Source organism: Streptomyces sp. NPDC001507 (genome assembly GCF_042894765.1).
Lineage (GTDB): Bacteria > Actinomycetota > Actinomycetes > Streptomycetales > Streptomycetaceae > Streptomyces.
In genome coordinates this window covers 115,343-228,256 of record NZ_JBIAVV010000006.1, presented here as the reverse complement: position 1 = coordinate 228,256, position 112,914 = coordinate 115,343, and the positions used below count along the sequence as shown (strand labels likewise).

General features: G+C 71.7%; 102 protein-coding genes and 3 pseudogenes. 64 read left to right on the top strand and 41 right to left on the bottom strand.

Going from position 1 to position 112,914, the window contains the following annotated elements; all coding sequences use genetic code 11:
• The first annotated feature begins 64 nt into the window (after positions 1-64).
• From ACFY0K_RS21070 to ACFY0K_RS21035, 8 genes are all read left to right on the top strand, one after another.
• Positions 65-913, top strand: coding sequence for an inositol monophosphatase family protein (locus tag ACFY0K_RS21070; protein WP_390641107.1), 849 nt, complete (start codon positions 65-67; stop codon positions 911-913).
• An 84-nt stretch (positions 914-997) separates the two neighbouring features.
• Positions 998-2,407, top strand: coding sequence for a phytoene desaturase family protein (locus tag ACFY0K_RS21065; protein ID WP_390641106.1), 1,410 nt, complete (start codon positions 998-1,000; stop codon positions 2,405-2,407).
• Positions 2,404-2,913 carry an O-acetyl-ADP-ribose deacetylase gene (locus ACFY0K_RS21060; protein ID WP_390641105.1) on the top strand — a complete coding sequence of 170 codons (510 nt, stop codon included), beginning with the start codon at positions 2,404-2,406 and terminating at the stop codon, positions 2,911-2,913. Before ACFY0K_RS21065 ends, ACFY0K_RS21060 begins: the two co-directional genes overlap by 4 nt.
• Before the next feature lie 78 nt (positions 2,914-2,991).
• A complete protein-coding gene (locus tag ACFY0K_RS21055) occupies positions 2,992-3,927 on the top strand; it encodes a YhjD/YihY/BrkB family envelope integrity protein (RefSeq protein ID WP_390641104.1) in 936 nt (311 codons plus the stop codon).
• Between the two features lie 74 nt (positions 3,928-4,001).
• Positions 4,002-6,686 (top strand): LuxR C-terminal-related transcriptional regulator, encoded by a 2,685-nt coding sequence (locus ACFY0K_RS21050; protein WP_390641103.1) that lies wholly within the window; start codon positions 4,002-4,004, stop codon positions 6,684-6,686.
• A 112-nt stretch (positions 6,687-6,798) separates the two neighbouring features.
• The gene (locus tag ACFY0K_RS21045) at positions 6,799-6,996 is read left to right on the top strand and encodes a hypothetical protein (protein ID WP_351959958.1); all 198 of its coding nucleotides are present in this window, start codon (positions 6,799-6,801) and stop codon (positions 6,994-6,996) included.
• A 126-nt stretch (positions 6,997-7,122) separates the two neighbouring features.
• On the top strand, positions 7,123-7,599 hold the full coding sequence (locus ACFY0K_RS21040) for an SHOCT domain-containing protein (protein ID WP_351959957.1): 477 nt from the start codon (positions 7,123-7,125) through the stop codon (positions 7,597-7,599).
• 33 nt (positions 7,600-7,632) lie between these two features.
• Entirely contained in the window at positions 7,633-8,091 is a 459-nt protein-coding gene (locus ACFY0K_RS21035) for a hypothetical protein (RefSeq protein WP_390641102.1), read from the top strand.
• 215 nt (positions 8,092-8,306) lie between these two features.
• Here the strand turns inward: ACFY0K_RS21035 and ACFY0K_RS21030 are convergent, their stop codons facing one another.
• Complete coding sequence (locus ACFY0K_RS21030) at positions 8,307-9,203, bottom strand: LysR family transcriptional regulator (RefSeq protein WP_390641380.1); 897 nt, start codon at positions 9,201-9,203, stop codon at positions 8,307-8,309.
• A 184-nt stretch (positions 9,204-9,387) separates the two neighbouring features.
• Between ACFY0K_RS21030 and ACFY0K_RS21025 the strand changes: the two genes are divergently transcribed.
• The 3 genes from ACFY0K_RS21025 (at position 9,388) to ACFY0K_RS21015 (ending at position 12,358) form a co-directional block, all read left to right on the top strand.
• Entirely contained in the window at positions 9,388-10,278 is an 891-nt protein-coding gene (locus tag ACFY0K_RS21025) for an SDR family oxidoreductase (RefSeq protein WP_390641101.1), read from the top strand.
• A gap of 110 nt (positions 10,279-10,388) precedes the next feature.
• Complete coding sequence (locus ACFY0K_RS21020) at positions 10,389-11,855, top strand: AlkA N-terminal domain-containing protein (RefSeq protein WP_390641379.1); 1,467 nt, start codon at positions 10,389-10,391, stop codon at positions 11,853-11,855.
• Positions 11,856-11,875: 20 nt separating this feature from the next.
• Positions 11,876-12,358: a methylated-DNA--[protein]-cysteine S-methyltransferase gene (locus ACFY0K_RS21015; RefSeq protein WP_390641378.1), complete on the top strand. Its 483-nt coding sequence runs from the start codon at positions 11,876-11,878 to the stop codon at positions 12,356-12,358.
• Between the two features lie 18 nt (positions 12,359-12,376).
• On the opposite strand, the gene ACFY0K_RS21010 is transcribed toward ACFY0K_RS21015, so the two are convergent.
• The gene (locus ACFY0K_RS21010; protein ID WP_390641100.1) at positions 12,377-13,105 is read right to left on the bottom strand and encodes an NAD-dependent deacetylase; all 729 of its coding nucleotides are present in this window, start codon (positions 13,103-13,105) and stop codon (positions 12,377-12,379) included.
• Positions 13,106-13,504: 399 nt separating this feature from the next.
• Here ACFY0K_RS21010 and ACFY0K_RS21005 point away from each other — a divergent pair, with 399 nt between their 5' ends.
• The 3 genes and pseudogenes from ACFY0K_RS21005 to ACFY0K_RS20995 all read left to right on the top strand — a co-directional run.
• Positions 13,505-14,152, top strand: coding sequence for a cysteine hydrolase (locus tag ACFY0K_RS21005; protein ID WP_390641099.1), 648 nt, complete (start codon positions 13,505-13,507; stop codon positions 14,150-14,152).
• 410 nt (positions 14,153-14,562) lie between these two features.
• A pseudogene (locus ACFY0K_RS21000) lies at positions 14,563-15,940 on the top strand (aldehyde dehydrogenase family protein).
• A 41-nt stretch (positions 15,941-15,981) separates the two neighbouring features.
• A pseudogene (locus ACFY0K_RS20995) lies at positions 15,982-16,717 on the top strand (DDE-type integrase/transposase/recombinase); the annotation flags it as partial.
• 183 nt (positions 16,718-16,900) lie between these two features.
• Here ACFY0K_RS20995 and ACFY0K_RS20990 read toward each other — a convergent pair.
• Positions 16,901-17,650, bottom strand: coding sequence for an SDR family oxidoreductase (locus ACFY0K_RS20990; protein ID WP_390641098.1), 750 nt, complete (start codon positions 17,648-17,650; stop codon positions 16,901-16,903).
• Positions 17,651-18,043: 393 nt separating this feature from the next.
• On the opposite strand from ACFY0K_RS20990, the gene ACFY0K_RS20985 reads away from it, so the two are divergent.
• Positions 18,044-18,631, top strand: coding sequence for a TetR/AcrR family transcriptional regulator (locus tag ACFY0K_RS20985; protein ID WP_390641097.1), 588 nt, complete (start codon positions 18,044-18,046; stop codon positions 18,629-18,631).
• Positions 18,632-19,166: 535 nt separating this feature from the next.
• A complete protein-coding gene (locus ACFY0K_RS20980) occupies positions 19,167-19,610 on the top strand; it encodes a VOC family protein (RefSeq protein ID WP_390641096.1) in 444 nt (147 codons plus the stop codon).
• Positions 19,611-19,865: 255 nt separating this feature from the next.
• Here ACFY0K_RS20980 and ACFY0K_RS20975 read toward each other — a convergent pair whose 3' ends face one another.
• Entirely contained in the window at positions 19,866-20,693 is an 828-nt protein-coding gene (locus ACFY0K_RS20975; protein ID WP_390641095.1) for an alpha/beta fold hydrolase, read from the bottom strand.
• A gap of 370 nt (positions 20,694-21,063) precedes the next feature.
• On the opposite strand from ACFY0K_RS20975, the gene ACFY0K_RS20970 reads away from it, so the two are divergent.
• Positions 21,064-22,551, top strand: coding sequence for an FAD-dependent monooxygenase (locus tag ACFY0K_RS20970; RefSeq protein WP_390641094.1), 1,488 nt, complete (start codon positions 21,064-21,066; stop codon positions 22,549-22,551).
• 580 nt (positions 22,552-23,131) lie between these two features.
• Here the strand turns inward: ACFY0K_RS20970 and ACFY0K_RS20965 are convergent.
• Positions 23,132-23,755, bottom strand: coding sequence for a hypothetical protein (locus tag ACFY0K_RS20965; RefSeq protein WP_390641093.1), 624 nt, complete (start codon positions 23,753-23,755; stop codon positions 23,132-23,134).
• Positions 23,756-24,096: 341 nt separating this feature from the next.
• On the opposite strand from ACFY0K_RS20965, the gene ACFY0K_RS20960 reads away from it, so the two are divergent.
• The gene (locus ACFY0K_RS20960; protein ID WP_390641092.1) at positions 24,097-24,774 is read left to right on the top strand and encodes a DUF6304 family protein; all 678 of its coding nucleotides are present in this window, start codon (positions 24,097-24,099) and stop codon (positions 24,772-24,774) included.
• A gap of 419 nt (positions 24,775-25,193) precedes the next feature.
• Here the strand turns inward: ACFY0K_RS20960 and ACFY0K_RS20955 are convergent, their stop codons facing one another.
• On the bottom strand, positions 25,194-25,325 hold the full coding sequence (locus ACFY0K_RS20955; protein WP_390641091.1) for a hypothetical protein: 132 nt from the start codon (positions 25,323-25,325) through the stop codon (positions 25,194-25,196).
• A gap of 520 nt (positions 25,326-25,845) precedes the next feature.
• Here ACFY0K_RS20955 and ACFY0K_RS20950 point away from each other — a divergent pair.
• Together ACFY0K_RS20950 and ACFY0K_RS20945 are read left to right on the top strand one after the other, a co-directional pair.
• Positions 25,846-26,643 (top strand): hypothetical protein, encoded by a 798-nt coding sequence (locus ACFY0K_RS20950; RefSeq protein WP_390641090.1) that lies wholly within the window; start codon positions 25,846-25,848, stop codon positions 26,641-26,643.
• A 31-nt stretch (positions 26,644-26,674) separates the two neighbouring features.
• Positions 26,675-26,857: pseudogene (locus ACFY0K_RS20945) on the top strand (DUF4291 family protein); the annotation flags it as partial.
• Positions 26,858-26,859: 2 nt separating this feature from the next.
• Here ACFY0K_RS20945 and ACFY0K_RS20940 read toward each other — a convergent pair.
• Both ACFY0K_RS20940 and ACFY0K_RS20935 read right to left on the bottom strand, forming a co-directional pair.
• A complete protein-coding gene (locus tag ACFY0K_RS20940) occupies positions 26,860-27,354 on the bottom strand; it encodes an NUDIX domain-containing protein (RefSeq protein WP_390641089.1) in 495 nt (164 codons plus the stop codon).
• Positions 27,351-28,445 (bottom strand): ADP-ribosylglycohydrolase family protein, encoded by a 1,095-nt coding sequence (locus ACFY0K_RS20935; RefSeq protein ID WP_390641088.1) that lies wholly within the window; start codon positions 28,443-28,445, stop codon positions 27,351-27,353. The genes ACFY0K_RS20940 and ACFY0K_RS20935 overlap by 4 nt, the downstream gene beginning before the upstream one ends.
• 141 nt (positions 28,446-28,586) lie before the next feature.
• On the opposite strand from ACFY0K_RS20935, the gene ACFY0K_RS20930 reads away from it, so the two are divergent.
• A complete protein-coding gene (locus tag ACFY0K_RS20930) occupies positions 28,587-29,723 on the top strand; it encodes a glycerate kinase (protein WP_390641377.1) in 1,137 nt (378 codons plus the stop codon).
• A gap of 18 nt (positions 29,724-29,741) precedes the next feature.
• On the opposite strand, the gene ACFY0K_RS20925 is transcribed toward ACFY0K_RS20930, so the two are convergent.
• From ACFY0K_RS20925 to ACFY0K_RS20880, 10 genes are all read right to left on the bottom strand, one after another.
• Complete coding sequence (locus ACFY0K_RS20925; RefSeq protein ID WP_390641087.1) at positions 29,742-30,605, bottom strand: hypothetical protein; 864 nt, start codon at positions 30,603-30,605, stop codon at positions 29,742-29,744.
• 338 nt (positions 30,606-30,943) lie between these two features.
• Positions 30,944-31,768 (bottom strand): CDP-diacylglycerol--serine O-phosphatidyltransferase, encoded by an 825-nt coding sequence (pssA, locus tag ACFY0K_RS20920; protein WP_294001429.1) that lies wholly within the window; start codon positions 31,766-31,768, stop codon positions 30,944-30,946.
• 22 nt (positions 31,769-31,790) lie between these two features.
• A complete protein-coding gene (locus ACFY0K_RS20915; RefSeq protein WP_351959937.1) occupies positions 31,791-32,447 on the bottom strand; it encodes a phosphatidylserine decarboxylase in 657 nt (218 codons plus the stop codon).
• A gap of 169 nt (positions 32,448-32,616) precedes the next feature.
• A complete protein-coding gene (locus ACFY0K_RS20910; RefSeq protein ID WP_351959936.1) occupies positions 32,617-33,822 on the bottom strand; it encodes an acyl-CoA dehydrogenase family protein in 1,206 nt (401 codons plus the stop codon).
• A gap of 3 nt (positions 33,823-33,825) precedes the next feature.
• Positions 33,826-34,338: a MaoC family dehydratase gene (locus tag ACFY0K_RS20905; RefSeq protein WP_351959935.1), complete on the bottom strand. Its 513-nt coding sequence runs from the start codon at positions 34,336-34,338 to the stop codon at positions 33,826-33,828.
• Positions 34,339-34,343: 5 nt separating this feature from the next.
• Entirely contained in the window at positions 34,344-35,309 is a 966-nt protein-coding gene (locus ACFY0K_RS20900) for an HpcH/HpaI aldolase/citrate lyase family protein (protein WP_382726842.1), read from the bottom strand.
• On the bottom strand, positions 35,306-37,354 hold the full coding sequence (locus tag ACFY0K_RS20895) for a protein meaA (RefSeq protein WP_390641086.1): 2,049 nt from the start codon (positions 37,352-37,354) through the stop codon (positions 35,306-35,308). The genes ACFY0K_RS20900 and ACFY0K_RS20895 overlap by 4 nt, the downstream gene beginning before the upstream one ends.
• Before the next feature lie 17 nt (positions 37,355-37,371).
• Positions 37,372-38,715, bottom strand: a complete 1,344-nt coding sequence (gene ccrA / locus ACFY0K_RS20890) for a crotonyl-CoA carboxylase/reductase (RefSeq protein WP_390641085.1) — start codon at positions 38,713-38,715, stop codon at positions 37,372-37,374.
• 491 nt (positions 38,716-39,206) lie between these two features.
• Positions 39,207-40,022, bottom strand: a complete 816-nt coding sequence (locus ACFY0K_RS20885; RefSeq protein ID WP_218162356.1) for a TetR family transcriptional regulator — start codon at positions 40,020-40,022, stop codon at positions 39,207-39,209.
• A gap of 136 nt (positions 40,023-40,158) precedes the next feature.
• A complete protein-coding gene (locus ACFY0K_RS20880) occupies positions 40,159-41,964 on the bottom strand; it encodes a 3-hydroxyacyl-CoA dehydrogenase family protein (RefSeq protein ID WP_390641084.1) in 1,806 nt (601 codons plus the stop codon).
• A 376-nt stretch (positions 41,965-42,340) separates the two neighbouring features.
• On the opposite strand from ACFY0K_RS20880, the gene ACFY0K_RS20875 reads away from it, so the two are divergent.
• On the top strand, positions 42,341-42,916 hold the full coding sequence (locus tag ACFY0K_RS20875) for an adenylosuccinate lyase (RefSeq protein ID WP_390641083.1): 576 nt from the start codon (positions 42,341-42,343) through the stop codon (positions 42,914-42,916).
• On the opposite strand, the gene ACFY0K_RS20870 is transcribed toward ACFY0K_RS20875, so the two are convergent.
• The 4 genes from ACFY0K_RS20870 to ACFY0K_RS20855 form a co-directional block, all read right to left on the bottom strand.
• Positions 42,903-43,466, bottom strand: coding sequence for a GNAT family N-acetyltransferase (locus ACFY0K_RS20870; protein WP_390641082.1), 564 nt, complete (start codon positions 43,464-43,466; stop codon positions 42,903-42,905). The genes ACFY0K_RS20875 and ACFY0K_RS20870 overlap by 14 nt on opposite strands.
• 65 nt (positions 43,467-43,531) lie before the next feature.
• Complete coding sequence (locus tag ACFY0K_RS20865; RefSeq protein WP_390641081.1) at positions 43,532-43,930, bottom strand: RidA family protein; 399 nt, start codon at positions 43,928-43,930, stop codon at positions 43,532-43,534.
• Between the two features lie 56 nt (positions 43,931-43,986).
• On the bottom strand, positions 43,987-45,555 hold the full coding sequence (locus tag ACFY0K_RS20860; RefSeq protein WP_390641080.1) for an alpha/beta hydrolase: 1,569 nt from the start codon (positions 45,553-45,555) through the stop codon (positions 43,987-43,989).
• A 151-nt stretch (positions 45,556-45,706) separates the two neighbouring features.
• On the bottom strand, positions 45,707-46,747 hold the full coding sequence (locus ACFY0K_RS20855) for an Rv2578c family radical SAM protein (RefSeq protein WP_390641079.1): 1,041 nt from the start codon (positions 46,745-46,747) through the stop codon (positions 45,707-45,709).
• 191 nt (positions 46,748-46,938) lie between these two features.
• On the opposite strand from ACFY0K_RS20855, the gene ACFY0K_RS20850 reads away from it, so the two are divergent.
• The 10 genes from ACFY0K_RS20850 (at position 46,939) to ACFY0K_RS20805 (ending at position 61,197) form a co-directional block, all read left to right on the top strand.
• Positions 46,939-47,382, top strand: coding sequence for an SRPBCC family protein (locus ACFY0K_RS20850; RefSeq protein WP_390641078.1), 444 nt, complete (start codon positions 46,939-46,941; stop codon positions 47,380-47,382).
• Positions 47,383-47,599: 217 nt separating this feature from the next.
• Positions 47,600-49,990: an MFS transporter gene (locus tag ACFY0K_RS20845; protein ID WP_390641077.1), complete on the top strand. Its 2,391-nt coding sequence runs from the start codon at positions 47,600-47,602 to the stop codon at positions 49,988-49,990.
• 186 nt (positions 49,991-50,176) lie between these two features.
• Positions 50,177-52,624, top strand: coding sequence for a SpoIIE family protein phosphatase (locus ACFY0K_RS20840; protein ID WP_390641076.1), 2,448 nt, complete (start codon positions 50,177-50,179; stop codon positions 52,622-52,624).
• A 155-nt stretch (positions 52,625-52,779) separates the two neighbouring features.
• Positions 52,780-53,505, top strand: coding sequence for a class I SAM-dependent methyltransferase (locus tag ACFY0K_RS20835; RefSeq protein ID WP_390641075.1), 726 nt, complete (start codon positions 52,780-52,782; stop codon positions 53,503-53,505).
• 77 nt (positions 53,506-53,582) lie between these two features.
• Positions 53,583-54,416 carry a M55 family metallopeptidase gene (locus tag ACFY0K_RS20830; protein ID WP_390641074.1) on the top strand — a complete coding sequence of 278 codons (834 nt, stop codon included), beginning with the start codon at positions 53,583-53,585 and terminating at the stop codon, positions 54,414-54,416.
• Complete coding sequence (locus tag ACFY0K_RS20825; RefSeq protein WP_390641073.1) at positions 54,409-55,713, top strand: M20/M25/M40 family metallo-hydrolase; 1,305 nt, start codon at positions 54,409-54,411, stop codon at positions 55,711-55,713. The genes ACFY0K_RS20830 and ACFY0K_RS20825 overlap by 8 nt, the downstream gene beginning before the upstream one ends.
• 28 nt (positions 55,714-55,741) lie before the next feature.
• Positions 55,742-57,676 (top strand): prolyl oligopeptidase family serine peptidase, encoded by a 1,935-nt coding sequence (locus tag ACFY0K_RS20820; RefSeq protein WP_390641072.1) that lies wholly within the window; start codon positions 55,742-55,744, stop codon positions 57,674-57,676.
• 23 nt (positions 57,677-57,699) lie between these two features.
• The gene (locus ACFY0K_RS20815) at positions 57,700-58,623 is read left to right on the top strand and encodes an LD-carboxypeptidase (RefSeq protein WP_390641376.1); all 924 of its coding nucleotides are present in this window, start codon (positions 57,700-57,702) and stop codon (positions 58,621-58,623) included.
• Positions 58,624-58,665: 42 nt separating this feature from the next.
• Positions 58,666-59,220, top strand: coding sequence for a GNAT family protein (locus ACFY0K_RS20810; protein ID WP_352362606.1), 555 nt, complete (start codon positions 58,666-58,668; stop codon positions 59,218-59,220).
• A gap of 57 nt (positions 59,221-59,277) precedes the next feature.
• The gene (locus ACFY0K_RS20805; RefSeq protein ID WP_390641071.1) at positions 59,278-61,197 is read left to right on the top strand and encodes a DUF5107 domain-containing protein; all 1,920 of its coding nucleotides are present in this window, start codon (positions 59,278-59,280) and stop codon (positions 61,195-61,197) included.
• 22 nt (positions 61,198-61,219) lie between these two features.
• On the opposite strand, the gene ACFY0K_RS20800 is transcribed toward ACFY0K_RS20805, so the two are convergent.
• The gene (locus ACFY0K_RS20800; RefSeq protein ID WP_352362602.1) at positions 61,220-61,570 is read right to left on the bottom strand and encodes a VOC family protein; all 351 of its coding nucleotides are present in this window, start codon (positions 61,568-61,570) and stop codon (positions 61,220-61,222) included.
• Positions 61,571-61,658: 88 nt separating this feature from the next.
• Between ACFY0K_RS20800 and ACFY0K_RS20795 the strand changes: the two genes are divergently transcribed.
• The 14 genes from ACFY0K_RS20795 to ACFY0K_RS20730 all read left to right on the top strand — a co-directional run bounded on the left by ACFY0K_RS20795 (position 61,659) and on the right by ACFY0K_RS20730 (position 71,665).
• Positions 61,659-62,102 (top strand): phage holin family protein, encoded by a 444-nt coding sequence (locus tag ACFY0K_RS20795; RefSeq protein ID WP_390641070.1) that lies wholly within the window; start codon positions 61,659-61,661, stop codon positions 62,100-62,102.
• 87 nt (positions 62,103-62,189) lie between these two features.
• Positions 62,190-63,536 carry an NAD(P)/FAD-dependent oxidoreductase gene (locus ACFY0K_RS20790; protein WP_390641069.1) on the top strand — a complete coding sequence of 449 codons (1,347 nt, stop codon included), beginning with the start codon at positions 62,190-62,192 and terminating at the stop codon, positions 63,534-63,536.
• Positions 63,533-65,380: a transketolase gene (locus ACFY0K_RS20785; RefSeq protein WP_351959912.1), complete on the top strand. Its 1,848-nt coding sequence runs from the start codon at positions 63,533-63,535 to the stop codon at positions 65,378-65,380. The genes ACFY0K_RS20790 and ACFY0K_RS20785 overlap by 4 nt, the downstream gene beginning before the upstream one ends.
• Positions 65,377-66,312, top strand: a complete 936-nt coding sequence (gene ligD, locus ACFY0K_RS20780) for a non-homologous end-joining DNA ligase (protein ID WP_390641068.1) — start codon at positions 65,377-65,379, stop codon at positions 66,310-66,312. Before ACFY0K_RS20785 ends, ligD begins: the two co-directional genes overlap by 4 nt.
• Positions 66,313-66,383: 71 nt before the next feature.
• Complete coding sequence (locus ACFY0K_RS20775) at positions 66,384-66,740, top strand: gas vesicle protein (protein ID WP_390641067.1); 357 nt, start codon at positions 66,384-66,386, stop codon at positions 66,738-66,740.
• 52 nt (positions 66,741-66,792) lie between these two features.
• Positions 66,793-67,230: a gas vesicle structural protein GvpA gene (locus ACFY0K_RS20770; RefSeq protein WP_351959909.1), complete on the top strand. Its 438-nt coding sequence runs from the start codon at positions 66,793-66,795 to the stop codon at positions 67,228-67,230.
• Positions 67,227-67,991, top strand: coding sequence for a GvpL/GvpF family gas vesicle protein (locus ACFY0K_RS20765; RefSeq protein ID WP_388598741.1), 765 nt, complete (start codon positions 67,227-67,229; stop codon positions 67,989-67,991). Before ACFY0K_RS20770 ends, ACFY0K_RS20765 begins: the two co-directional genes overlap by 4 nt.
• A 35-nt stretch (positions 67,992-68,026) precedes the next feature.
• Positions 68,027-68,290, top strand: a complete 264-nt coding sequence (locus ACFY0K_RS20760) for a gas vesicle protein GvpG (RefSeq protein WP_351959907.1) — start codon at positions 68,027-68,029, stop codon at positions 68,288-68,290.
• Positions 68,287-68,964, top strand: coding sequence for a DNA primase (locus ACFY0K_RS20755; RefSeq protein WP_351959906.1), 678 nt, complete (start codon positions 68,287-68,289; stop codon positions 68,962-68,964). Before ACFY0K_RS20760 ends, ACFY0K_RS20755 begins: the two co-directional genes overlap by 4 nt.
• Positions 68,961-70,085 (top strand): SRPBCC family protein, encoded by a 1,125-nt coding sequence (locus ACFY0K_RS20750; RefSeq protein ID WP_351959905.1) that lies wholly within the window; start codon positions 68,961-68,963, stop codon positions 70,083-70,085. Before ACFY0K_RS20755 ends, ACFY0K_RS20750 begins: the two co-directional genes overlap by 4 nt.
• Positions 70,082-70,426, top strand: coding sequence for a gas vesicle protein (locus ACFY0K_RS20745; protein ID WP_351959904.1), 345 nt, complete (start codon positions 70,082-70,084; stop codon positions 70,424-70,426). The genes ACFY0K_RS20750 and ACFY0K_RS20745 overlap by 4 nt, the downstream gene beginning before the upstream one ends.
• Entirely contained in the window at positions 70,423-71,199 is a 777-nt protein-coding gene (locus ACFY0K_RS20740; RefSeq protein ID WP_351959903.1) for a GvpL/GvpF family gas vesicle protein, read from the top strand. The genes ACFY0K_RS20745 and ACFY0K_RS20740 overlap by 4 nt, the downstream gene beginning before the upstream one ends.
• Positions 71,196-71,384 carry a gas vesicle protein gene (locus tag ACFY0K_RS20735; protein WP_351959902.1) on the top strand — a complete coding sequence of 63 codons (189 nt, stop codon included), beginning with the start codon at positions 71,196-71,198 and terminating at the stop codon, positions 71,382-71,384. The genes ACFY0K_RS20740 and ACFY0K_RS20735 overlap by 4 nt, the downstream gene beginning before the upstream one ends.
• Positions 71,381-71,665 carry a gas vesicle protein K gene (locus ACFY0K_RS20730; protein WP_181806592.1) on the top strand — a complete coding sequence of 95 codons (285 nt, stop codon included), beginning with the start codon at positions 71,381-71,383 and terminating at the stop codon, positions 71,663-71,665. The genes ACFY0K_RS20735 and ACFY0K_RS20730 overlap by 4 nt, the downstream gene beginning before the upstream one ends.
• 20 nt (positions 71,666-71,685) lie before the next feature.
• Here ACFY0K_RS20730 and ACFY0K_RS20725 read toward each other — a convergent pair whose 3' ends face one another.
• The 3 genes from ACFY0K_RS20725 to ACFY0K_RS20715 all read right to left on the bottom strand — a co-directional run bounded on the left by ACFY0K_RS20725 (position 71,686) and on the right by ACFY0K_RS20715 (position 74,351).
• Positions 71,686-71,856: a hydrophobic protein gene (locus ACFY0K_RS20725; protein WP_293994494.1), complete on the bottom strand. Its 171-nt coding sequence runs from the start codon at positions 71,854-71,856 to the stop codon at positions 71,686-71,688.
• Between the two features lie 48 nt (positions 71,857-71,904).
• Positions 71,905-72,720 (bottom strand): class I SAM-dependent methyltransferase, encoded by an 816-nt coding sequence (locus ACFY0K_RS20720; RefSeq protein WP_351959901.1) that lies wholly within the window; start codon positions 72,718-72,720, stop codon positions 71,905-71,907.
• Positions 72,721-72,863: 143 nt separating this feature from the next.
• Positions 72,864-74,351: a bifunctional phosphatase PAP2/diacylglycerol kinase family protein gene (locus tag ACFY0K_RS20715; RefSeq protein WP_390641066.1), complete on the bottom strand. Its 1,488-nt coding sequence runs from the start codon at positions 74,349-74,351 to the stop codon at positions 72,864-72,866.
• Positions 74,352-74,431: 80 nt separating this feature from the next.
• On the opposite strand from ACFY0K_RS20715, the gene ACFY0K_RS20710 reads away from it, so the two are divergent.
• The 3 genes from ACFY0K_RS20710 to ACFY0K_RS20700 all read left to right on the top strand — a co-directional run bounded on the left by ACFY0K_RS20710 (position 74,432) and on the right by ACFY0K_RS20700 (position 77,265).
• Entirely contained in the window at positions 74,432-75,079 is a 648-nt protein-coding gene (locus ACFY0K_RS20710) for a histidine phosphatase family protein (protein ID WP_390641065.1), read from the top strand.
• Between the two features lie 202 nt (positions 75,080-75,281).
• Complete coding sequence (locus tag ACFY0K_RS20705) at positions 75,282-76,901, top strand: ABC-F family ATP-binding cassette domain-containing protein (protein WP_390641064.1); 1,620 nt, start codon at positions 75,282-75,284, stop codon at positions 76,899-76,901.
• Positions 76,902-77,007: 106 nt separating this feature from the next.
• A complete protein-coding gene (locus ACFY0K_RS20700) occupies positions 77,008-77,265 on the top strand; it encodes a DUF6158 family protein (protein ID WP_093498101.1) in 258 nt (85 codons plus the stop codon).
• A 34-nt stretch (positions 77,266-77,299) separates the two neighbouring features.
• Here the strand turns inward: ACFY0K_RS20700 and ACFY0K_RS20695 are convergent, their stop codons facing one another.
• On the bottom strand, positions 77,300-77,833 hold the full coding sequence (locus tag ACFY0K_RS20695; RefSeq protein ID WP_390641063.1) for a type 1 glutamine amidotransferase domain-containing protein: 534 nt from the start codon (positions 77,831-77,833) through the stop codon (positions 77,300-77,302).
• Between the two features lie 76 nt (positions 77,834-77,909).
• Positions 77,910-78,290: a DUF2795 domain-containing protein gene (locus tag ACFY0K_RS20690; RefSeq protein ID WP_390641062.1), complete on the bottom strand. Its 381-nt coding sequence runs from the start codon at positions 78,288-78,290 to the stop codon at positions 77,910-77,912.
• A gap of 235 nt (positions 78,291-78,525) precedes the next feature.
• Between ACFY0K_RS20690 and ACFY0K_RS20685 the strand changes: the two genes are divergently transcribed.
• The 3 genes from ACFY0K_RS20685 (at position 78,526) to ACFY0K_RS20675 (ending at position 82,114) form a co-directional block, all read left to right on the top strand.
• Entirely contained in the window at positions 78,526-79,617 is a 1,092-nt protein-coding gene (locus ACFY0K_RS20685; protein ID WP_390641061.1) for a hypothetical protein, read from the top strand.
• A gap of 98 nt (positions 79,618-79,715) precedes the next feature.
• Positions 79,716-81,020, top strand: coding sequence for an aminotransferase class I/II-fold pyridoxal phosphate-dependent enzyme (locus tag ACFY0K_RS20680; protein WP_390641060.1), 1,305 nt, complete (start codon positions 79,716-79,718; stop codon positions 81,018-81,020).
• Positions 81,017-82,114: an MBL fold metallo-hydrolase gene (locus tag ACFY0K_RS20675; RefSeq protein ID WP_390641059.1), complete on the top strand. Its 1,098-nt coding sequence runs from the start codon at positions 81,017-81,019 to the stop codon at positions 82,112-82,114. Before ACFY0K_RS20680 ends, ACFY0K_RS20675 begins: the two co-directional genes overlap by 4 nt.
• An 85-nt stretch (positions 82,115-82,199) precedes the next feature.
• Here ACFY0K_RS20675 and ACFY0K_RS20670 read toward each other — a convergent pair whose 3' ends face one another.
• Entirely contained in the window at positions 82,200-82,847 is a 648-nt protein-coding gene (locus ACFY0K_RS20670; protein WP_390641375.1) for a DedA family protein, read from the bottom strand.
• 2 nt (positions 82,848-82,849) lie between these two features.
• A complete protein-coding gene (locus tag ACFY0K_RS20665; protein ID WP_390641058.1) occupies positions 82,850-83,623 on the bottom strand; it encodes an MBL fold metallo-hydrolase in 774 nt (257 codons plus the stop codon).
• Positions 83,624-83,706: 83 nt separating this feature from the next.
• On the opposite strand from ACFY0K_RS20665, the gene ACFY0K_RS20660 reads away from it, so the two are divergent.
• From ACFY0K_RS20660 to dnaK, 6 genes are all read left to right on the top strand, one after another.
• Positions 83,707-84,138, top strand: a complete 432-nt coding sequence (locus ACFY0K_RS20660; protein WP_351961605.1) for a hypothetical protein — start codon at positions 83,707-83,709, stop codon at positions 84,136-84,138.
• A gap of 187 nt (positions 84,139-84,325) precedes the next feature.
• Positions 84,326-86,386 (top strand): alkaline phosphatase family protein, encoded by a 2,061-nt coding sequence (locus ACFY0K_RS20655; RefSeq protein ID WP_390641057.1) that lies wholly within the window; start codon positions 84,326-84,328, stop codon positions 86,384-86,386.
• Between the two features lie 188 nt (positions 86,387-86,574).
• Positions 86,575-87,636: an ATP-binding protein gene (locus tag ACFY0K_RS20650; protein ID WP_390641056.1), complete on the top strand. Its 1,062-nt coding sequence runs from the start codon at positions 86,575-86,577 to the stop codon at positions 87,634-87,636.
• Complete coding sequence (locus tag ACFY0K_RS20645) at positions 87,633-89,432, top strand: hypothetical protein (protein WP_390641055.1); 1,800 nt, start codon at positions 87,633-87,635, stop codon at positions 89,430-89,432. Before ACFY0K_RS20650 ends, ACFY0K_RS20645 begins: the two co-directional genes overlap by 4 nt.
• Positions 89,433-89,498: 66 nt before the next feature.
• Positions 89,499-89,924: an OsmC family protein gene (locus tag ACFY0K_RS20640; protein WP_352357578.1), complete on the top strand. Its 426-nt coding sequence runs from the start codon at positions 89,499-89,501 to the stop codon at positions 89,922-89,924.
• A 141-nt stretch (positions 89,925-90,065) separates the two neighbouring features.
• Positions 90,066-91,922, top strand: a complete 1,857-nt coding sequence (gene dnaK, locus ACFY0K_RS20635; RefSeq protein ID WP_390641054.1) for a molecular chaperone DnaK — start codon at positions 90,066-90,068, stop codon at positions 91,920-91,922.
• Between the two features lie 115 nt (positions 91,923-92,037).
• Here the strand turns inward: dnaK and narI are convergent, their stop codons facing one another.
• The 7 genes from narI to ACFY0K_RS20600 all read right to left on the bottom strand — a co-directional run bounded on the left by narI (position 92,038) and on the right by ACFY0K_RS20600 (position 101,097).
• On the bottom strand, positions 92,038-92,760 hold the full coding sequence (gene narI / locus ACFY0K_RS20630; protein ID WP_390641053.1) for a respiratory nitrate reductase subunit gamma: 723 nt from the start codon (positions 92,758-92,760) through the stop codon (positions 92,038-92,040).
• Positions 92,757-93,251, bottom strand: coding sequence for a nitrate reductase molybdenum cofactor assembly chaperone (gene narJ / locus ACFY0K_RS20625; RefSeq protein WP_390641052.1), 495 nt, complete (start codon positions 93,249-93,251; stop codon positions 92,757-92,759). The genes narI and narJ overlap by 4 nt, the downstream gene beginning before the upstream one ends.
• On the bottom strand, positions 93,251-94,855 hold the full coding sequence (narH, locus tag ACFY0K_RS20620; protein ID WP_390641051.1) for a nitrate reductase subunit beta: 1,605 nt from the start codon (positions 94,853-94,855) through the stop codon (positions 93,251-93,253). Before narH ends, narJ begins: the two co-directional genes overlap by 1 nt.
• The gene (locus ACFY0K_RS20615) at positions 94,855-98,367 is read right to left on the bottom strand and encodes a nitrate reductase subunit alpha (RefSeq protein ID WP_390641050.1); all 3,513 of its coding nucleotides are present in this window, start codon (positions 98,365-98,367) and stop codon (positions 94,855-94,857) included. The genes narH and ACFY0K_RS20615 overlap by 1 nt, the downstream gene beginning before the upstream one ends.
• Positions 98,368-98,445: 78 nt before the next feature.
• Entirely contained in the window at positions 98,446-99,261 is an 816-nt protein-coding gene (locus ACFY0K_RS20610) for an SAM-dependent methyltransferase (RefSeq protein ID WP_390641049.1), read from the bottom strand.
• A gap of 46 nt (positions 99,262-99,307) precedes the next feature.
• Positions 99,308-100,168 carry a helix-turn-helix domain-containing protein gene (locus ACFY0K_RS20605; RefSeq protein WP_390641048.1) on the bottom strand — a complete coding sequence of 287 codons (861 nt, stop codon included), beginning with the start codon at positions 100,166-100,168 and terminating at the stop codon, positions 99,308-99,310.
• Positions 100,169-100,254: 86 nt separating this feature from the next.
• Positions 100,255-101,097 carry a helix-turn-helix domain-containing protein gene (locus tag ACFY0K_RS20600; RefSeq protein WP_390641047.1) on the bottom strand — a complete coding sequence of 281 codons (843 nt, stop codon included), beginning with the start codon at positions 101,095-101,097 and terminating at the stop codon, positions 100,255-100,257.
• A 163-nt stretch (positions 101,098-101,260) separates the two neighbouring features.
• Here ACFY0K_RS20600 and ACFY0K_RS20595 point away from each other — a divergent pair, with 163 nt between their 5' ends.
• Both ACFY0K_RS20595 and ACFY0K_RS20590 read left to right on the top strand, forming a co-directional pair.
• Positions 101,261-101,566 (top strand): 4a-hydroxytetrahydrobiopterin dehydratase, encoded by a 306-nt coding sequence (locus ACFY0K_RS20595; protein WP_390641046.1) that lies wholly within the window; start codon positions 101,261-101,263, stop codon positions 101,564-101,566.
• Between the two features lie 5 nt (positions 101,567-101,571).
• A complete protein-coding gene (locus tag ACFY0K_RS20590) occupies positions 101,572-102,339 on the top strand; it encodes a class I SAM-dependent methyltransferase (RefSeq protein WP_390641045.1) in 768 nt (255 codons plus the stop codon).
• Here ACFY0K_RS20590 and ACFY0K_RS20585 read toward each other — a convergent pair.
• Together ACFY0K_RS20585 and ACFY0K_RS20580 are read right to left on the bottom strand one after the other, a co-directional pair.
• Positions 102,317-102,784 (bottom strand): hypothetical protein, encoded by a 468-nt coding sequence (locus ACFY0K_RS20585; protein WP_390641044.1) that lies wholly within the window; start codon positions 102,782-102,784, stop codon positions 102,317-102,319. The genes ACFY0K_RS20590 and ACFY0K_RS20585 overlap by 23 nt on opposite strands.
• The gene (locus tag ACFY0K_RS20580) at positions 102,781-103,260 is read right to left on the bottom strand and encodes a hypothetical protein (protein WP_390641043.1); all 480 of its coding nucleotides are present in this window, start codon (positions 103,258-103,260) and stop codon (positions 102,781-102,783) included. The genes ACFY0K_RS20585 and ACFY0K_RS20580 overlap by 4 nt, the downstream gene beginning before the upstream one ends.
• Positions 103,261-103,323: 63 nt before the next feature.
• Between ACFY0K_RS20580 and ACFY0K_RS20575 the strand changes: the two genes are divergently transcribed.
• Positions 103,324-104,277 (top strand): helix-turn-helix transcriptional regulator, encoded by a 954-nt coding sequence (locus tag ACFY0K_RS20575; protein ID WP_390641042.1) that lies wholly within the window; start codon positions 103,324-103,326, stop codon positions 104,275-104,277.
• A gap of 224 nt (positions 104,278-104,501) precedes the next feature.
• Here ACFY0K_RS20575 and ACFY0K_RS20570 read toward each other — a convergent pair whose 3' ends face one another.
• Positions 104,502-107,438 carry a glycoside hydrolase family 48 protein gene (locus ACFY0K_RS20570; protein ID WP_390641041.1) on the bottom strand — a complete coding sequence of 979 codons (2,937 nt, stop codon included), beginning with the start codon at positions 107,436-107,438 and terminating at the stop codon, positions 104,502-104,504.
• Between the two features lie 261 nt (positions 107,439-107,699).
• Here ACFY0K_RS20570 and ACFY0K_RS20565 point away from each other — a divergent pair, with 261 nt between their 5' ends.
• Together ACFY0K_RS20565 and ACFY0K_RS20560 are read left to right on the top strand one after the other, a co-directional pair.
• Positions 107,700-109,187: a cellulose binding domain-containing protein gene (locus tag ACFY0K_RS20565; protein WP_390641040.1), complete on the top strand. Its 1,488-nt coding sequence runs from the start codon at positions 107,700-107,702 to the stop codon at positions 109,185-109,187.
• Positions 109,188-109,271: 84 nt separating this feature from the next.
• Positions 109,272-110,993, top strand: coding sequence for a glycoside hydrolase family 6 protein (locus ACFY0K_RS20560; RefSeq protein ID WP_390641039.1), 1,722 nt, complete (start codon positions 109,272-109,274; stop codon positions 110,991-110,993).
• On the opposite strand, the gene ACFY0K_RS20555 is transcribed toward ACFY0K_RS20560, so the two are convergent.
• Positions 110,975-111,871: a phytanoyl-CoA dioxygenase family protein gene (locus tag ACFY0K_RS20555; protein WP_390641038.1), complete on the bottom strand. Its 897-nt coding sequence runs from the start codon at positions 111,869-111,871 to the stop codon at positions 110,975-110,977. The genes ACFY0K_RS20560 and ACFY0K_RS20555 overlap by 19 nt on opposite strands.
• A gap of 87 nt (positions 111,872-111,958) precedes the next feature.
• Between ACFY0K_RS20555 and ACFY0K_RS20550 the strand changes: the two genes are divergently transcribed.
• The gene (locus ACFY0K_RS20550; RefSeq protein WP_390641037.1) at positions 111,959-112,876 is read left to right on the top strand and encodes a class I SAM-dependent methyltransferase; all 918 of its coding nucleotides are present in this window, start codon (positions 111,959-111,961) and stop codon (positions 112,874-112,876) included.
• Positions 112,877-112,914: the final 38 nt, after the last annotated feature.

Below are 112,914 nucleotides of genomic sequence, written 5' to 3'. Positions count from 1 at the left end.
ATTCCATGTGCCGTACACCCGACGCGTGGGGATTGTTGTCAGTGGCGCGTGCTCTCATGGAGGCATGATCGAAGCAACGGAGACCATCGACGAGTTTCTCCTCCAGCACGCCGGTGACGTCGAGGACGCCATCCGCAAGGCCGCCCGGACCGAGATCCTGCCCCGCTGGCGCCGGCTCGCCGACCACGAGGTCGACCAGAAGAGCGGCCCGCACGACCTGGTGACCGACGCCGACCGGCTTGCCGAGCGGTATCTCACCGCGGAGCTCGGCGCCCTCCTGCCCGGCTCCGTCGTGGTCGGCGAGGAAGCGGTGCACGCCGACCCGGAGACCTACGGCGCGCTCCAGGGCGACGCGCCGGTGTGGATCGTCGACCCGGTCGACGGCACCCGCCAGTTCGTGCGCGGCGAGGACGGCTTCTGCACCCTGGTCGCGCTCGCCCACCGGGGCGTCCTGCTCGCCTCCTGGACCTACGCCCCGGCCCGCGAGCAACTCGCCACCGCGGTACGGGGAAAGGGGGCCTTCCTCGACGGCGCGCGGCTGCTCTCCGGCGCGCCCGCGGCGGGCCGGGACCTGCGGATCGCCACCTCCCACCCGGACTACACGACCGACGCGCAGAAGCGCGCGCTCTTCCCGCTGTGGACCGACGGGTTCGCCCCGCGTGCCTGCGGCTCCGCGGGCCTGGAGTATCTCGCCGTCGCCCGGGGCGAGTTGGACGGCGTCGTGTTCAGCTGGGAGGCCGCCTGGGACCATGCCGCCGGGCTGCTGCTGGTCGAGGAGGCGGGCGGCGCCCACCTCACGATCGCCGGCGAGCCGTTCCGGATCACCGGAGACAACGCCCTTCCGTTCACCGCGGCCCGCGACACCGCCACCGCCCACCGGATCGTGGACGTGCTGCTGAACCCGCACTGGTGACCCGAGCGAGGGGAGTGTCAGTCCCCCGGCATATCCTGAAGCCGAGTGGCCATCGGCTGACGAAGGGGTCCGAAGGTGCCGTCGATGCTCGATGCGGTCGTGGTGGGGGCGGGGCCTAACGGCCTGACGGCCGCCGTGGAGCTGGCCCGGCGCGGCTTCTCCGTGGCGCTCTTCGAGGCACGGGACACCGTGGGCGGCGGCGCCCGCACCGAGGAGCTCACCCTCCCCGGCTTCCGGCACGACCCGTGTTCGGCGGCCCACCCGCTGGGCATCAACTCGCCCGCGTTCCGTGCCCTGCCCCTGGAGCGCTACGGCCTCGAGTGGCTGCACCCGGACCTGCCGATGGCGCACCCCTTCCCCGACGGGAGCGCGGCCGTCCTGGCCCGCTCCGTCGCCGAGACCGCGGCCTCCTTCGGGCCCCGTGACGCCGGCACCTACCGCAGGCTGGTCGAGCCGTTCCTGCCCACGTGGGACACCCTGGCCCGGGACTTCATGTCCCTGCCGCTGACCGCGCTGCCCCGCGACCCGCTCACGCTCGCCCGGTTCGGCCTCGCCGGGCTGCCGCCCGCCGCCCTGGTGATGCGCCGCTTCCGCGACGAGCGGGCCCGCACCCTGTTCGCCGGACTCGTCGCCCACGTCATGGCCCCGCTCAGCGGCTTCGCGACCGGCGCCGTCGGCCTGGTCTTCGCGCTCGCCGCGCACGCCCGCGGCTGGCCGGTGGCCGCCGGCGGCTCCCAGGCCATCTCCGACGCCCTCGCCGCCTACCTGACGGACCTCGGCGGCGCGATCCACACCGACTACGAGGTCAAGCGACTCGACGACCTGCCGCCCGCCCGGTCGTACATCTTCGACACCTCGCCCACCGCCCTGGCCCGCATCGCGGGCCTCGGCAACTACTACCGGGACTACCGGTACGGCCCGGGCGTCTTCAAGATCGACTACGCGCTGGACGGCCCGGTCCCGTGGACGGCACCGGAGGCCCGCCGCGCCGGGACCGTGCAGATCGGCGCGGACAGCACGGAGATCGGCACCGCCCTGCGCGCCGCCTCCCGCGAAGGCCGCGCCCCCGACCGGCCGTTCATGATCACCGTGCAGCCCAGTGTCGTGGACCCGACCCGCGCCCCCGCGGACCAGCACGTCTTCTGGGCGTACGCCCACGTGCCGAACGGCTGGAGCGGCGACCTCACCGAGGTGATGGAGCGTCAACTGGAGCGCTTCGCCCCGGGGTTCCGCGACCGCGTGCTGGCCCGCGCCACCGCGGGCCCCGCCGAACTCGCCGCCCGCAACGCCAACTACGTCGGCGGCGACATCGGCGCCGGCGCGGTCTCCGGCCTGCAGATCATGCTCCGCCCCAAGCTCTCCCTGTTCCCGTACGGCACCCCGCATCCCGCCGTCTTCATCTGCTCGTCGGCCACCCCGCCGGGACCGGGCGTGCACGGCATGTCAGGGCACAACGCGGCGAAGGCCGTGTGGAGGAGGTTGCGACAGTCATGACCCGTATCACCCTCGTCCAGGGCGACATCACCCGGCAGAGCGTCGACGCCATCGTCAACACGGCCAACTCCTCCCTGCTCGGCGGCGGAGGCGTCGACGGCGCCATCCACCGCCGCGGCGGCCCCGCCATCCTCGAGGACTGCCGCAGGCTGCGCGCCTCGCACTACGGCAAGGGCCTGCCCACCGGCCAGGCCGTCGCCACCACGGCCGGCGACCTCGACGCCCGGTGGGTCATCCACACCGTCGGCCCGGTCCACTCCACCGGCGAGGACCGCTCCGAGCTGCTGGCCTCCTGCTATCGCGAGTCCCTCAGACGCGCCGACGAACTCGGCGCCAGCACCGTCGCGTTCCCCGCCGTCTCCACCGGGATCTACGGCTGGCCGATGGACGACGGCGCCCGGATCGCCGTCGCGACCGTCCAGGAGGCGGACACGGCGGTCGAGGAGGTCCGCTTCGTGCTCTTCGACGAGCGCGCCTACGACGCGTTCGCCCGGCAGCTGCCCTGACGGCACGGCACGGGGTGCCGTCGCACCTCCCGCCCCGCACCCTGGACGGCAGGGAGGCAGCAGGGAGAGGAGCAGGCGATGCCGGCCAGCGGGCGGAGGCCGCACGGCGGGTCCGGAACCAGCCGGTCCGCCGTGCCCCGGTGGCGCTCGCGGACCGCACGCCTGGTCGCCGCCGCGAAGGCCGCGCACCGGCGGGCGGAGACCCGCTTCCCGGTCGTCACGCACCTCGCCGCACGGCTGGTGTCCGTGAACATCTTCGACACCGCCACCCGCCTGGCCGCCCAGTGCTTCCTGACCGCCGTCCCGCTGCTCTTCGTCTTCGCGGCCTACGCCCCACCGGTCGTCCGGGACCAGCTGCTGCACTCCCTGCGCTCGGCCTTCGGGCTGTCCGGCCCGGTCGACACCGGAGTCCAGCAGCTGATGCAGCCGCCGAACGAGGACCTGCGGCAGACGACAGGCGTGATCGGCGGCCTCATGGCGCTGATCTCGGCCACGGCCGTCAGCCGGGCCGTGCAACGGCTGTGCAAACGCGCCTGGCAGATCCCGCGCGAGGGCACCCGGATCGCCCCGTGGCGCTGGGTGGCCTGGCTCGTCCTGTGGATCGGCGCCCTGCTCCTGGAAGGCACCCTGCACAACGGCTTCGGTCTGGGCGTCTGGCTGGGCGTCCCGGTCACCCTCGTCTGCCAGACCGGCCTGTGGTGGTGGACCCAGCACCTGCTGCTCGGCGGCCGGATCGGCTGGCGGCCCCTGCTGCCCGGCGCCCTGATCACGGCGGCCGCCCTCACCGCCCTGAGCGCGGCCGCCCAGCTGTACCTGCCGCGCGCCCTCGACCGCACCGTCGCCGAGTACGGCTCCCTGGGCTCGGTGTTCGTGCTGCTGTCCTGGCTGATCGTGGTCTGCCTGACCGCCACCGTCAGCGTCAGCGCCGGCGCGGTCCTCGCTCAGGAGCCGTTCCTCGCCGGCCGCCTCGGCAGCCCGGCGCCCCGCCGGAACCCGGAGGCGCCGCCGTCCTGACGCTCTGCGGGCCGGCCGCAACACTGGGATCCTGATCGTGCGGAGCGCCGACCACGGCCGACCGGACACGGGAGGTGATCTCTGTGGCCGCGAGGGACGACAGCGCACGGGGACCGGCCCTCGGATACGCCGACCCCCTGGGGGAGCCGTTTCTGCGCACCCGGTTCGCCGTGCCGGCCAGACCCGCCACCTTCGTCCGCAGACCCAGGCTCACCGCACACCTCGACCAGGCCCTCGACACCCCGCTGACCATGGTCAACGGCGCGGCCGGCGCCGGCAAGACGCTCCTCGTCGCCGACTGGGCGGCCCGCCTCGCCCGACCGGTGGCCTGGCTCACCAACGAGGCCGGCGACCAGGGCCCCGGCATGTTCTGGGCCCATGTCCTGCACGCCCTGCACGGCGCCGGAACACGGCCTCCCGTGGGGACCTTCGGCCCTCCCGGAGGCCCGTGCACGGTGGACCACCGGATGCTGGCCCGCCTCGCCGACGAGCTGAGCGGACGCGACCGGCCCGCGGTCCTCGTCCTCGACGAGTTCGACCGGCAGACCGCTCCGGAGACCGCCGAGCAACTGGAGTTCGTCCTGCACCACGCGGGACCGGGCCTGCGGCTGATCCTCGTCACCCGCACCGAACCCCTGCTGCCCCTGCACCGCTACCGCGCGGCCGCGGCCATGACCGAGATCAGGAACCAGGAGCTGGCCTTCACCCCCGAGGAGGCGGCCGACCTGCTGGCCCGGCACGGGCTGCGGCTGCCCGCAGATGCCGCCCGCGCCCTGGTGGAGCGCACCCGGGGCTGGGCGGCCGGACTGCGGCTGAGCGCCCTGGCCGCCCAGCAGAGCGCGGACCCGGAGACGTACCTCAAGGAGTTCGAGGCCGGCCACGGCACCATCGCCGACTTCCTCCTCGCCGAGGTGGTGGGACGGCAGCCGCCCGAGACGCAGGACCTGCTGCTGCGGGTCAGCGTCCTGGACCGGTTCGGACCCGAGCTGGCTCAGGCGCTGACCGGCCGCCCCGACGCCGGTCCGCTGCTGGCCGGGCTCTGCCGGCAGAACGCCTTCGTCGAGGACCTCGGACACTCCTGGTACCGGCTGCATCCGCTGTTCGGGGAGATCCTCCGGGTCCATCTGCGAGCCCGCTCCCCAGGGCTCGAACCCGAACTGCACCGGCGCGCCGCACGGTGGCTGCGGGCCCACGGCGCCGTACCCGAGGCGCTGGCCCACGGCGCGGCGGCGGGCGACTGGGAGTGCGCCGCCGGCACCCTCGTCGACGACCTGGCGATCGGCCGGCTCCTCACCGGCCCGCGCGCGGACGGCCTCACCGAGCTGTTCTCCGCGCTGGACCCGGAGGCCACCGGGGCGGCCGTGGAGCTGGTACGCGCGGCCCGCGGGCTGGCCGAGTACGACCTCGATCACGCACTGGCCCACCTCGACCACGCACTGGCCCGCCTCGGCCGCGCGGCGGAGAGCCCCGCCACCGGTGCGGCCGCCGCCGCGGCCCGGCTGAGCCTCGCGCTCCTGGAGTCCCTGGCGGCGAGGCTGACCGGCTCGCCGGACAGGGCCGAGCAGGCGGTGGCCGCGGTCGCCCTGCTGCGCCACGAGGTGCCCGCCCGCCTCCTCGCCAGGCATCCCGAACTCGCCGCCCTCCTCCACACCCACCTGGGCTCGGCCCGCGTCTGGGCCGGGCACTTCGACGCGGCACGGGCCGCCCTGACCGAGGTGGCCGAGCTGCCCGGTGACGCCCTGACCGAACTGCCCCGGCAGGACTGCCTCGGCCACCTGGCGCTGATCGACTACCTCGACGGCCGGCTCGACCGCGCGGAGCGCCGGGCGCTGGCCGCGGCCGACGCGACCCGCAGCTGTGGCGGACGCCCGTTCCCCGGCGCCGGCCTCGGCCAGCTGGTGCTGGCCGCCGTCGCCGTCGACCGCGACGAGCTGGAGCGGGCCCGTGCCCTGCTGGACGAGGCCGCCGAGTCCGGCCCCGGCGTCGGCGCGCCCGACCCGGTGACCGAGGCCTGCCGCGCGCTCGCCGGCGGCCGGCTGCGGCTCGCCCTCGGCGACCCGGCCGCCGCCGCGCACGCGGCCGACCCTGCCGTACGGACGCACGTGAGCTCGCCCTGGGCACGGGCGAACACGGCCCTGGCCGCCGCGGCCGTCCTGCTCGCCGAGGGCCGGACCGGCGCCGCCGCCGAGGTGCTGGACGGGATCGACGGCCTGCCCGGGCCCCTGTACGCCGCGGAGGCCGCGTGGGTGCGGCTTGCCGCCGGCCACCGCGAGGACGCCCTGGGGACGGCCGACCGGCTGTGCGCGGACGCCCGGTCCGGCCCCGGCGTCACCGTCCGGGCCACCCTGGTGCGCGCCCGCGCGGCGGCCGAGGCGGGGGACCCCGGCACCGCCCGCAAGCTGCTCGCCCGGGCACTCCTGGAGGCACGCCGGGACCGGCTGCGCCGCCCGTTCCTCGACGCCGGGCCGGGGATCCGCCGCCTCCTGGACGCCCCGCCGCTGCACGGCCTGGCCGCCGGCTGGCTCTACGGCGACGGCCCCGGCGCCGGTTCCCCGCCGCTGCTCGTCGAGGAGCTGAGCGGCCGCGAGCGCGAGGTCCTCGGCCGGCTGGCGCAGATGATGTCCACCCAGGAGATCGCCGCCGATCTGTACGTCTCCGTGAACACCGTGAAGACGCATCTCAAGAGCATCTACCGGAAACTGGGCGTCGGCCGGCGCGGCGACGCGGTGCGCCGGGCCCGCGAGCGCGGACTGCTCTGACCGTTGCCCGCCCCGGCCCGGTTCACCTGTGCCGGGTGAGGCCGGCCGGTGGCCGCGGGGGCAGGATCACGGAACGGACAGACCGCAGCAGACCCGCGGCGGGAGACGGCTCATGCGCTACGAGATCCGCGTCGAAGGGGTTATGTCGGAGACGCTGACCAGGGCCTTCCCTGAGATGGAACACGTGACGATGTCCGGCGAGACGGTCCTGTTCGGTCCCGTCGTCGACGAGGCGCATCTGTACGGCCTGCTGAATCGCTGCCTGTCGCTGGGGCTGCGGGTCGTCGAGATGCGGCGCCTGCCGGAGTGACGGGGCCGAGGTGCCGTCAGCCGCGCACGATCACCCGCACCGGGTGAGGAACCCCGGCGCCCGCCGTGCGCACGCTGGGACGGCAGGGCCCGGCCGACCGGCCGGCGCCGTGGACGGAGGACGTACATGAGCGCGCAGACCTACCTCGCATACGACTATCCGCTGCTGAGCGCCTTCTGGACGATGTTGTGGCTCTTCCTGTGGATCATGTGGCTCGTCCTGCTGTTCCGGGTCATCGTGGACATCTTCCGCGACGACTCGATGGGCGGCTGGGCCAAGGCCGGCTGGCTGGCCCTCTGCATCGTCGTCCCCTTCCTGGGCGTCCTCGTCTACGTGATCGCCCGCGGCAAGGGGATGGGGCAGCGCGAGATCGCCCAGGCCCGCGACCAGCAGAAGGCGTTCGAGTCGTACATCCGGCAGACCGCGAAGAGCGGCCCCGGCCGGACCAGCAGCGTCGACGAACTGGCCAGGCTCTCCGAGATGAAGTCCCGCGGTGACATCTCGGACGAGGAGTTCCGCAGGGCCAAGGCACTGGTCCTGAGCGACTACGGGCCGGCCGAGCGCTCCGGCTCCGGTTCGGTGCCCACCGCCCACGGGCGCTGAGCACCCCCTCCGAGAACGAATCGAGGCAGCCCCATGACCGCCACACATCCCGCGCACCACCCCCGTCAGCACACCGCCAAGATGGCGTGGGCCGGCGGACTGACCGCCTTCGCCGCCGTCATGCTCATGATCGCCGGACTGCTGGCGGTGTTCCGGGGCATCATGGCGATCGCCCAGGACGACGTCTTCGTCACGACCCCCAACTACGTGTTCAAGTTCGACCTCACCAGCTGGGGTTGGATCCACCTGGTCCTGGGCGTGATCGCCGTGGTCGTCGGCATCGGCCTCCTCCAGCCGGCCGCGTTGGCACGCGGCGCCGGGGTGGCCATCGCCGCGCTGGTGATCATCGCCAACTTCCTGTCCCTGCCGTACTACCCGGTCTGGTCCGTCGTGATGATCGCGCTGTCCGGGTTCATCATCTGGGCGCTGTGCGTGGCGCGCGGCGACGAGACCGCGGACACGGGCCCGGCCACGGGCGCGGACCTGCGCTGACGGTCCGGTGCGTGCCGCCCTACTCGTGCGGGACTCCGCTCAGGCCGAGTCCCGCACGACGGTCCGCGTCGGCACCGGTACCAGGCCCGCCGTGTCCGGCCCCACCGCGGTCCGCGCGGCCGTAGCCGACTGTGGCGCGCGAGAAGTGCTCGCGGCCGCCCCGTCGTTCGGCGTGCCCCTCCCGGATCCGCTCACCGGCCGGCCCCGGCCCCGGCTCATCGGCCCGCGCCGGCCCCGGCATGCGGCCGCCCGGCCCCGGTGGCGCCGGACGGGACCAGATGGGCCTCGGCCGCACGGCGGAACGCCGGGAGCAGGGGATGCCGGTCCCCGGCCCGGACGGCGAGGACCACCTGGAGCGGGACCGCGTCCTCGATCGGGACGGCGACGATGTCCGGCCGCAGGCCGCCGCTGAACCCGGCCGGCGCCAGCGACACCACCTCACCGCTCGCCACCAGCTCCAGCTTGTCCTCCAGGGTCTCCACCAGGGCGCCCAGGTTGGCGTGGCCGGGGGGATTCGCGCCGATCCGGTCGGCGCCGGTGAAACGGGGGAGCGGCTCGTCGGCGAAGTCGGCCAGGGTGACCGACTCCCGGCCGGCCAGCCGGTGGCCGAGCGGCACCAGGAGGACGCGCGGCTCGTCGTAGAGGACCGTGATGTCCAGGCCGTCGGCGGCGAACAGGAACCTGGTCACCACCACGTCGACCCGGTGGTCGAGGAGCGCGGCGCGCGGTTCGTTCCAGTCCACGTGCAGGGTGCCGACGTCGGCCTCCGGGTGGCGGTGGCGCAGTTCGCGCACGGCCGGGGTGACGATCTGGTGGGTGGTGTAGCCGACGGTGAACGGGCCGTGCCCGGCGGCCGAGCGGGCGCTGGCGGCGGCCCGGGCGGCGATCCGCAGCAGCTCCCTGGCCTGCGGCAGAAAGGTCTCCCCGGCCTCGGTGAGCCGGGTGCCGCGCGGGGTGCGGTCGAGCAGCCGGACGCCCAACTCCCGCTCCAGCCGCCGGATCTGACGGCTCAGCGACGGCTGCGCGAGATGCAGTGCGTCGGCCGCGCGGCCGAAGTGCAGCTCCTCGGCGACCACGGTGAAGTAGCGCACCAGGCGCAGCTCCAGGTCCATCGGCGGTACGGAGGAATCGGGCACCCCTCGACTCTACTCCCGGCGTCCGTGCTCCCGCCGCGGTGAGCTGCGGTCATGACCGAACGGGCATCACCGGGTACGGAACAGGTCTTGGACCCGGCAGCGGGGCCGGACGCAGGCTGAGGTCGTCCCAGCACATCCACTCTCCACGAGGTGATCTGTCATGCGTGTGTTCGTCACCGGTGCCACCGGGTTCATCGGCAGCGCGGTGGTCCGCGAACTGCTCGGTGCCGGCCATCAGGTGCTCGGCCTCGCCCGCTCGGACGCGGCCGAGGCAGCCCTGAAGGAGGCGGGAGCGGAGGCGCACCGCGGCGACCTGAACGACACCGACGGGCTGCGGGCGGCCGCGGGAGCGGTGGACGGGGTGATCCACACGGGCTACAACCACGACTTCTCCGACATGCCCGGCGCCCTCCGTACCGAACTCGACGCGCTGCAAGCCCTCGGCGACGCGCTCGCCGAGTCCGGCCGGCCCCTGGTCGTCACCTCGGTGACCGGCCTCCTCACCCCCGGGCGCCTCGGCACCGAGGAGGACGCGCCCGACCCCACCGGCCCCGGCGCCCACCGGGCCGAGGCGGAACGCGCCGCCCTGGCCCTGGCCGACCGCGGCGTGCGGGTGTCGGCGATCCGGCTCCCGCAGGTGCACGGAGCGGGCGACCACGCCTTCGCCCCGTTCCTGATCGGCATCGCCCGCGACAAGGGTGTCGCCGCCTACCTGGGGGACGGCGCCAACCGCTGGTCGGCCGTGCACCGTCTGGACGCCGCCACCCTCTACCGCAAGGCCCTGGAGACGGCCCCAACCGGGGCCGTGCTGCACGCGGTCGCGGACGAGGGGGTTCCGCTCCGCGCCATCACCGAGGTCATCGGCCGCCGACTCGACGTGCCGGTCGTCTCCCTCGCACGGGAGGAGGCGGCCGGCCACTTCGACTGGATGGCGGCCTTCGTCGGCAACGACAACCCCACGTCCGGCGCCGCCACCCGGGAGCGGTACGACTGGCGGCCCGCCCAGCCGGGTCTGCTGGCCGACCTCGACCAGGACCACTACTTCGCCTGACGGCCGCAACCACAGGTCGCCGGGGTCCCGGAGGTCAGCGCACCTACGTGTCGGATTTCCGCCAGCATCGGCCACCCCCGGTGGCCGATGCTGGAGCCATGCAGAAAGGGATGCACCTCGACCGCGAGCACTGTGTACGGGCCGTGCAGTCGAAGGACGCGCGGTTCGACGGCTGGTTCTTCACGGCCGTCCTGACCACCCGCATCTACTGCCGGCCCAGCTGCCCGGTGGTACCGCCCAAACCCGGGAACATGACGTTCTACCCGAGCGCCGCCGCCTGCCAGCAGGCCGGGTTCCGGGCCTGCAAGCGCTGCCGTCCCGACACCAGCCCCGGCTCCCCGGAGTGGAACCAGCGCGCCGACCTGGTCGCCCGCGCCATGCGGCTGATCGCCGACGGGGTCGTGGACCGCGAGGGCGTCCCCGGCCTCGCCGCCCGCCTCGGCTACAGCCCCCGGCAGGTGGAGCGCCAGCTGCTCGCCGAACTCGGCGCCGGCCCGCTCGCCCTGGCCCGCGCCCAACGCGCCCAGACCGCCCGGCTGCTGATCGAGACCACCGCGCTGCCGATGGCGGAGGTCGCCTTCGCGGCCGGCTTCTCCTCGATCCGCACCTTCAACGACACCGTCCGCGAGGTCTTCGCGCTCTCGCCGACCGACCTGCGCAACCGCCGCCCCAAGTCGGCGCATCAGACGCCGGGCGCACTCACCCTCCGGCTGCCCTTCCGCGCCCCCCTCAATCCCGACAACCTCTTCGGCCACCTCGCGGCCACCGCCGTACCCGGCGTCGAGGAGTGGCGGGACGGCGCCTACCGGCGGACCCTGCGGCTGCCGTACGGCCACGGCATCGCCGCCCTCACCCCGAAGCCCGACCACATCGCCTGCCGGCTCACCCTCAGCGACCTGCGGGACCTGCCCGTCGCCATCAGCCGCTGCCGGCGCATGCTCGACCTGGACGCCGACCCGGTCGCCGTCGACGACCAGCTGCGCACGGACCCCATCCTCGCCCCGCTGGTCGACAAGGCGCCCGGACGGCGGGTGCCCCGTACGGTCGACGAGGCGGAGTTCGCCGTCCGGGCCGTGCTCGGCCAGCAGGTCTCCACCGCCGCCGCCCGCACCCACGCCGCCCGCCTGGTGGCCGCCCACGGCACCCCGGTGGACGACCCCGAGGGCGGCCTCACCCACCTCTTCCCGTCCCCCGAGGCGCTCGCGGACGTGCCGCCGGACTCCCTGGCGATGCCCCGCACCCGCCGCACCACCTTCACCACCCTCGTCGGCCAACTCGCCGACGGCAGCCTCCACCTGGGCGTCGAGAGCGACTGGGCCGAGGCACGGGCCCGGTTGCTCGCGCTCCCCGGCTTCGGCCCCTGGACCGTCGACGTCATCGCCATGCGCGCCCTCGGCGACCCCGACGCCTTCCTCCCCACCGACCTCGGAATCCGGCGCGCCGCCCAGGAGCTGGGCCTGCCCGGCACCCCGGCCGCCCTCACCGCCCGCGCGGCGGCCTGGCGCCCCTGGCGGGCCTACGCCGTCCAGTACCTGTGGGCGACCGACAGCCACCCGATCAACTTCCTGCCCGTATGAAGGAGTTCAAGGACACCGCCGTGAAGAACCACACCGTGACCGACAGCCCCTACGGCCCCCTCACCCTGGTGGCCGAGGACGGCATCCTCTGCGGCCTCTACATGGAGGACCAGCGCCACCGCCCGCCCGAGGAGACTTTCGGAGCCCGCGACGACGGCCTCTTCACCGAGGCCGAGGAACAGCTGACCGCCTACTTCGAGGGCGAGTTGACGGAGTTCACCGTCGAACTGCGCCTGAGCGGGACCCCGTTCCAGCGCAGCGTCTGGGAACAGCTGTGCCTGATCCCCTACGGCGAGACCCGCTCCTACGGCGAACTCGCCGAAGCCCTGGGCAACCCCCAGGCCTCCCGCGCGGTGGGCCTCGCCAACGGCCGCAACCCCGTCGGCATCATCGTCCCCTGCCACCGGGTGATCGGCGCGAGCGGCAGCCTCACCGGCTACGGCGGCGGCCTGCCCCGCAAGCAGCGCCTGCTCGACTTCGAACGGGGAGCAGGCCTCTTCTGACCGGCTCGGGAGCGGCGGCTAACCGGGCTGCAGGGCGGCGAGCAGCTTCGGCAGGGCGGTGCCGATCGGCTCCCGGACGATCTCGTCGGCCCGGTCGTCGTAGGGCGTCGGCTCCGCGTTGACGATGACCAGCCGGGCGCCGTGGTCGGCGGCGACGCCCGCGAGCCCGGCGGCCGGCTGGACCTGGAGGCTGCTGCCGACGGCGACGAAGACCTGGCAGGCCTTGCTGATGGCAAGGGCGTCGCCGAGGACGGCCGGGTCGAGCCGTTCGCCGAACATCACGGTCGCGGACTTGAGGATGCCGCCGCACTCCAGGCACGGCGGGTCCTCCTCGCCGGCCTCCACCCGGGCGAGCGCGTCCGCCATCGGGCCGCGCGCCCCGCACTTCGTGCACACCACGCTGCGTGCGGAGCCGTGCAGTTCGAGCACCTTGCGGGCGGGCATCCCGGCGAGCTGGTGCAGCCCGTCCACGTTCTGCGTGATGACCCGCACGGGTGTCCCCGACCGCTCCAGCTCGGCGACCGCCCGGTGCGCCGCGTTGGGCTCGGCCATGAGCGCGCGGTTCTGCCGTCGCATCTGCCAGGACCGTCGCCGGATCTCCGGGTCCCCCATGTAGTACTCGTACGTCACGAGCTTCTCGGCCTCGGGATCCTTCCGCCACAGACCGTTCGGACCGCGGTAGTCAGGGATGCCGGAATCAGTGGAGATCCCTGCTCCGCTGAGGATGGCGACGAGTGGCCTGTTCATGGGCCGAGAGTAGGACGCCTGCCCGCCCGGAGCGAACGGATATCCAAGGCGCCGCACGAAGCAACAGCGGCAAGAAGTTGCTGCCGCTGGCGGTCAAGAAGGACGCCCCGACCAGCGGACACGCTGACTGGAGCACCCAGACCTCGTATTCCCCTCCACCGCCGTGCACGCCTCCGGATGGCTGCAGCGACCGAGGTGGCTCACCGATGCAGAAGGTCCCGCGATGGGGCAAAGTGGACGGAGAGCCGAACAGCCGGGACAGCGCCTCCACGGGGTGTGCGCTCCAAGGTGCACGTGGAAAAACCACTGGTCACCGGACCGGAATGCGTTCCGGAAGGGCGCCCGCTGTACCAATGCCCATCAGACCAGTGGCCTGTTAATCGCATGAGGAGCGGGCAAGTGGAATTCAATAAGACAGACACGGCGCTTGTGTTCATTGATCCACAGAACGACGTGCTGAGCGAGGGTGGAGCGAACTGGGACGTGGTGGGGGCGAGCGTCACAGAAAACAGGACCGTCGAGAATATGGAGAGAATCTTCGAGGTGGCGAAGGCAGTCGGATACGAAGTCTTCATCTCGCCCCATTACTTCTACCCGACCGACAGCGGTTGGCGCATGAACGGTCCGCTGGAGACAAACGAACTGGAGACACATACGTTCGAACGGGCGGGGCAGCTCGATCTGGCGGGATTCCGGAACTCCGGGGCAGACTGGCTGGAGCGCTTCAAACCCTATATTGAGGACGGGAGAACGGTGGTCGCAAGCCCGCACAAGGTATTCGGGCCGGAAACCAACGACCTGGTACTGCAACTGCGTAAGCGAAAAATTCAAGGAATTATTCTTGGTGGGATGTTGGCGAACATGTGCGTTGAGTCCCATATGCGTCACCTCATCGAGGAGGGATTTGAAGTCGCCGTGGTCAGGGATGCAACAGCTGGACCCCGACACCCGGTCTGGGGCGACGGTTATCAGGCGGCCATGATCAACTACCGCTTCTTCGCCCATGCTTTGCTGGCGACGGACGAACTGGTCGACCTGATGCACTGAGGGAAGCGCTGTGGGAACACGCATCGTCCCTTCGTGGCCGGCTCCCGGAACTCTTGGCGACCGTCGCAGTGGCCTTGGCAAAGGCCCAGTGGCTGCCCGCCACCCCGGAGACCGTCGACGTCCCCCTCGTCGGCCAGATCGCCGCAGGGGAAAGTACCGGTCTCGGTAGGAGGCGACCCGTTTCACCTCGCGACGGCCGAGCCTGCTGGATCCCCCAGTGGTTTCTGATGCAGACTCGGATGACAGGTTGACCTGCCCCACCTCTCAGGTTCCAGTTCTGGTGGCTAACTGACAGCCCTTCACGGAAGGCTGGCAGTCATGCCTCGTCCCTATCCTCCGGAGTTCCGGGCACGTGCCATCGCGCTGGTCCGCGCCGGCAAGCAGGCCAGACAGACGGCGGTGAGACGACCTTGGCCGTTACCTCCCCCTGGACCGGTCAGCTCATCGGAGAGGTCAGTGTGCCCACCGATGAGCGGGTGGAGGAGGCGGTGGCGGCGGCGTATGCCGTTCGCGATGAGTTCGCGGCTACTCCCGCATATGTTCGTGCCGCCGCGCTCGACCACGTGAGCAAGCGCCTTATCGAGCGCAGCGAGGAGATCGCGCAGCTCATCTCCGCGGAGAACGGAAAGCCGATCAAGTGGGCTCGCGTAGAAGTGGGCCGTGCGGTGTCCGTGTTCCGGTTCGCCGCGGAGGAAGCCCGCCGCTTCAACAGCGGTGAGGCTCAGCGGCTCGACACTGACGCCGGCGGCCAGGGCCGACTGGCGCTCACCCGCCGCTTCCCGAAGGGCGTTGTGCTGGGGATCACGCCGTTCAACTTCCCGCTGAACCAGTGTGCCCACAAAGTCGCCCCGGCTATCGCGGCCGGCGCCCCGATCATCCTGAAGCCGGCGCCCAATACCCCGCTCTCGGGTCTGATCATCGGTGACCTCCTTGCCGAGACCGAACTGCCCGCCGGTTCATGGAGCATCCTGCCGGTCGCCAATGACCGAATGCCGGGGCTGGTGCAGGACGAGCGCCTGCCCGTCATCTCGTTCACCGGCTCCGAGAGGGTCGGGTACGCCATCATGGACTCCGTTTCCAGAAAACACTGCACGTTGGAGCTCGGCGGGAACGGTGTTGGCCGACTTCACGGGCGACGAGGATCTTGACCGGGCCGCCGCGCGCATCGCTACGTTCTCCAACTACCAGGGCGGACAGTCCTGTATCTCTGTGCAGCGTGTGATAGCTGACGCCGCGGTGTACGACCGGCTGTTGCCGCGTATCGTCGCAGCCGTCAAATCTCAGGTCACCGGGGACCCTTCGAATGACAGAACTGATGTGGGTCCGCTTGTCAGCGAGGACGCAGCGTGCCGCGTCGAGTCATGGGTCGACGAAGCCGTCGGTTCCGGGGCCACGCTGTACACGGGCGGCAAGCGGGAGGGCGCCTCGTACACGCCTACGGTCCTCGCGGATGTTCCAGCAGACACGACCCTGGCCTGCGAGGAGGTCTTCGGGCCAGTTCTGACGGTACTCAAGGTGTCCAGCGAGGCCGAGGCTTTCGCGGCCGTGAACGACTCCAAGTACGGGCTGCAGACAGGGGTGTTCACACGCAACCTGCAGGCTGCCTTCCGGGCACACCGGGCTCTGGAAGTCGGCGGAGTCGTGATCGGCGACGTGCCCTCCTATCGCGCCGACCAGATGCCCTACGGCGGAGTCAAGCAGTCTGGTGTCGGCCGCGAAGGAGTGAAGTTCGCCATGGCGGACTACACCCATGAGCGTGTGCTGGTCCTCACCGATCTTGCGTTGTAGTAGGGCGCCCACAGCCCTCCGGGAGCCGCGTCCTCGCCGCTCGTCCACACGGGGCGGTGGCCACGGATCTCGACATCACCGCCGAATCGCTTCGGGCCTGGGTGCGCAAGGATGAGGCCCATGCCGCGCCCGAGGACCGCGATGGCAGAGGGAACGCGGCGGAGGAACTGGCCCGGCTGCGGGCGGAGAACGCCCGGCTGCTCAAGGCTGAGCAAGAGTGGCAGCCGGAACGCCAGATCCTGCGCAGGGCAGCGGCCTACTTCGCCCGAGGGGTGAAGTAGGCCCCCACCGCTGCGACTTCATCTCCGAGGACCGCGCCGACTTCGGCGTGCAGCCGAACTGCGTGCGAGGGAACGGAAGATCAGCCGCAAGCGCGTCACCCGGCTGATGCGCATCCACCACATCGTCGGCCGGCACCTACGCAAGAGGAAGCGGACGACGATCGAGGACAGGACCGCGCCGCCCACGCCGGACCTGGTCATGCGCGACTTCACCGCGGACACGCTGAATACCAGGTGGTGCGGCGACATCACTTACATAGCCGTCGGCTCGACGTCGCTCTGTCCCGCCACAGTGATCGACATCTGCTCCAGGAAGGCGGTGGGCTGGTCGATCGCCGACCACATGCGCACCTCGCCGGTCACCGACGCGATCAAGATGGCCGTGGCCGCCCGCGGCGGCCGGGTTCGCGGCGTCGTCTTCCACACGGACAGAGGCGCCCAATACAGCGCGGCCGCCCCCGCCGATGTCTGCCGCCGGCATGGCGTCCGCCGCGCGTCGCATGAAACCCGGTGTCCACTCCCAGGGATCAACCGCAGGTTCCGGATGCCATCGCTTGCGTACACACCGGTGGGGCTGCGCCCGCCCGTTGGGTTCGGTGTGCCTACCGGTGTGATCGCGACGCGGGCAGGGCGACTGTCGTCTTCGCCGGGACAGGCACAGCGCATCCTCTTGCGGCGATCAGATCTGGTTGAGTCCGCCATCCACGAAAAGCTCGGATCCGGTGACGAAGCTGCTCTCGTTGCCGGCGAGGAACAGTGCGGCAGCCGCGGCCTCGTCCGGCTGCCCCATGCGACCCAGCGGAACCTGGCTGGCGAAGGCGTCCCTCATCTGTGCGGCCTGGTCGGCGTCGGCGGCCAGGCCGGTGTTGCCCGGGGTGACGATCGGGCCGGGGACCAGGGTGTTCACCCGGATCGCGCGGCCGCTCAGTTCGTTGGCCCAGGTGCGCGAGAAGGAACGGACCGCAGCCTTGGACGCGGCGTACACGCCAAAGGCGGCGCCGCCCGAGGTCGCGGCAGTCGATCCGGTCAGGATCACCGAGGCGCCGTCGTTGAGCAGCGGAATGGCCTTCTGAACTGTGAAGAGCATTCCCCGTACGTTGATGTCGAAGGTGGCGTCGAAGTGCTCCTCGGTGACCTGCTCAAGTGCAGCGAACTCACCGCCGCCCGCGTTGGCGAAGAGTACGTCGATGGGGCGGCCTCGCTCGGCGACAGCCGCGTAGAGGCGGTCGATGTCCGCGAGCTCCGCGACGTCACCCCTGACGGCGGTGGCGTCGCCGCCGATCTCGGCCAGCGCGGCGTCGAGGGCCTCCTGCCGGCGGCCGGTGATGAACACGTGGGCGCCTTCACGTGCGAATCGCTTGGCGGTGGCCAGTCCGATTCCGCTGTTGCCTCCGGTGATGACTGCCGTCTTCCCGTCAAGCTGTCCCATGATCGTTTACCCCTGTCCGGTGCGAACGCCAGAAGTCGCGCACCAAGTGTCACTGCGGTTCTACAGCCCGAACCGGACGGCCCGAGCCCAGTTCTGGACTATACGGTAAAGAACCCTGTTATGGACCGCACGGACAAAAACGTGACAGTGCCCACGCTGTCGAGGCGCGACAGGGCGGCCGGCACGGGTTTGTCCGCGAGGGGTGCCGGGAGCACCTGAGGGGGAGCCGTGCACTGCATGCCCCATGTCGCCCGGCCTCGCCCTGCACGGCGGCCCCGCGCGGCGGCGACGAGGGGGAACGCCCGGTCCTCCCGCGTCGCCGCGAGCAGCCGGGCCCGTGCCGCGTGCCCGACGATCTGGACCGATAGGTCAAGAAGGAGGTAGGCTGCAGTCATGGGGCGACCGCGGAATTTCGATGACAAGCAGGTACTGGAGTCTGCGCGCGAGCAGTTCTGGAATCAGGGGTACGCGGCTACGTCACTGCAGAACCTGACGGACGCCACCGGACTGGGCAAGGGAAGTCTCTACGGCGCCTTCGGCGACAAGCGGCAGCTGTTCCTGCACGTACTGGACGGCTACCGCGAGGAACAGCTGAACGGCGTCCGGGCGGTCCTCGCCGGGCCCGGGACGCCCTTCGAACGCCTGACCCTGCTCGTCGAGGGGGTGGCCAAGGGATTCACGGAGGACCCGCAGCGCCGCGGCTGTCTTCTGGTCAACAGCACGTCCGAGCTGCACAGCAACGATCCGGATGTGGTCTCCCGAGCCCGGACCACCTATCAGGCGGTCGAAGATCTTCTGATCGCCTGCGTAAAGGAAGCCCAGGACGACGGGACGGTCGAACCGAGCGCGGACGCCCAGGAGCTCGGGCGACTGCTCCTCGCCGTCATGCAGGGCATCGAGTTTCTCGCCAAGACCGACATGGACGGCTCGGCTCTGCTGCAGATAGGCCAGGCCGCCCTCAAGCAGCTGTCCCGGCACTGAACGTCCTGCGGGTCGGCATCGTCCACAGGTGATATGCCGACGAACAGCGATCAGGGTGGGCCCACCTGGATCGGCGCGCGAGCGTCCAGCACACCTGGTCTTCGAACGCTCCCGCGAATGACCCGGCCGCCCGGCCCCGGCACAGTCGCCGGCCCGCCCCTTTCGTCATGCCCTTGAGTGGGCCCTCTTCGGCCGTGCGGCTGCGCCATCGACTGCGCCTCCCCGCGGGCCGGACGACGCGCAGGCAGCCGACGGCGCCGACCGTTTCACGCGAGTTCGCACGAGTTCAGATAGTGCATTGATCGACTGGCTTCGCAACGCATGCGAAGGAGACCTGCGTTCTTGACTGAACGGTCCATAAGTTCTACCTTTGAAGTGCGACCCGTTGATTTGCTCCTGCAACGGAACCTCGGGTCGGCGGTAGACAGGTACAGACTGTTCCGCTGCACGGCAGGGAAACCGCCGGGCGGGACTGCGCGAGGTCTCGCGTGCCGCTCCGCGAACGACTGCACACGCCCAACGAAAAGTGATCACCATGACCACCCCTCCCCAGCCGCCCTTCACCTACAGCCTCCACAACGTGACGATTTCCGTCAGTGACCTCGACGCGTCGATCCAGTGGTGGAACCGGGTGTTCGGCCTCACCCTGCTGGCGAAGTCCCGCTTCGACGCCATCGGAGCGGACGTTGCCTTCTTGGAGGGGCCCGGTTTTCGGCTGGAGCTCCTTCAGCCCGCAAACGGTGTGCGGATCCCTGAACTGACGGCAGAGCCCCCCGCCCACATCCGCCCGATCGGCAACAAGGCCCTGGTCTTCCGTGTCGAAGACCTCGACAGCGTGACCCGCACCTTCCGTGATCTGGGGGTGACGACCGTCTGGGAGCAGATGGACCTCGGCGACGGCAGTATCTCGACCGCGATCCGTGACAACGACGGAAATCTCATCAACGTCTTCCAGCGGGGCGCAAGCCCGGTCGGCTGACGCGGCGAACCGATCAACCTGGCCGCCGAGCCAGATTCAGCCGCTCCGGACGTAGTTGTCCGGGACATGGTTCGGGAGCACCGCCGACCGCCGCCGCTGCCTGACGCAGGTTTGCGGCGGTCGGCCGGCGAATGCCCTTTGCGCATGTGGCCAACGCCGGTCTGTCAGGCGATGAGTCGCCCCCGGGCGGTTCGCGGCGCCGATTCCCAGCAGCTCCAGCGGCAGTGCTGCCGTTCACCGGGGTGCGAGCCGTCGCTAACTCCGCGCGAACTCAAGCAGGTCCTTGTTGAAGATCTCGGCGTACTTGGGCACCATCGCAAGGCCATGAGGCGCGCCCTCGTAGACCTTGTACTGCGCACCCTTGACGATCTTGGATGATTTGGCGCCCGCGGAGACGATGGGCACGATCTGGTCGTCGTCGCCATGCACGATCAGTGTCGGCACATCGACCTTCTTCAGGTCCTCGGTCGTGTCCGTCTCGGAGAACGCCTTGATGCAGTCGTAGGCGCCCTTGATGCCGACTGTCATGCTCCAGAGCCAGAACTCGTCACGTGTTCCCTGGGAGACGGTCGAGCCCTCACGGTTGGCACCGTAGAACGGGGCACTCAGGTCCTTGTAGTACTGCGAGCGGTCCGTGAGCACACCCTGCCGAATCTCGTCGAACACCTCGATCGGCAGGCCCTCGGGGTTGGCTTCCGTCTTCAGCATCAGCGGCGGGATCGCGCCGAGCAGGACCAGCTTGGCGACCCGTGCCGTGCCGTGCCGGCCGATGTAGCGGGTGACTTCGCCGCCGCCGGTGGAGTGCCCGACCAGAATGACGTCGTGCAGGTCTTCGGCTTCGATGACCGCGGCCAGGTCGTCGGCGTACGTGTCGAGGTTGTTGCCGTCCCAGGGCTGACCGGAGCGGCCGCCACCGCGCCGGTCGTGAGCGATGGCGCGGAATCCGTTGTCCACCATGAGCTTCATCTGGGGGTCCCAGGCGTCGGCGGTGAGCGGCCAGCCGTGGGAGAAGACCACGGGCTGGCCCGAGCCCCAGTCCTTGTAGAAGATCTGCGTGCCGTCCTCGGCGGTGGCGAAGGGCATGGATGCGCTCCTCTCGATGTCCGCTCGCGGGCCCCTTCCGTCACGCCCTCCGGGAATGTGACGCGTCACGCCCTCCGGGAATGTGACGCGAAGCGGCGCCGCATGAGGTCAACGTTAATTGGGGGGCGGCGATTCAGCGCGTCTGGAACCACCGCTCCGGTACGAGTGGGACGGTCGTTGCCTGACAGGCGAGGAAGCGGTCTGTCTCGTACGGTGGTCTTTGCGGTCAGGAGAATTCACCGGTTACGCCACCCGGGTGAACTCCGGGCACGGTCACCCACCCGCCCTGAACATCACCACCGGTGGCGGGCGGCAGCCAGGTGATCACGGGCCGTTTACTCCTCGTTCTGTGCCACGTGGAGGGCAGGACATGGGATCTGAGGTTGACGTGCTGGTCGTCGGTGCTGGGCCAGCGGGGTTGCTGCTCGCAGGTGACCTGGCCGAGGCCGGAGTGCGCTGCACCGTCGTGGAACGGCGAGAAGGGGAATCCCAGCTGACCCGCGCATTCGCCGTTCACGCCCGAACGATGGAGCAACTGGACGCCCGCGGCCTGGCCGACGACCTGCTTCTGACCGGCCTCCGCAACCCGGTCCTGCAATTTCTGCGGATCGATCTGTCGCACCTGCCGACCCGCTACCCCCACGTGCTCGTGACGCCGCAGTACAACACCGAGCGACTGCTCCTGTCCCGCGCCCTGACACACGGCGTGAACATCATGCGGGCCCACGAAGTGACTGGCGTCCAGCAAGACCCCAGCGGTGTCGACGTCACCGTGAAGACACCGGCCGGCACTGAACGCAGCCTGCGCGCAGACTTCGTCGTCGGCGCGGACGGACGAAACAGCTGCGTGCGCCAGTCCCTCGGCCTCCCGTTCCCCGGCCGCTCCGCCGTTCGCTCCATGATGCTCGCAGACGTCCGGATGGCTGATCCGCCGAAGAAGCCGCCCACCGTGGCAGCGACCGGAGACGTCTTCGCCATCGTCGTCCCGTTCGGCGACGGCTGGTTCAGGGTCATGGCCTGGAACCGCCACCACCCCATGCCCGACGACGCATCGGTCGATCTGGAAGAAATCAAAGACGTCGCCCGCCAGGCGCTCGGCAGCGACTTCGGCATGCACGACCCTCGCTGGCTCTCCAGATTCCACAGCGACGAACGCCAGTCACCCCGCTACCGAGTAGGCCGGATATTCCTCGTCGGCGACGCCGCCCACGTCCATTCCCCGGCCGGCGGCATGGGCCTCAACACCAGCATCCAGGACTCCGCAAACCTGAGCTGGAAACTCGCAGCCGTTCAGCGTGGCCGCGCACCAGACACCCTGCTCGACAGCTATCAGAACGAACGGCACCCGGTGGGACACCGGGTTCTGCGGATGAGCGGGGCACTGCTCCGCGGCGTCCTCACCACACCACGGGCATTGTGCGGCCTCCGTGACTTGTCAGCGCGTACGGTGCTGCAGACCCCACCAGTGGCCCGACGACTGGCCATGGCAATCTCGGGTATCGACATTTCCTACGCCGCCGCGGTCGGCGCGCATCCCCTTGTCGGGAAGCGGGCACCCGACGTCCCCCTCAGCGACGGACGCAGACTCTACGAAGCCCTCCGTAAGCGGCGGTTCGTCCTTGTCACACCGTCCGACACGGAGCGCTTCCCCTCACTGATCACAGAGTGGGCCGGCGAGGTGGAGATCGTATCCCCGAAGGGCGCTACCAAAATGAGTGTTCTGGTCAGACCAGACGCCTATATCGGATGGGCCATCTCGGACGAGTCACCTGACCATCGCATCGACGCGGCCAGCAAAGCATTGACCGAATGGTGCGGCACACAGGGCTCCAGCTCTGTAGCCCCTTCACCCGACTAGGCAGTGTCGTCAAATGATCTCGTGTGGTGGATCACGGCCGGGTGAGGGTCCCCATGAACTGTCCGATGCCGAATGGGGTTCGTCCGGTCGTTGCTGCCCGTGTCGTCGCGTGGGCGCAGGCGGCTGGAGGACCGCAGGGTCCTCAACGGGATCGTGTGGAAGTTCCGTACGGGCACGCGGCCTGGCGGGACGTGCCCGAGCGGTACGGGGATCGCTCCGGCGCCGGAGGCAACGGACAAGTAGGCGGCGGCTACTGAAGAGCCGTGGCACCGGCAATCCGCACGGTGGCGCCGCCGACATTCTCCGTCGCGGTGAACGGCAGTCGAAAATCGGTGGCCGCCTGAACCCGCCGACCCCACGCTGTACGGCATGGAACAACCGCAACGCGGGATCCGTGCGGCCTATACGGATTCCACGATCACCGTCTACTCGGCCTGCCCGCCGTTCGCGAGGGCTGTTTCCCCGCCGTGTGGAAGCGCGACAGAATGACGTGGATCATCAAGCCGTGTTCACAGACCCTTCCGCGGCAGTGGTGGCGCGGACGGGAACGCTCGCTGGGTTGCGGGGAGGCCCTGCGCAGTCAGTCGAACGCCACGATCAGGCGGACTCCGTCGTCCCCGAATCGGCCGGCCAGAGCCTTCATCACAGCGAAGACGTGCGGCCACTGAGTCTCCGCCCCCAGGACAGCGCCCGCGGTCAGTGGTTCGTAGACACAGACCAGATCGTCGGTGGACCACTCAACACGTTCTGAAGCGTTGCGACAGTCCAGAGGCGGCACGCCCATCAGGGACACGAACTCCGACGGCCACTGATGGGATACCGGCTGGCGGTGCAGTACCGACGGCAGCGACTTCTTATACCAGGTCACGCGGCCGACGAAATGCTCAGGCCTGGTCGCGGGATCGAGGGAAGCGAGCTCGCCCCAGCCGACCCAGCTCGCACAGTGCATCTCGCCCCGCTCGATCCAGGAGCCCAACTGCGAGCGCATCCCGCTCGAAAGATCGGCGGGAAGACCACGACCGGGTGCAAGCGGCGGGAAGCCCGCGTAGTTGCGTACTCCGAAGAGAAGGCCGAAGGCCGTGTAGTCGGTCTCGTCGTACAGCGGCCACAGATCCACGGCAGCCACCCATGGCTCGCCGTCGTAGTCGTCGGTACCGGCATAGGCATGACGAAACTCGATCCCGCCGTATATGTCCGTGCCCATGACGGCGCACCCTAACGGCCTTCGCCTGGACGATGCACATCACTTTTGAAGGTCAGCGGCAGCGCCGGTCCCCGTTCCGCTTGATGCGCCGCCTGCCGCAGCCCCCAGCCCTCATGTCGGCACCAGTCAAAGGTCTGTGAACACCTTGACCTGGATCACCAAGCGCTTTTGCAGACTTGAGGTGCCTAGGGTCTGTTGCCGGAGTCGATCAAGGTTGTGCGCCGTTGGTGCGGTGAGACAAGAAGCGATCGGCCACCGGGGCGGGGGCGGGAACCCTCTGGCGGTGCGGGCACGGCAGTCCAGCGTCGGTGTGCGAGGACCGCTGCGTGATACTGGCCGGCATGAGTGGGACGCTTTGGTACGGGAGTCCGCATCACTACCCGGCGGTTGTCACCGATCGCTGGGGCCGGTGCGAGACGACTCTGATCAACAGCGGTGGGACGTTCACAATGGTCCTGCGTGGCAACCGTTTCGAGGGAGCGTCAGTTGACAGTCTCGCACTCGTCGGAGCACCCACTGAGGCCGAACCTCCGGCGCTGAACCATGGCGACCTGTGCTCGTGCACCATCGGGTGGCGCATGTCGGTGGAGGCTTCCCTGGCCGACACCGGACTCACCAGCATCCCGTTGACGGCACGACTGGTCCTCGGAGATCCCGCGCCTAACAACGCGATCGACTCTGTCGGTGTGACGTTGAAGTTGCACCTGCCGACCGGTGTTGTGGAGACAACCACCCCCCAGGGCTCGATGGAGGATGCATTGCTGGACCTGCAACGCCGGCTACCGGACGGTATCCGGCTCTTGGCCTGCATCTCATGTGCCTTCTCCGACTACCACCCGGCGGGCTCTGGGTTCATCGGCTCGATGGCTTGCTTCCGCGACCGCAAGGACGCTTACCGAGCTGTTGCCGACAAATGGGATCTGTTCGACCTCTGGGATGAGAGAAGCGGTTTCGTGCAGGAGACGTTCCACTGCCCTGACTTCGAGCAGCGCCAGTCCGGCAGCGGATACCGCGGCTAGCTTCCGTTCTGCTCTTCGAGTCCGGACAGATAAGTCTGTGAACGAGGCTTGACATGGGTCACCAAGCCGCGTCCGCAGACCTCTTCGGTGGAAGACTTCACACCACCACCGGGGACGGCTGGGCTCTGCAGGTCGTCGCCCCGGACTGGCCCCTTGATCGCGTCTTGCTCTCCTGTGGAAGCGGCTTGCCTCACTCCGATCCGTACGAAGAGCGATGGTGGCACATCTTCCAGGCCGACTACGCCGAGTTCCGAGCCGCCGGTTTCTCGCCCTCCGGGCTGACCCTCGCCATAACGACGAGCAGTGACCTGTCCCTGTGGACTCGCGGGACAGACCACAACCGCAGTGGGAGTGCTCGAACCTGACTGGGCATTACCGGTTAGGGCAAGACGATTAACCCTGGCCCTCGCCATCGGCGGTCAGTCGGCGTAGGTGACTCGCTGTTCCTCGGTCGAGACGCTGAACCCTTGCTGCCGGCACACGTCGAGTACCGCTTGGATCTGACCGGTCCAGAAGTAGAAGCGGCGCCCGTCCTCGGTGCGGAACCCCACGCCTGGAGTACCGAAGATCCCACGGCAGGGGAATACGTCGGCGATGTCCTGGGCCGAGCACTCCAGAGGCGTGACACCGAACAACGTCGCGAAGGGCCGTAGGACGCGGGCCCGAAGGACGAGCCTGCCGTCGTTTATCGTGAGGACGCCGAACGGTCGCGTTGCGTTGATCCGCCCTGCCCGTGTGGTCGGCATGTTGGCGCCACCTACGAATCTCATGGCCCAGATCATGCACCTCGGCTCCAACATCGTTCGCGCTGGGGGGTGTTGGGCACTGTCCCCGTTCTTGAGCTTGCAATCTCGCAGACGGAGCTCACGGAGGCACCGCGTCCGGGCGGCTTGCGCGGATGGGAAAAGGTCTTCGAACGCGGCTTGACATGGGTCATCAAGCCGCGCTGACAGACCCTTGTCCATCCCTTGTCCATCACCGATGTCGAAGAGCGCGGACCGGAGGGCGCGGGGACGGGCCCTGTCATGCTGCCTGGTAGCTGTCTCCGACCGTGCGTTAGCCTCTCCGTCCATGTCTGACCTGCCCGACCACTCCAGCGCGATCATCGATGCGATAGTCGATCATGTCGGCCGCTCGACGCTTCCCTTCCAGCAAGCTCACCGGGACGAACAACACGCGACGGCCTTCTGGTTCAACGAACTGGTGGAGACGACCTCCGAGGGCGAGGTCATCCGGCAGTTCCTCGTGACCGCCAGTGAGCCGACGCGAGTCGAGTTGGCTGAGTTCACCCTGCGCCCCGCGCTGTGCGCACCCGTGATGAGCGCTGAGAAGCTGATGATGCTCGACTTCGCGGACGAGTGGACTCATGTCGGCGACCTGGGGGTGGCGGTCATGCCCTCCACCGGGCTGCACGCGCACGGCGCCCGCAAGGGCTGGCACTGGACAACCGACGAGATCACCGACGGCATCGCAGCCACGGAACAGGACATCGCCGGACTCGGTGAGTCGCCCGTCCCGGCCTATCTGCTGGGTCACGTCGACGACGGGGACGGTTCCCGAGAGCAGGCTGTCGTGATCGGCCGGCTCACCCGCTCTGACGACGGCGGCATCCGGTGGATCGGAGACGTGCCACAAGGGTGTGTGGGCGCACCGGTGTTCATTGGCGCACCGCTCGGTGAGGACCGTTTCAAGCTGGTGTGCGTCGGAGTGGCGCTTCCCGCCGACGACCACCACAGCATCGCCCCCTTCGACCGTATCCGTGCCGCCCTGAAAGCCTTCTCGCCGCACAACGCGTCAGGCCCTGACGGAGCCGGAACCGGTACGCGGGAAGGCGAGCAGAAGCGGCGCTGGTGGCAGCGGCGCAGCTGACGCCGCACGGAACCGCCGGGCCACGAACAGCCTGAGCACCGCCGGAGGGGAAGGTTGTGAACACGGCCTGACGTGGATCAAGCCGTCGTTCTTGTGGATGATGTACCGCTGCGGCTGCGGCTGCGGCTGCGGCTGGGGCGCCGGGGAGGGGCAGGAGACCGTGCTGGCTGTCGAGATCAGCCGTGACGGCTTCGACTGGGCGCTGCGCAACGCCGGTCAGCCCGCCCGGTGGCCGTTCTCCAGCTCGGCGGTGCCCGAGCCCTCGGTCAGGACGTCCAGTGCGGTCAGGACGCGGCGGCCCAGCGAGCCCGGCAGACGGTCGGCCAGTTCCTCCCGCGGGACCAGCCGCCAGGACAGCAGCTCCGCCTCCTGCAGCCGGATCGCCCCGAGATCGGCGTCGGTGACGACCCCGCCGTCGTACAGGTAGGCGACGATCGGCGGGCGGCCGGTGCCGTGCACCCAGTCCACCGCCAGCAGCCGGCCCATCTCGCGGTCCAGGCCGATCTCCTCCAGGGTCTCCCGGCGGGCGCCCTGGCGCGGGGTCTCCCCTTCGTCGGACTCGACGGTCCCGCCCGGCAGCGCCCAGCCCTCCCGGTAGTTGGGCTCGACGAGCAGCACCCGTCCCTCGACGTCCCGGATGAGCGCGGCGGCCCCGGCGAGAACGCGGGGGAGGCTCGCGATGTACGCGGCGTAGGCGTCAGTCGTGGTCACCCGGGAAGCGTAGCCAGTGCGGACTCGGCGCCGGTCCCGGCGAGGCGTACGGTGCGTGCCGCCAGGTCGCTGATGCGGGCCCCGTCGAAGCCGAGGACCGCGCTGCGGACCGTGTCCTCCAGGGGGCCCCGCCACTGGGCCGGTACGGCCGCCGCGCCGGTCAGCACCCCGGCCACCGAGCCCGCCGTCGCCCCGTTGGAGTCGGTGTCCAGGCCGCCGCGGACGGTGAGGGCGATGGTCCGGGTGAAGTCTCCTTCCCCGTACAGCAGGCCTGCGGTGAGCACGGCCGCGTTGGGGACGGTGTGGATCCAGCCGAGGCCGGCGGTCTCGGCGGCGACGGTGGTGAGGGTGTCCTCCCAGCTCATCCGGGTCTCGTACAGGGAGACCACCCGGCGCACGGTCCGGGCGAGCCGGCAGCTCGCCGGTACGACGGTGAGCGCGGTGTCGATCGCCTGCCGTACCGTCGGCGCGGTGAACGCCGCGGAGATCAGCGCGGCGGCCCACATCGCGCCGTACACCCCGTTCCCGGAGTGCGAGAGGACCGCGTCCCGGCGGGCCAGGGCGGCGGCCCGGTGCGGTGCGTCCGGGCAGGTCCAGCCGAACACGTCGGCGCGGATCAGGGCGCCGATCCACTCCTGGCAGGGGTTGTCGTAGGTGGCGGTGAGGGGCGGTTTCAGCCCGTTGACGAGGTTGCGGTAGGCGGCCCGCTCCGCCGTGAAGGTCTGCAGGTACGGCAGCCGTTGCAGCCACAGCTCGCCGACCTGTTCCGTGCTGAAGCCGAAGCCGTGGGTCTCCAGGAGGTGCAGGCCGAGGATCGCGTAGTCGACGTCGTCGTCGCGGCAGCTGCCGTGGATCCGGCCGCGCACGCAACTCCGCCACTCGGGGCGCAGGGCGATCGCGTCACCCTCGTCGGCGGGCTCGGGGAGGTAGTCGGTGAGCGGGAGGGCGCCGGCCCGCCGCAGGTAGCCGTCGATGCGCTCCCGGGTCCACAGGTCGCCCCGCTCCACCGGTTTGCCGAGCATGTTGCCCGCGATCCGGCCGAGCCAGCCGCCGAGCACGCGGTCGGCGAAGTCGGGCCCCAGACTGGTCATGGCTGAGGTCTACCCGTTTTCGCAGACGGTTCCCAGCCGCCGCCCAGGCTTCGGGCGGGGCATGACGGCGAGGGTGTCCTCCGGTTAAGGTCACAGCGGCGCGACTGGCCTTGACGTGCGCGAGGCCCGGAGAGCAAGGGGATACAGGTGACACAGCGCGTGCTCATCGCCGCGGACAAGTTCAAGGGCTCGCTGACGGCCGTGGAGGTCGCCGAGCGGGTCACGGCGGGGCTCAGCCGGATCGTGCCCGGCCTCGACGCCGAGGCGCTGCCCGTCGCGGACGGCGGGGACGGCACGGTGGCCGCGGCGGTCGCGGCCGGGTTCGAACGCCACGAGCGGAAGGTCGCCGGGCCACTGGGGCAGGAGGTCACCGCCGCGTTCGCGCTGCGCGGCGACACCGCGGTCGTGGAGATGGCCGAGGCGAGCGGTCTGCAGCGGCTGCCCCGTGGTGTCTTCGCGCCCCTGACGGCCTCCACGTACGGCTCCGGGGAACTGCTGCGGGCCGCGCTGGACGCGGGTGCGCGCACGATCGTCTTCGGCGTCGGCGGCAGTGCCACGACCGACGGCGGGGCCGGGATGCTGTCGGCGCTCGGCGCCCGCTTCCTCGACGCGGACGGCGAACCGGTGCCGCCGGGCGGCGGCGGCCTCGCCGATCTGGTCCGCGCGGACCTGTCGGGCCTCGACCCGCGGCTGTCCGCCGTCGACCTGGTCCTCGCCAGCGACGTCGACAACCCGCTCACCGGGCCGACGGGCGCGCCGGCCGTCTACGGCCCGCAGAAGGGGGCCTCGCCGGACGACGTGGACCTCCTGGACGCCGCGCTGGCCGACTTCGCGAAGGTCCTGGAGGCCGAGGCCGGTCCGCGCGCCGCCGAGTACGCGGTCGCGCCGGGGGCGGGGGCCGCCGGGGGCATCGGGTACGGCGCCCTGCTGCTCGGCGCGCGCTTCCGGCCCGGCATCGAGGTCATGCTCGACGTCCTGGGCTTCGCGCCCGCGCTGGAGCGGGCGTCGCTGGTGATCACGGGGGAGGGGTCGCTGGACGAGCAGACCCTGCACGGGAAGGCGCCGGCCGGGGTCGCGGCCGCGGCGCGCGCCGCCGGCAAGGAGGTCGTCGCGGTGTGCGGCCGCCTCGCCCTCCCGCCGGAGGCGCTCGGCCGGGCGGGGATCCGCCGTGCCTACCCGCTCACCGAGATCGAACCGGACGTGGTGAAGTGCATCGCGGAGGCCGGGCCGATCCTGGAGCGGGTGGCGGAGCAGATCGCGCGGGACTTTCTCTGCTGAGGGCGGGCTAGACCGGCGTCAGGACACCCGTCGAGTCCTGGTAGTAGCTGCCGCTCGAGGTCCCACACCTTGTGCTTGTTGTGGAGCCACTGGAACGCGATGTCGTGCACGATCTTGGCGGGGCGCTCCCAGACCACGGAGTGTCCCGCACCCTCCAGCTCGAACATCAGCTTCTCGGGCCCGCCGATGGCCTTGTAGAGGGCCGGCACGGAGAAGCGCAGCGGCGGGGGAACGGGGACGGTCGCCGAGGATGTAGTTGCCCAACGCGTCCTGGTAGGGCACCGTCTCCTTGGTCCAGCCCCAGAAGTACGGGTTCCGGAACCGTTGGATGCCCTCGTACGCGCCTGATGGCAGCTTCTGGCCCCATTTGCTGCCGATGGGGTCGTTCGCCATCATGGCGGCCCATGCCGTGTCCTCCATGCCGGGCTCCCGTTGGGGTGGATTGCCCTGCTCGCGGTTCCACGCCTCCACGAAGCCCTTCTTGTCGCTGACGAACATGGGGAAGCCGTACAGCGTGGGCGGGTCGGAGACGGGCAGCGGGGTGTTCGGCGGGATCGCGAGGGGGTCCGCGGGGTCCCCCGACCACCGGCCGTCAGGCGGGAAGACGGGGGCGAGCAGGAACAGGCTCTTGACCATCTCGGGGTGCTGGAGGGTGTACGGCCCCATGGACGGCGCCGCGGCGGACCAGCCGATGAAGTCCATCGGCTTGTTCCTGCCGGGCAGCTTCCTGATGAAGTCGACCACGGTGGCCAGCTCCGCACATTCGCTGTCGGTGTTGCTCGGCTGGTGCGGGTACAGAGGCGGCCCGGTGTACGGGGGCGACAGCGGATTGGGCGACAGGACGCCACGCTGCGTCGGGTTGGCGTTGCGGGGCTCGTCCATCTTCGGGCGTGGCGACCGCCCGTTGCCCTGCAAGTCCACATGAAGACGTCGAAGTGGCGCTTGGCCAGGTCCTGCGCCCAGTTGTAGTCGATGTCGGACCCGGGGACCGTCAGGTCGTACCCGGCGAGAACCGGCACGCTCCGGCCGTGGAGCATCAGCACCACCTCGTGCGGCTGGTTGCCCTGGGTGCCGTCGTACTCCCGGACGAAGAGTTTCACGGTGTCGCCCTCGTTCGCCGGAAGCTTCGAGATGTGCGAGACCGAGTAGTCCTTGGGCCGAAACGGGTGTGGCCCGAGCCTCGAAGGCTCGGGCCACACCCGTCGGCGGTACGCGGAGCGTCAGGGCAGCTGTGCCGCCCGCGCCTCGCGCCGGTTGTCGCGGAAGTTGTTCACCCGGCGGGCCGTGGCGAACAGCGGGATCACCGCGCCCATCACCAGCTGCAGCGCGCAGCCGGTCTGGAGGAGGAGCTGGCCGCTGGGCGCGTCGAAGGCCCAGGAGACCAGGAGTCCCATCGACAGGACGATCCAGGCCAGCATCGCGACCGCGAGGCGGCCACGGGGCTTCGGGTACTCCACCCGGCTCACCATCAGCCAGGCGGTGCCCAGGATGGCGAGGAGCGTCGCCACGAAGGGGAGCTCCAGAAGGACGATGGAGACGACCGTCAGCGCACCGAACGGGCTCGGCATGCCCTGGAACATGCCGTTCGGCGGCGTCACGCAGCTGAAGCGCGCCAGCCGCAGCACCACCGCCAGCAGCACCACCACCGCTCCGACCGCGGCCACCTTCTGGTACGCGTCGTCGGCCACCATGCCGTAGACGAGCACGAAGTACGCCGGCGCGAGGCCGAAGCTGATCAGGTCGGAGAGGTTGTCCAGCTCCGCGCCCATGGGGGAGGAGCGCAGCTTGCGCGCCACCAGGCCGTCGAACAGGTCGAAGACCGCCGCGCAGAGCATGAGGATGACCGCGGTGGCGGCGCTGTGGCGCGCCATGCCGGCCGACTGGTCGTCCCCCGTGAGGTGCGGGATCAGGATGCCGGTGGTGGTGAAGTACACCGCCATGAAGCCGCACGTGGCGTTGCCGAGCGTGAGGGTGTCCGCTATCGAGAGGCGGAGAGAGAGCGGCATCTCCTCCTCGTCGTCGCCGATCTCGTCGGCCTCGGGCACCCAGCCCGCCTGGGTCTCAGGATCAATCACGGTCAATGCGAGTCACCCCAGCCACGGTCTTCTGGCCGACCTCGACCGCGACCTCCACACCCTCCGGGAGGTAGATGTCCACACGCGAGCCGAAGCGGATCAGACCGATGCGGTCGCCCTGCTCGACCTTCGTGCCCTGCGGGACGTAGGGGACGATACGGCGGGCCACCGCGCCGGCGATCTGGATCATCTCGATGTCGCCGAGTTCGGTGTCGAAATGCCAGACTACGCGCTCGTTGTTCTCGCTCTCCTTGTTGAAGGCGGGAACGAAGCCACCGGGGATGTGCTCCACCGACGTCACCTCGCCCGCGAGGGGCGCGCGGTTGACGTGGACGTTGAGCGGGCTCATGAAGATCGCGACCCGGGTGCGTCCGTCCTTCCACGGCATGATGCTCTGCACCACACCGTCGGCGGGGGAGATGACGCGGCCCTGGGCGATCTCACGCTCGGGGTCGCGGAAGAACCACAGCATGCCCGCCGCGAGCGCGGTGGCGGGTACGGCGACGGCCTTGGCGGCGCCGGAGCGACGGGCGCGCAGGAGGCTGACGGCTGCGGTGGCGACGGTCGGGAGAAGCCACGGCGATGCTCCGCGCGCGAGGCGTACGCCGGCCAGGCTGTCTCGATGTGCAGAGGTTTGGCTGTGGGGCATGGATGACCTTCGTAGCGGATGATGCCGCGCAGGGATTGGGGACGGCGGCTTTCCGGGATCGTACCGGTCGGGGGCCGCAACTGGGCAAGCCAGGAAGCCGAGTCGGCGGCCGAAGACCGTTGACGGGGTGTGATCTTCTTCTCGAAGAAAACACCCCGTACCGGGACAATCAGCCCTGGAACCGATACTCTTCGAGCAACCTTCGTCCGATGATCATTTTCTGGATCTCGGCGGTACCTTCGCCGATCAGCAACATCGGCGCCTCACGGTAGAGACGTTCGATCTCGTACTCCTTGGAGAAGCCGTAGCCGCCGTGGATCCGGAAGGCGTCCTCCACGACCTCCTTGCAGTACTCGGACGCGAGGTACTTCGCCATCCCGGCCTCAAGGTCGTTTCGTTCCCCGGAGTCCTTCTTGCGTGCCGCGTTGACCATCATGGCATGCGCGGCCTCGACCTTGGTGGCCATCTCCGCCAGCTTGAACTGGATGGCCTGATGCTGGGCGATCGCCTTGCCGAAAGTGTGACGCTGCTGGGCGTACCGGACACCCAGCTCGAACGCACGCTGCGCGACACCGCAGCCACGCGCCGCCACGTTGACGCGGCCGACCTCGACCCCGTCCATCATTTGGTAAAAACCTCGGCCGGTGACCCCGCCGAGCACCCGATCGGCCGGGATCCGCAACCCGTCCATGATCAGCTCGGTGGTGTCGACGCCCTTGTAGCCCATCTTGTCGATCTTGCCCGGGATGGTGAGCCCGGGGCGGACCTCGCCGAAGCCGGGCTCCTTCTCCACCAGGAAGGTCGTCATCGACTTGTGCGGGGCCGTGCCCTCGGGGTGGCCTTCGTCACTCCGCACCAGGACGGCCACGAGGGAGGACGTGCCGCCGTTCGTCAGCCACATCTTCTGGCCGTTCAGGACGTACTCGTCGCCGTCCTTCACCGCCTTCGAGGTGATGGCGGAGACGTCCGAGCCGAGGGCCGGCTCCGACATCGAGAACGCGCCCCGGACGTCGCCCGCCGCCATCCGCGGCAGGAAGTGCTCCTTCTGCTCCTGCGTGCCGTGCTGCTTGAGCATGTACGCCACGATGAAGTGCGTGTTGATGATCCCGGAGACGGACATCCACCCGCGGGCGATCTCCTCGACGCACAGCGCGTACGTCAGGAGGGACTCGCCCAGGCCGCCGTACTCCTCGGGGATCATCAGGCCGAACAGGCCGAGCTCCTTGAGACCGTCGACGATCTGCTGCGGGTACTCGTCGCGGTGCTCCAGCTCGGTGGCGACCGGGATGATCTCCTTGTCCACGAAGTCGCGGACGGTGGAGAGGATCTCCTGCTGGACGTCGGTCAGACCGGCGGTCTGGGCGAGACGGGCCATCGCTTACTTCCCCTGTTCCTTCAGCTCGGGGCGGCCCGGCTGCTCGCCGCCGCGCTCCTTGATGTACGTCTCGGTCGGCACCATCACCTTGCGGCGGAAGATGCACACCAGCGTGCCGTCCTGCTTGTAGCCCTTGGTCTCGACGTAGACGATCCCGCGGTCGTCCTTCGACTTGGAGGGCCACTTGTCCAGCACGGTGGTCTGGCCGTAGATCGTGTCGCCGTGGAAGGTCGGCGCCACGTGCTTGAGCGACTCGATCTCCAGGTTGGCGATCGCCTTGCCCGAGATGTCCGGGACGGACATGCCGAGCAGCAGCGAGTAGATGTAGTTCCCCACCACCACGTTCTTGCCGAAGTCCGTCGTCTTCTCGGCGTAGTTCGTGTCCATGTGGAGCGGGTGGTGGTTCATGGTGAGGAGACAGAACAGGTGGTCGTCGTACTCCGTGACCGTCTTCCCGGGCCAGTGCTTGTACGTCGCCCCGACCTCGAACTCCTCGTACGTGCGTCCGAACTGCATCGCGCTCAGCCCTCCGGGATCTCGAACTTGCTGGTGCGCTGCATGCCGGCCGCCCGGCCCTTGCCCGAGATGACCAGGGCCATCTTGCGGCTGGCCTCGTCGATCATCTCGTCGCCGAGCATCGCGGAGCCCTTCTTGCCGCCCGCCTCGGACGTGTAGTAGTCGTACGCGTCCAGGATCAGCTCGGCGTGGTCGTAGTCCTCCTGCGACGGCGAGAAGATCTCGTTGGACGCCTCGACCTGGCCCGGGTGCAGCACCCACTTGCCGTCGAAGCCGAGCGCGGCGGCCCGCTGGGCGACCTCGCGGTAGCCGTCGATGTTGCGGATCTGCAGGTAGGGGCCGTCGATCGCCTGGAGGTTGTTGGCGCGGGCGGCCATCAGGATCTTCATCAGGATGTAGTGGTAGGCGTCCGCCGGGTAGCCGGGCGGCTGCTCGCCCACGACCAGCGACTTCATGTTGATGGACGCCATGAAGTCGGCCGGGCCGAAGATGATCGTCTCGACGCGCTGGGACGCGGTGGCGATCTCGTTGACGTTGTTGAGGCCCTGCGCGTTCTCGATCTGCGCCTCGATGCCGATCTTGCCGACCTCGAAGCCCATGGTCTTCTCGATCTGGGTCAGCAGCAGGTCCAGCGCGACGACCTGCTGGGCCGTCTGCACCTTCGGCAGCATGATGCAGTCGAGGTTCTGCCCGGCGCCCTCGACCACGGTCACGACGTCACGGTACGTCCACTCGGTGGTCCAGTCGTTGACCCGCACCACGCGCGTCTTGCCGGTCCAGTCGCCCTCGTTGAGGAACTTGACGATGGTGTGCCGCGCCTCGGGCTTGGCGAGCGGGGCGCACGCGTCCTCCAGGTCGAGGAAGACCTGGTCCGCCGGGAGACCCTGGGCCTTCTCCAGGAAGCGGGGGTTCGAGCCGGGCACGGCCAGGCAGGAGCGCCGCGGGCGGAGCCGGTTGACGGGCGTGGTCATGCGGGGACCTCCAGGGGGTCGAGCTTGTTCGCTTTCCGGATCTCGTCGACGATGCGGCCGATGATTCCGGTGATGTCGAAGTCCTTCGGGGTGAAGACCGCGGCCACTCCGGCTTCCCTGAGCTGCTCGGCATCACCGTTCGGGATGATGCCACCGGCGATCACCGGTATATCTGTGGCACCGGCCACACGGAGTCGTTCCAGGACGTCCGGGACCAGCTGGGCGTGCGACCCGGAGAGGATCGACAGGCCCACCGCGTGCACGTCCTCGGCCAGGGCCGCGTCCACGATCTGCTCGGGCGTCAGCCGGATGCCCTGGTAGACCACCTCGAAGCCGGCGTCCCGGGCGCGCACCGCGATCTGCTCGGCGCCGTTGGAGTGGCCGTCGAGACCAGGCTTGCCGACCAGGAAACGGAGCTTGCCGCTGCCCAGGTCGCGGGCGGTGGCGTCCACCTTGGCCCGCACCTCGGCGAGCGCCGAGCCCGCCTCCACGGGGACGGCGACGGGAGCGGAGGAGACCCCGGTCGGTGCCCGGAACTCGCCGAACACCTCGCGCAGGGCCCCGGCCCACTCACCGGTCGTCACGCCCGCGCGGGCGCACTCCAGGGTGGCCTCCATGAGGTTGTCGGTGCCCTTGGCGGCCTCCTTCAGCCGCTCCAGGGCCTTGCAGGGCCGCGGGTGGTTGAACGGCGGCTGGTAGCGGGAGTCGCGCCAGTGCCCGATCGCCTCGACGACCCGTGCCTCGACCGCCGGGTCCACCGTCTGGATCGCGGTGTCCAGGTCGGCGGTGAGCGGGTTCGGCTCGGTGGTCTCGAAGATGTTGACGCCGACGATCTTCTCCTGGCCGGACTCGATCCGGCCCCGCCGCTCGGCGTGCGACGCCACCAGCTGCGACTTCAGATAGCCCGACTCGACGGCCGCCATCGCGCCGCCCATCTCCTGGATCCGCTCCATCTCCGCGAGCGAGTCCTCGACCAGCTGGGCGACCTTCGCCTCGATGACGTGCGAGCCCTCGAAGATGTCGTCGTACTCCAGCAGGTCGCTCTCGTGGGCGAGCACCTGCTGGATGCGCAGCGACCACTGCTGGTCCCAGGGCCGGGGCAGGCCCAGGGCCTCGTTCCAGGCGGGGAGTTGCACGGCACGCGCGCGTGCGTCCTTCGAGAGCGTCACCGCGAGCATCTCCAGCACGATCCGCTGGACGTTGTTCTCCGGCTGCGCCTCGGTCAGCCCGAGGGAGTTGACCTGGACGCCGTACCGGAACCGGCGCTGCTTGGGGTCCTCGATGCCGTACCGCTCGCGGGTGACCTGGTCCCAGATGCGGCCGAACGCCCGCATCTTGCACATCTCCTCGATGAACCGGACGCCGGCGTTCACGAAGAAGGAGATGCGGGCGACGACGTCACCCATGCGCTCCTGCGGCACCTGGCCGCTGTCGCGCACCGCGTCGAGGACGGCGATCGCGGTGGACATCGCGTACGCGATCTCCTGGACCGGCGTGGCGCCCGCTTCCTGCAGGTGGTAGCTGCAGATGTTGATCGGGTTCCACTTCGGCATGTGGGAGACCGTGTACGCGATCATGTCCGTCGTCAGGCGGAGGCTCGGCCCCGGCGGGAAGACGTGCGTCCCGCGGGACAGGTACTCCTTGACGATGTCGTTCTGGGTCGTGCCCTGGAGCTTGGTGATGTCCGCACCCTGCTCCTCGGCGACCACCTGGTAGAGCGCCAGCAGCCACATCGCCGTGGCGTTGATCGTCATCGAGGTGTTCATCTGATCCAGGGGGATGTCCTGGAAAAGGCGGCGCATGTCACCGAGATGGGCCACGGGCACGCCCACCCGGCCGACCTCGCCGCGGGCGAGGATGTGGTCGGGGTCGTAGCCGGTCTGCGTCGGCAGGTCGAACGCCACCGACAGACCCGTCTGGCCCTTGGCGAGGTTGCGCCGGTACAGCTCGTTGGACGCCTCGGCCGTGGAGTGCCCGGCATACGTGCGCATGAGCCACGGCCGGTCCTTCACACGTGCCCCGTCGGCGATCTGACGCTCAGTCATCTATGACCTCGGGTGTCTCAGATGTTGCGGAAGCGGTTGATGGCGTCGAGGTGCTTGGCGCGCATCTCCTTGTCGCGCACGCCGAGGCCCTCCTCGGGGGCGAGGCACAGGACGCCGACCTTGCCCTGGTGGAGGTTGCGGTGCACGTCGTAGGCGGCCTGGCCGGTCTCCTCCAGGGAGTAGACCTTCGACAGGGTCGGGTGGATCTTGCCCTTCGCGATCAGCCGGTTGGCCTCCCAGGCCTCGCGGTAGTTGGCGAAGTGCGAGCCGATGATCCGCTTCAGGGACATCCACAGGTAGCGGTTGTCGTACTCGTGCATGTAGCCCGAGGTGGAGGCGCAGGTGGTGATGGTGCCGCCCTTGCGGGTGACGAAGACGGAGGCGCCGAAGGTCTCGCGGCCGGGGTGCTCGAAGACGATGTCGATGTCCTCGCCGCCGGTGAGCTCGCGGATGCGCTTGCCGAAGCGCTTCCACTCGCGCGGGTCCTGCTCCTGCTCGTTCTTCCAGAACTTGTAGTCCTCGGCGTTGCGGTCGATGATCGCCTCGGCGCCCATGGCCCGGCAGATGTCGGCCTTCTGCGGCGAGGACACGACACAGATGGGGTTGGCGCCGCCGGCCAGCGCGAACTGGGTGGCGTACGAGCCGAGTCCGCCGCTCGCGCCCCAGATGAGCACGTTGTCGCCCTGCTTCATGCCGGCGCCGTTGCGGGAGACCAGCTGGCGGTAGGCGGTGGAGTTGACCAGCCCCGGCGCGGCGGCCTCCTCCCAGCTCAGATGATCCGGCTTGGGCATCAGCTGGTTGGACTTGACGAGCGCGATCTCGGCGAGGCCGCCGAAGTTGGTCTCGAAGCCCCAGATCCGCTGCTCGGGGTCGAGCATCGTGTCGTTGTGCCCGTCGCTGGACTCCAGCTCCACGCTCAGGCAGTGCGCGACGACCTCGTCGCCGGGCTTCCAGGCGTTGACGCCGGGGCCGGTGCGCAGGACGACGCCCGCGAGGTCGGAGCCGATGATGTGGTACGGCAGGTCGTGCCGCTTGGCCAGCTCGTTCGTACGGCCGTAGCGCTCCAGGAAGCCGAAGGTCGACAGCGGCTCGAAGATCGAGGTCCACACCGAGTTGTAGTTGACACTCGATGCCATGACGGCGACCAGGGCCTCGCCCGGGCCCAGCTCGGGCAGGGGGACCTCGTCGAGGTGGATCGACTTGCGCGGGTCCTTGTCGCGGGTCTCCAGGCCCGCGAACATGTCCGTCTCGTCCTTGTGCACGGTGATCGCGCGGTACGACTCGGGAAGCGGCAGGGCGGCGAAGTCGGCCGGCGTCGATTCCGGCGACTGGATCGCGTCCAGAATGGCCTGAGTGGTCACGTGTTGCCTCCGGCGGTGTGCGCCCCCGAGGGAAGGGGCGCTGAGGGTTACGGCGGTGCTGCTGAGGGTTTTGAGAGAGGTGCCGTCGGTTCGGCGGGGGTGGTGCTTCGGCAGCGCTTTGTGGCGCGGGAGGTTGCCTGTGACGCAGGCGTCCGACGGGTGGGCCGATGGGCTCACCGGGACAGGCCGGACACCTCGAAGGTATGACACCGCGTGTCAGGTGGCAAGGCACTGAGTGCCAGGAATCGCTCTCAGATGAAATCTTTACGAAACAAATGAGCGATGATCGATCAAACCTACTGACGAGTAGGGGAAAATGGCCCGTCTTGCGGGAGACGTCCGGATGTCAGGGACGGGCGGCGAGGTGTGGCTCACAGAGGCTGCGTGACGCATGCGTCAGGGCGCGGCCGACGAGGATTCAGCCGGTCCGGCGTTCGAGGACGAGCGGCGGAGCCGCGGTTCGGTGACCGCGACCCCCACCTACCGTCGCTTTACGACCGCTCCTTCAGCGCCTGCTCGATCGTGCGCATCACTTCGTCGAGCGGCGCATCGGTCCTGGCCACCGTCACCAGCACCTCCCCCTGCGAGGCGACCGAGGCCGGCGCGGCCGGGCGGGGCGCAGCCTCTCTGCCCGCCCCGATCCCGTTCCCGAACGTCTTCCGGACGATCGCGAAGGCGTGGTCCAGCTGCAGTTCGACGTCCCCCTGCCCGCCCGCCCGCAGCCAGCGCCGCAGCACGTGGTTGTGGGCGGTGACCACCGCCGACGCCGCGACCTCGGCCAGCAGCGGGTCGTCGTTCGCGTCGTCCGCGTGGGCGTGCTCGTCGAAGTGGCCCAGGAGATAGCGGGTGAAGAGACGCTCGTAGCGGGCCACCGACGCGATCTCGGCCTCGCGGAGGGTGGGCACCTCGCGGGTGAGCTTGTAGCGGGCGACCGAGATGTCCGGCCGGGCCGCGTACATCCTCATGACTTCCTTGATGCCGCGGCACACCGTGTCGAGCGGGTGCTCGTGGGCCGGGGCCGCGTTCAGCACGGCCTCGGCGCGGATCAGGGTGTCGTCGTGGTCCGGGAAGATCGCCTCTTCCTTGGAGCGGAAGTGGCGGAAGAAGGTGCGGCGGGCCACCCCGGCCGCGGCCGCGATCTCGTCGACGGTGGTCGCCTCGTACCCCTTCGTCGCGAAGAGCTCCATCGCGGCGGCCGCCAGCTCCCGGCGCATCTTGAGCCGCTGGGCCGCCGCGCGGCTGCCCGCGGCGCTCTCCGGCGCGTCGGGCGTGGCGGGGGTACGTGAGGACTTGGCGGGCTGGGACATGACCCGAACGTACTGCATGTGCGCAGCTTGATGCGCAGGTCCGGGGTTTCCCCCGCCCCCGAAGGGCGGGGGACCGTCCGCGGGGTCGAGCAGCCCGCCCCAGTCCTTCTCGTCCCGGAACCAGTCGCCGGCGCCGTCAGCGGCGGGCATATTCGCGGAAGCCACGGCCGGTCTTGCGGCCGAGGCAGCCCGCGGCCACCAGGTGCTCCAGGAGCGGCGCGGGCGCGAGGCCCGGGTCGCGGAACTCCCGGTGCAGCACCTTCTCGATGGCGAGCGAGACGTCCAGGCCGACCACGTCCAGGAGCTCGAAGGGCCCCATCGGGTAACCGCCGCCGAGCTTCATCGCCGCGTCGATGTCGTCGAGGGAGGCGTAGTGCTCCTCGACCATCTTGATCGCGTTGTTCAGGTACGGGAACAGCAGGGCGTTGACGATGAACCCGGCCCGGTCGCCGCAGTCGACGGCGTGCTTCCGGATGCGGCCGCAGACCTCGCGGACCGTGGCGTGGACGTCCTCGGCGGTGAGCACGGTGCGGACGACCTCGACCAGCTTCATGGCCGGCGCCGGGTTGAAGAAGTGCATGCCGATCACGTCCTGCGGCCGCGAGGTGGCGCGGGCGCAGGCGACGACCGGCAGCGAGGAGGTGGTGGTGGCGAGCACCGCGCCCGGCTTGCAGACCTTGTCGAAGGCCGCGAACAGCTGCCGCTTGACCTCCAGGTCCTCGGCGACCGCCTCGACGGCCAGGTCGACGTCCGCGAAGGCGTCGTACGAACCGGCCGGGGTGATCAGGTCCAGGGTCTGCGCGGCCGCCTCGGCGGTCATCCGGCCCTTGCCGACGGAGCGGTCCAGGGACTTGCCGATGCGGGCCTTGGCGGCGTGCGCCTTCTCCTCGCTGCGGGCGGCGAGGACGACCTCGTACCCGGCCTTGGCGAAGACCTCGGCGATCCCGGAGGCCATGGTGCCGGAGCCGGCGACGCCGACCGAGCGGACCGTACGGCCGGGGGTGAGCGCGGCGCCGTCCAGCGGGGTGAGCGCATCCCGGACGACGGTGGCGCTGCCCGGGGCCTCGTAGGTGTAGAAACCGCGGCCCGACTTGCGGCCGGTCAGGCCCGCCTCGCTGAGCTGCTTGAGGATGGGGGCGGGGGCGTGCAGGCGGTCGCGGGACTCGGCGTACATGGCGTCCAGGACCGTACGGGCCGTGTCGATGCCGATCAGGTCCAGCAGGGCGAGGGGGCCCATCGGCAGGCCGCAGCCGAGCCGCATGGCCGCGTCGATGTCCTCGCGGGAGGCGTACTTCGCCTCGTACATCGCGGCGGCCTGGTTGAGGTAGCCGAACAGCAGCCCGTCCGCGACGAAACCGGGACGGTCGCCGACCGCGACCGGCTCCTTGCCCAGCTCGATCGCGAGGTCGGTGACGGCGGCGACGGCGCCCGGCGCGGTGAGCACCGAGGAGACCACCTCGACCAGCTTCATCGCCGGGGCCGGGTTGAAGAAGTGCAGGCCGAGAACGCGCTCGGGGCGGGCCGAGTCGGCGGCCAGCCGGGTCACGGAGAGCGCGTTCGTGCCGGTGGCGAGGATCGTCTCGGGCCGGACGATGCCGTCCAGCTCCCGCAGCACCTGGTGCTTGATGTCGTACGACTCCGGGACCACCTCGATGACGAGGTCGGCGTCGGCGGCGGCCGTCAGGTCGGTGCCGGTGCGGACCCGGGCGAGGGTGTCGGAGCGCTCCTGCTCGGTCAGCCTGCCGCGCACCACGGCACGCGCGGTGGCGGCCTCCAGGGCGGCGAGGGACCTGGCGGCCTGCGCCTCGCTGATGTCGATGCCGATCACCTCGCGGCCGGCCTTCGCGAGGACCTCGGTGATACCGGTGCCCATGGTGCCGAGGCCGACGACGGCGATCGTCTTGAGCGGGGACAGGGAAGGGTCGGACTGGGGAGTGGCCATCGCGGGACTCCAGGAATGAGGGTGACGACTGGAAACGCGCCCGGGTGCGCCGAGGGGCGCACCGGGTGCGGAGAGAGTTGCGTGAATGCGGGTGGTGCCGGGCTGCGAGCGCACACGCCCGGTGCTGCCGCCACGGGCGCGCACACGCCCGGCGGCGGATTCCGACCGGCCCTGTCCCGGAGCCGGGTCGTAAAGCGGTACGAGGTACCGAACCGACCTGCGTACTCACGGCGGCTGCGTCACCAAACCGGCGTGAGCGTTAGTGCGAGTGGGTGACTCGCTCGATTGAGCTTAACCGGCGGGTAACGAGCGCGCCAGCCCCCGGAGTTTGTGATGTACGTCCCTCGTCTGCCGCAACCCCTCTACGCTGGGCTTCGTGGACGAAGAGTTGCGATCACTCACGGAGCGTTTGCGGCAGGAGTCGCAGGGGACGGCCGCCTTCGGCCGGCTCCTGGCCACCGAGGACCACGACGAACTGGCGGAGGTGCTCACCGCGGCCGGACAGCCCCTGTGGGCCAGGGAGCTGGCCGCGTTCCGGCTGGGGACGGCCGGTGATCCGCGGGCCTTCGAGACCCTGGTCCTCCTCCTCAACCACCGCGACCCACCCCGCTGCGTCTCCGCCGCCCACGCCCTCGCCCGCCTCCGGGACCCGCGCACCGCCCGCGCGGCCGCCGCCCTCGCCACCAACGAACTCCGCGTCGCCTACGCCCTGCAGCCCGTCCGGCTCCTGGTCGAACTCCGCGCGCCGGAGTCCGTCCCGGCCCTGATCACCACCCTGGAACGCCGGCTGCGCCCGCACGACCCCTACCGCAGGGTCGCCCTGGCCTGCGTGGACGGCCTCGGCGCCCTCGGCGACACCCGTGCCCGCCGCGTCCTGGCCGAGGCTCTGGCCCACCCCACCCTCGCCGAGGCGGCGGTCCAGGCCCTCGCCCGCATCCCTAGGCAGAGGTGACGCCCGGCTCCCTGACGTACCGCACCTCGGGCACCGGCACCCCGTCGACGTCGTACGGCTCCTCGGCCCCGTCGGCCGCGAAGCCCGCGATCTCGTAGAACCGCCGGGCGCGCGCGTTCTCCTTCAGCACCCACAGGTACACGCGCGCGTGCCCGGCGCACTGCTCCAGGACCGTCGTGAGCAGCGCCCGTCCGACGCCGGTGCCGAGGTGCGCGGCGGCCACGTAGATGGCGTACAACTCGGCGTCGCCGGTGCGTACTTCACCGTCCCGGTACGGCCCGTGCGCCGCCCACCCCACGATGGTGCCGCCTCGCTCGGCGACCAGCTCCGTCACCCCGTCCCCGCCGTCCAGGAACCGCGTCCTGCGCCGTTCGGCGTCCCGCTCGACGCTGAGCCCGTCCAGGAACGGCTGCGGCATGAGGCCCCGGTAGGCGTACTGCCAGCCCCGGACGCGTATCTCGGAGACCCGGTCGCAGTCGGCGAGGGCCATCGGGCGGATGCGGAGGGACGGGGCAGGGGCGGCGGGGCCGTGGGGCGAGTCCTCGTTCATGCCGGCACCCTAGGGAATCGCGGCGCCTCGGGGAGCGGAGGGACCCGCCCGCCCGGGATTCGGCGTCAGCCGGCCACCACCGCCAGGGCCTCGACCTCCATCAGGAACTGCGGGCCGACGAGCGCGGCCACCTGGACGGCGGAGGCGGCCGGGAGCCGGTCGTCGGGTATGTGGGCGGCACGGGCCGCGCGGACGGCCGGCAGGTGGGCCATGTCCGTGACGAAGTAGGTGAGTTTGACGACGTCGTCGAAGGTCGCTCCGGCCGCCGCCAGGCAGCGGCGCAGGTTCTCGAAGACCTGGCGGGCCTGGGCCGCCGGATCGCCCTCGCCGACCAGCTTGCCGTCCTCGTCCAGCGGCAGCTGGCCGGAGACGGCGACGAGCCGGCCGGTCGCCGCCACCACGTGCGTGTACTGGGCGGCGGGGGCGACTCCGTCGGGGGCGGGGATACGGGTCAGATCACTCATGCGTCCATGGTGGACCACGGGTCTGACAACGCCCCCGACGGGACGTCAGGACCGGCTCAGCCGCGGAAGCCCAGCAGACCGTGCAGGGTCGAGCCGCGGGACGACGTCGAGGCCGCCTTGGCGGTGAGGGGCTTCGGGTCGGGGGTCTTCCTGCAGACCGCGTCGACGGAGCCGGCGCCGTGGGGGACCGTGCCGTCGGTCAGGTAGGCGGCGAGGTGGCCGTCCAGACAGGTGTTGCCGCTGAGCGTGATGCCGTGGTTGCCGCCGCCCTGCTCCACCACCAGGCGGGAGCCGGCCAGCAGACGGTGGACGGCGACGCCGCCCTGGTAGGGCGTGGCCGCGTCGTCCGTCGCCTGGAAGAGGAGGGCCGGCGGGAGCTTGGTACTGGTGATGTCCGCCGGCCGCAGCGCCTTCGTCGGCCAGTACGCACAGGACGCGTTGTACCAGGCGTTGTTCCAGACCATGAACGGCGCCTTCGCGTACGCCGCCCAGTTGTCCTTGCGCCACTGGTTCCAGTCCCGCGGCCAGGAGGAGTCCCGGCACTGGACGGCCGCGTACACGCTGTAACCGTTGTCGCCGGACGCGTCGACGGCGGCGAAGTTCTGGTACGCCTCGACCAGGGCGGCCGTCTTCCTGCCGTTGACGTAGGCGGAGAACGCGTCGGCCAGGTAGGGCCAGTAGCCGTTGTAGTAGCCGCCGGGGATGAAGGTGTCCTCCAGCTCCGAGGCGCCCACCTTGCCGCCGGCCGGCTTCTTCGCCAGTGCGGCCCGCATGGCGTACCACTTGGCCTCGACCTTCTCCGGGTCGGTGCCGAGCTTGTACGTCGAGTCGTACTTCGCGATCCACGCCATCAGGGCGCGCTGGCGGTCGTTGAACGCGTAGTCCTGGCTCAGGTTGTCGTCGTACCAGACACCCGTGGGGTCGACGATCGAGTCCAGGACCAGGCGGTGGATCCGGTCCGGGTGCAGCTTGGCGTAGACCGCGCCCAGGTAGGTGCCGTACGAGTAGCCGAAGTAGCTGACCTGCCGGGCGCCGAGGGCCTGGCGGATCGAGTCGAGGTCCTGTGCGGCATCGAACGTGTCGAGGTGGGGCAGCAGCTTCGCGTACTTCGTGCCGCAGGCCGCCGCGAAGGACTGCACCCGCTTGAGGTTCGCCTGTTCGAGGGCGGGGGTGGCCGGGACCGAGTCGGGGCGCACCGGTGCGAAGTAGCCGGGGGAGCAGTCGATCGCCGGGGTGCTCTTCCCGACGCCGCGCGGGTCGAAGCCGATGACGTCGTACTGGGCGGCCACCTTCTTCGGCAGCGTGGACGCCACGAAACCGGCGAGGGCCAGCCCGCTGCCGCCGGGGCCGCCGGGGTTGACCAGCAGCGGACCCTGAGAGGCCGGCGCGGTGTGCGGGACGCGGGAGAGGGCGAGCGTGATCTGCCGCCCGCGCGGGTTGCGGTGGTCGAGGGGCACCCTGACCGAGCCGCACTGCAGCGTCGGGTAGTCGGTGGTGCCGCACTTCTTCCAGGTCACCGGGGATGCCTGGACGGGGGCTCGGGTGGCGGCGGTCGCGGGCGGGACGGTGAACGGACCGGCCACGACGGCGGCGACGGCGCACAGCACGGCTGCGCGTGTTCGCATGGGTCCTCCCAGGACGGAGGGTCGCGGACCGCACGTGCCACGGTCCTCGCCGCATCGTCCCGGAAAAAGGGCCCGGAAGAACGCATTCTGATGATGAATGACCCAATTGGTCCGAGGGTTGCGCCCGAACGCCCCCGGGCCGGCGGCTCGGTCAGAGCAGGGTGAGCTGGGTCGGCTCCGGCAGCGCGGGCTCCTCCTCCGCCGGCAGTGCCGGTATCCGGCGGGCGGCGCCCGCGCGGTTCGGCCCGATGCCGTACTCCTCGGCCAGTTCGTGCACCTGACGGGTGATCCGGCGCTGGTACCACTTGGGTGCGTAGGCGCCCTCCGCGTACAGCCGCTCGTAGCGCCGCACCAGATGCGGGTGGTGGGCCGCGAGCCAGCTCATGAACCACTCGCGGGCGCCGGGGCGCAGATGCAGCACCAGGGGTGTCACCGAGGTGGCCCCGGCCGCCGCGATCGCCCGCACGGTGGCTCGCAGCTGGGCCGGGTGGTCGCCGAGGAAGGGGATGACCGGCGCCATCAGGACCCCGCAGCCGATGCCGGCCCCGGCGAGGGCGCGGACCACGTCCAGCCGGCGCTCGGGGGCGGGGGTGCCCGGCTCCACGGTCCGCCACAGCTCGGGGTCGACGAAGCCGACCGAGACCGAGATGCCGACGTCCGTGACGTCCGCCGCCCGGCGCAGCAGGTCCAGGTCGCGCAGGATCAGGGTGCCCTTGGTCAGGATCGAGAACGGGTTGGCGTGCTCGGTGAGGGCGGAGATGATCCCCGGCATCAGCCGGTAGCGGCCCTCGGCGCGCTGGTAGCAGTCGACGTTGGTGCCCATCGCGATGTGGTCGCCGAGCCAGCGGCGCGAGCCGAGCTGGCGGCGGAGCAGCTCCGGCGCGTTGACCTTGACCACGATCTGGGTGTCGAAGCCGATCCCGGTGTCCAGGTCCAGGTAGCTGTGGGTCTTGCGGGCGAAGCAGTACACGCACGCGTGCGAGCAGCCCCGGTACGGGTTCACCGTCCACTCGAACGGCATCCGCGAGGCGCCCGGCACCCGGTTGATGATCGACCGCGCCCGCACCTCGTGGAACGTGATCCCCCTGAACTCAGGGGTGTCGAACGTGCGCGTCGTGACCGCGTCCGCGCCGAACAGCGCGGTCCCGGCCCGGCCGTGTTCGGCCTCCTCGGTGAGGTTCTCCCAGCGCATGACGCCTCCTCGGTAGCACTGCCCACAGAATAGAACATCTGTTCCCATGATCGTGCGAACGATCTGTGGAGACCGCGCGGAAGCCGGTTCCGGTCACGTTTCCGATCGCTTGGGCACCCCGATTTGGGCGGCCGGGCGCCGGGGTGGTTGGCTTGGAGCAACCCCGAGAACTCAGGTGCTGGAGGAAAGCGATGGCGCAGGTCGAGGCCACTACGGAGCGGGTCGTCGGCGCGGACGCGGAGACGGTGTTCGACGCGATCGCCGACTACAGCGGCACGCGCGCGAAGCTGCTCCCCGAGCACTTCAGCGAGTACGAGGTGCGCGAGGGCGGCGACGGCGAGGGCACCCTCGTCCACTGGAAGCTGCAGGCCACCAGCAAGCGGGTCCGGGACTGCCTCCTGCAGGTCAGCGAGCCCACCGACGGCGAGCTGGTCGAGAAGGACCGCAACTCCTCCATGGTCACCACCTGGCGGGTCACCCCGGCGGGCGAGGGCAAGTCCCGGGTCGTCGTGCACACCACCTGGCAGGGCGCCGGCGGCATCGGCGGCTTCTTCGAGAAGACCTTCGCGCCCAAGGGGCTCGGCCGGATCTACGACCAGGTGCTCGACAAGCTCGCCACCGAGGTCGAGAAGTAGTACCGCGTCACGTGCCGGTGCGCGTGCCGGTTCGCGTGCCGGTTCGCACGGCGGTGATCAACCTCCCGATGAACAGCGGGTGTTGGCTCCCTCACCGGTTCGGGTGGATCTCCGATTCGACCGGTCTCGTGCCGTAACTCGTCGTGCTTGCTCGCAGTTGTCGCCCTACGGGAAATAAGGCGGCAATTGTGCGCAGGTGCGACGAGGGGAGCGGTACGTGGGCGGAACGACGCTGGTGCAGTACGAGGAGCCGGCCGCGGTGTTCGCGGACGCCCCCGTGCCGGAACCCGCCCCGGTCCCCGGACTCGGGCCGCGCCGTACCCGGCTGGTCTTCTGCGGGCTGATGCTCGCCCTGCTCCTCGCCGCGCTTGACCAGATGATCGTCGCCACCGCGCTGCCGAAGATCGTCGGCGAACTGCACGGCCTCGACAGGATGTCCTGGGCGATCACCGCCTACCTGCTCACCTCCACCGTCGGCCTCCCCGTCTACGGCAAGCTCGGCGACCTCATCGGCCGCAAGGGCGTCTTCCAGTTCGCGATCCTCGTCTTCGCCGTCGGCTCCGCGCTGGCCGGACGGGCGCAGAACATGGACCAGCTGATCGCCTTCCGCGCCCTCCAGGGCGTCGGCGCGGGCGGGTTGATGATCGGCGTGCAGGCGATCATCGCCGATATCGTGCCGCCCCGGCAGCGCGGCCGCTTCATGGGCCTGATCGGCGCCGCCTTCGGCCTCGCCTCGGTCGCCGGGCCGTTGCTCGGCGGCTACTTCACCGACCACCTCTCCTGGCGCTGGTGCTTCTACGTCAACGTGCCCTTCGGGCTGGTCACGCTCGCCGTCGTCACCCTCGTGCTCAGGCTGCCGAAGCCGCAGGTCCGGGGCCGGTTCGACGTGTTGGGCACCCTGCTGCTCGCCGCCGCCTCCACCTGCCTGGTGCTGCTGACCAGTTGGGGCGGGACGGAGTACGACTGGGGTTCGCGCGTCATCCTCGGTCTTGGCGCGGGCGCGCTGGTCGCCGGGGCGCTGTTCGTCGTCGCCGAGCACCACGCGGCCGAACCCCTCATCCCGCTGCGGCTGTTCCGGGACTCCGTCTTCAACGTCACCGGCCTGGTCGGACTCGTCGTAGGGGTCGCCCTGTTCGGCGCCGCCAGTTATCTGCCGACCTTCCTGCAGATGGTCGACGGCGCCTCGGCGACCGAGTCCGGGCTGCTGATGCTGCCCATGATGGGCGGGATCGTCGGCGCCTCGATCGTCGCGGGACAGCTCATCAGCCTCACCGGTCACTACCGGATCTACCCGGTGCTCGGCGGCGCCGTGTCCGTCGCGGGCATGTGGCTGCTGTCCCGCCTCGAAGTCGGCACCCCGCGCTGGCAGTACAGCATCTGGATGGCCGTCCTCGGCGCCGGGATCGGCATGGTGATGCCGGTGCTCGTCCTCGCCGTGCAGAACTCCGTACGGCCCGCCGACCTCGGCACCGCCACCAGCGCCAACAACTACTTCCGGCAGATCGGCGGCAGCGTCGGCGCCGCCGTCTTCGGCACCCTCTTCGCCGACCGGCTCACCGACGCCCTGCACAGGCGTCTCCCCGTCCAGGCGGGCGCCCGCCTGCCCGACCCCGAGTCCCTCACCCCGCAGCTAGTCCACGCGCTGCCCCCGGCGCTGCGCGACGCATACATCCGCGCCTACGCCGACGCGATGCCCAGGATCTTCCTCTACCTGGTCCCGGTGCTCGTCCTCGGCCTGCTCGTCGCCTGCTTCCTCAAGGAGAAACCACTGGTGTCCCATCCCACCGCCGAACCGGAACCGACATCCCTCACCGCCCCGATCCCGCAGGCCCGGTCGTCCCACGCGGGCGCCGGGGTCCCCGTCTGCGGCACGGTGCAGCACCCCGACGGGACCGTGGTGCCGCGCGCCGCGCTCACCCTCATCGACGCCGTCGGCCGGCAGATCGGCCGCGGCGCCAGTGCCGAGGACGGCCGGTACGCGCTGGCCACGCCCGGCTCCGGGGCGTACGTCCTGATCGCCGCCGCCGGCGGCCACCAGCCGCAGGCCGTCACCGTGACGGTCGGCGAGCGGCCCGTCGAGCTGGACGTCGTGCTCGGCGGCGCCGGGCGGCTCGCGGGCAGCGTGCTCACCGCCGACGGCACCCCGGTGCGGGACGCCACCGTCACCCTCACCAACGTGCACGGCGAGGTGGTCGCCAGCGTCCGCAGCGGCCGCGAGGGCGGCTATGTGATCACCGAGCTGGTGGCCGGCGAGTACACCCTCGCCGGCAGCGCCCCCGCCTTCCGCCCGGCCGCCCTCCCGGTCACCGTCCAGGCCTCCCGGGAGACCCGGCAGAACGTCGAACTCGCCGGCGGCGCCGTGCTGAGGGGCACCGTCCGGGCCGGCGGCGGACGGCCGGTGGAGGACGCCCGGGTGACGCTGCTCGACGCCGCCGGGAACGTCGTCGACACCCTCACCACCGGCGCCGACGGAACGTTCCGGTTCGTGGACCTGTCCTCCGGCGAGTACACCGTCATCGCCGCCGGCTACCCACCGGTCGCCACCGTCCTCCAGGTCGCGGGCGGCGGCCGTACCGAACGCGACCTCCAGCTCGGTCACGAGGACTGAGAGCGAGGAGCGGCCGGGGCACGGTGGACGCGGTTCGCGCACCGTACGGGGGCGCGGACCTGCGCGCCGGTGCGATCCGGTGAAACCAATTCCAGGATTGCCACACATCGCAACCGGCGCCCACCGTACGGTAGTGACGGGCGGCACAGATCTTTTGCGGAGCCGTGGGGAGAGAGGGCCTGGGCCATGGACCAAGGCAGCGAGCGGGACACGCATCCCGGCCTCGGTGCTGGGGACGGTGTGTCGGGCCGCATCCCCCTGGCCGTGGTCGTCGTCGACCGCGACGGCGACGTCTCGCACTGGAGCACCGGCGCCCGGCGGCTCTTCGGCGCCGCCAAGGAGGAGGCCATAGGCCGCTCCGTCCTCGACCTGCTGCCCGTCTCCGGTGCCCTCCCCGACGACGACGAGATCACGCCGTACGGCGCCTACGCGGCCTACGACGGACTCGGCCCCGACCTGGAGTCCTCCCTCGACGGACGGCTCAACTTCCCGGCGGCCGGCCGCGCCCGGCTCACCGTCTCCGACCGGGACCGCGCCGACGTGCTCTGGTGGGCGTACCCGCTGGTCGGCCCGGGCAACGAGCGGCTGCTGGTGCTCGCCGCCGACGCCGAGCGGCTGCGCCGGGCCGAGCGGGACGAGGGGATCGCCTTCGAGCGCATCGCGCCCGGCTTCGCCCTGCACACCGACTTCCCCGGCGCGGAGGAACTCGCCCGCAGGCTGCCCGAGATCCTGCCCAGCATGAGCGTCGACGAAAGCGCCCGGATCGTCGCCCAGGTCCTCGAACTCGGCTACCCGATCCTGGAGTTCAGCCAGAACGACCGGGTTCCCGTCACCCCCGACTGGGGCGTGGCCCGGCGCACCGAGCGGATGGCCCGCCGCGAGCGTGCGGCGCATGTCGCCGCGCAGGGCCTGCCGGTGCCCGCCGAACTCGCCGACGACGAGGGCGAGGACCTGGAGTACGCGGCCGTCCGCGAGCGCCTCGAGTTCCTCACCGAGGTCAGCGGGAGGATCGGCACCTCGCTCGACCTGTCGCGCACCATCGTCGAGGTCAGCAGAGCCGTCGTCCCCCGCTTCACCGACGTCGCCGGCACCTACCTGCGTGAACAGGTCGTCGCCGGCGAGGGGTTCCCGGACGGCGTGCCCGACACCACCACCATGTGGCACCGGGTCGCCCTGGAGCACACCGACGAACCCGGCCGCTGGGACGACGTCGTACCCGTCGGCGAGGCCATGCCGTTTCCGGCGCACACTCCGTTCTTCCAGTGCATGACCACCGGCGAGCCGGTCCTGGTGCCGCGGATCAGCGTGGAGATGGGTCACGCCATCGCCTCCCAGTTCGAGAAGCGCGACATCCGGCCGCTGATCACCGGCCGCTCGATGCTGGTCGTACCGCTGAAGGCGCGCAACGTCGTGCTCGGCTTCATGATCCTGCTGCGCCACCCCGAGCGCGAGATGTTCAACGACATGGACCGCGTCACCGGGGCCGAACTCGCCGCCCGCGCCGGGCTCGTGCTCGACAACGCGCGCATGTACACCTACCAGGAGAGCGTCGCCGAGACCCTCCAGGACAGCATGCTGCCGCACATCCCGCCGCGCATGGCGGGCTGCGACATCGCCACCCGGTACCTTCCGGGCACCCTGCTCGGCCGGGTCGGCGGCGACTGGTTCGACTCCGTGAAACTCCCCGGCGCCCGCACCGCCCTGGTGGTCGGCGACGTGATGGGACACGGCCTCAACTCGGCCGCGATGATGGGCCAGTTGCGGACCGCCGTACAGACCATGGCGGCCCTGGACCTGCCGCCCGCCCAACTCCTGCGCAACCTCGACGACCTGGCCCAGCGGCTCGGCGACGGCTACCTCGCCACCTGCCTCTACGCCGTCTACGACCCGATCGGGAGCGAACTGCACCTCGCCAACGCGGGCCACATCCCTCCCGTACTGGTCCGCGCGGTCGACGGGCGCAGCGAACTGCTCGACCTGCCCACCGGGGCACCCATCGGCGTCGGCGGGGTCGCCTTCGAGTCGCTGCGGGTGCGCGTCGAGCCCGGTGACCGGCTGGTCATGTGCACCGACGGACTGGTCGAGATGCGCGGCGAGGACATCGGCGTCGGCCTCGCCACCCTCTGCGAGTCCGCCGCCCACCCGGCCGCCTCCATGGACGACGCCTGCGACACCATCATCCGCGCCCTCAACACCCGCGGCGGCCGCAAGGACGACGTCGCCCTGCTGATGGCCCGGCTCAACGGGATCGAGCCCGAGGACGTCGCCGAATGGCGGCTCGCCCTCGACCCGGCCGAGGTCCGCCGGGCCCGCGCCGTGGTCCGCGAGCAACTGCACGACTGGGGCCTCGCCCGGCTCGCCGACCCGGCCGAACTCATGGTCAGCGAACTCGTCACCAACGCCGTACGGCACTCCCACAGCCGCCCGGTGCAACTCCGGCTGATCCGTGGCGAGACCCTGCTGTGCGAGGTCGACGACGACGATCACACCCTGCCGACCCTGCTCGGCGTCGACCCCGCCGCCGAGACCGGACGCGGACTGCGGGTGGTCTCCACGCTGGCCCGGGAGTGGGGCACCAGCCGTACGGCCGCCGGGAAGACCGTATGGTTCGAACTCACCGCACCACGCCACTGACCCGGGCACCCACCGCAGACCAGGGGGCGCACGTACGTCGAACGAGGAGTGAAGGAAAGCGCCAGGTGCTTGTGGCCGAAACCCGCGCACGGTAGACCGTACTGGCCCGTCACTTACGACGGGTCATATACGGCTGCATCCTGGGGAGTTGGGCCATGAGCGTGACGAGTCGGTACCGCAGTGCCTGGGAGGGCTTCTGGCGCGAGGCGCCCGAAGAACAGGGGGCGGTGTTCTGGGACGCCGAACCGGCCGTCACCGCGGGCGTCCATGCCGCCCTCTTCGAGCCCCATCTCACCGACCCCGGCCTGCCCCTGGTCGACCTCGGCTGCGGCAACGGCACCCAGACCCGCTACCTCGCCGACCGCTTCCCACGCGTCCTCGGCACCGACATCTCCGAGTCCGCCCTGGACCACGCCCGGCACGCCGACCCCGGCGGACAGGCCGGCTACCGTCTGCTCGACGCGGCCGAGAAGAGCGAGGCCCAGGCCCTGCACGCGGAGCTCGGCGACGCCAACGTCTACATGCGGGGCGTCCTGCACCAGTGCGAACCCGACGACCGGCAGCCGGTGATCGACACCATCGCCACCCTCGTCGGCAGCCGCGGCCGGGCCTTTCTCGTCGAGCTCTCCGAGGCCGCCCGGCCCGTCCTCGGAGGCCTCGCCCAGAGCCCGTCGGGACCGCCGCCCAAGCTCGCGCCGGTCTTCCGGCACGGCATCGCACCCGGCGAGGTCGCCGACGCCGCGGTCCCGGAGTACCTGCGCAACGCCGGCCTCACCGTCCTCGCGAGCGGCGAACTCCCGCTGACGACAACCGAGACCACGCCGGACGGCGAACGGATCGTCCTGCCGTCCAAGTGGGTGCTGGCCGGGCGCCAGAACTGAGGGAGCGGACCGGACGGCGGCCGACCCGCCGTCCGCACCGTGGCCCCGGCCACCTCCGGCGCGTAACGTGACGGTCCATGAAGATCCTCATCAGCGCCGACATGGAGGGCGCCACCGGGGTGACCTGGCCCGGCGACGTGCTGCCCGGCGCGCCGCAGTGGGAGCGCTGCCGGCCGATGTTCACCTCCGACGTCAATGCCGCCGTCCTCGGGTTCTACGACGGCGGCGCCGACGAGGTCCTCATCAACGAGGCCCACTGGAGCATGCGCAACCTGCTCCTGGAGCAGCTCGACGAACGCGCCCAGATGATCACCGGCCGCCACAAGACGCTGTCCATGGTCGAGGGCGTCCAGCACGGTGACGTCGACGGCATCGCCTTCATCGGCTACCACACGGGCGCCGGCATGGAGGGCGTCCTCGCCCACACCTACCTGCCCAACTCCGTCACCGGGGTCTGGCTGAACGACGTCCGCGCCAGCGAGGGCCTGCTCAACGCGCACGTCGTCGCCGAGTACGGCGTCCCGGTCATCCTGGTCACCGGCGACGACCTGGCCTGCGAGGACGCCCTCGGCTACGCGCCCGAGGCCCGCAAGGTCGCCGTCAAGGACCACGTGTCGAGGTACGCGGCCGTCTGCCGTACGCCCGCCCGGACCGCCGCCGACATCCGGTCCGCCGCCAAGGAAGCGGCCGCGCTCGCGGTGCGCCACGAACCCGTGACCGGTGGACCCTTTACCATCGCCCTGGAGTTCGACGCCGAGCACCTCGCCCTCGCCGCCACCGTCGTCCCCGGCGTGGACCAGGTCGGCGAGCGGAAGGTCACGTACACCGAGGGGACCATGTACGACGGCATCCGCACCTTCAAGGCGGTCACCACGATCGTCTCGGCCGCGGTGGAGGAGCAGTATGGCTGACCAGCAGGCACTCGACGAGGTCGTCCGGTTCACCTCCGAGCTGATCCGGATCGACACCAGCAACTTCGGCGGCGGCGACTGCCGGGAGCGGCCCGCCGCCGAGTACGCGGCCGAGCGGCTCGCGGAAGCCGGCCTGGAGCCGATCCTCCTCGAGCGGACCGCGGGGCGCACCAACGTCGTCACCCGCATCGAGGGCACCGAGCCGGCCGCCGACGCGCTGCTGGTCCACGGCCACCTCGACGTCGTACCCGCGCAGGCCGCCGACTGGCGCGTCGACCCCTTCTCCGGGGAGATCCGCGACGGGGTCGTGTGGGGGCGGGGCGCCGTCGACATGAAGAACATGGACGCGATGATCCTGGCCGTGGTCCGGGCCTGGGCGCGGGAAGGGGTACGGCCGCGGCGGGACATCGTCGTCGCGTTCACCGCCGACGAGGAGGCCAGCGCCGAGGACGGCTCCGGGTTCCTCGCCGACCACCACCCCGAACTGTTCGAGGGCTGCACCGAGGGCGTCGGCGAGTCCGGCGCCTTCACCTTCCACGACGGCAGCGGACGGCACCTCTACCCGGTCGCCGCCGGGGAGCGCGGCACGGCCTGGCTCAAGCTCACCGCGCGCGGCCGGGCCGGACACGGCTCCAAGGTCAACGCGGAGAACGCGGTCACCCGCCTCGCCGCCGCCGTCACCCGCATCGGCGAGCACCGGTGGCCGCTCCGGCTCACCCCGACGGTCTCCGCCGCCCTCACCGAACTCGCCGTCCTCTACGGCATCGAACCCGACCTCACCCAGGTCGACCTGCTCCTCGACAAGCTCGGCCCGGCCGCCCGGCTGGTCGAGTCCACCGTCCGCAACAGCGCCAACCCGACCATGATGAACGCCGGTTACAAGGTCAACGTCATCCCCGGCGAGGCCGTCGCCTTCGTCGACGGACGCTACCTGTACGGCACCGAGGACGAGTTCCGCGCCACCCTCGACCGCCTCACCGGCCCCGACGTCGACTGGGAGTTCCACCACCGCGAGGTCGCCCTCCAGGCGCCGCTGGACTCGCCGACGTACGCCCGGATGCGGGCCGCCGTCGAGGAGTTCGCCCCCGGCGGGCACGTGGTGCCGTACTGCATGTCGGGCGGCACCGACGCCAAGCAGTTCTCCCGGCTGGGCATCACCGGCTACGGTTTCGCCCCGCTCGAGCTCCCCGAGGACCTGGACTACCAGGCCCTGTTCCACGGCGTAGACGAACGCGTCCCCGTCGAGGCCCTGCACTTCGGCGTGCGGGTCCTGGACCGCTTCCTGCGCACGGCATAGCACGGCACACAGTCGAGAAGGAGAGAACGTGGAGACGAAGGCGTACGGCTCGTGGCCCTCACCCGTCGACGCGGCCCTGGCGGCGGCGCACGACGGCTTCGCCGAGTGGGTGGGCTTCGTCGGCGACGAGCCCTGGTGGACCGAGCCCCGGCCGGCGGAGGGCGGCCGCCGGACCCTGGTCCGCGGCGCCACCGGCGAGTCCGTGCTGCCCGCGCCGTGGAACGTGTGCAGCCGGGTCATCGAGTACGGCGGACTGCCCTGGGCCGGTGCCGTACCAAAGGGCGACGGTGAACCGCTGCTGGTCTTCGTCCACTTCGACGACCAGCGGCTGTACCTGTACCGGCCCGGCGGGACGCCCCGGCCGCTGACCCCGCCCGGTCCCCGCTGGGCCGACCCGCAGTTGCTGCTCGACCGGGACGAGGTCTGGTGCGTCCTGGAGGAGTTCACCGGAGCCGCGCCCACCGACGTGCGCCGGGTGCTCGCCGCCGTACCGCTGGACGGCTCGGCCGCCGACGACCGGGCCGCGGTACGCGAACTCACCGACGAACGGCACCGGTTCGTCACCGGTCCGCGCCTCTCGCACGACGGACGCCGGGCCGCCTGGCTCGCCTGGGACCATCCGCGGATGCCGTGGGACGGCACGGAACTGCTGGTCGGCGAGGTCGGCTCCGACGGCGTCCTGCACTCGGTCCGCACCGCGGCCGGCGGTCCCACCGAGGCCGTCGCCCAGGTGGAGTGGTCCGCGGACGACCGGCTGCTGTACACGAGCGACCGCAGCGGCTGGTGGAACCTGTACCGCGACGACCAGCCGCTGTGCCCGCGCGAGGAGGAGTTCGCGGGGCCGCTGTGGCGGCTCGGCCAGAACTGGTTCGCACCGCTGGACAACGGGATGATCGCCGTCCTGCACGGCCGCGGGGCGATGACCCTCGGGATACTCGATCCGGAGACCGGTGAGATCGCCGACGCGGCCGGGCCGTGGACCGAGTTCTCCGCCACCCTCGCCGTGCACGGCACCCGCGTGCTCGCGGTCGGCGCCGGGCCGCGCACCGCCCACGAGGTCGTCGGACTCGACACCGCCACCGGGCGCGCCCGGGTCGTCGGCACCCCGCACCGGGACGCGGTCGACCCCGCCTACTACCCCGACCCGCAGGTCCGCACCTTCACCGGCCCCGGCGGCCGCGAGGTGCACGCCCACATCCACCCGCCCCACCACCCCGGCCACATCGCCCCCGAGGGCGAGCTGCCGCCCTTCGTCGTCTGGGCGCACGGCGGCCCCACCAGCAGGACACCGCTCGTCCTCGACCTCGCGATCACCTACTTCACCTCGCGGGGCATCGGGGTCGCCGAGGTCAACTACGGCGGGTCCACCGGGTACGGGCGGGCCTACCGGGAGCGGCTGCGCGAGCAGTGGGGCGTGGTCGACGTCGAGGACTGCGCGGCCGTCGCGCTCGCCCTCGCCGAGGAGGGCACCGCCGACCGCGCCCGGCTCGCGATCCGCGGCGGCAGCGCGGGCGGCTGGACCACCGCCGCCTCCCTGACCGGCACCGACGTCTACGCCTGCGGCACCATCTCCTACCCCGTCCTCGACCTCACCAGCTGGGGCGCGGGGGAGACCCACGACTTCGAGTCCCAGTACCTGGAGTCCCTGATCGGTCCGCTCGCCGAGGTGCCCGAGCGGTACGTCGAACGGTCGCCCAGCGAGCACGCCGACCGGCTCACCGCGCCCTTCCTGCTGCTCCAGGGGCTGGACGACGTGATCTGCCCGCCCGCGCAGTGCGAACGCTTCCTCGCCCGGCTCGACGGCCGCCCGGTGCCGCACGCCTACCTCACCTTCGCGGGCGAGGGCCACGGCTTCCGGCGCGCGGAGACCCTGGTGCGCGCGCTGGAGGCCGAGCTCGCCCTCTACGCTCGGGTCTTCGGGCTGGACGTGCCCGGCATCCCCGAGCTGGAGCTGGTGAAGTGACCGGAGCGACCGGCGCGACCGGAGTGGCCGAGTTGACGAGGCCCGCCAGGCTCTCCGCCGGGGCCCGCGTCGCCGTCGTGGCGCCGAGCGGGCCGGTGCTGGAGGACCGGCTCCAGGCCGGTCTCGACATCCTGCGCGGCTGGGACCTCGACCCGGTGGCGGCACCCCACGTGCTCGCCACGGACGGCGAGCTGGGATACCTCGCGGGCTCCGACGCCGAGCGCGCGGCCGACCTCCAGCAGGCCTGGTGCGACCCGTCCGTCTCCGCCGTCCTCTGCGCGCGCGGCGGCTTCGGCGCCCAGCGCCTCGTCGACCTGCTCGACTGGGAGGCGATGCGCGCGGCCGGCCCGAAGGTCTTCGTCGGCTTCAGCGACGCGACCGTGCTGCACGAGGCGTTCGCGACCCGGCTCGGCCTCGCCACCCTGTACGGGCCGGTGGCCGCCGGCGCCGACTTCGTCAAGAGCACCGAGGCACAGGAACACCTGCGGGCCACCCTCTTCGCCCCGGAGACCGTCCGCACCATCCCCTCCCGGGGCACCGCGCTGGTGGGCGGCCGGGCCACGGGCGTCACTGTCGGCGGCTGCCTGCGGCTGCTCGCCACGGGCGTCGGCACCCCGCACACCCACACCGGTGTGCGGGGCGGCCTGCTCCTGCTGGAGGACGTCGGCGAGGCGCCGTACAGCCTCGACCGCAGCATCACACAGCTGCTGCGGTCCGGCCTGCTCGACGGCGTCGCCGGGATCCTGCTCGGCTCCTGGGACCGGTGCGGACCCTACGAGCGGCTACGGCCGATGCTCCTCGACCGGCTCGGCGGCCTGGGCGTGCCGGTGCTGGAGGAGTTCGGGTTCGGGCACTGCGAGTCGGCCCTGACCATGCCGCTCGGAGTCGCCGCCGAACTGGACGCGGAGGCGGGCACGCTGACGCTGCTGGAGCCGGCGCTGCGCTGAGAGCCCACCCGCGCCGCAGGCGGCTCCGCGTAGGGTGTCGGGATGCCGCACACCGCTTCCCGCTATCTCGCCGAGGGCCCCCGCGTGGGCATCCGCCACTTCACCTACGAGGACGGCGCCGAGTTCATCGCCCGGGCCCGGGAGAGCAAGGACCTCCACCAGCCCTGGCTGTTCCCGCCCACCACCGACGCGGCCTACGCAGGCTACGCGGGGCGGCTGATCGAGGACCGCAGCAAGGCCGGGTTCCTGGTCTGCGAGAAGGACGCCGACGGCGCCATCGCCGGGTTCATCAACATCAACAACATCGTCGAGGGCGGCTTCCAGTGCGGTGCGCTCGGCTACGGCGTGTTCGCGCACGCGGCCGGGCGCGGCCTGATGAGGGAGGCGATGGGCCTGGTCGTGGACTACGCCTTCGGGCCGATGCGGCTGCACCGGCTGGAGATCAACGCGCAGCCGGGCAACGCCGCGTCCATCGCGCTCGCCCGCGGTGCCGGGTTCCGGCTGGAGGGCTTCTCGCCGAACATGATCTACATCGACGGGGCCTGGCGGGACCACGAACGCTGGGCGATCACGGCGGAGATGCGGACCGCCCGCTGACCTTTGCGCAATCCTGACCGGCAGCTCCCCTGGTCAGCTCACCCGGCGCCGGGTTCCATGGTGATCGTGACGAGGATCCGACGTGAGGTACTGACCCTGCCCGCGGCGGAGTTGGGCCCGGACAACCCGCTGCCGCCGCTCCGCCTCCAGGACGAGATTCACCGCGTCGACGAACGTGACCGGGAGGACCTGCCGCGGGACATGGCCCGCCGGCCCGGTCACGAACCGCTGCGCAGCCTCCTCCCGGTACGGCTCCGCGACGGCTACGGCAGAACCCGCACACCTCGCGAGTTCGACGCCCTGGTGATCGAGAACGACCGCCTCCGCGCCACCGTCCTGCCCGGCCTCGGTGGCCGCGTCGTCTCCCTCGTCCACCTGGCCGCCGGCCGCGAACTCCTCTACCGCAACCCGGTGTTCCAGCCCGCGAACCTCGCCCTCAACGGCGCCTGGTACGCCGGTGGCATCGAGTGGAACATCGGCGCCACCGGCCACACCACCCTCTCCTGCGCCCCGCTCCACGCGGCCCGCGTCCCCGCCCCCGACGGCGGCGAGATGCTCCGGCTGTGGGAGTGGGAACGGCTGCGCGACCTGCCTTTCCAGGTCGACCTGTGGCTGCCGGACGGCTCCGACTTCCTGTACGCCGGCGTCCGCGTCCGCAACCCCCACGAACACCCGGTGCCCGGCTACTGGTGGTCCAACACGGCCGTACCGGAGGACCGCCGGATCGTCGTCCCGGCCGAGGAGGCCTGGGAGTTCGGGCCCGAGCGCCGACTGCGCCGGGTGCCCGTTACGGATCACGGCACCCAACCCCCGTATCCGGCCGACTGGTTCTACGACATCCCGGACGGCCGCCGCCGCTGGATCGCCGCGCTGGACGCCGACGGCCACGGCCTGGTGCAGACCTCCACCGACGAACTGCGCGGCCGGAAACAGTTCGTGTGGGGGTCGGGGCCCGGAGGCCGGCGCTGGCAGGAGTGGCTCGGCGGACCCGGCACCGGCGGCTACCGTGAGATCCAGGCCGGACTGACCCGCACCCAGCTGGAGCACGTCCGTCTCGAAGCGGAGAGCGAGGTGTGCTGGCTGGAGGCGTACGGCCCACTGTCGGCGCCGTCGCCGGAGAACGTCGAGGAGCGGCTCGAACTCGCCCTGCCGCGAGCCGAGCTGGACGCCGCCCACGTCGCGTGGAAGCCGTACGCCGACACCGAACCCGGTGAACCCCTCGCCACCGGCTCCGGCTGGGGCGCCCTCGAAGTGCTGCGCGCCGACTGGAAGCTGCCCGGCACGCCGTTCCCCGAGGCGACGCTCACCGAGGAACAGGCGCCCTGGCGGGAGCTGCTGCGCACCGGCACCCTGCCCGAGCCCCGCCGGGTACGGCCGCCAGGACCGACCCTGGTCGCCCCGCACTGGCGGGACATGCTGGAGACCGCCCCCGCCACCCCGCACACCGAGTACCACCTGGGCATCGCCCAGTGGCACGCCGGCGACCGCGCCCAGGCCGTCCGCAGCTGGGAGCGGGCCCTCCCGCTCGCCCCGTCGCTCTGGCCGCTGCTGCGCTGCCTCGCCGTCGCCGACCAGGAGAACGGTCAGCACGAGCGGGCCGCGGAACGCTACGCCGACGCCTTCGACGACCTGTGCCGGGAGCGCCGCGACGACGGCGAGACCTGGACGGCGGCCTGCGCGGCACTCGGCCGGGAGACCGTCGAGGCGCTGCTGCGGGTACGGCGGACCGCGGACGCCCGTGCCGTGTGGGAGGCGCTGCTGCCCGCGATCCGGGAGCGCGGCCGGTTCCGGCTCCTGGAGGCGGAGTTGCTGCTCGCGGAGGGACGGCCGGCCGCTGCCCGGGCCGTCTTCGACGCCGGGTTCGAGGTGGCCGACCTGCGGGAGGGGTCGGACGCGCTCGGCCGGCTGTGGGCGCGGCTCGGGGACGAGCCGCTGCCCGCCCGGTACGACTTCCGGATGCGGCCGCAGGGCCTGTGACCGGCCCCGCCGCGGTCCCGGTTCAGCCCCGGTGCTGGTCCACGTACTCGAACAGCGAGCCGTCCGGGTGCATCGCGAGCAGGTTGCGGCCGGCGGGCGTGGCCACCGGGCCCGCGAGGATGCGGGCGCCGAGGTCGTCCAGCAGCCGGTGGGCCGCGTCGACGTCCTGCACCGCGATCGTCGCGGCCACCTTGCGCAGCACCTCCAGCTCCGCCTCCGGCCCGCTCATCAGGAGGAACGAGCCGACCGCGGCGACCTGGACGCCGCCGCGTTCGAATCGCTGGGCTCTGCCGCCGGAGAGGCGTTCGTAGAACGGGATCGCGGTATCGAGGTCGTCGACGCAGATGCGCAGAGAGGCGCCCAGAATCTCCATGGGCACGAGCCTAGTTGCCGCGGGCCGGGATGGTGTCACCCCCGGTGATCTCCTGTTACGGCAATTCTGGTCCGGGTACCCGCACCCTATGGAACACCTGGATCATCTCGAACATCTGGACAAGGATCTCGTCGACGAGCTGGCACAGGTCGCGCGCGAGACCGTACGGGACGAACTGCGCGAGCAGGGCCGCAAGCGGCGGCGGGCCGCCATGCTGTACGGCGCGTCCGGCGCGGTCGCCCTGTACGCCGGGGCCGCCGTGGCACTGGCCGTGGGGCTGGCGTGGGCGATCCTGCTGCCGGCGTGGGCCGCGGCGCTGGTCACCGCGGTGATCCTGGGCGGGGTGGCCTATGCGCTGCGCGAGGCGGGGCGGCCGAAGAGGCCGCACGCACCGCACCGGGTGATCGGTGGGACGGCGCCCGGGGTACCGCCCACTGGGACGGGGCTGCCGTATCCGCCGATTCCGGCGGAGCCGCCGAATGTCCCGGGCATGCCGGGTGCGGATCCGGAGTCGCCGCATCACCGGAGCTGACGGGGCGCTTTCAGCAGGCGGCGTTTCAGAGTCTTGCCTACGGTTACGTGGGTGGCCTTGGACCCGTCGTATCCCCGGAGGCGCACCGTGAGCCGTCGACCCCGGATAGTGATCGTCGGCGCCGGGTTCGCCGGGTATCGCGCGGCCCGTACGCTTGCGCGGTCGGCCAGGGGGCGCGGCGCCGAGATCACCCTGCTGAACCCCACCGACTACTTCCTGTATCTGCCCCTGCTGCCCCAGGTCGCGGCCGGCATCCTCGATCCCCGCCGGATCGCCCTCCCGCTGTCCGGTGCCCTCCACGGGGTGCGGACCGTGCTGGGGGAGGCCGGCCGGATCGACCTCGACGGCCAGACCGTGCACTACACCGACCCCGAGGGTGCCGCCGGCAGCCTCGGCTACGAGCGGCTGCTGCTGACCGTCGGCAGTGTCAACAAGCTGTTGCCCATCCCCGGCGTGGCCGAGCACGCGCACGGTTTTCGGGGGCTGCCGGAGGCGCTCTATCTCCGGGACCACGTGATCCGGCAGATCGAGCTGGCCGCCGTCGCCCCCGACGCCGCTCTCGCCGCCGCGCGGTGCACCTTCGTCGTGGTCGGTGCCGGGTACACCGGGACCGAGGTCGCCGCCCAGATGCGGATGCTCACCGTCGACCTGGCCCGCCGCAACCGGCTGCCGCACGGCGTGCGGCCGCGCTGGCTGCTGCTGGACGTGGCGCCCCGGGTACTGCCGGGGATGGACGAGAAGCTGTCCCGCACCGCCGACCGGGTGCTGCGCCGGCGCGGGGTCGAGGTGCGCATGGCCACCTCCGTGAAGGAGGCCACCCGGGACGGGGTGCTCCTCTCCGACGGGGAGTTCGTCGCGTCCCGGACCCTGGTGTGGTGCGTCGGCGTACGGCCCGACCCGCTCGTGGAGGGCACCGGGCAGCCCCTGGAGAAGGGGCGGCTGATCGTCGATCCGTACCTCCAGGTGCCCGGCTGCGCCGACGTGCTCGCCTGCGGGGACGCCGCCGCGGTGCCCGACCTCGTCAATCCCGGCGCGTTCACGCCGATGACCGCGCAGCACGCCTGGCGGCAGGGCCGGGTGGCCGGCGAGAACGTGGCCGCCTCGCTCGGCCTCGGACGGCGCCGGCGTCCCTACCGCCATCGCGACCTGGGGTTCGTCGTCGACCTCGGCGGCGTGCAGGCCGCCGCCGACCCGCTCGGGGTGCCCCTGTCCGGGCCGGCCGCCGGGCTGGTGACCCGCGGCTACCACCTCGCGGCCATGCCCGGGGGCCGGGCCCGGGTCGCCGCCGACTGGCTGCTCGACGCCGTACTGCCGCGCCAGGGCGTCCAGCTGGGCCTCGTGCGGTCCTGGTCGGTGCCGCTGGACACGGCCTCGCCCGAGCTGCCGAAGGCCCCCGAACCCGTCACGGACCATCCTCCGGAAGGAGCCTCATGAACACCGCCGAACTCGTCGAACTCGCCCAGCAGTTGCGCGTGGACAGCGTGCGGGCGGCCGCCGCGGCCGAGTCCGGGCACCCGACCTCGTCGATGTCCGCCGCCGACCTGATGGCGGTCCTGCTCGCCCACCACCTGCGTTACGACTTCGAGCGGCCCGACCACCCCGGCAACGACCGCTTCGTCCTCTCCAAGGGCCACGCCTCGCCGCTGCTGTACGCCGCCTACAAGGCGGCCGGTGCCATCGACGACGCCGAACTGCTCACCTTCCGCAAGCTCGGCAGCCACCTGGAGGGACACCCCACCCCGCGCCGGCTGCCGTGGGTGGAGACCGCCACCGGCTCCCTCGGCCAGGGCCTGCCGGTCGGTGTCGGCATCGCGCTGTCCGGGAAACGCCTCGAGCACGGCCGCTACCGGGTCTGGGTGCTGTGCGGGGACAGCGAGCTGGCGGAGGGCTCCGTGTGGGAGGCCGCCGAGCACGCCGGGTACGAGCACCTCGACAACCTGACCGCGATCGTGGACGTCAACCGGCTCGGCCAGCGCGGCCCCACCCGGCACGGCCACGACCTCGACGCCTACGCCCGCCGCTTCCAGGCCTTCGGCTGGCACACCGTGGAGATCGACGGCCATGACGTGGACGCCATCGACCGGGCGTACGGCGAGGCGGCCTCCACCGCGGGGCAGCCCACCGTGATCCTCGCCCGCACCCGCAAGGGCCGCGGCGTGGCCGCCGTCGAGGACCGCGAGGGCATGCACGGCAAGCCGCTGCCGGACGCGGAGGAGGCCGTCGCCGAACTCGGCGGGATACGGGATCTCCACGTCCACGTGACCGAGCCGCCGGCGGCCCGCGCGCTGCACTCGGTGCCCACGGGCGCGCTCGAACTCCCGCGCTACGACAAGGGGGAAGAGGTCCCCACCCGGGACGCCTTCGGCAAGGCGCTCGTCGCGCTGGGCCATGCCCGCGCCGACGTCGTCGCGCTGGACGGCGAGGTCGGCGACTCCACGCGCACCGAGCTCTTCGGCAAGGAACACCCCGACCGCTACTTCGAGTTCTACATCGCCGAACAGCAACTCGTGGCCGGTGCCGTCGGCATGGCGGCCCGCGGCTGGGTGCCGTACGCCTCGACCTTCGCCGCCTTCTTCAGCAGGGCCTACGACTTCGTGCGGATGGCCTCCGTCAGCGGCAGCGGGATCAACCTGGTCGGCTCGCACGCGGGCGTGGCCATCGGGCAGGACGGGCCCTCCCAGATGGGCCTGGAGGACCTGGCGATGTTCCGCTCGGTGTACGACTCGACCGTGCTCTACCCGTGCGACGCCAACCAGACCGCCAAGCTCGTCGCCACCATGGCCGGGCTCGACGGCATCCGCTACCTGCGCACCTCGCGCGGGGCGAGCCCGGTGATCTACGGCCCGGACGAGGAGTTCCCGGTCGGCGGCAGCAAGGTGCTGCGCTCCTCCGAGGAGGACCGGCTGACCGTGGTCGCCGCCGGAGTCACCCTGCACGAGGCGCTGAAGGCCGCCGACGCGCTCGCCGAGGACGGCATCCGGATCCGGGTCGTCGACCTCTACTCCGTGAAGCCCGTCGACCGGCAGACGCTGCGCACCGCCGCCGAGGAGACCGGCTGTCTGCTCACCGTCGAGGACCACCACGAGGAGGGCGGGCTCGGCGACGCGGTCGCGGAGGCGTTCGCCGACGGCAGGCCGGTGCCGCGGCTGGTGCGGCTCGCCGTGCGCACCATGCCGGGTTCGGCCGCTCCCGACCAGCAGCTGCACGCCGCGGGGATCGACGCCGATTCCATCGCGGCGGCCGGGCGGCTGCTGGTCGAGGAGGCGGTCGTGCGATGACCCCGGACGAGGTGCGGCCGGTACGGGCGGGCCGCCGGACGGTGCCCACGCACCGGCCCGACAAGGTGCTCTTCCCCGGCGACGGTGCCGCGAAGGAGTACACCAAGGCCGACCTCGTCGACTACTACAAGTCCGTCGCGCCGTACCTGCTCCCGCACCTGCGCGGGCGGCCGCTGATGCTGGAGCGGTACCCCGACGGCCTGGACGGCCCCCGGTTCATGCAGAAGAACGCCCCGGACCACTACCCGGACTGGATCGAGCGGGCCGAGGTCGCCAAGGAGGACGGCACCGTCACCCACGTGGTCTGCGGCGACACCGCCACCCTCGTGTACCTCGCCGACCAGGCCTGTCTCACCCTGCACCGCTGGCTCTCCCGCACCACCGCTCCCGGCCGCCCCGACCGGCTGGTCCTCGACCTGGACCCGCCCGGCACGGACTTCGCCCCGGTGCGGGAGGCCGCCCGCTGGGCCGGTGACCTGCTCGACCGGCTCGGCCTGCCGGCGGCACCCATGACCACCGGCTCCCGGGGCCTGCACCTGGTCGTGCCGCTGAACGGCCGCCACGCATTCGACGAGGTCCACGCCTTCGCCCGGGACCTGGCCGCCCTGCTCGCCGCCGAGCACCCCGACCGGCTCACCACCGCCGTCCGCAAGGACGACCGCGGCGACCGGCTCTTCCTCGACATGGGGCGCAACGCCTACGCCCAGACCGCGGTGGCCCCCTACACCGTGCGGGCCAGGCCCGGTGCCCCCGTCGCCGTGCCGATCACCTGGGACCAGCTCGCCGACCCCGCCGTGGACGCCCGGCGCTGGACCGTCGCCGACGCCGTCGACCAGGCCCGGACCACACCGTGGGCCGGCATCCCCGCCCGGGGCCGGGCACTCGGGCCGGCCCGGCGGCGGCTCGACGCGCTGCGCAGGGCATCCGGCTGACTGCGCCGTGTGACGGTCGGTTGTGAAGGTTTGACCGGGAGACCTGCGGCCACTCGGACCCAGAGGTGGCCATGACGAACACAAACGACACGTCTCAGACGCAGGATTCACGCAAGGAACGCACACGCGACGACGGACCCGACGCGGCACCGGACCGGCCGAGCCCCATGGAGGTACTGCGCCAGGCGCGCGCTCAGCTCGCGGAGCTCACCGGTATGGCCGCCGAATCCGTGTCGTCCTTCGAACAGACCGATGAAGGCTGGGCGTTGGTGATCGAAGTCCTGGAACTCCCCAGAGTGCCCGACACCATGAGCCTGATGGCGAGCTACCAGGTCGAGCTCGACCCGCAGGGACAGCTCACCGGCTACCGGCGCGTCAGCCGCTACGAACGCGGGCGTGCCGACCCGCACAGGCCCGGCGGCCGCTAGGCCGCCCGCCGGCGCCCACGGACAGGCACCACGCCAAGGAGGTTGGAACGGCATGACCGTTGTACCGGCACAGCAGACCGGCGGAGGGGGCAGCAGTGGCCTCTACGACGTGCTCGAACTCGTCCTCGACAGGGGGCTCGTCATTGACGCGTTCGTGCGGGTCTCCCTGGTCGGCATCGAGATCCTGAAGATCGACATACGGGTCGTCGTCGCCAGCGTCGACACCTATCTGCGCTTCGCGGAGGCCTGCAACCGGCTCGACCTGGAGTCGGGCCCGCACAAGGACCCCGGCCTGCCCGACATCGTCGGCGAGGTCACGGAGTCCGGCGCCCGGGGCAAGTCCAAGGGCGCGCTCTCCGGCGCCGCCCAGACGATCTCGGACGCCTTCCAGCAGGCCCGCGACGAGCACTCGGGCTCGGGTGAGACCGAGTCCCGGCCGCGCGCCCGCAAGGCCCCGGCCCGTCGCAAGGAGAGGGAGGAGCAGGAGTGAGTACGTACGTCTACGGCATCACGACCGCCGCGCATCCCACCCTGCCCGAGGGCATGGACGGGGTCGGCGACCCGCCCCGCCGGGTACGGGTGCTCACGGAGGGTGACCTGGCCGCCGTGGTCAGCGATGCCCCCGAGGGACTCCGGCCCAAGCGCCGGGACCTGCTCGCCCACCAGAACGTGCTGGCGGAGGCGGGGGGCGGCGGCTGCGTGCTGCCCATGCGGTTCGGCAGCGTGGCCCCGGACGACGACGCCGTCACCGGCGTCCTCGCCGAACGCGCCGACCACTACCGGGAGCGGCTGCGCACCCTCGACGGCAAGGTCGAGTACAACGTCAAGGCCAGCCATGTCGAAGAGGCCGTGCTGCACCGTGTGATGTCCGAGAACCCCGAGCTGCGCGCCCTGGCCGAGGCCAACCGGAAGGCGGGCGGCGGGAGTTACGAGAGCCGGCTGCGCCTCGGCGAGCTGGTGGTCGGTGCGGTGCAGGCCCGCGAGGCCCAGGACGCTGCCGAGGTGCGGCAGGCGCTCGAACCCGAGGCCGCCGCCGTCGGCGTGGGGCCCGACTCCACCGGGTGGCTCGTCAACGTGTCCTTCCTGGTGGACCGGCACTCCGCCGAGACGTTCCTGGCCGGTGTCGAGCGGCTGCGCAAGAGTCACCCGCATCTCGACCTGAGCGTCAACGGGCCGCTCCCGCCGTACAGCTTCGTCGAACCGGGACCCGCCGAGCCGGCGGTCAGTACGGCCGGCCGGGCCGAGACGTAGCCGGCGGGAACGGGAACCAGAAGGAGCAGGCACCCATGGGACTGGTCAAGGAGCTGCTGCTACTGCCCTTCGCGCCCGTGCGCGGCAGCGCCTGGGTCATCGAGCAGGTGGTGCAGGAGGCGGAGCGGATCTACTACGACCCCGCCTCGATCCGGGCCGAACTGGCGCGGCTGGAAGAGCTGTTGGAAGCCGGCGAGATCGACGAGGAGGAGTTCGACCAGGCTGAGGACGAACTTCTCGACCGGCTGGAGATCGCCCTGCGCAAAGACGCGGGGCACGGCAATGGGATGCATACATGAACCGCATGGGACTGGGCCTCGCGATCGGGGCCGGATACCTGCTGGGTCGGACCAAGAAGCTGAAAATGGCCGTCGCCGTCGGGTCGTTGGTCGCCGGAAAGCGGCTGAACCTGACCCCGAAGGCGCTGCTCGACCTGGCCAACCAGCAACTGCGCGACAACCCGCAGTTCAAGGAGATCGGGGACCAGCTCCGCCACGACCTGCGCGGGGTCGGCAAGGCCGCGTCCGGCGCCATGGTCGATCGGCAGCTCGGCGCTCTCGCCGACCGGCTGCACGGCCGTACCGCCGAGGTGCGTGACCAGCTGGCGGGCGTCGTGCCCGACACCGGCGGCGGCCGGGACGACGAGGAGCCGGAGGAGGAGCAGGAGCCGGAGGAGGAGCCGGAGCAGGAGCCGGAGGAGGAGCAGGAGCCGGAGGAGGACCAGGAGCCGGAGGAGAGGGCCGGGAGCGACAAGGCAGGAAGCGACGCCGAGGACGACCGCGAGGAGGGGTCCGACCGGAAGGCGCCGGCCCGCAAGGCCCCCGCGAAGAAGGCCCCCGAGAAGCCACCGGCGAAGAAGGCGTCCGCCAAATCGCCTGCCAGGAAGGCGCCGGCGAAGAAGGCGGCGCAGGGCCGGGCGCCTGTCAAGAAGACGGCCGGCCGGGCCCGGCCGAAGGGAGGCGGTGACCGATGAACAGCGGACCGCTCACGGACGCGGCTCACTCCGAGGCCGCGGAACGCCTGAAGGCGGAGGTGCAGGAGTACCTCGCTGCCCAGACCGAACGCCTGCTGGCGGGCGCCGGGCGCAAGCTCGGCGACGCCACGGGGAAACTCACCGACATCGCCGAGGGCAACAGCCCCGGCTTCGGCAAGCTCGCACTCGACGCAGGCCGCAAGGTCGCGGAAGGCAAGGGTCCGGTGCGCTCCGCACTGGAGCTCGGCCTGACCCACGCCAAGGACACCGTCATGGACAAGGTGAAGAACCTGGGGGGCGGCAAGGGCAAGGGGAAGGGCAAGGGCAGCGGGCAGAAGCCGACCGTCATCATCGAGTCGGTCGACGTCGGCGTGCCGGTGCGCACGGCCTACGACCAGTGGACCCGCTACCAGGACTTCAGCACCTTCGCCAAGGGCGTCAAGAGTGCCAGCCGTGCCGACGACACCTCGTCGGACTGGCAGGGCAAGATCTGGTGGTCCAGCCGGAGCTGGAAGGGCAAGACGGTCGAGCAGATCCCGGACTACCGCATCCAGTGGTCGGCGCAGGGAGCCAAGGGCAGCCACAAGGGCGTCGTCACCTTCCACCGGCTCGACGACAACCTCACCCGGGTGCTCCTGGTGATCGAGTACTACCCGAGCGGTTTCTTCGAGAAGACCGCCAACGTCTGGCGCGCCTCGGGCCGCCGGACCCGTCTCGACCTCAAGCACTACGCCCGCCACATCTCCGTCAAGGGAGAGGTCGACGACGGCTGGCGCGGCGAGATCCGCGACGGCGAGGTCGTCCAGAGCCACGAGGACGCGGTGGCCGAGGAGGAGAAAGAGGCCGAGGAGCAGAACGAGGACGAGAACGCGCCCGAGGACGAGGCGGAGGACGAGAACGCGCCCGAGGACGAGGCAGAGGACGAGGAGTCGTACGAGGACGAGGACGAGGAGCCCTACGACGAGGCGGAGGACGCCGAGCAGGGGGAGGATGAGGAGTACGAGGCCGAGGGCGAGGAGGAGCCCGAGGGCGAGTACGAGGACACCGACACCGAGGAGACCGAGGACGAGGAAGAGCCGGAGGACGAGGAAGCGTACGCCGGTTCCCGGAGCCGTCGATGACGATGGCCGGCCGGCTGCCCGAGCCCTATGGACGTGACGGCGGGGGCGCCAACCTCGCCGACATCCTGGAGCGCGTCCTGGACAAGGGCATCGTCATCGCCGGGGACATCAGGATCAACCTGCTCGACATCGAACTGGTCACCATCAAACTCCGCCTGGTCGTCGCCTCCGTCGACCGGGCGAAGGAGATGGGCATCGACTGGTGGGAACACGACCCGGAGCTGTCCACCCGCGCTCGGCGTGACCAGCTGACCCGGGAGAACCACGAGCTGCGGGAGCGGCTGGCCGCCCTGGAGGCACTGGAGGCCGGCCGTGGGCAGCGCCAGGAGGAGGACAGATGAGCGCACAGGGCGGGCTCCGGTACGTGTACGCCGTCTGCCGTCCGTTCGAGGCGGCTCTCCAGGCCCAGCTCAGCGGTGTGGGCGGGAGCCCGCCGGGGTTGCTCAGGCACCACGGTCTGGTCGCCGTCGTCAGCACGGTCCCGGAGAGCGACTTCGCCGAGGAGCCGCTGCGGGACCACCTGGAGGACCTGGACTGGCTGGCCGCGACCGCCCGCGCCCACCAGGGCGTGATCGACGCGCTCACCACGGTCACCACGCCGCTGCCGCTCCGGCTGGCCACGGTCTTCCGGGACGACAGCGGCGTACGGACCATGATGGAGGCCCGCGAGGCCGACTTCCTGCACGTCCTCGACCGGCTCGAAGGGCGGGTCGAGTGGGGCGTGAAGCTCTACGCCGACCCGCCCGAGCCGCCGCCCCGGCCGGCCGGAAGGCCCGCCAGCGGGCGGGACTACCTGCGGCAGCGGCGGACCGACACCCGCGCGCACGAGGAGAAGTGGCGGGTCGCCGAGGAATTCGCACGCGTGCTGCACGAGCGGCTTTCCCGGCGCGCCGAGGATTCCCGGCTGCACCCGCCGCAGAATGCGGCCCTTTCCGGGGCGTCCGGACAGAACCTGCTCAACGCCGCTTATCTGGTGTCCCGCGCCGATTCCGAGGAATTCGTGGAACTGGTCGACCGGACGAAGGACGAGGCGCCGGACATACGGGTGGAACTGACCGGTCCCTGGGCGGCCTACTCCTTCACCGAGCCGGCGGAAGCGGAGGGGCAGCGGTGACCGTCGTCGAACGCCGTGAGGTCGCCCTGGTGGACCTGCTCGACCGGCTGCTGGCCGGCGGGGTCGTCATCACCGGCGACGTCACCCTGCGCATCGCGGACGTCGACCTCGTCCGCATCGACCTCAACGCGCTGATCAGCTCGGTCAACGCCCAAGTTCCGGCACCCTGGGGGGAGCAGACGTGAGCGAGCACCGCAACCGGCTGGACCTCGAACCGGACACGGTGGAGCGTGATCTGGTGAAACTCGTGCTGACCGTCGTGGAGCTGCTGCGCCAGCTGATGGAACGGCAGGCGCTGCGCCGCTTCGACACCGGGGACCTCACCGAACAGCAGGAGGAGCGCATCGGGCTCACCCTGATGCTCCTGGAGGACCGGATGGCCGAGCTGCGCGACCGCTACGGACTGCGGCCCGAGGACCTGAACCTGGACCTCGGGCCGCTGGGACCGCTGCTGCCGCGGGAGTGATGCCGCCCCGGCGGGTGGCGTCACCACCTGTACCAGCGACCCCTGCCGCCGGCGCCGGTCGTGCCCCGGACCAGGAATCCGAGAAGCCAGATCACAAGTACGGCGAGCGCGATCCACCAGAGAATTTTCACCGCGAATCCGGCCCCGAAGAGAATGAGGACCAGAAGCAGCACCAGCAGGATGGGAACCATGGTGTGAACCTCCTGTGAAGCGGGTTTCCCGAAACCCGCGAAACAGGCTCATTTACGGCAGAGAATTTCTCCGTGCAGTACGGCGAACCAGCCGTCCTCCCGGCCCGCCCACTCCCGCCAGGCCGCCGAGACCGCCGCCAGCTGCTCCGTGGTCGCGTGACCGCCCTCGGTGGCCCGCTCGGCATAGGCGGAGGCGACCGTACGGTCCGCCCACAGCCCGCCCCACCAGGCCCGTTCCTCGTCCGTGCTGTACGTCCAGGTCCCGGAGGTGGCCGTGATGTCGGTCAGCCCCGCCGCCAGCGCCCAGGACCGCAGCCGCCGCCCGGCGTCCGGCTCGCCCCCGTTGGCGCGGGCCACCCGCCGGTACAGCTCCAGCCAGTCGTCCAGTCCCGGCACCGCCGGGTACCAGGTCATCGCCGCGTAGTCCGAGTCGCGTACGGCGATGAACCCGCCCGGCTTGGTGACCCGGCGCATCTCGCGCAGCGCCTGCACCGGGTCGCCCACGTGCTGGAGCACCTGGTGGGCGTGGACCACGCAGAAGGTGTCGTCCGGGTAGTCCAGCGCGTGCACGTCGGCGACCGCGAAGTCCACGTTCGTCAGCCCGCGCCCGGTGGCCGTCGCGCGGGCCTGCTCCAGGATGCCCGGCGCGTGGTCGACGCCGGTCACATGGCCGTCGGGGACCAGCTCGGCCAGGTCGGCGGTGATCGTTCCCGGTCCGCAGCCGATGTCCAGGATCTGCATGTGGGGCTTGAGCGAACCGAGCAGATAGGCGGCGGAGTTGGCGGCGGTGCGCCAGGTGTGGGAACGCAGCACCGACTCGTGGTGACCGTGCGTGTAGACGGCGGTCTCCTGTGGCTTCGACATGGCTCAACCCCTTCGCGTCACACCGGCGGACGGGGCCGGACGGCCCCGTCCCGCGGTATCCGCAACGCTACGCTCGCATGTCGAATGATGAGACCTGCGTTTTACAATATGGACTGACGGTTCGTCATAAAAGGCTCGTCGGGTCAGGGCAGCGGCCGGTACACGGTCAGCGCCTCCGGCAGCTTCTCCACGGCCAACTCGCCTGCCACGTCGGTGACTTCCCCGTCGTATGCGAGCGGTGTGCCGGCCGCGACGCCGGTCAGGCGCAGCCGGCTCACCCGGGCCTCGGCGTGGGCGGGGGACCGGGTGAGCGGGCCCGCGAGGGCGGCGGAGAGCAGGCGGAGCGCGGGATGCCGGCCGCCGTGCACCACGCGTACGTCGAGCTGCCCGTCCGCCAGGTCGGTACGGCGGCCCGGGGTCAGGGCCAGCCGGTGGTAGAGGCAGTTGCCGACGAACAGCAGCCACAACGGGTGTGTCTCGCCCCGCAGTTCGACCTGGAGCGGGTGCCGGTCCGTGCGCAGCACCCGCAGCACGGCCAGCACCTCGGCGGGCCAGGCGCCGATGCGGTGCGTCCAGCGTTCCCGCTCCCGGACCAGCTCCGGATAGACCCCCAGGCTCAGCGTGTTCAGGAAGACGCCCTCCAGGTCGCCGGAGGTGAAGCGGCCGACGTCCACCCGGACCGCCTCGCCCTCGCGCACGGCCCGGCCGATGCTCCGGCCGTCCTCCACGCTCAGGTCGTGGGCGAAGTGGTTGAGGGTGCCGCCGGGCAGCACGGCGAGCGGCAGCCCGTGACGCAGGGCGGTCGCGGCCGCCGCATTCACGGTGCCGTCGCCGCCGCACACCCCGAGCGCCCGCGCCCGCAGCGCCGCCTTCTCCAGTTCGTCCTTCACCTGGCCCGGTTCGCACTCCACCAGCTCCGCCTCGGGCAGCTCACGGTGCAGCACCCGCATCCGGTCGGCGCTGCCGGAGGCCCGGTTGGCCACCACCACCAGCCCCTCCCCGCCGGGCAGCGCCGGGGCCGCGGCGCGCGGCCGGGGCGGCGGGCCGGTCTGCGCCCGGGTCGGCACCAGCCCCCGCACGACGAACGCGGCACCGACCCCCAGCGCCGCGCCCGCGAGCACGTCGCTCGGGAAGTGCACGCCCGTGTACACCCGGGACATGGCGACGGAGAACGCCACCGGCGCCACCACCGCGCCCCACGCCGGGGACTCCAGGGCGACCCCGGCCGCGAAGGCGGCCGCCGACGCGGCGTGCCCGGAGGGGAACGACGTGGTGATCGGCTGCCGCTTCAGGTGCCGTACCGCGGGCACCGGGTCCAGGAGCGGGCGCGGGCGGCGCACCGAGCGCTTGCCGAGCGTGTTGATCGTCAGGGAGGCGAGGGCGAGCGAGGCCAGGCCACGGGCGGCGGCCCGGCGGGCCCGGGGCGTGCGGGTCGCGGCCACCGCGGCGGCCGTCGCGAACCACAGCACTCCGTGATTGGCGCTCCGGCTCAACCGCGGCAGCACCGGTTCGGCGAACGGCCAGTTCCGCTCGGCGGCGATCTCGAACAGCCGGCTGTCGAGGGCGAGCAGCCGGTCGCGCAGGGCGTGCCGGCCGGGCTTCGGGACGGTGAGGTCGACGTCTGGGCTCATGCCGGTGCGGTTACCCTGAAGTGGCACTTTCCTGCCCGCCCGCGGTGCGGACGAGTGAGCCGAGTGAGAGGAACCCCTGGATGCGCCTGCTCCTCATACGTCACGGGCAGACCCCCACCAACGTCGACTTCCTCCTCGACACCGCGGTACCGGGGCCCGGTCTGACCGCCCTCGGCGAGCAGCAGGCGGCGGCCCTCCCCGGGGCCCTCGCCGGCGAGGACATCGAGGCCCTCTACGTCTCCACCCTCACCCGCACCCAGCTCACCGCGGCCCCGCTGGCGGCCGCCCGGGGGCTCGAGCCCGTCGTCCGCGACGGCATCCGCGAGGTCTTCGCCGGCGACCTGGAGATGCTGCCCGGCCACTCCGAACGGGGCGAGGAGTACATGCGGACCGTGTTCGGGTGGGCGGCCGGGGACACCGCGCCGCGGATGCCCGGCGGGGAGAGCGGGGACGAGGTCCTGGGCCGCTACGACGCGGTGGTCGCCGAGGCCGCCGCGAGCGGCGCCGGGACGGTCGCCATGGTCAGCCACGGCGCCGTGATCCGCCTGTGGACCGCGGCCCGCGCCGACAACGTCGACGTCCCCTACGCCGCCTCCCGCCCCCTCGGCAACACGGGCGTGGTGATCCTGGAGGGCTCCCCGTCCGACGGCTGGAAGGCACTGTCCTGGGAGGGCGCCGTCGTGGAGCCGACGGGGGCGAGCGGGCCTGCGGGGGAGCCGGTGGAGTAAGGGCCGGCGAGGAGTTCCGGGTGCGGCCCGGTGGGGGCTGGTCGCGCAGTTCCCCGCGCCCCTTACGGGGCGCTCACCGCAGCGCCCCTTTCTTTCAGGGGCGCGGGGAACTGCGCGAGCAACCACGACGCACCCGCGGCCGAAGACATTGGGCAGATAACGGTTTGCCCCATCGCGGGCGCGCCACGCAGAATCCCTGACCATGGGACACCTGGAAGCCGCACACCTCGAGTACTACCTCCCCGACGGGAGGGCCCTGCTCGGCGACGTGTCCTTCCGGGTCGGCGAGGGAGCCGCCGTCGCCCTCGTCGGGCCCAACGGCGCCGGCAAGACCACCCTGCTGCGGCTGATCTCCGGCGAGCTGAAGCCGCACGGCGGCACCGTCACCGTGAGCGGCGGTCTCGGCGTGATGCGCCAGTTCGTGGGCTCCGTACGGGACGAGACGACCGTACGCGATCTCCTCGTGTCCGTCGCGCCGCCCGGCATCCGCACGGCCGCGCAGGCCGTCGACAAGGCCGAGCACGCCCTCATGACCGTCGACGACGAGGCGGCCCAGCTGAAGTACGCGCAGGCCCTCGCCGACTGGGCCGAGGTGCGCGGCTACGAGCACGAGACGCTGTGGGACATGTGCACCACGGCCGCCCTCGGGGTGCCGTACGAGAAGGCCCAGTGGCGGCAGGTGCGCACCCTCTCCGGCGGCGAGCAGAAGCGGCTGGTGCTGGAGGCGCTCTTCCGCGGCACCGACGAGGTGCTGCTGCTCGACGAGCCGGACAACTACCTCGACGTGCCCGGCAAGCGCTGGCTGGAACAGCAGCTGAAGGAGACCCGCAAGACGGTCCTGTTCGTCTCCCACGACCGCGAACTCCTCGCCCGCGCCGCCGGGAAGATCGTCTCCGTGGAGCCCTCGCCGACCGGCGCCGACGCCTGGGTGCACGGCGGCGGCTTCGCCACCTACCACGAGGCCCGCCGTGAACGCTTCGCCCGCTTCGAGGAGTTGCGCCGCCGCTGGGACGAGAAGCACGCCCAGCTGAAGAAGCTGGTGCTGAGCCTGCGGCAGGCCGCCTCCATCTCGCACGAGTTGGCGTCCCGGTACGCGGCCGCCCAGACCCGGCTGCGCAAGTTCGAGGAGGCCGGCCCGCCGCCCGAGCCGCCGCGCGAGCAGGACATCAGGATGCGCATCAAGGGCGGCCGTACCGGCGTACGGGCCGTCACCTGCGCACAGCTCGAACTCACCGGCCTGATGAAACCCTTCGACCTGGAGGTCTTCTACGGCGAACGGGTCGCCGTCCTCGGCTCCAACGGCTCCGGCAAGTCGCACTTTCTGCGGCTGCTGGCCGGCGAGGAGGTGGCACACGAGGGGCAGTGGAAGCTGGGCGCGCGCGTGGTCCCCGGGCACTTCGCGCAGACCCACGCCCACCCCGAGCTGGAGGGCCGGACCCTGCTGGACATCCTGTGGACGGAGCACTCCCAGGACCGCGGCGCGGCGATGTCCCGGCTGCGCCGCTACGAACTCACCCAGCAGTCCGAACAGAACTTCGACCGGCTGTCGGGCGGCCAGCAGGCCCGGTTCCAGATCCTGTTGCTGGAGCTGCAGGGCGTGACGGCACTGCTCCTGGACGAGCCGACCGACAACCTGGACCTGGAGTCCGCCGAGGCCCTCCAGGAGGGTCTTGAGGCGTTCGACGGCACGGTGCTCGCCGTCACGCACGACCGCTGGTTCGCCCGCTCCTTCGACCGCTACCTGGTCTTCGGCAGCGACGGCCGGGTCCGCGAGACGGCGGAGCCGGTGTGGGACGAGCGCCGGGTGGAACGGGTGCGGTAGGGCCGGGCGGCGGGCTGCCCCCAGGGAGGCCCGCGCGGCCGGATGTTCGTACAGTGGAGGCAGGAATCCGGACCGCCGGGACCCACACGACGAGCGGGGTACCACCATGACCGGAGTCGACCCCAGCCGGCTGGACGACCAGCAGCTCATGAAGGAGCTGGAGACCATCCACCGGACGCGCCACGACACCCTGCTGTACGGCTCGAACGACGCGCTGCGCGCCCACAACGAGCGCATGGCCCAGCTGGAGGGCGAGTACCTGCGGCGCAACCCGCGTCGTGTGGTCGCCGCCGGCCGGACCCGGGAGGGCGCCCGGGAGCGGAACTGCGCCGAGACGGCGACGCCGGGCGCCGCAGCCGGCTGAGGCCACGGCGCCCCTCCGGCCGCCCCTCCGCGGACTACTCTGCGAGCACGTCGAGGAAGGCCTCGCAGAACGCCTTGAGATCGTCCGGCTTACGGCTGGTGACCAGCTTGTTCGGGCCGCTGTCGCAGACCTTGACCTGCTCGTCGACCCAGGTGCCGCCCGCATTGCGGATGTCGGTCCGCAGACTCGGCCAGGAGGTCAGCGTCCGGCCGCGCAGCACGTCCGCCTCGACCAGCGTCCACGGCGCGTGGCAGATCGCCGCCACCGGCCGGCCGGCGTCGAAGAAGCTCTTCACGAACGCCACGGCCTTGTCGTCCGTCCGCAGGAAGTCCGGGTTCGCCACCCCGCCGGGCAGCACGAGCGCCCCGAACGAGTCCGGCGACGTCTCGCCGACCACCTCGTCCACCGGAAACGTCTCCGCCTTGTCCAGGTGGTCGAAGGCCTGGATCCGCCCCGGCTCCGTCGACACCAGCACCGCCTCGTACCCGGCGTCGGAGACCGCCTTCCACGGCTCGGTCAGCTCCACCTGCTCGACGCCCTCGGGCGCGGACAGAAAAGCGACACGCATGATGTTCACTCCCTTCTGAGGCGCGCCGGCGGGCGGGCCCGCCGGCGCGCGCCTTCGTGCATTCTGCGAGCCCGGCTCACTCCCCGCCGGTCACCGCCTCGGCCAGGGCCAGCAGGCTGCCGTAGCGTGCCGAGCGCGGCAGCCGGGAAACCCGCTCGACCAAGGCGTCGGGGGCGTTCCTGCGCCCCAGCACGCCGGCCAGCTCCCGTGCCGCCGCCGGGAAGTCGTGCCGGGTCAGGGACCGGGACAACTCCAGACGTATGCTCTCCGGCGCCGGCCGCTCACCGGTCCCCGGCATCAGCGCACCGCGGTACACCTCCGGATCGTCCTCGGCCGGCGGCTCGGGGTCGTTCCAGTCCTCGGTGCGCGTCGGATGCCCGGACCTGAGCAGGCCCTGGAGCTCGTGTTTCATCTCGTCGTCCCGGTGCACGTTCAGCCGGTCACTGCCTCGCTGCATGTTCTCCCTCCAGGTACGTCAGGGGGTGCGGACCGCGTACCCGGGGACGGGTGACCGACACAGGGATCCCCCGGCCGTTCCCGATCCGCCGCGACCGGGCCGTGACGTCACCCGAAAGGGGACGCGTGTCCCGCGAATGGGTCCGGCCGCGCGCGGCCCGGTGCGGGCCGGGCTGTGATGGCTGCGGGGGTACGGGCCCCGTGCCTCCGAGTCGTCCGTGCAAGGAGCTCTTCCCATGCGCCGCACCGTTCGCACCCTGTCCGTCGCGGTCCTGGCGGGTGCCGCGTTCGGCGCCACCGGCACGGCCGCCGCGGCCGCCGGCCCCGTCGCGGGGATCAGCCCCGGCAGCGTCCGGCCCGGCGCCGTCGTCACCGTCCCGGTGGCCTGCGGGACGGCCGCCGACGGCCGGGACGGCGCACAAGCACCGGCACAGGTCGCCCCCGGCGACCGGCCGGGTGCGACCTACACGGAGGGGGACGCGACCGCGGGCGACGTCGCCGGTGCGGGCGCCGGGCCGGACGGCACCCGCACCGGCGACGGGACCTGTCCGGCGGCGAGCGGACAGCAGGGGCAGGCCGGACACGAGCGGCCGGCCGTGACGCCGGACGGCGGCGGTGCGGCTTCCGCGGGGGACGGCGGCACGTTCCTCCAGGGCGGCGGCGGGGCCCCGCCGGAGGCCGGCGGCGGGGTTGTGCCGGATGCCGGCGGTGGGGTTGTGCCGGATGCCGGGGGCGGGGCCGTGCCGCGGATCGACGACGGCTCGGTGCCCCCGGTGGACGGCGGGACCGTCACCGGCCGGGACGGGGGCACGGCCCCGCGCGGCGACGACGGCTCGTCGTCCCGCGGTGACGAGGGCAACGGCGTCCGTGGGGACGCCGGTACGGCCCCTCCCGGTGATCGCGGTGACGACGGCACGGCCCTCCGCGGTGACCGTGGTGACGACGGCACGGCCCTCCGCGGTGACCGTGGTGAAGGCGATGCGGCCGCCCGCGGTGACGTCGGTGCCGCGGACCCCCGTGGTGAGGACGGTGGCGTCCCGCACGGGAGCGGCGAGCGGCCCTGTTCCGGAGGGCAGCAGTCGTGCGGGGGCGGCGGGGGCGCTGACGGGCAGGAGTGCGGCGCGGCCCGGGGCGGTGACGGCGCCTGCGCCGCGACGGGTGTGCAGCACGGGGTGGCGGCCGGGGACGGCGGCGCCTACAGCACGTCCGTACCGGCGCTGGTGGCGGGCGGGATGCTGATCGCGGCGGCCTGCTGCGGCGCCGCGTACCGGCTGTGGGGCGGGCGGGCGTACCGGCTGTGGGCCGGGAGGTACGGCGCGGACGGGTGACAGGGCCGGCGCCGGGTACCCCGGAGCGACCGCTCCGGCACCGTACGCACGACCCGGACCGGACAGCACACGGCACCACGGACTGCGCGGAGGCGGACATGCGGCGGACGGATCCCGGGGCCCACGGACCGGCGGACGGCAGTTCCACGCGGGAGCGCGGACCGGCGTCACCGGAAGGCCACGGACCCGTCCGCTACGGCCCGCCCCTGCCCGACGACGGCCTGCCCGTCCTGCCCGAGCTCGCCGCCGTCCTGGCCGCCGCCGCGAACCTGGGCGCGGAGGAGCCGGTCGGCGGCGGACCGGCGCTGCTGGACGCGGCCCGCGGCTACTGGGAACGCCGGGGGCTGTCCGCCCCGCCCGGCCGGGTGACCGCAGGCCCCGGCGCCCCCGCCCTGCTCCTCGCGCTCACCGCCGCGCTCGGCGGCGACGTCCTCGTGCCGCGCCCCTGCGCCGCCTGGTGGGCGCCGTACGCCCGGCTCCTCGGCCGGCCCGTCTTCCACGTGGCCACCCCGGCCGAGTCCGGCGGCGCCCCCGACCCGTACGCGCTGCTGGAGACCGTGCGCCGGGTCCGCGACGAGGGCGGCGACCCCCGGCTGCTCGTGCTCTCCGTCGCCGACGACCCCACCGCCACCGTCGCCCCGCCCGAACTGCTGCACGAGACCGTGGAGGCCGCGACCGGCGCGGGACTGCACCTGGTCAGTGACGAGACCTGGCGCGACACCCTGCACGCCCCGGACGCCACGGTGCTGCTCAGCCCCGCCGAGATGCTCCCGGACCGGGTCACCGTCGTCACCGACCTGGCCGGTGCCCTGCTGCCGGCCGGCTGGCCCGCCGCCGTCGCCCGGTTCCCGGAGGGTGCCACCGGGACGGCCCTGCACGCGCGCGTGCTCGACATCCTCACGGCGCTGGGCGCCCGCCTCGCCGGACCGGTCGCGGTCGCGGCGAGGTACGCGCTCGACGAGCCCGGGCCCGTCACCGCGCGCCGGGAGGCCGTCGTACGGCTGCACGCGCGCGTGGCCGCCGCCGCGCACGCCGCGGTCGTCGCCTGCGGCGCCCTGGCCCGGCCCCCGCAGGCCGGCCGTCATCTGTACGCCGACCTGGAACCGCTGCGCGCCGCCCTCGGTGCCCAGGGGGTCGGCGACGCACAGGAGTTGGAGGACTTCCTCACCGCCCGCCTCGGCATGCCCGCGCCCGGCGGCCACCGCTTCGGCGACGACCTCGGCGCGCTGCGCGTCCGGCTCGCCACCGGCCCGCTGCTGGGCGGCACCGACGCGGAACGACTGGAATGCCTCACGTCACCCGCACCGTTGGAACTGCCACACGTGCAACGCGCGTTGATGTCCTTGGGGTCGGTACTCGACGATCTCCGCGACGACGCTCAGCGATGGGAGCCTCCTCGATGACGCAGCAGACGCATGAGCCAGGGTCCACCACGACTGCCACCACGACGCCTGCCACGACCACCAGCGAAGCCGATACTGCTACCCGCACGCCGCCGTTCCCGCCGCTCGCCGACCCCCGCCCGCTGGGCGAACTCCGGGTCTGGCCGCGGACCTTCCACGACCGCCTGACCGCCCCGCTGCCCGGCCTCAAGGCCATGGCCCGGTTCGCCCGCGAGGGCTCCGTCCGCCCCGGCCGCGAGGGCCTCGCCGACGTCGCCCGGCTGCCCTTCGAACCCGGCCCGCTGCCCCGCACGGACACCGGCACCGTCGCCGTCACCTGGGCCGGACACGCCAGTTGGATCGTCCGGACCGGCGGCCTGACCGTTCTGACCGACCCGGTCTGGTCCCGCCGCATCCTCGGCACCCCCGCCCGCGTCACCCCGGTCGGTGTCCCCTGGGAGACCCTGCCGCGCGTCGACGCGGTCGTCATCAGCCACAACCACTACGACCACCTGGACGCCCCCACCCTGCGCCGCCTCCCGCGCGACACCCCGGTGTTCGTGCCGGCCGGTCTCGGCCGCTGGTTCCGGCGCCGCCGCTTCACCACCGTCACCGAGCTGGACTGGTGGGAGGCGGCCGAACTGTCCGGGGTCCGCTTCGACTTCGTCCCAGCCCACCACTGGTCCAAGCGCACCCTCACCGACACCTGCCACAGCCTGTGGGGCGGCTGGGTCCTCACCGCCCCCGACGGCGGCCGCGTCTACTTCGCCGGCGACACCGGCTACGGCCACTGGTTCTCCCGCATCGGCCGCCGCTACCCCGGCATCGACCTCGCCCTCATGCCCATCGGTGCCTACGACCCCCGCTGGTGGCTCAGCGACGTCCACCTGGACCCCGAGGAGGCGGTACAGGCGACGCAGGACCTGGGGGCGAGGCGGATGGCCCCCATGCACTGGGGCACCTTCATCCTCTCGGCAGAGCCGGTCCTGGAACCGCTGACGCGGGTCCGGGCGGCCTGGGAGAAGGCGGAACTGGCCCGGGAGGACCTGTGGGACCTGCCGGTGGGCGGGTCGAGGGTCCTGGAACGGACCTCACTTCGGAGCGCCGCAGACTAGAGCGCCCTCTTGGGGGCGCTGGGGTGCCCCCGGCCGAAGGCCGGGGGGAGGAGACCTGCGCGACCAGCCCCCCACCCTCCCGCAGCTACGCACGCACCGCACCACCCCGAACCCGCCGCCACACACTCGGCGCCACACTGATGACCACGGTCAGCCCCACCGCCGCCACCACCCCTTCCCACGGCTCCGGAAACAACGACCCGCCCAGAATCCCGATCACCTGATACGTCACCGCCCACGCCAGGCACGCCGGCACGTTCCCCCGCGCGAACCGCCGCAACGGCCACTCCGCCAGCAGACACGCCAGCATCACGGGTATCCGGCCGGCCGGCACCAGCCGGGACAGCACCAGCACGGCGATCCCGTGCTCGGCCAGCTTCCCCTGTGCCTGCTCCAGCCGTTCCTGCGGCGCCCGCGACCGTATCGCCTCCAGCCACCGCGACCCGTTCTTCGACCGCAACCCCCGCCGTCCCAGCCAGTACAACGCCGCGTCCCCCAGGAACGCTGCCAGCGACGCCGTCACGAACACCAGCGCCAGCGCGAACGGCGCCGTCTGATGGAACGCCACCACCGCCGCCGAACTGACCAGCGCCCCCGTCGGTATCACCGGCACCAACGCCCCGATCAGCACCAGCAGGAACAGCGTCGGATACCCGATCGCCTGCTGCGCCGACTCGGTCGACGACGAGGTCGCCGCGGTGGAGCCGGCGGCGGCCGCCACGACCACCAGCAGTCTCACCGCGCGACCTCCAGCCGCACGCACTCCCCGTGGCCGAGCCGGTGCACCGCCACCTGCGGCGCGTACTCGGCCGCGAGGCGCACGAACTCGTCGCCGGGCGCGTGGAACTCGTGCGGGCGCACCCCGTCCATGCCGATCGGCCAGTACGTCCCGTAGTGCACCGGCACCGCGCTGCGCGGTGCCAGCCGCGCCAGCGCCCGTGCCGCCCGCCCGGCGTCCAGGTGTCCCTCCCCGAGGTACGGGCCCCAGCCGCCGACCGGCAGCAGCGCCACGTCCACCGGCCCGACCGACTCGGCCATCTCGTCGAACAGCCCGGTGTCCCCGGCGAAGTACGTCCGCGCCGCGCCCTCAACGACGTACCCGAGGGCGGGCGAGCGGTGCGGTCCGACCGGCAGCCGGCGGCCGTCGTGCAGCGCGGGCACGGCCCGTACGACGAGGGGGCCGACGCGTATCTCGTCCCCGACGCCCACCTCGGTGATCCGCAGCTGACGGAGGCGGCGGAGCGCGGGGACCGCCCGTGGTGCGCCCCGGGGCACGAGCAGGCGCGTGCCCGGGGCGAGCCCGGCGAGCGAGGGGACGTGCAGATGGTCCGCGTGCAGGTGGGAGACGAGCGCGAGGTCCGCGCGGCGGGCCTCGGGCGGCGGCGGGGCGCCCCGGCGGCGGCGCAGGTGGGCGAGCCGGCGCGCGAACAGAGGATCGGTGAGCAGGCGTATGCCCGAATCCTCGATCGTGCAGGTGGCGTGACCCCACCAGGTGATCTCCACCGGCACCTCTTTGCCTCCTTCGCGCGACTCCCCGAAGCCTACGTGCAGGAGTAGGGTCGGCGGCGAAACCCGGAGGTGAGGGGGACGCCATGGGACAGGTGCGGGGTGCCTCCGGCGGGCTCGTGCCGGTGCGGGTGACCGCGATCGCGAGTCTGACACCCCTGGAGGAACTGGAGATCGACCCCTTCCTGGTCGACTCCCGCAGCCAGCACGCGATGTGCGCGCGCTGGGCCGTGGAACACGGCTACGTCATCGCCCGCGAACTCCTGGTCCGCGGCCTGCGCCCCGATCACACCGCCCTGTGGACCGGCGTCCGGCCCGGCCTGGACGTCTTCGTCGCCCCGAGCAGACGGGTCCTGGAGAGCGCGCTGTCGTCGGTCGAGGACTTCATGGCGGAGTGCGCGCGACGCGGCGTCCGGGTGGAGACGGTGGGCCGGGCCGAGCCCTGCTACGACGCCCAGATGAAGGCCCGCGTCCACCGCAGGCTCTCGATGCCGACGGCGGGCTACGACGGCCGGTAGGGCCGGGACCGCCGAGCAGCGAAGCCGCGACCTGCCGGCCGGTCAGACGCGGACACGGCACCGCACAGCCTTGTCGGGCGGTGCCGAACGCACCTTGACCGACCACTTCCGGCCCGCGCCCGTGTGACAGTGTTGACGCGAGCAGACCCGCATCCGGCGGGGGCGCGGACGTGAGGTCGGTGGGGGCGTGCGGTGGCGGCGGGTCGTCAGTCAGGCCGGGCGGAGCGTCACGGTGTGGGCGGTGTCCACCGTCACCATGCTGGTCCTCGCCGGCCTCCTGCCCGACTTCCAGCTCCAGTCACCCGACGGTGACAGCGCCACCCGCATCGCCATGACCGCCGCCCTCGGTGCCGGCGCCTTCGGTGTGCTCTCGGCCGTCGTCTGGCCCCTCCTCGTACGGCTCCTGCTGCTCGTGCCCGCCCTCGTCCTCGGCCTGCTGGTCTTCTTCCTCAACGGTTCCCTGCTCCTCGTCGCCCTGCGCATCAACCCCTCCGGGCAGAGCGAGGCCGCGCCGGAGACCGCCGTGATCGTGGCCGCCGTGATGTCCGCCGTCGCCTCCGCCACCGGCGGTGCCCTCGCCGTCCGCGACGACGACGCCTACCGCCGCCGGCTCTCCCGGCTCGCCACCCGCCGCCGCAGCTCCCACCCGCCCTGCCGGGCCACCCCCGGCACCGTCTTCCTGCAGCTCGACGGCGTCGGCCACGACGTCCTGACCGCCGCCGTCGCCAAGGGCCTGATGCCGACCGTCGCCGGCTGGCTGGGCGCGGGCCAGGCCCAGCCCACCCACCGGCTCACCCCGTGGCGCACCGACTGGTCCAGCCAGACCGGAGCCAGCCAGCTCGGCATCCTGCACGGCTCCAACTTCGACGTCCCCGCCTTCCGCTGGTACGAGAAGGACAGCCGCGAGGTGATGGTCTGCAACCGGCCGACCAGTGCCGCCGAACTCCAGCGCCGGGCGGTCGAGCGCACCGCCGACGGGGGGCTGCTCTCCCTGGACGGCGCCAGCCGCGGCAACCTCTTCAGCGGCGGCGCCGACGAACAGGCCCTGGTCCTGTCCATAGCCACCCGCCGCCGCGGCCGGGAGAACCGTTCCCGCGCCGGTTACTTCGCGTACTTCGCCGACCCGGCCAACGCCGTCCGCACCGCACTCTCCTTCTTCGCCGAGGTCGGCCGCGAGATCGGCCAGTCCACCACGGCCCGGCTCCGCAAGCAGCGCCCGCGCGTCAAGCGGGGCGGCCTCTACCCCTTCGTCCGCGCCTTCGCGACCGTCGTCGAACGGGACGTCGTCGTCGCCGCGGTCATGGGCGACCTCCTCGTCGGCCGCACCGCCGTCTACGCCGACCTGGTCGCCTACGACGAGGTCGCCCACCACTCAGGACCGCACAGCCGGGACGCGGAGAAGGTGCTGCAACGCCTGGACCGTGCCCTCGCCCTGATCGAGAAGGCCGCGGAACACGCCCCGCGGCAGTACCGGATCGTCGTCCTCTCCGACCACGGCCAGAGCCCCGGCGAGACCTTCCACACCCGCTACGGACTCGGCCTCGGCGACCTGGTCAGGGCAGGCTGCGGACTGCCCGTGCCGCGCAGGGCCGAGCGCACCCACAGCGGCACGGAGGCGCGGGCCGCCGTCCGAGCGGCGCTGCGCAGGCCGGTCGAGGAGGGCGGCGAGAAGCACCGGCCGACCCGGCACTCGGAGCCGGTCGTGCTCGCCTCCGGCAACCTCGGCCTGATCTCCTTCCCGGACGTGCCGCACCGCATGACCAAGGAGGAGCTGGACGCCCGCCACCCCGCGCTGCTCACCACGCTCGCCAACCATCCCGGCATCGGGTTCCTGCTGGTGCGCAGCGAGGAGCACGGCGGGGTGGTGCTCGGCGCGTACGGCGCGGAGATCCCGCTCGACCGGCTGGACGGCCCTGCGGGGCCGCTGGCCGTGTTCGGGGCGGGCGCCGCCGATGCGGTGCGGCGGACGCACTCCTTTCCGCACACCGCCGACATCATGGTGAACTCGTGGTACGACCCGGAGAGCGGGGAGGTGCTCGCTTTCGAGGAGCAGATCGGGTCGCACGGAGGGCTGGGGGGCGCGCAGGGGCGGCCGTTCCTCCTGTCACCGGTCTGTGTTTCCGAGCCGGCAGGGGACAGAGAAGAGCTCGTGGGAGCCGAGGCCGTGCATCGAGTGCTGCGGCGGTGGCTCCAGGAGGCGGATGGGCCGCAGGTTCCCTTGTCTGCGGAGGGTGAGAGGGCTGCGTAGTTCGTTCACTGCGGGTCGGTGGGGGGCTGGTCGCGCAGTTCCTCCCCCAGCCTTCGGCCGGGGGTACCCCCAGCGCCCCTTACGGGGCGCTGCAGGCGAGCCCTCCGGAAATTCAGCTGCGTTCGCCATGCCCCCGGCTCACACTGTTCGAGTCGCACATCTCTCGAACACCCCCAAGGAGCAGCCTCTTGCAGGCAGCCGTGACCGTCACCCCCTCCCGTATCCCCGAACTCCTCCTCGGTCTTGCCACCGTGCGGCCCGTGTTCATCTGGGGGGCGCCCGGGATCGGGAAGTCCTCCCTGGTGCGGGAGTTCGCCGAGTCGCTCGGGCTGGAGTGTGTGAGTCTGCTGGGTACGCAGCTCGCGCCCGAGGACCTGATCGGTGTTCCGCAGATCCGGGACGGGCGGTCCGTGTTCTGTCCGCCCGAAGCGATCGCCCGGGACGAGCCCTACTGCCTCTTCCTCGACGAGCTGAACGCGGCCACGCCCGACGTGCAGAAGGCGTTCTACTCGCTGATCCTCGACCGGCGCATCGGGAACTACGAGCTGCCCAAGGGCTCGATCGTCATCGGCGCAGGCAACCGGGCCACCGACAACGCCCTCGCCCGGCCCATCGCCTCCGCGCTCGTCAACCGGCTGGCCCACGTCCACCTGGAGGCCTCCGCGCACGACTGGCTCGCCTGGGCCGGGGCCAACGGCATCCACCCGTGGATCCTGGACCACCTCACCGACCGGCCCGACCACCTGTGGTCCAAGCCGCCGAAGACCGAGGAGCCGTTCTCCACCCCGCGCTCCTGGCACATGCTCTCCGACGCCCTGCACTCCTTCGGCCGTGACCTGGACGAGGACACGCTGAAGGTACTGGCGCACGGCACGCTCACCCCCGCCCACGCCACCGCCTTCTGCGGATACGTCAAGATCGTGCGCAGCCGGTTCGGGATCGAGGCCATCTTGAAGGGGGACGCGGGCTGGCCGCCCCGCATCGAGGACCGCGACCTGCTCTACTACCTCGCCGAGTCCTTCCGGGGACGACTCGTCAAGGAACTGCCCGCCGACAAGGAGCACATGTCGGCGAACGGCCGGCAGACCGCCTACCGCGCCAAGTCGCTGCTGGTGCAGCTGGCCGAGATCTCCGTCGAGGTCGCCCAGACCGTCATCGCCTCCGACGCCGACGGCAACCCGGTCCTGCCCGCCTGGTTCCTGATCGAGGCGGCCCGGGACATGCCCCGGCTGGTGGAGGCCCGGCGATGAGCCGGGCCACCGCAGCGCACAAGAAGAAGGACCCGGCCGCCGAGAACTTCGCGGCCGGTGTCGAGCTGCTGCGGGCCAACCCCGCCCTGCGGGCGGTGGAGTTCACGATCTGCCGGCACGAGAAGTGTGAACTCGCCCCCCGCGAGGGGCTGGTGCGCGCGGACTCCGACGGGGTGCTGCACGCGCACGCCACCCGGCGGGCCGAACCCGCCGAGTGGGCCTGGGCGTTGGCGCACTGCACCATCCATCTCGGTTTCGGGCACCTCCCGGCCGCCACCGGGCCGCGTGACCAGCCCGACCGCTACGACCTCGCCGCCCGCTGCACCGTCGTCAACCGCTTCCTGGAGACCTTCCCGGTCGGCGAGGCCCCCGGCCACCTGCCCGCCTCCTACCCGGAGGGCGACGAGGAGCGGCTCGCCGCCGGCTGGCGCCGGACCGGTGGCATCCCGGCGGCGTACGAGCGCGGAGGGACGAACGGCGGCGAGCCCGACCAGCTCCTCCTCTCCTGGAACAAGTGGGCCGGCCAAGTGCCCGACTGGCAGGTGGGGTTCGCGCACGCGCTGACCCGCACCATGTCCCGGGCGATGGACCTGGCCGGCGGCCGCCGCACCTCCATGTCCGGGCCGCCCACTCCACTGCGCCCCTGGGAACAGGCGCTGCGCTGGTTCGTCTCCTCCTACCCGCTGCTCGGCGGCATCGCGGCCGGCATCAAACTCGTCGCCGACGCCGAACTGGCCCGCGCCCACGACATCTCCGTCGCCGCCGTCAACCCCGAGGCCGGCGAGATCTACGTCAACCCGCTGCGGACCATGGACGACGAGGAGTGGCGGTTCGTCCTCGCCCACGAGATGCTGCACGCCGCCCTGCGCCACGGCGACCGCCTCGGCGCCCGCGACCCCTACCTCTTCAACATCGCCTGCGACTACGTCATCAACGGCTGGCTGGTCGAGATGCGCGTCGGCACCATGCCCGAAGGGCTGCTGTACGACGCCGGGCTGAAGGGGCTGTCGGCCGAGGAGGTGTACGACCGGATCGCCGTCGACCTGAGACGGATGCGGCGGCTCGCCACCCTCCGCGGCAAGGGACGCGGTGACGTGCTGGGCGCGCCGCTCGGGCCGCCCGGCGCGTACGTCGACCTCGACGAGTTCTACCGCCGCGGGCTGAGTCAGGGGCTCGACCTGCACCAGACGCAGGACCGGGGCCTGCTGCCCGGCGGACTGGTCGAGGAGATCCGCGCACTCAGCCATCCGCCGCTGCCCTGGGACGCCCGGCTCGCCCGCTGGTTCGACGAGTTCGTGCCGCGCCCGGAGGCCGTACGGTCGTACGCCCGCCCCTCGCGCCGGCAGTCGTCCACCCCGGACATCCCGCGCGCCGGCCGGTACTTCCCGCCCGAGGAGGTCGCCCGCTGCACCTTCGGCGTGGTCCTCGACACCTCGGGCTCCATGGACCGCACCCTGCTCGGCAAGGCCCTCGGCGCGATCGCCTCCTACGCCGAGGCCCGTGACGTACCCGCCGCACGTGTCGTCTTCTGCGACGCGGCCCCGCACGACGCCGGCTACCTCCCGACCACCGAGATCGCCGGCCGGGTCCGCGTGCACGGCCGCGGCGGGACGGTCCTGCAGCCCGGCATCGACCTGCTCCAGCGCGCCGACGACCTCCCGCCCGCCGCGCCGGTCCTGGTGATCACCGACGGCTGGTGCGACGTCCTGCGGGTGCGCCGCGAGCACGCCTACCTGATCCCGGACGGACGTCGCCTGCCGTTCACCCCCCGTGGGCCGGTCTTCCGGGTGCGGTGAGCCCTGATGTGATCGGATGGGGCGAGCGAACCGGTTCATTCGCCTTCATCGCCGAAAGGAACAACCGTGGCTACCACGCGCACCGCACACACCGTCTGGGAAGGCAGCCTGACCGAGGGCAACGGTGTCATCACCTTCGACTCCTCCGGTATCGGCGAGCAGCCCGTCACGTGGGCCTCGCGCTCCCAGGAGGCGAACGGCAGGACCAGCCCCGAGGAGCTGATCGCGGCCGCCCACTCCAGCTGCTTCTCCATGGCGCTGTCGCACGCCCTGACCGGTGCCGGCACCCCGCCCACCAAGCTGGTCACCAACGCCGACGTCACCTTCCAGCCGGGCACCGGCATCACCGGCATCCACCTGACCGTCGAGGGCACCGTCCCCGGCCTGGACGCGGACGGCTTCGTCGCCGCCGCCGAGGACGCCAAGAAGAACTGCCCGGTCAGCCAGGCCCTGGCCGGCACCACGATCACCCTGGACGCGAAGCTCGCCTGACCGTCCCGCCCGCCGCGCTGCCGCGCACCCCTCGTCCGAGGGTGCGCGGCAGCGTCGTTCCCGGGGTACCCGGCATTGACAACAGCTCGCTCAAGTTTTGTGCTGGAGTCGGGGAAGCGCCCGGGCGGAAAGGGGACGGACATGGCACGTGCGGTCGGTATCGACCTCGGTACGACGAACTCGGTGGTGGCCCTGCTGGAGGGCGGTGAGCCCACCGTCGTCGCCAACGCCGAGGGGGCGCGCACCACGCCGTCGGTCGTGGCCTTCGCGAAGAACGGCGACGTGCTGGTCGGCGAGGTCGCCAAACGGCAGGCGGTGACCAACGTGGACCGCACCGCGCGCTCGGTCAAGCGGCACATGGGCGACGCGGCCTGGCGGTTCCCGGAGAGCGGAAGCGTCGACGGCACCCGCTTCCGGGCCCAGGAGCTCTCGGCGCGCGTGCTGCAGAAGCTCAAGCGGGACACCGAGGCCTACCTCGGCGAGGACGTCACCGACGCGGTGATCACCGTGCCCGCGTACTTCGACGACGCCCAGCGGCAGGCCACCAAGGAGGCCGGGGAGATCGCCGGGCTGAAGGTGCTGCGGATCATCAACGAGCCGACGGCCGCCGCGCTGGCCTACGGCCTGGACCGGGGCGAGGAGCAGACCGTCCTCGTCTTCGACCTCGGCGGCGGCACCTTCGACGTGTCGCTCCTGGAGATCGGCGACGGCGTGATCGAGGTCAAGGCCACCAACGGCGACACGCACCTGGGCGGCGACGACTGGGACCAGCGGGTCGTCGAGCACCTCGTGAAGCGGTTCAAGGGGCAGTACGGCGTCGATCTCGGCAACGACAAGATGGCGGTGCAGCGGCTGCGCGAGAGCGCCGAGAAGGCGAAGATCGAGCTGTCGTCGTCGACGGAGACGTCGATCAACCTGCCGTACATCACGGCCTCCGCGGAGGGGCCGCTGCATCTGGAGGAGAAGCTGACGCGGGCCCAGTTCCAGGAGCTGACCGCCGACTTGCTGGACCGCTGCAAGAAACCCTTCCACCAGGCCGTCAAGGACGCGGGCGTGCAGGTGTCGGCGATCGACCACGTCATCCTGGTCGGCGGGTCCACCCGGATGCCCGCCGTCACCGAACTGGTCCGTGAACTCACCGGCAAGGACCCGCACAAGGGCGTCAACCCGGACGAGGTGGTCGCGGTCGGCGCGGCCCTCCAGGCGGGAGTCATCCGCGGTGACGTGAAGGACGTGCTGCTGCTCGACGTCACCCCGCTGTCCCTGGGCATCGAGACCAAGGGCGGCATCATGACCAGACTCATCGAGCGCAACACCACGATCCCGACCCGGCGTTCGGAGATCTTCACGACCGCGGCCGACAACCAGCCCTCGGTGGGCATCCAGGTCTACCAGGGCGAACGCGAGATCGCCGCGTACAACAAGAAGCTGGGCGTCTTCGACCTCACCGGCCTGCCGCCCGCACCGCGCGGGGTGCCGCAGATCGAGGTGGCCTTCGACATCGACGCGAACGGGATCATGCACGTCTCGGCGAAGGACCTGGCGACCGGCCGCGAGCAGAAGATGACCGTGACCGGCGGCTCCGCGCTCCCCAAGGACGACATCGACCGCATGATGCGGGAGGCGGAGCAGTACGCCGAGGAGGACCGCAAGCGGCGTGAGGCCGCGGAGACCCGGAACCAGGCCGAGCAACTCGTCTACCAGACGGAGAAGTTCCTCCGGGAGAACGAGGAGCGGGTGCCGGGCGCCACGAAGTCCGAGGTGGAGGCGGCGATCACCGAGCTGAAGGCGCTGCTGGAGCGGGACGCCGACACCGGGGAGCTGCGGCGGGGGGTGGAGAAACTGGCGAGCGTGAGCCAGCAGATGGGGCAGGCCATGTATGCCAGTGCCTCCAGCGGTTCGGCCGAGGAACAGCGGGCGCCCGAGGCCGGCGAGGAGGAGGGTGTGGTGGACGCCGAGATCGTGGACGACGAGAGGGACCGGGGTGCGGCCGGGTGAGGCACCACCGGGCTGCGCCGTCGTGGCTGAGCGCCGTTGCGGCGGGAAAAAGGCCTGGTTGTGGGCGGAGAGAGTTCGGTTGCGGCCGGAAGGGCGTGGTGGCGGGCGGAAGAGATCAGTTGCGGGTGGTCTCCCGGCCCCGGCGTTCCGGGCGGGGGCCCGACTGGCGGGGATCCCTCGACCGGTACACCACGTACGGGCGGAACAGGTACTGGACCGGGGCGCTGAACATGTGGACCAGGCGGGTGTACGGGATCAGGGTGATGAGGAGCATGCCGATGACCGCGTGGACCTGGTGGAGGACCGGGACGTCCGCCATCAGGGCTGTCCTCGGCCGGAGGGTGAGGAGGCTGCGGGCCCAGGGGGCGATGGTGGCGCGGTAGTCGTAGCCGTCGCCGGCGGTGCGGCTCAGCTTCGCGGTCATGCCCAGCACCATCGCGGCGATCAGGACCAGGTACATGACCTTGTCGTTCGCCGTCGTGGCGCCCGGCACGGGGACCCGGGTGCGGCGGCGGTACACGAGGAGGGCCAGTCCGGCCACCGTGAGGACGCCCGCGAGCGTGCCGCCGTAGAGGGAGAACAGGTGGCACGTGTGCGCGTCGACGCCGAGCGACCGGGTCCAGGACGCCGGGACGAGCAGGCCGACGAGGTGGCCGGCCAGGACGAACAGGATGCCGTAGTGGAAGACGGGGGAGGCGGTGTCCAGCAGCCTCGACTCGTGGACCTGGGAGGAGCGGCTGGTCCAGCCGCACCTGTCGTGGCGGTAGCGCCAGGTCAGGCCGGCTACCAGGAGGGCGCAGGCGATGTAGGGCAGGGCGCCCCACAGGAAGGTGGTCATGGGCGCACTCCGCCGGGCGGGGCCGGCAGGGCGGCGCAGACCGCGTCCAGGACACACGCGTACGGGGTGCCGAAGTCGGTGAGCCTGCCGCGCAGTTGCGCCAGGCAGTCGCGGTGCTCGGTGAGCAGGTCGGTGTTGCCGGTGCGGGCCGTGAACTCCAGGACGGCGGGGAGGAAGTCCGGCAGTTCCTCGCCGGCGAACTCCATCCCGTACGCCTTGTAGATGTCCTGGAAGCGGCCCAGGGACATGTCCCGGCGCCGGGTGTCGCCGTCCCGCCACCAGCTGAGGTAGAGGCTGTGCCGGTTCTTGAAGTCGAAGACCTGCACGTAGTGCGCGGCCAGCTCCTGCGGTGGGGTCACCGTCGCATGGTCGGTGAACTCCCGCAGTTGCGGGGCGGCTTCGCGCAGCAGCGGCAGCCGGGCGACGAAGTCGTCGTCCGGGTAGGTCAGACAGAGCGCCGCCGCCTGGTAGAACACCGCGTCCGAGGGCATCAGTCCTCCTTCGCCTCGTCGGGAGTGCCGGCGGTCTGCCGTCTGCGCAGACCGTGGAAGTTCTGCACCGACACCACAGGGAGCAGTTTCCGCCCCGAGTCCTGGCCGAAGGGGCCGTCGCCGCCCATGCCCGGGCCGCCGTCGAAGTCGAGGCTGCACCCGTCGGGCAGCGCGGACTCCTCCAGGCGGCGGGCGTCGCCGACGGCCGCCGTCGGGATCACGTACCGGTCCTCGTGCCTGGCGATCGCCAGCAGCCGGTACATCGCCTCGATCTCCTCCGGCCGCATGCCGACCGCGCGGCCGATCGCCGGGTCCGGCTCCTCGCCCAGGTTGAGCGCCCGCATGTGGGAGCGCATCGCCGCGAGCTTCTCCAGGCAGGCGCGGACCGGGGCGGGGTCGCCCGCGCTGAACAACTCGGCCAGGTATTCGAGCGGGATGCGCAGGGTGTCGATCGCGGCGAACAGGTTGCCGGCGTCCTCGCCGTCGTGACCGGTCTCGGAGAGCGCGTCCACGACGGGGGACAGCGGCGGGATGTACCAGACCATGGGCAGCGTGCGGTACTCCGGATGCAGCGGCAGCGCCACCCGGTACCTGCTGATCAGCGCGTGGACCGGGGAGCGGCGGGCCGCCTCCGTCCAGTCGTCCGGGATGCCCGCCGCCGCGCAGGCCCGCCGCACGGCCGGGTCCTCCGGGTCGAGGAAGACGCCCAGCTGGGCCTCGTACAGCGCCTTCTCGTCCGCGGTCTCGGCGGCCGCCGTCACCCGGTCGGCGTCGTAGAGGACCACCCCGAGGTAGCGCAATCGGCCCACGCAGGTCTCCGAGCAGACCGTGGGCAGACCGGCCTCGATCCGCGGGGAGCACAGCGTGCACTTCTCGGCCTTGCCGGTGGTGTGGTTGAAGTAGACCTTCTTGTACGGGCAGCCGGTGACGCACATCCGCCAGCCCCGGCACCGGTCCTGGTCGACCAGCACGATGCCGTCCTCGGTCCGCTTGTACATCGCCCCGGACGGACAGGAGGCCACGCAGGACGGGTTCAGGCAGTGCTCGCAGATGCGGGGCAGGTAGAACGTGAAGGTCTGCTCGAACTCGAACCGCACCTTGTCCGAAGCCTGTTGGCGGGCGCGCGCGACCAGCGGGTCCGGGTCGCCGTGGGCGGCGGCAGCGGCCAGGCCGTCGTCCCGGTTCGCGGACCACTCGATCTTCATGGGCTTGCCGTCGGGCTGGGAGACCGGGCGGGCCACCGGATAGCCGTCGCCGAGCGGGGCGTCGGTGAGGTTGCGGTACTCGTACGTCCAGGGCTCGTAGTAGTCCTTGATCTCCGGGAGCCTGGGATAGGCGAAGATCCCGGCCAGCTTGTGCAGCCGGCCGCCCGCCTTGAGCTTGAGCGCGCCCCGCCGGTTCAGCTCCCAGCCGCCGCGCCACCGCTCCTGGTCCTCGTAACGGCGCGGATAGCCCTGGCCGGGGCGGGTCTCGACGTTGTTGAACCAGACGTGCTCCATGCCCCGCCGGTCGGTCCATGCCTGCTTGCAGGTGACCGAACAGGTGTGACAGCCGATGCACTTGTCGAGGTTCATGACCATCGCGATCTGGGCCATCGGGCGCATCAGTGCTCGACCTCCTGGGCACGGCGCCGGATCACCGTCACCTCGTCGCGCCGGCTGCCCGTCGGGCCCGGGTAGTCGCAGGACCAGGACAGCTGGGCGTAGCCGCCGATCAGGTGCGAGGGCTTGAGGATCGGCCGGGTCAGCGGGTTGTGGATGCCGCCGCGCACGCCGGTGGCCTCCGCCTTCGGGACGGCCACCGTGCGCTTCTGGGCGTGGTGCAGGTAGACCGTGCCGGCCGGCATCCGGTGCGAGACGACCGCGCGGGCCACCACCACGCCGTTGCGGTCGTCCGCCTCCACCCAGTCGTCGTCCCCGACCCCGATCGTGTCCGCGTCCTGCGGGGACATCCAGATGTTCCGGCCACCCTGGGAGAGCGCCGGCATGAACAGGTTGTCCTGGTACGCGGAGTGGATCGACCACGCGCCGTGCGGGGTGAGTTGGCGGACCGTCACCTCGCGCTGCCCGTCGGGGCCGACACGCGGTTCGCCGACCAGCTTGTTCATGTCCAGCGGCGGCCGGTAGACGGGCAGTGCCTCGCCGAGCTCGTGGACCCAGTCGTGGTCGAGGAAGAAGTGCTGGCGGCCGGTGAGCGTGTGCCACGGCTTGAGGTGCTCGGTGTTCAGGGTGAACGCCGTGTACCTGCGGCCGTCGGACCCGCTGCCCGACCACTCCGGCGAGGTGATCACCGGGACCGGCGCCGCCTGCGTGTCGGCGTAGGTGACCCGCCTGCCCTCGTGCTCGGCGGCCAGGTGGGCCATCTCCTGCCCGGTGCGCTGCTCCAGGGTGCGGAAACCCTGGGTGGCGAGGCGGCCGTTGGTGGTGCCGGAGAGCGCGAGGACGGCGTCGGCCGCCTTCACCGCCGTGTCGAGCGAGGGACGGCCCTCAAAACCGACCCCGTGCGACTCCCGCAGCCGCGCGACCTCTTGGTCCGGGCTGAGGACGATCCCCTTGGCGGGCAGCCCCAGCTCCTCCACCAGCGGACCGAGCGCCGCGAACCTGCCGCCGATCGCCGTGTAGTCCCGCTCCACCACGCTCAGGTTCGGCATGGTCTCACCGGGCACCGGCTCGCACTCGCCGCGCTTCCAGTCCCGTACCACCCCGCCGGGCTGGGCGGTCTCGTCCGGGGTGTCGTGCTGCAGCGGTACGGCCACCAGGTCCCTGCGCACCCCGAGATGGCGCACGGCCAGCCCGCTCAGCCGCTCCGCGAGCGCCTTGAAGATGTCGAAGTCGGTGCGCGCCTGCCAGGGCGGTTCCACGGCCGGGGTGAAGGCGCGCACGTAGGGATGCATGCCGGTGGACGACAGGTCGTGCTTCTCGCCCCAGGTGGCGGCCGGCAGTACGACGTCCGACAGCAGGGTGGAGGAGGTCTGCCGGAAGTCCAGGGAGAGCAGCAGGTCGAGCTTGCCCTCGGGCGCCTCGTCCCGCCAGGTCACGTCCCGGGGGCGCTGGTCCGGGGATGCCTCCTCGGCACGCAGGGAGGAGGGCGTGCCGAGGAGGTGCTTGGTGAGGTACTCGGCGCCCTCCGCCGAGGAGCCGAGGAGGTCGGCCCGCCAGAGGGTCAGGACGCGCGGCCAGTTCTCCGGGGCGTCCGGGTCCTCGCACGCGAACTTCAGGGTCCCCGTCTTGAGCCCGGCCACCGCCGCGGCCACCGGGTCACCGGGCACCTCGCCCAGTTCGAGAGGGTTGCGGTCGAAGGTCGGGTACGACGGCATCCAGCCCGCACGGGCCGACAGCGCCAGGCAGTCGGCGCCGGTCATCCCGGCGAACCTGCCCGCACCCAGGGGTGAGGCCAGGACGTCGGCGCCGAACCGGTCGTAGCGCCACTGGTCGGTGTGGAGGAACCAGTAGGCGGTGCCGGTCATCTGGCGCGGCGGCCGGGACCAGTCGCCGGCGGACGCCAAGCCGGCCCAGCCGGTGACCGGGCGGCACTTCTCCTGGCCGGTGCAGTGCGCCCAGCCGCCGCCGTTGCGGCCCTGGCAGCCGGTGAGTTGGAGCAGGGCCAGGAAGGCGCGGTAGATGGTCTCGGCGTGGAACCAGTGGTTCGTGCCCGCGCCCATCAGGATCATGCAGCGGCCCTTGGAGCGCTCGGCGGTCCGCGCGAACTCCCTCGCGATCTTGATGCACTTGGCGGCCGGGACCGAGGTGTGCCGCTCCTGCCAGGCGGGGGTGCCCGGGGCGTCGGCGTCCGCGTAGTGGGTGGGCCAGCCGCCCGGCAGCCCGTGCCGCCACACGCCGTACTGGGCGAGCAGCAGGTCGTAGACGGTCGTCACCAGCGGGCCGTGCGCGCCGCCGAGGCGGGTCGCCGGGACCCCGCGCCGCAGGACGTCCCCGCTGCCCCGGCCGTGCTCGCCGCCGTCGGTGTCGAAGCGGGGGAGCAGCACCTCCACCCCGGCCGCGACCCAACTGCCGTACAGGGTCAACTGTGGTTCGATCGCGCCGAGTTCCAGGTTCCAGCGGCCCTTGCCCGAGTCCGTCCAGCGGAAGCCGAGGGAGCCGTTCGGGACGACCGCGCGGCCGGTGGCGGCGTCCAGGACGACCGTCTTCCACTCGGCGCCCTCGCCCTGCTGCCCGAGGTCGGTGGCGCGCAGGAACTTGCCCGGCACGTACGCGCCGTCCCGCTCGGTGAGGGTCACCAGGAACGGCAGGTCGGTGAACTTGCGTACGTAGTCCGCGAAGAACGGCGTCTCGCGGTCGACGAAGAACTCCTTGAGGACCACGTGGCCCATCGCGAGGGCCAGCGCGCCGTCGGTGCCGGGGTGCGGGTGCAGACACTCGTCGGCGAACCTCGCGTTGTCCGCGTAGTCCGGGGAGACCACCACCACCTTCTGGCCGCGGTAGCGGGCCTCCGCCATCCCGTGCACGTCCGGGGCGCGGGTCACCGGGCCGTTCGAGCCCCACATCATCAGATAGGCGGCGTCCCGCCAGTCGCCCGACTCCGGTACGTCCGTCTGCTCGCCGAAGACCTGCGGCGAGGCCACCGGCAGGTCCGCGTACCCGTCGTGCCACGACAGCATCGGGGCGCCGATCAGGGAGTGGTAGCGGGCGCCGGCCGCGTGCGACACCATCGACACCGCGGGGGTGGGGGAGAAGCCCGCGATCCGGTCCGGGCCGTACGTCTTGATCGTGTGCACCTGCGCGGCGGCGACGATCTCCAGTGCTTCGTCCCAACTCGCCCGCACCAGGCCGTCCTTGCCGCGCGCCCGCTGGTAACGGTGGCGCCGCTCCGGGTCGTTCTGGAGGGCCGCCCAGGCCAGCACCGGGTCCCGCAGCCGCCGCTTGGCCTCCCGGTACATCTCCAGGAGCACGCCCCGGACGTACGGGTGGCGCACCCGGGCCGGCGAGTACGTGTACCAGGAGAGCGCGGCCCCCCGCGGGCAGCCGCGGGGCTCCTCCCGGCCGCCGGTCAGGGCCGCGCTGGGCAGACCGGGGGCGGGCGTGCCCGGCCGGAAGAACCGGGCGGCGCTCAGCAGCGCCGCGCCCGGCTCCTTCGGCGGTGTCCGCGTGTCGGTCACGTCCGCTCCCTTGCTCACCCGTCGCTTCGACGCTAGGGGCGGGCTCGGGAACGCACCTGTTCAGGGCGGCCGGACGGGTCAGACCTTGCGGGCGACCCCGCCGTACACCGGCACGATGCCCTCCGCCTGGCCGGCCACGTCCTCCGGCTCCGGACGCCAGCCGGAGACCGGGATCACCCCCGGGCCGAGCAGCTCCAGGCCGTCGAAGAAGCGGTGGAACGCGGGCAGCGAGCGCGGGTGGAAGGGCGTACCGCTGCGCCGGAAGTTCGCGGCCGCCTGCTCGACCGCCTCCGGGCTGAGGTCCGGGGTGACCTGGGACAGGATCAGATGGCTGCCGGGGGCGAGCGCGTCGACGTACCCGCGCAGCAGGCCGTACACGTCGTCGCCGTCCGGGTCGTCGTCGAGGTAGTGGGTCAGCGCCACCAGCGACAGCGAGACGGGCTCCGCGAAGTCCAGGGTCTCGGCGGCCCGGGCCAGCAGGGTGCCGGTGTCCCGGACGTCGGCGTGCACGTACGCGGTGCTGCCCTCCTCCGTGCCGCGCAGCAGCGCCTCCGCGTGACGCAGCACGATCGGGTCGTTGTCCGCGTACACCACCTTCGACTCCGCCGCCACGCCCTGTGCCACCTGGTGCAGGTTCGGCTCGGTCGGGATGCCCGTGCCGATGTCCAGGAACTGCCGGGTACCGGACTCGGCGACGGTCCGCACGGCCCGCTGCATGAACCGGCGGTTGGCCCGCGCCCCGCGCAGCACCGTGCCGTCCACGGCGAGGATCCGCCGGGCCAGCTCCTCGTCCACCGGGTAGTTGTCCTTGCCGCCCAGCCACCAGTCGTACACCCGCGCCGGATGCGGCCGGCTCGTGTCGATCGAGGTCGGGGCGGGCTCGGGTGCGCTCACGGTCTGTGCTCCTCGGATCAGGGTCTGTCGGTCGCGGTACTCCCGCTCAGAGCTTGTCGCGGTACTCCCGCAGCAGGTCCTCGGTCCGCTGTGCCGAGGCCGCGCGGGCCGTCATGTGGTCCAGCACCTCCAGGTGCGCCCCGACCTCGTCGCGGGAGTCCAGGTACAGGGCGCCGGTCAGGTACTCGGTGAAGACCATGTCGGGCAGCTCGGGCTCGGCGAACCGGAACAGCGTGAACGGCGCGTACGTCCCCGGGTGCGGACCGCTCGCGAACTCGGCGAGCTGCAGGGTTATCCGGTCCCGTTCGACGTAGGCCAGGAGCTTGTCGACCTGGTCGCGCATCACCTCGGCGTCGCCGGCCGGGCGCCGCAGCACCGTCTCGTCCATGATCACCCACAGGTGGGGCGGATCGTCCTGCTCCAGCAGCCGCTGCCGGGTCATGCGCAGCGCCACGTGCCGTTCCACGGCCGTGGGATCGCTGTGGCCGATCGTCCCGGACTCCATCACGGCCCGCGCGTACGCCTCGGTCTGCAACAGCCCGGGAAGGAAGTGCGGCTCGTAGGAGCGGACGACCCGGGCGGCGCCCTCCAGGCTCACGTACAGGCTGAACCAGTCCGGCAGCACGTCGTGGAACCGCTGCCACCAGCCGGGCTGGTTGGCCTCCTCGGCCAGCCGTATGAACGCGGCCTGCTCCTCCTCGGCCACCCCGTACGTCTCCAGCAGCACCTGGATGTACGGGATCTTCAGCGCGACCTCGGCCATCTCCATGCGCCGCACCGTGGCCTGGGCCACCCGCAGGACCCGCGCCGCCTCGTCGCGGCCCAGGCCGGCCGCCTCGCGCAGTTCCTGCAGCCGCTTGCCGAGCACGACCTGCCCCACGGTGGGCGCAGCACGCCGTTCACTCACGCCACGCCTCCCCAACGTGCCCAAGTACGGGGAGCAGTGTGTCACGCGATGCCGCCTCGCACACCTGGTCGAGGGAACTGCTTCCGTCAACTTACCAACGAGTGGAGGAACTTGGCGGTGGCCGGGTCCGCGGGCAGGAACGTCTCGATGGCCAGCTCCGCGACCGTCACGTCCATCGGCGTGTTGAACGTCGAGATCGACGACACGAACGACAGCACCCGCCCCGCGTGCTCGATCCGCATCGGCAGCGCGAAGTACGCGACGGGTTCGCCGGGTTCGGCTGGTTCGGCGCCCTCCACGCCGGCCGGCACCGGATAGGCGGCGACCTCCTCGTACAGCTCCCGCAGCGCGTCGGAGCGGTGCAGCGCGATCTGGCGCCCCATCTGCTCCAGCAGATGCCCGCGCCACTCACGCAGGTTGCGGATGCGCGGCGCCAGTCCCTCCGGGTGCAGAGTCAGCCGCATCGCGTTCGGGGCGGGCGCGAGCAGCGACTCCGGGACGCCCTCCAGGAGCATGGCGATGCCCCGGTTGGCGGCGACCACCGTGTACGTGGCGTCCACGACCAGCGCCGGATACGGCTCGTAGCCACGGATCAGCCGCTCCATGCCGTCGCGCAGCGCGTCCAGCGCCGGGTCGTCCAGCGGGGTCTCCGGATAGTGCGGGGCGTAACCGGCCGCCAGCAGCAGCGCGTTGCGCTCCCGCACCGGTACGTCCAGGTGCTCGGCGAGGCGCAGCACCATCTCCTCGCTCGGCCGCGACCGGCCCGTCTCGACGAAGCTGATGTGCCGGGCCGAGGAGTCGGCACGCAGTGCCAGCTCCAGCTGGCTCACCCGCCGCCGCTCCCGCCACGCGCGCAGCAGCGGGCCGACGCCCTGGCCGTCGGGGGCGTTGGAGCGGGAGGGGACGGGGCCGGAGGCGACAAGGGTCATGCCGACGACCGTAGCCGAGGACGGTGGCCGACGGTCGTGGCCGAGGAGCGTGGCCGACGACCGGACACGCGACCGCGCAGCGCAGCCCGGACGGCCTGTCCATGGCAGGCTGAACGCAGCTACGCCCACGTCACTCGCCGGTCCCCGGGAAGGAAGCCGCACCATGGCCGTCGCACCGCTGTCGCAGCAGGAGACCGAGGACCGGCTGGCCGAGCTGCCCGGCTGGTCACTGGACGGCGACCGGCTCGCCCGCGCCTACCGCCTCGACTCGCACTTCGCCGCCGTCGCCCTGGTCGTGCACATCGCCCGCATCCAGGACGAACTCGACCACCACTCCGACCTCACCCTCGGCTACAACACCGTCACCCTCACCGTGAACACCCACAGCGTGGGCGGCGCCGTGACCGCCAAGGACTTCGAACTCGCCCACAGGGTGGAGGACATCGCCCCAGGCCACGGCGCACACTGAGCCATGTGCTCGACTACGACAAGGAAGCCGGGGCCTACGACGCGACACGCGGCGGCGAGGCCCGCGCGGCGGCTGCCGCGGCGGCCGTTCTCACCCTGATCCCCGAGAACCTCGGCAGCCCCGCCCGTCCCGCCCGTCTCCTCGACCTCGCCTGCGGCACCGGCATCGTCACCCGCCGCCTCGCCGCCGCCCGCCCGGCGCTCCAGGTCACCGGCGCGGACCGCGCACCCGGTATGGCCCGGATGGCGGCCGCCCGGCTGCCGGGATCGGTCCTGCTCGCCGACAGCCGTCGACTGCCCTTCCCCGACGCCACGTTCGACGCCGTCACGACCGTCTGGCTGCTCCACCTCATAGCGGACGCCACCGAGGTCCGCGGGATCGTCGCCGAGTGCGCGCGGGTGCTGCGGCCCGGCGGGGTGTACGTCACCACCGTCGACAAGGCCGCCGCGCACGACGTCGGCAGCGACATCGACGCCGTCCTCGCCGCCCGCCCGCGTCGCCCGGCGTCCGACGCCTGCGCGGACGTGACCGCGCACGCCCGCGCGAGCGGCCTGCTGCCCGCCGGACAGGCCGCCTTCACCGGCGTCGGCCAGGGCCGCAGCCCCCGCTCCACCCTCGCCGACCTGCGGCGCGGCTGGTTCACGATGCTCCCGCCGGACGACCCCCGCGCCGAGGGCTTCGCCGAACGGCTGGCGGCCCTGCCCGACCAGGACCGCCGCCGCCCCGACCCCCGCTTCGACGTGAGGGCGTTCAGGAGACCGGCGGCCTGCTGAAGTCCATCGTCCAGTTGGTCACCCAGGTCTGACCGCCGTCCACCGAGAACGCCTGCTCCCAGCGCGCGCCGCCGGGGGAGACCCCCGACCACACGAACCGCACCCGGACCTGCCTGCCCGCGTGCGTGTCGTCGCCGTAGAACTCCCCCCGGCCGCCGTCGAACCGCCCGACGACCGGCGGGAACAGCTTCCCGCTCCGGCTCGCCGCCCAGTTCAGCGACCACTGCCGGGTCTCCGGCTCGAAGAGCCGCAGGGTCAGGCCCTTCGCGCCCAGATACGGCATGTCGATCTCGTCGACGTTCGCGGCACCGCCGAACAGCGGCAGGCAGCGGCTGACGGCGGGGAACTCCACCCATGCGCTGTCCGGGTCGAGGAAGTCGGTACGGCGGCGGTTGCGGACCTCCCACTCGCCGTGCAAGAAGTCGAAGTCGTTCGGCGTGCTCACGCGCGGCCTCCGGTGGTTCCCGCGGAAAGGGAGTCGGCCAGGTAGGCCGCCAGGTCGGGGACCTCGGGCGCGAGCAGGTGCCGAACCCAGGCGTCCCGTTCGTGCTGGATCGGCGGCAGCTCCCAGACGCAGCCGATCCACGGCACGGCCGGCTCGGTGAAATGGGTCGGGTCCGTGTCCGGGCAGCCGAGCGCCGGCTGGCCCGCCGCCGCGCACCGGAAGTGGAGCACGTTGTCCCACACCCAGCTGTACGCGTTGAGGTAGGCGCCGCTGTCCCCGCCCCGGTGCAGGACCACGAAGGTCGCCGGCGGGGTGCCGTCCGGCTCCGGCAGCAGCCCGGGCAGGAGCGCGTACGCCGCCTCCTCGACGTCGGGCGCGATGCCCGCGGGATCGGCGGTGACGTGGTAGCGCTTGATGTGCCGGCCGGCCACCGTGATCGGCGGCGGCACGGTCAGCAGTTTCTCCGTGAAGCTCATGGACGTGACGCTAGGACCGCTTCACTGACACCTCATGTCAGTGGAGTCGGGGATCCTGGGGCGGTGAAGTCCAGCCGGCTCGTCGCCATCCTCCTGCTGCTCCAGACCCGGGGCCGGATGACCGCCGCCCAGCTCGCCGCGGAGCTGGAGGTCTCCGTCCGCACGGTCTACCGGGACGTCGAGGCCCTGGGCGCGGCCGGCGTCCCGCTGTACGGCGACGCGGGCCATGCCGGCGGCTACCGCCTCCTCGACGGCTGGCGCACCCGCCTCACCGGCCTCACCACGGCCGAGGCCGAGGCCCTCTTCCTCGCCGGTGCCCCCGGCCCCGCCGCCGACCTCGGGCTCGGCCCGGTCCTGGCCGCCGCCCAGCTCAAGGTCCGCGCCGCCCTGCCGCCGGAGCTGCGCGACCACGCCGACCGGATCAGCGGCCGCTTCCACCTCGACGCCCCCGGCTGGTACGCGGACGCCGACGAGACGCCGTACCTCGCGGCGGTTGCCGAGGCGGTCTGGAACGGCCGTGCCCTGGACGTCCGCTACCGCCGCTGGCGCGAGCCGACCGAGGTGCGGCGTCGCCTGGAACCGTACGGACTGGTCCTCAAGGCGGGCCGCTGGTACGTGGTCGCGGCCCCCGGACCGCGCACCTACCGGGTCGACCAGATCCTCGAACTGAGCCTTTTGGACGAGGAGTTCAGCCGCCCGGAAGCCTTCGACCTGGCCGCCCACTGGACCGCGTACCAACGCGACTTCCAGATCCGGCTGTACCGCGACGGCGGCGAGGCCCTGGTCCGGCTCGCGCCGGGGGTGACGCTCCCCAGGGCGGAGACGGTCGAGACGACCGCCGCCTGGACCCTGGCCCGCGTCCCGATCGAGTCGGTCGACCACGCGACCGCCCAGTTCCTCCGCCTGGGCACGGACATCGAGGTCCTGGAGCCGCCCGAACTGCGCGCACGCATGGCTCGCACGATCGCGGAACTGGCCGAGAGATACGGCGACCGCGAGGCCGACGACGCCGGCTGACAGAGGAGCCCGCTGCCGGGCCGTCCCCACCGCGGGTGGGGACGGCCCGGCGGATCGGCCCCGCCGCCAGGTGGCGGGACCACGCACACGGAACCTTCGGACGGCTTACGGGAGAAGCGGTGCACCCAGCGCCCCGTCGGGGGCGCTGGGGGAGGAACTGCGCGACCAGCCACATCGGACCCGCAGTCGAGACACCGACCACCCCGCGAAGCGCCCGGCGGGGGCTATTCGAGAAGCTCCGCGTACGACCCCATGGCCAGTGCGATGTCCGCCTGGGCCCAGAACCGGTGGTACGTGAAGACAGGCGCGGCTCCGCCCGCCAGGTAGCTCTCGATCTTCGACCACGCAGGGTCGTCCTGGTAGAAGGACCGCAGCGAGGCGAACGTCGACGACGAGTTGATCGCGTCCCCGTCCGGCATCTTCCCGGACCAGCCGCTCGGCACGTACACCGTGTCGTCGAACCGGTTGTAGTCGGCCCGCGTCTCCGGTACCGCGATCCCCAGGCTGTCCTGGTAGTTGTTCCACATGCCGTCAAGGAGCGCCTTGGCCGTGGACTTCGCCGTCGTGTCACCGGACCTGGCGGCGTAGTACGTCAGCGTCTTCGCGTACGCGGCGGCGACACCCACGTCGTCGGTGTAGTCGGAGACCGTGACGTGAAGTCCGCTGTTCGAGCCGGGACTCGACGCGTTCCAGGTGTCGGGCTGCCCCGACCACTGGAGCGTCGACGGGATCAGGTACGTGCCGTCAGGGTTGATCGTGGTCCTGGACAGCGCCCACGCCACCCACTTGTCGAGGATCGTCTTCGCCGTGGCGTTGCCGGTCTGCTGGTAGTACTCGGCGACCCGCTCCATCGACCAGGCCTGGAAACCGAACCACTGGTTGGACGGCGGGTCGTGGTAGACCGGCTCCCAGTCGTAGTACATGCCGTAGAACGTCGAGGTACCGGACGGCGGGCTCGCGTACCGCCCCTGCCAGCTGTTGGTCGCGCCGCCCGCGATGGCACCCTCGGACGACTGCAGCCAGCGGTAGAACTCCAGCTGCCGGGTCAGGGAGGTGCCCCAGTCCGACGCCCCCGTGGCCGACTTGGGCTTCAGGTCGGCGTACGAGCTCAGCGCGTAGGCGGCCAGCGGGTTCTGGTAGCCGCCGTGCACATGGCTCGACCCGATCCGCCATGCCCATCCGGCGCTGCTGTCGGTCGCCCCGCCCCAGGCGTAGTACCAGGAGAGCAGGTAGTCCGACGCGTCCTTGCCGGTGCCGGCCGCGCAGGTGGTCGGCCCCACACAGTTGCCGATCTTCTTGAAGTACTTGTCGTACATCGCGTAGCGCAGATAGTCGCCCATCTTCGCCGCCTTGCCCACGGTGGCGGAGACGTCGGCGCCCTTGCCCTGTTCCTTCGCCCACACGTCGGCCCAGTACGCGGCCTGCACCGCACGCGCGTCGGCGTCCGGGGCGTCCGTGTACTTCCACTGCCTGGCGTACGACGAGTCACCCGTGAACAGGTCCAGGTACCCGTTCGTGCCGCCGTACTTGAAGGCGTCACAGGTCGGCTGCGGAACCGTCTCCCACACCGACTCCTGCGGACCGCGCTGGAAGGTGTTGATGTAGGACGGTCCTTCGGCCGTCGGGCCCGCCTCGCATCCGCCGCCCGGCGTGTCACCGTAGCCGTAGACGTTGTCGACGTCCTCCAGCCAGTGCATGCCGTACACGTCGTCCGTGCCGTACGCGCTCTTCAACTCACCGGCGATCGGGTCCGAGCCCACCGGCACCGACGTGTCCAGCTTCGCCGGGTACTCGTTCGGGGTGTCCAGCTCCGGTGCGTACGTCGCCGGTTTGGACGCGTTGTAGAAGGAACTGGTCGGCTGGTCGGCGTGGGTCGGGATCATGTACTTCTCCATGAGGGCCCACGCGCCGTTGAACTTGGACCAGTCCCCGGTGACCTTGCCGTACATGGCCTGCAGCCAGAGAAGGTAGCTGTACGCCTCCGACGTGGTCTCGTGTCCCTGGTCCGGGGCCTCGACGATCAGCGTCTCGACCGAGTGGTAGGGGATGCCCGCGGGGGAGAAGTAGCCGTTCGCCGGGTTGGTGATCCTCCCGTACAGGTCCAGGAAGCGGGCGTCGTACGCGCTCGACGCCGTCAGCTCGGTCACGGTGACCGTGGCGGCGGTGTAACCGGTCGCCGACGCCGTGAAGGTCGCGGTGCCGGTGCCCGCGGAGTCCGCCGCCACGGTCACGTTCTGCGCGGTGCTCCAGTTCGACGGCGTGAACGTCAGCGACGATCCGGCGCTCACGGAGAGGCCGGTGTTGCCGGCCGTGCGGGCCACGGACACGGTCACGTCGGCGCTCGGCTGCTTCGAGAGGCTCACCCCGAACCGGCCCGTCGCGCCCTGCTGGATGCCCAGCTGGGCCGGGGAGGCCACCACCGCGGGGCCCGAGGCGACCGTGATGCCGACCGGCGTCGAGGACGCGGACGCGCCCAGGCTGTCGTACGCCTTCGCCACCAGCGAATGACTGCCCACGGTCAAGCTGGAGACCGAGAGCGAGTACGGCGACGAGGTGTCGGTGCCCAGCAGCGTGGTGTCGTCGTAGAACTCCACCTTGCCGATCGTCGCGCCGTCGGCCGCCGCCGCGGTCGCCGCCAGCGGGACCGGGTCGCCCTGCGTGTAGACCGCGCCCGCGCTCGGGCTGGTCAGCACGGTGATCGGCGGCTGGTGTGCACCGGCGCAGGTCGTGCCGTTGACGGCGAAGCCCGTCGGGGCCGCGTTGCTTCCGGTGTACGAGAACTGGGCGCCGGTCGACACCGCGGCGCCGGCCGCGATCGTGCCGTTGTACGACGCGTTCCGCACGGTGACCGAGGTGCCGGACTGGGCCCAGGTGCCGTTCCAGCCGCTGACCAGTTTCTGGTTGCCGGTGTACGCGTAGGTCAGCGTCCAGCCGTTGATCACGTCGGTGCCGCGGTTGGTGAGGGTGAGGTCGGCGGTGAAGCCGGTGCCCCAGTCGTTGGTCTTGTAGTCCACGCTGCACTGGACCGTCGCCGCCTGGGCGGGAGTCGTGCCGGTCGCGAGCATCGACACGGGCAGGGCCAGGGCCGCGACGACGGCCGTCCACAACCGTCGCACGGCGCTGCGCCTCCGTCCGGGGTGTAAGGCATATCCGGGTCGCATGTGCTGGTTCCTCCTTGTGCTTGCGGCTCGGGGAGAAGTCAAGGCTTGAACCAGTGGGAGCGCTCCCATAGTGGAGACGTGGCATGGCGCGGTCAAGGCCGTCGAAGAGTCGAAAAGATTCGACGGACCCCGCTGCGGAAAAGTCAGGCAACTCCCCTGGTCTGTCCCCGCACTTGGCGCTACCTTCCTTCGCACCAGTGGGAGCGATTCCGTTCAGTCGACGCGTCCGTCACGACGCGCCCGAGCTGCAAGGAGTCGCTCATGCGACACCCCCCGCGTTCAGTTCTCTTAGCCGTCACCGGTGCGACCGCCCTCGTCGGCGCCGCACTGGTGCCGGTGGTGTCGGCGTCCGGCGCCACACCCGTATGCACGGTCGAGTACGCGGTCACCAGTCAGTGGGACACCGGCTTCCAGGGCTCCGTGACCATCACCAACAACATGGCTGCCCTGAGCAGTTGGAGCCTCGGCTTCGACTTCGCGGGCGGCCAGAAGGTCACCCAGGGCTGGAACGCCAAGTGGTCCCAGTCCGGTACGACGGTCACCGCCGCCAACGAGAGCTGGAACGGCTCCCTCGCCGCCGGCGCGAGCGTCAGCGCCGGGTTCCTCGGGACCTGGTCGGGGAGCAACACCGCACCGACGGCGTTCAGGCTCAACGGCACGACGTGCAACGTGGATTCACCACCCACCCCCACCCCCACCCCCACACCCACGCCCACCGAGCCGCCCGCCGGCGGGACGGCTCCGGCACTGCACGTCTCCGGGGCCGAACTCGTGGACGCGAGCGGCACGGCCCGCCGCCTGCTCGGCGTGAACCGCTCCGGCGGCGAGTTCATGTGCGTGCAGGGCTACGGCATCTGGGACGGCCCGGTGGACGACGCTGCGATCAGGGCGATCGCCGACTGGAAGACCGATGCCGTCCGCATCCCGCTCAACGAGGAGTGCTGGCTGGGCCTTTCCAACGTCAAACCCGAGTACGCGGGTGCCAACTACATCAACGCCGTCAAGGAGCTGGTGACCCGCGTCGAGTCCTACGGCCTCACGCCCATCCTCGACCTCCACTGGTCCTACGGCCAGTACACCGGAAACTCGGCCGGCTGCCCCGACGTGCACGCCACCTGCCAGAAGCCGATGCCGGACGCGCAGTACAGCCCGTCCTTCTGGTCCTCGGTGGCCGGCACCTTCAAGGACGACCAGGCGGCCGTCTTCGACCTGTTCAACGAGCCCTACCCGGACCGGGCGACCTCGACGGCCACCCAGGCCTGGCAGTGCTGGCGGGACGGCGGCACCTGCCCGGGCATCGGCTACCGGGTCGCCGGGATGCAGGACCTGGTGGACAGCGTCCGGGGCGCCGGAGCCAGGAACGTCATCATGATCGGCGGGCTCGCGTACTCGAACGACCTCAGCCAGTGGCGGGCGTACGAGCCCACCGACCCGGCCGGCAACCTCGTCGCCGCCTACCACGGCTACAACTTCAACGCCTGCGCCGGTGAGAGCTGCTGGAACTCCACGCTCGCCCCGGTCGCGGCCCAGGTGCCGCTGGTCGCCGGGGAGATCGGCGAGAACACCTGCTCACACGCGTTCGTCGACCAGGTCATGAAGTGGTTCGACGACCACGGCCTGTCCTACCTGGGCTGGACCTGGAACACCTGGGACTGCTCGGCCGGCCCGTCCCTGATCTCCGACTACAGCGGTACGCCCACGGCGTACGGCACCGGACTGCGCGACCACCTCAGGGCCATCAACCCGTAAGCACGCCCACCGAAGAAGCACGCCCACCGAAGAAGCACGTGCACCCAAGACGCGCGTGCGCCCAAGAAGAAGGAACCCGCACTCATGAGTCGTACCAGAACGGCGGTCTTCGCCGCCCTCGCGCTCGTCGCCGGGGTCTCGGGTCCGGCGGTCGCCGTGAGCCCCGCCGCCCAGGCGGCGATCTCCGCGATCCCCTGCACCGTCGACTACAAGATCCAGAACGACTGGGGCTCCGGCTTCACCGCCGCCGTCACCGTCACCAACAACGCGGCCGCGAAGTCCAGTTGGTCGGTGAAGTGGTCGTACGCCGGGAACCAGCAGGTGAGCAGTTACTGGAACAGCAGGATCACCCAGAGCGGCGCGGCCGTCACCGCCAACAACGAGACCTACAACGGCACCCTGGCGACCGGCGGTTCGGTCAGCTTCGGCTTCAACGGGACGTACAGCGGGACGAACGCGATCCCCACCGCCTTCACCCTCGACGGCGTCACCTGCAACGTCGACGACGGCAGCGGCAGCGGCGGCGGTGGCGGCAACGGAGGCGGCTCCGGTACCCGCGTCGACAACCCGTACTCCGGAGCCAAGGTGTACGTGAACCCGGAGTGGTCCGCGAAGGCCGCCGCCGAACCGGGCGGCACCCGGGTCTCCAACCAGCCGACCGGCGTCTGGCTCGACCGCATCGCCGCGATCGACGGTGTGAACGGCGGCATGGGCCTGCGCGACCACCTCGACGCGGCCCTGGCCCAGAAGGGCAGCGGCGAGGAAGTCGTCCAGCTGGTCGTCTACGACCTGCCCGGACGCGACTGCTCGGCCCTCGCCTCCAACGGCGAACTCGGTCCGACGGAGATCGACAAGTACAAGACCCAGTTCATCGACCCGATCGCGGCGATCCTCTCCGACAGCAAGTACGCCTCGCTGCGGATCGTCACCACCATCGAGATCGACTCGCTGCCCAACCTGGTCACCAACACCGGCAGCCGCGCCACCGCCACCGCCAACTGCGACACCATGCTGGCCAACGGCAACTACGTGAAGGGCGTCGGTTACGCCCTGGCCAAACTCGGCGCCATCCCCAACGTCTACAACTACCTGGACGCCGGCCACCACGGCTGGCTCGGCTGGGACGACAACTTCGCCCCCTCCGCCCAGGTCCTCCACCAGGCCGCCACCGCCGAGGGCGCGACCGTCGACGACGTCCAGGGCTTCATCACCAACACGGCCAACTACAGCGCCCTGAAGGAGAACAACTTCACCGTCAACGACACGGTGAACGGCACCTCCGTGCGCCAGTCCAAGTGGGTCGACTGGAACCGCTACGTCGACGAGCTGTCCTTCGCCCAGGCCTTCCGCACCGAACTGGTCTCGGTCGGCTTCAACTCCGGCATCGGCATGCTGATCGACACCTCGCGCAACGGCTGGGGCGGCAGCGCACGGCCGGCCGGTCCTGGTCCGACGACCAGCGTGGACACGTACGTCGACGGCGGCCGCTACGACCGCCGGATCCACGTCGGCAACTGGTGCAACCAGTCCGGAGCCGGCCTCGGCGAGCGCCCGCAGGCCGGCCCGGCCGCCGGGATCGACGCCTACGTCTGGATGAAGCCTCCGGGCGAGTCCGACGGCTCCAGCACCGCCATCCCGAACGACGAGGGCAAGGGCTTCGACCGGATGTGCGACCCGACGTACACGGGCAACGCGCGCAACGGCAACAACATGTCCGGCGCCCTGCCGAACGCGCCGCTGTCCGGGCACTGGTTCTCCGCCCAGTTCCAGCAGCTGATGGCCAACGCCTATCCGCCGTTGCCGTGATGATCCGCTGAGCCGGGTTCCACGCTGCGGGCCGTGTGTGGCTGGCCGCGCAGTACCCCGCGCCCCTCGGGGGCGCGGGACAGGCCCCGACGAATGGCGGACTCCACCGCCGAGTAGGCCCCGTCCGGCCGCTCCAGCTCGTAGGGAGCGGCCGGCATCAACGGCGGCTGGGCCATGAAGCGGGGGCGGGTGCCGTGGTGCGGCTGGGCCGCGTGGACCAGGAAGGGGTGGCAGAGGTAGACGTCACCGGGGCGGCCGGTGGCGTACGCGAGGGGGCGGTGCGCGGAGGCCTCGACGACCTCCGGGGCGATGTCCAGCATGGAGACGCCCTCCTCGCCGTACGGCTCCAGGACCGCCGGGACGTCGAGGTGCGAGCCGACGCGGATCCGGGTGGGCGCGTCCTGCTCGGTCACCTCCGAGAAGAGGAACAGCATCAGCAGCGCGCGGTCGCGGGAGCGCAGGTTCGTGTGGTACCAGCGGGTCTCGACACCGTCCGGGAGGTAGCTGCCCTCTATGTGCCAACCGGCGTCGTCGGGCTCCTCCGGGTGCGGGAACCGGAGCGGAAAGCTCCCCAGCGAGTAGCGGGGGACCCAGCGGCCCTCGCCCACCAGCAGATCGAACGCCCGGTGCAGTGCGACGGAGTTGGCGGCCGCCGCGAACGGACCCTGCGCCATGCCGCCCACCCACACCACGGGGTCCTTCCAGGTGTCCGGGGCGTGCGGGTCGTACCCCGTCTCGCGCCACAGCAGCCGGGCGCAGTCCTCGGCGACGCGCGGCGGGAACGCGCCCTCGATCTTCACGAAACCGTCGGTCAGGAAGCGGTCCACCAACTCGTCGTCCACCCGGCCATCCTGGACCGTCCGCCTTGCCGTCCGCATCGGGTTTTTTGCCGCACCGGCAACAGGACTGGCCTCCGGGCGGTGCGCCGTCGCACCCTGGCGGCACCCGGACGAGAGGCTGACCCCATGGCGCACGACCACCACCACGCGGACACCCACAAGCACACCCACGACCACAGCCACACCCACGCCCACTCCGGCAGCGACATCGACTGGGCCGAGATGGCCGGTCACCTGGAGTCGCAGGCGGAGCTCTTCGCGCCCCTGTACGAGAGCGCGCTGAGCTGGCTCGGCAAGGAGGTCACCGAGCCGGGGCTGATCGTCGACGTCGGCAGCGGGCCGGGGGTGGTGTCGTGCCTGTTCGCCGAGGTGTTCCCGGGTGCGCGGGTGCTGGCCGTGGACGGCAGTGAGCCGCTCCTGGACCGGGCCCTGGCCCGCGCCGAGCGGCTGGGCGTGGCCGACCGCTTCGGCGTGCTCGCCGGTGAACTCCCGGGTGTGCTGGACGAGTTGGACTACCCGGCCGACCTGCTGTGGGCCGGGCACAGCCTGCACCACCTCGGCGACCAGCGGGCCGCGCTCACCGCCTTCGCCGAGCGGCTGGCGCCCGGCGGCACCCTGGCGATCCTCGAAGGAGGCCTGCCCAGCCGCTTCCTGCCCCGCGACATCGGCATCGGCCGCCCCGGGCTCCAGGCCCGCCTGGACGCGCTGCAGGAGGAGTGGTTCGCGCGGATGCGCGCCGAACTGCCCGGCTCGGTCGCCGAGACCGAGGACTGGCCGACGCTGCTCTCCTCCGTCGGCCTCAAGTACGCGCGCACCCGCAGCTTCCTGATCGACCTGCCGGCGCCCGCCTCCGACCGGGCCCGTGCCTACGCCGTCGAGATCTTCGCCCGCTTCCGCGACACCCTCACCGACGACCTCCACGCCGAGGACCTGGCCACCCTGGACCGCCTCCTCGACCCCGCCGACCCGGCGAGCCTGCTCCGCAGGTCCGACCTGTTCGTCCTCGGCGCCCGCACGGTGCACACGGCGGTACGGCCCGCCTGAGACTCGCCCCGCCGTCGACATCCCGGGCGGCTCGGCCG

What these genes read in the sequence shown, in the direction of transcription:
- ACFY0K_RS21070 (WP_390641107.1), top strand. Translation starts at nt 65, where the DNA reads ATGATCGAAGCAACGGAGACCATCGACGAGTTTCTCCTCCAGCACGCC.
- ACFY0K_RS21065 (WP_390641106.1), top strand. Translation starts at nt 998, where the DNA reads ATGCTCGATGCGGTCGTGGTGGGGGCGGGGCCTAACGGCCTGACGGCC.
- ACFY0K_RS21060 (WP_390641105.1), top strand. Translation starts at nt 2,404, where the DNA reads ATGACCCGTATCACCCTCGTCCAGGGCGACATCACCCGGCAGAGCGTC.
- ACFY0K_RS21055 (WP_390641104.1), top strand. Translation starts at nt 2,992, where the DNA reads ATGCCGGCCAGCGGGCGGAGGCCGCACGGCGGGTCCGGAACCAGCCGG.
- ACFY0K_RS21045 (WP_351959958.1), top strand. Translation starts at nt 6,799, where the DNA reads ATGCGCTACGAGATCCGCGTCGAAGGGGTTATGTCGGAGACGCTGACC.
- ACFY0K_RS21040 (WP_351959957.1), top strand. Translation starts at nt 7,123, where the DNA reads ATGAGCGCGCAGACCTACCTCGCATACGACTATCCGCTGCTGAGCGCC.
- ACFY0K_RS21035 (WP_390641102.1), top strand. Translation starts at nt 7,633, where the DNA reads ATGACCGCCACACATCCCGCGCACCACCCCCGTCAGCACACCGCCAAG.
- ACFY0K_RS21030 (WP_390641380.1), bottom strand. Translation starts at nt 9,203, where the DNA reads ATGGACCTGGAGCTGCGCCTGGTGCGCTACTTCACCGTGGTCGCCGAG.
- ACFY0K_RS21025 (WP_390641101.1), top strand. Translation starts at nt 9,388, where the DNA reads ATGCGTGTGTTCGTCACCGGTGCCACCGGGTTCATCGGCAGCGCGGTG.
- ACFY0K_RS21020 (WP_390641379.1), top strand. Translation starts at nt 10,389, where the DNA reads ATGCACCTCGACCGCGAGCACTGTGTACGGGCCGTGCAGTCGAAGGAC.
- ACFY0K_RS21010 (WP_390641100.1), bottom strand. Translation starts at nt 13,105, where the DNA reads ATGAACAGGCCACTCGTCGCCATCCTCAGCGGAGCAGGGATCTCCACT.
- ACFY0K_RS20990 (WP_390641098.1), bottom strand. Translation starts at nt 17,650, where the DNA reads ATGGGACAGCTTGACGGGAAGACGGCAGTCATCACCGGAGGCAACAGC.
- ACFY0K_RS20985 (WP_390641097.1), top strand. Translation starts at nt 18,044, where the DNA reads ATGGGGCGACCGCGGAATTTCGATGACAAGCAGGTACTGGAGTCTGCG.
- ACFY0K_RS20980 (WP_390641096.1), top strand. Translation starts at nt 19,167, where the DNA reads ATGACCACCCCTCCCCAGCCGCCCTTCACCTACAGCCTCCACAACGTG.
- ACFY0K_RS20975 (WP_390641095.1), bottom strand. Translation starts at nt 20,693, where the DNA reads ATGCCCTTCGCCACCGCCGAGGACGGCACGCAGATCTTCTACAAGGAC.
- ACFY0K_RS20970 (WP_390641094.1), top strand. Translation starts at nt 21,064, where the DNA reads ATGGGATCTGAGGTTGACGTGCTGGTCGTCGGTGCTGGGCCAGCGGGG.
- ACFY0K_RS20965 (WP_390641093.1), bottom strand. Translation starts at nt 23,755, where the DNA reads ATGGGCACGGACATATACGGCGGGATCGAGTTTCGTCATGCCTATGCC.
- ACFY0K_RS20960 (WP_390641092.1), top strand. Translation starts at nt 24,097, where the DNA reads ATGAGTGGGACGCTTTGGTACGGGAGTCCGCATCACTACCCGGCGGTT.
- ACFY0K_RS20950 (WP_390641090.1), top strand. Translation starts at nt 25,846, where the DNA reads ATGTCTGACCTGCCCGACCACTCCAGCGCGATCATCGATGCGATAGTC.
- ACFY0K_RS20935 (WP_390641088.1), bottom strand. Translation starts at nt 28,445, where the DNA reads ATGACCAGTCTGGGGCCCGACTTCGCCGACCGCGTGCTCGGCGGCTGG.
- ACFY0K_RS20925 (WP_390641087.1), bottom strand. Translation starts at nt 30,605, where the DNA reads ATGGACGAGCCCCGCAACGCCAACCCGACGCAGCGTGGCGTCCTGTCG.
- ACFY0K_RS20915 (WP_351959937.1), bottom strand. Translation starts at nt 32,447, where the DNA reads ATGCCCCACAGCCAAACCTCTGCACATCGAGACAGCCTGGCCGGCGTA.
- ACFY0K_RS20910 (WP_351959936.1), bottom strand. Translation starts at nt 33,822, where the DNA reads ATGGCCCGTCTCGCCCAGACCGCCGGTCTGACCGACGTCCAGCAGGAG.
- ACFY0K_RS20905 (WP_351959935.1), bottom strand. Translation starts at nt 34,338, where the DNA reads ATGCAGTTCGGACGCACGTACGAGGAGTTCGAGGTCGGGGCGACGTAC.
- ACFY0K_RS20900 (WP_382726842.1), bottom strand. Translation starts at nt 35,309, where the DNA reads ATGACCACGCCCGTCAACCGGCTCCGCCCGCGGCGCTCCTGCCTGGCC.
- ACFY0K_RS20895 (WP_390641086.1), bottom strand. Translation starts at nt 37,354, where the DNA reads ATGACTGAGCGTCAGATCGCCGACGGGGCACGTGTGAAGGACCGGCCG.
- ACFY0K_RS20885 (WP_218162356.1), bottom strand. Translation starts at nt 40,022, where the DNA reads ATGTCCCAGCCCGCCAAGTCCTCACGTACCCCCGCCACGCCCGACGCG.
- ACFY0K_RS20880 (WP_390641084.1), bottom strand. Translation starts at nt 41,964, where the DNA reads ATGGCCACTCCCCAGTCCGACCCTTCCCTGTCCCCGCTCAAGACGATC.
- ACFY0K_RS20870 (WP_390641082.1), bottom strand. Translation starts at nt 43,466, where the DNA reads ATGAACGAGGACTCGCCCCACGGCCCCGCCGCCCCTGCCCCGTCCCTC.
- ACFY0K_RS20865 (WP_390641081.1), bottom strand. Translation starts at nt 43,930, where the DNA reads ATGAGTGATCTGACCCGTATCCCCGCCCCCGACGGAGTCGCCCCCGCC.
- ACFY0K_RS20860 (WP_390641080.1), bottom strand. Translation starts at nt 45,555, where the DNA reads ATGCGAACACGCGCAGCCGTGCTGTGCGCCGTCGCCGCCGTCGTGGCC.
- ACFY0K_RS20855 (WP_390641079.1), bottom strand. Translation starts at nt 46,747, where the DNA reads ATGCGCTGGGAGAACCTCACCGAGGAGGCCGAACACGGCCGGGCCGGG.
- ACFY0K_RS20850 (WP_390641078.1), top strand. Translation starts at nt 46,939, where the DNA reads ATGGCGCAGGTCGAGGCCACTACGGAGCGGGTCGTCGGCGCGGACGCG.
- ACFY0K_RS20840 (WP_390641076.1), top strand. Translation starts at nt 50,177, where the DNA reads ATGGACCAAGGCAGCGAGCGGGACACGCATCCCGGCCTCGGTGCTGGG.
- ACFY0K_RS20835 (WP_390641075.1), top strand. Translation starts at nt 52,780, where the DNA reads ATGAGCGTGACGAGTCGGTACCGCAGTGCCTGGGAGGGCTTCTGGCGC.
- ACFY0K_RS20830 (WP_390641074.1), top strand. Translation starts at nt 53,583, where the DNA reads ATGAAGATCCTCATCAGCGCCGACATGGAGGGCGCCACCGGGGTGACC.
- ACFY0K_RS20825 (WP_390641073.1), top strand. Translation starts at nt 54,409, where the DNA reads ATGGCTGACCAGCAGGCACTCGACGAGGTCGTCCGGTTCACCTCCGAG.
- ACFY0K_RS20810 (WP_352362606.1), top strand. Translation starts at nt 58,666, where the DNA reads ATGCCGCACACCGCTTCCCGCTATCTCGCCGAGGGCCCCCGCGTGGGC.
- ACFY0K_RS20805 (WP_390641071.1), top strand. Translation starts at nt 59,278, where the DNA reads ATGGTGATCGTGACGAGGATCCGACGTGAGGTACTGACCCTGCCCGCG.
- ACFY0K_RS20800 (WP_352362602.1), bottom strand. Translation starts at nt 61,570, where the DNA reads ATGGAGATTCTGGGCGCCTCTCTGCGCATCTGCGTCGACGACCTCGAT.
- ACFY0K_RS20795 (WP_390641070.1), top strand. Translation starts at nt 61,659, where the DNA reads ATGGAACACCTGGATCATCTCGAACATCTGGACAAGGATCTCGTCGAC.
- ACFY0K_RS20785 (WP_351959912.1), top strand. Translation starts at nt 63,533, where the DNA reads ATGAACACCGCCGAACTCGTCGAACTCGCCCAGCAGTTGCGCGTGGAC.
- ligD (WP_390641068.1), top strand. Translation starts at nt 65,377, where the DNA reads ATGACCCCGGACGAGGTGCGGCCGGTACGGGCGGGCCGCCGGACGGTG.
- ACFY0K_RS20775 (WP_390641067.1), top strand. Translation starts at nt 66,384, where the DNA reads ATGACGAACACAAACGACACGTCTCAGACGCAGGATTCACGCAAGGAA.
- ACFY0K_RS20770 (WP_351959909.1), top strand. Translation starts at nt 66,793, where the DNA reads ATGACCGTTGTACCGGCACAGCAGACCGGCGGAGGGGGCAGCAGTGGC.
- ACFY0K_RS20760 (WP_351959907.1), top strand. Translation starts at nt 68,027, where the DNA reads ATGGGACTGGTCAAGGAGCTGCTGCTACTGCCCTTCGCGCCCGTGCGC.
- ACFY0K_RS20755 (WP_351959906.1), top strand. Translation starts at nt 68,287, where the DNA reads ATGAACCGCATGGGACTGGGCCTCGCGATCGGGGCCGGATACCTGCTG.
- ACFY0K_RS20750 (WP_351959905.1), top strand. Translation starts at nt 68,961, where the DNA reads ATGAACAGCGGACCGCTCACGGACGCGGCTCACTCCGAGGCCGCGGAA.
- ACFY0K_RS20745 (WP_351959904.1), top strand. Translation starts at nt 70,082, where the DNA reads ATGACGATGGCCGGCCGGCTGCCCGAGCCCTATGGACGTGACGGCGGG.
- ACFY0K_RS20740 (WP_351959903.1), top strand. Translation starts at nt 70,423, where the DNA reads ATGAGCGCACAGGGCGGGCTCCGGTACGTGTACGCCGTCTGCCGTCCG.
- ACFY0K_RS20725 (WP_293994494.1), bottom strand. Translation starts at nt 71,856, where the DNA reads ATGGTTCCCATCCTGCTGGTGCTGCTTCTGGTCCTCATTCTCTTCGGG.
- ACFY0K_RS20720 (WP_351959901.1), bottom strand. Translation starts at nt 72,720, where the DNA reads ATGTCGAAGCCACAGGAGACCGCCGTCTACACGCACGGTCACCACGAG.
- ACFY0K_RS20715 (WP_390641066.1), bottom strand. Translation starts at nt 74,351, where the DNA reads ATGAGCCCAGACGTCGACCTCACCGTCCCGAAGCCCGGCCGGCACGCC.
- ACFY0K_RS20710 (WP_390641065.1), top strand. Translation starts at nt 74,432, where the DNA reads ATGCGCCTGCTCCTCATACGTCACGGGCAGACCCCCACCAACGTCGAC.
- ACFY0K_RS20705 (WP_390641064.1), top strand. Translation starts at nt 75,282, where the DNA reads ATGGGACACCTGGAAGCCGCACACCTCGAGTACTACCTCCCCGACGGG.
- ACFY0K_RS20700 (WP_093498101.1), top strand. Translation starts at nt 77,008, where the DNA reads ATGACCGGAGTCGACCCCAGCCGGCTGGACGACCAGCAGCTCATGAAG.
- ACFY0K_RS20695 (WP_390641063.1), bottom strand. Translation starts at nt 77,833, where the DNA reads ATGCGTGTCGCTTTTCTGTCCGCGCCCGAGGGCGTCGAGCAGGTGGAG.
- ACFY0K_RS20690 (WP_390641062.1), bottom strand. Translation starts at nt 78,290, where the DNA reads ATGCAGCGAGGCAGTGACCGGCTGAACGTGCACCGGGACGACGAGATG.
- ACFY0K_RS20685 (WP_390641061.1), top strand. Translation starts at nt 78,526, where the DNA reads ATGCGCCGCACCGTTCGCACCCTGTCCGTCGCGGTCCTGGCGGGTGCC.
- ACFY0K_RS20680 (WP_390641060.1), top strand. Translation starts at nt 79,716, where the DNA reads ATGCGGCGGACGGATCCCGGGGCCCACGGACCGGCGGACGGCAGTTCC.
- ACFY0K_RS20675 (WP_390641059.1), top strand. Translation starts at nt 81,017, where the DNA reads ATGACGCAGCAGACGCATGAGCCAGGGTCCACCACGACTGCCACCACG.
- ACFY0K_RS20660 (WP_351961605.1), top strand. Translation starts at nt 83,707, where the DNA reads ATGGGACAGGTGCGGGGTGCCTCCGGCGGGCTCGTGCCGGTGCGGGTG.
- ACFY0K_RS20645 (WP_390641055.1), top strand. Translation starts at nt 87,633, where the DNA reads ATGAGCCGGGCCACCGCAGCGCACAAGAAGAAGGACCCGGCCGCCGAG.
- dnaK (WP_390641054.1), top strand. Translation starts at nt 90,066, where the DNA reads ATGGCACGTGCGGTCGGTATCGACCTCGGTACGACGAACTCGGTGGTG.
- narI (WP_390641053.1), bottom strand. Translation starts at nt 92,760, where the DNA reads ATGACCACCTTCCTGTGGGGCGCCCTGCCCTACATCGCCTGCGCCCTC.
- narJ (WP_390641052.1), bottom strand. Translation starts at nt 93,251, where the DNA reads ATGCCCTCGGACGCGGTGTTCTACCAGGCGGCGGCGCTCTGTCTGACC.
- narH (WP_390641051.1), bottom strand. Translation starts at nt 94,855, where the DNA reads ATGCGCCCGATGGCCCAGATCGCGATGGTCATGAACCTCGACAAGTGC.
- ACFY0K_RS20600 (WP_390641047.1), bottom strand. Translation starts at nt 101,097, where the DNA reads ATGACCCTTGTCGCCTCCGGCCCCGTCCCCTCCCGCTCCAACGCCCCC.
- ACFY0K_RS20595 (WP_390641046.1), top strand. Translation starts at nt 101,261, where the DNA reads ATGGCCGTCGCACCGCTGTCGCAGCAGGAGACCGAGGACCGGCTGGCC.
- ACFY0K_RS20580 (WP_390641043.1), bottom strand. Translation starts at nt 103,260, where the DNA reads ATGAGCTTCACGGAGAAACTGCTGACCGTGCCGCCGCCGATCACGGTG.
- ACFY0K_RS20570 (WP_390641041.1), bottom strand. Translation starts at nt 107,438, where the DNA reads ATGCGACCCGGATATGCCTTACACCCCGGACGGAGGCGCAGCGCCGTG.
- ACFY0K_RS20565 (WP_390641040.1), top strand. Translation starts at nt 107,700, where the DNA reads ATGCGACACCCCCCGCGTTCAGTTCTCTTAGCCGTCACCGGTGCGACC.
- ACFY0K_RS20560 (WP_390641039.1), top strand. Translation starts at nt 109,272, where the DNA reads ATGAGTCGTACCAGAACGGCGGTCTTCGCCGCCCTCGCGCTCGTCGCC.
- ACFY0K_RS20555 (WP_390641038.1), bottom strand. Translation starts at nt 111,871, where the DNA reads ATGCGGACGGCAAGGCGGACGGTCCAGGATGGCCGGGTGGACGACGAG.
- ACFY0K_RS20550 (WP_390641037.1), top strand. Translation starts at nt 111,959, where the DNA reads ATGGCGCACGACCACCACCACGCGGACACCCACAAGCACACCCACGAC.